This is a genomic window from Pedobacter puniceum (genome assembly GCF_009674685.1).
Classification (GTDB): Bacteria; Bacteroidota; Bacteroidia; order Sphingobacteriales; family Sphingobacteriaceae; genus Pseudopedobacter; species Pseudopedobacter puniceum.
Genome location: NZ_WKJI01000001.1, coordinates 1,038,089 through 1,153,431 on the forward strand (window position 1 = coordinate 1,038,089; position 115,343 = coordinate 1,153,431).

The 115,343-nt window shown below is 33.0% G+C and carries 113 protein-coding genes, 6 tRNA genes, 1 other RNA gene and 1 riboswitch (2 of these 121 running past the window's edge); of the genes, 64 read left to right on the forward strand and 56 right to left on the reverse strand.

Annotated elements, in window-relative coordinates:
* A protein-coding gene (locus GJJ64_RS04615) for a ThuA domain-containing protein (RefSeq protein WP_154286559.1) crosses the window boundary here: on the reverse strand, window positions 1–367 show its 5' portion. 359 nt of this gene lie to the left of the window's left edge; 367 of the gene's 726 nt are visible here — the first part of the coding sequence; its start codon is at window positions 365–367; its stop codon lies beyond the left edge, outside the window.
* 101 nt (window positions 368–468) lie between these two features.
* Here GJJ64_RS04615 and GJJ64_RS04620 point away from each other — a divergent pair, with 101 nt between their 5' ends.
* The gene (locus GJJ64_RS04620; protein WP_154286560.1) at window positions 469–2,598 is read left to right on the forward strand and encodes an FUSC family membrane protein; all 2,130 of its coding nucleotides are present in this window, start codon (window positions 469–471) and stop codon (window positions 2,596–2,598) included.
* Between the two features lie 8 nt (window positions 2,599–2,606).
* Here GJJ64_RS04620 and GJJ64_RS04625 read toward each other — a convergent pair whose 3' ends face one another.
* From GJJ64_RS04625 to GJJ64_RS04665, 9 genes are all read right to left on the reverse strand, one after another.
* Window positions 2,607–3,374, reverse strand: coding sequence for a TIGR03915 family putative DNA repair protein (locus tag GJJ64_RS04625; RefSeq protein ID WP_195759224.1), 768 nt, complete (start codon window positions 3,372–3,374; stop codon window positions 2,607–2,609).
* On the reverse strand, window positions 3,374–4,633 hold the full coding sequence (locus GJJ64_RS04630; RefSeq protein WP_154286562.1) for a putative DNA modification/repair radical SAM protein: 1,260 nt from the start codon (window positions 4,631–4,633) through the stop codon (window positions 3,374–3,376). The genes GJJ64_RS04625 and GJJ64_RS04630 overlap by 1 nt, the downstream gene beginning before the upstream one ends.
* Window positions 4,634–4,683: 50 nt before the next feature.
* Complete coding sequence (locus tag GJJ64_RS04635) at window positions 4,684–5,556, reverse strand: SDR family oxidoreductase (RefSeq protein ID WP_154286563.1); 873 nt, start codon at window positions 5,554–5,556, stop codon at window positions 4,684–4,686.
* Window positions 5,553–6,203, reverse strand: coding sequence for a DsbA family protein (locus GJJ64_RS04640; RefSeq protein ID WP_154286564.1), 651 nt, complete (start codon window positions 6,201–6,203; stop codon window positions 5,553–5,555). The genes GJJ64_RS04635 and GJJ64_RS04640 overlap by 4 nt, the downstream gene beginning before the upstream one ends.
* A 62-nt stretch (window positions 6,204–6,265) precedes the next feature.
* Window positions 6,266–6,748: a GNAT family N-acetyltransferase gene (locus GJJ64_RS04645; protein ID WP_154286565.1), complete on the reverse strand. Its 483-nt coding sequence runs from the start codon at window positions 6,746–6,748 to the stop codon at window positions 6,266–6,268.
* 60 nt (window positions 6,749–6,808) lie between these two features.
* Window positions 6,809–7,804, reverse strand: coding sequence for a biotin synthase BioB (gene bioB / locus GJJ64_RS04650; protein WP_229655458.1), 996 nt, complete (start codon window positions 7,802–7,804; stop codon window positions 6,809–6,811).
* A gap of 59 nt (window positions 7,805–7,863) precedes the next feature.
* Window positions 7,864–9,213: a magnesium transporter gene (gene mgtE, locus GJJ64_RS04655; RefSeq protein WP_154286567.1), complete on the reverse strand. Its 1,350-nt coding sequence runs from the start codon at window positions 9,211–9,213 to the stop codon at window positions 7,864–7,866.
* Window positions 9,214–9,251: 38 nt separating this feature from the next.
* Window positions 9,252–10,379 (reverse strand): magnesium/cobalt transporter CorA, encoded by a 1,128-nt coding sequence (gene corA / locus GJJ64_RS04660; protein ID WP_154286568.1) that lies wholly within the window; start codon window positions 10,377–10,379, stop codon window positions 9,252–9,254.
* Between the two features lies 1 nt (window position 10,380).
* Window positions 10,381–10,992 carry a WbqC family protein gene (locus GJJ64_RS04665; RefSeq protein WP_154286569.1) on the reverse strand — a complete coding sequence of 204 codons (612 nt, stop codon included), beginning with the start codon at window positions 10,990–10,992 and terminating at the stop codon, window positions 10,381–10,383.
* A 40-nt stretch (window positions 10,993–11,032) separates the two neighbouring features.
* Here GJJ64_RS04665 and GJJ64_RS04670 point away from each other — a divergent pair, with 40 nt between their 5' ends.
* Together GJJ64_RS04670 and GJJ64_RS04675 are read left to right on the forward strand one after the other, a co-directional pair.
* Window positions 11,033–11,926 (forward strand): lysophospholipid acyltransferase family protein, encoded by an 894-nt coding sequence (locus tag GJJ64_RS04670; protein WP_154286570.1) that lies wholly within the window; start codon window positions 11,033–11,035, stop codon window positions 11,924–11,926.
* Window positions 11,919–12,935: a glycosyltransferase family 2 protein gene (locus GJJ64_RS04675; RefSeq protein WP_154286571.1), complete on the forward strand. Its 1,017-nt coding sequence runs from the start codon at window positions 11,919–11,921 to the stop codon at window positions 12,933–12,935. Before GJJ64_RS04670 ends, GJJ64_RS04675 begins: the two co-directional genes overlap by 8 nt.
* Here the strand turns inward: GJJ64_RS04675 and aroQ are convergent, their stop codons facing one another.
* Window positions 12,936–13,349, reverse strand: coding sequence for a type II 3-dehydroquinate dehydratase (gene aroQ / locus GJJ64_RS04680; protein WP_026904820.1), 414 nt, complete (start codon window positions 13,347–13,349; stop codon window positions 12,936–12,938). It abuts the gene before it with no gap.
* 36 nt (window positions 13,350–13,385) lie between these two features.
* Here aroQ and xerD point away from each other — a divergent pair, with 36 nt between their 5' ends.
* On the forward strand, window positions 13,386–14,285 hold the full coding sequence (gene xerD / locus GJJ64_RS04685) for a site-specific tyrosine recombinase XerD (protein ID WP_317162902.1): 900 nt from the start codon (window positions 13,386–13,388) through the stop codon (window positions 14,283–14,285).
* On the opposite strand, the gene prmC is transcribed toward xerD, so the two are convergent.
* Both prmC and GJJ64_RS04695 read right to left on the reverse strand, forming a co-directional pair.
* Entirely contained in the window at window positions 14,270–15,088 is an 819-nt protein-coding gene (prmC, locus tag GJJ64_RS04690) for a peptide chain release factor N(5)-glutamine methyltransferase (protein ID WP_154286573.1), read from the reverse strand. The two genes, xerD and prmC, sit on opposite strands and share 16 nt — an antisense overlap.
* A complete protein-coding gene (locus tag GJJ64_RS04695; protein WP_154286574.1) occupies window positions 15,066–16,130 on the reverse strand; it encodes a sensor histidine kinase in 1,065 nt (354 codons plus the stop codon). Before GJJ64_RS04695 ends, prmC begins: the two co-directional genes overlap by 23 nt.
* Before the next feature lie 53 nt (window positions 16,131–16,183).
* Between GJJ64_RS04695 and ribD the strand changes: the two genes are divergently transcribed.
* The 3 genes from ribD to GJJ64_RS04710 are packed head-to-tail and all read left to right on the forward strand — an operon-like array spanning window position 16,184 to window position 18,695.
* A complete protein-coding gene (gene ribD / locus GJJ64_RS04700; protein ID WP_317162903.1) occupies window positions 16,184–17,236 on the forward strand; it encodes a bifunctional diaminohydroxyphosphoribosylaminopyrimidine deaminase/5-amino-6-(5-phosphoribosylamino)uracil reductase RibD in 1,053 nt (350 codons plus the stop codon).
* Window positions 17,233–18,081, forward strand: a complete 849-nt coding sequence (locus GJJ64_RS04705; protein WP_154286575.1) for an EamA/RhaT family transporter — start codon at window positions 17,233–17,235, stop codon at window positions 18,079–18,081. Before ribD ends, GJJ64_RS04705 begins: the two co-directional genes overlap by 4 nt.
* Entirely contained in the window at window positions 18,081–18,695 is a 615-nt protein-coding gene (locus GJJ64_RS04710) for an IMPACT family protein (protein ID WP_195759225.1), read from the forward strand. Before GJJ64_RS04705 ends, GJJ64_RS04710 begins: the two co-directional genes overlap by 1 nt.
* On the opposite strand, the gene GJJ64_RS04715 is transcribed toward GJJ64_RS04710, so the two are convergent.
* Window positions 18,688–19,986, reverse strand: coding sequence for a nicotinamide mononucleotide adenylyltransferase (locus tag GJJ64_RS04715; protein WP_154286577.1), 1,299 nt, complete (start codon window positions 19,984–19,986; stop codon window positions 18,688–18,690). The genes GJJ64_RS04710 and GJJ64_RS04715 overlap by 8 nt on opposite strands.
* Window positions 19,987–20,089: 103 nt before the next feature.
* Complete coding sequence (locus GJJ64_RS04720) at window positions 20,090–20,530, reverse strand: Hsp20/alpha crystallin family protein (RefSeq protein WP_154286578.1); 441 nt, start codon at window positions 20,528–20,530, stop codon at window positions 20,090–20,092.
* Between the two features lie 141 nt (window positions 20,531–20,671).
* On the opposite strand from GJJ64_RS04720, the gene GJJ64_RS04725 reads away from it, so the two are divergent.
* Both GJJ64_RS04725 and GJJ64_RS04730 read left to right on the forward strand, forming a co-directional pair.
* Window positions 20,672–21,109 carry an acyl-CoA thioesterase gene (locus tag GJJ64_RS04725; protein WP_154286579.1) on the forward strand — a complete coding sequence of 146 codons (438 nt, stop codon included), beginning with the start codon at window positions 20,672–20,674 and terminating at the stop codon, window positions 21,107–21,109.
* Window positions 21,109–21,492: an acyl-CoA thioesterase gene (locus GJJ64_RS04730; RefSeq protein ID WP_154286580.1), complete on the forward strand. Its 384-nt coding sequence runs from the start codon at window positions 21,109–21,111 to the stop codon at window positions 21,490–21,492. Before GJJ64_RS04725 ends, GJJ64_RS04730 begins: the two co-directional genes overlap by 1 nt.
* 6 nt (window positions 21,493–21,498) lie before the next feature.
* Here GJJ64_RS04730 and GJJ64_RS04735 read toward each other — a convergent pair whose 3' ends face one another.
* Entirely contained in the window at window positions 21,499–22,905 is a 1,407-nt protein-coding gene (locus GJJ64_RS04735; protein WP_154286581.1) for an FAD-binding oxidoreductase, read from the reverse strand.
* Complete coding sequence (gene folB, locus GJJ64_RS04740; RefSeq protein ID WP_154286582.1) at window positions 22,898–23,275, reverse strand: dihydroneopterin aldolase; 378 nt, start codon at window positions 23,273–23,275, stop codon at window positions 22,898–22,900. Before folB ends, GJJ64_RS04735 begins: the two co-directional genes overlap by 8 nt.
* Window positions 23,276–23,358: 83 nt before the next feature.
* On the opposite strand from folB, the gene GJJ64_RS04745 reads away from it, so the two are divergent.
* The 4 genes from GJJ64_RS04745 (at window position 23,359) to GJJ64_RS04760 (ending at window position 26,076) form a co-directional block, all read left to right on the forward strand.
* Window positions 23,359–24,552, forward strand: coding sequence for an acyl-CoA dehydrogenase family protein (locus GJJ64_RS04745; protein WP_154286953.1), 1,194 nt, complete (start codon window positions 23,359–23,361; stop codon window positions 24,550–24,552).
* Window positions 24,553–24,568: 16 nt separating this feature from the next.
* Entirely contained in the window at window positions 24,569–25,381 is an 813-nt protein-coding gene (locus GJJ64_RS04750) for a hypothetical protein (RefSeq protein ID WP_154286583.1), read from the forward strand.
* Between the two features lie 12 nt (window positions 25,382–25,393).
* Window positions 25,394–25,606: a hypothetical protein gene (locus tag GJJ64_RS04755; RefSeq protein WP_026904776.1), complete on the forward strand. Its 213-nt coding sequence runs from the start codon at window positions 25,394–25,396 to the stop codon at window positions 25,604–25,606.
* An 89-nt stretch (window positions 25,607–25,695) separates the two neighbouring features.
* Window positions 25,696–26,076, forward strand: coding sequence for an SRPBCC domain-containing protein (locus GJJ64_RS04760; protein WP_154286584.1), 381 nt, complete (start codon window positions 25,696–25,698; stop codon window positions 26,074–26,076).
* On the opposite strand, the gene GJJ64_RS04765 is transcribed toward GJJ64_RS04760, so the two are convergent.
* The 3 genes from GJJ64_RS04765 to GJJ64_RS04775 are packed head-to-tail and all read right to left on the reverse strand — an operon-like array spanning window position 26,040 to window position 29,575.
* Window positions 26,040–27,077 carry a glycosyltransferase gene (locus GJJ64_RS04765; RefSeq protein WP_154286585.1) on the reverse strand — a complete coding sequence of 346 codons (1,038 nt, stop codon included), beginning with the start codon at window positions 27,075–27,077 and terminating at the stop codon, window positions 26,040–26,042. The genes GJJ64_RS04760 and GJJ64_RS04765 overlap by 37 nt on opposite strands.
* Window positions 27,058–28,239, reverse strand: a complete 1,182-nt coding sequence (gene lysA / locus GJJ64_RS04770; protein ID WP_154286954.1) for a diaminopimelate decarboxylase — start codon at window positions 28,237–28,239, stop codon at window positions 27,058–27,060. The genes GJJ64_RS04765 and lysA overlap by 20 nt, the downstream gene beginning before the upstream one ends.
* 22 nt (window positions 28,240–28,261) lie before the next feature.
* Complete coding sequence (locus GJJ64_RS04775) at window positions 28,262–29,575, reverse strand: aspartate kinase (RefSeq protein ID WP_154286586.1); 1,314 nt, start codon at window positions 29,573–29,575, stop codon at window positions 28,262–28,264.
* A gap of 172 nt (window positions 29,576–29,747) precedes the next feature.
* Here GJJ64_RS04775 and GJJ64_RS04780 point away from each other — a divergent pair, with 172 nt between their 5' ends.
* From GJJ64_RS04780 to GJJ64_RS04790, 3 genes are all read left to right on the forward strand, one after another.
* Window positions 29,748–31,484 carry a phospho-sugar mutase gene (locus tag GJJ64_RS04780; protein WP_154286587.1) on the forward strand — a complete coding sequence of 579 codons (1,737 nt, stop codon included), beginning with the start codon at window positions 29,748–29,750 and terminating at the stop codon, window positions 31,482–31,484.
* Window positions 31,485–31,663: 179 nt separating this feature from the next.
* Window positions 31,664–32,272 (forward strand): SatD family protein, encoded by a 609-nt coding sequence (locus GJJ64_RS04785; protein ID WP_229655460.1) that lies wholly within the window; start codon window positions 31,664–31,666, stop codon window positions 32,270–32,272.
* Complete coding sequence (locus GJJ64_RS04790) at window positions 32,266–32,997, forward strand: DUF3307 domain-containing protein (protein ID WP_154286588.1); 732 nt, start codon at window positions 32,266–32,268, stop codon at window positions 32,995–32,997. Before GJJ64_RS04785 ends, GJJ64_RS04790 begins: the two co-directional genes overlap by 7 nt.
* Here the strand turns inward: GJJ64_RS04790 and GJJ64_RS04795 are convergent.
* The gene (locus tag GJJ64_RS04795) at window positions 32,992–33,225 is read right to left on the reverse strand and encodes a 4a-hydroxytetrahydrobiopterin dehydratase (protein WP_154286589.1); all 234 of its coding nucleotides are present in this window, start codon (window positions 33,223–33,225) and stop codon (window positions 32,992–32,994) included. The genes GJJ64_RS04790 and GJJ64_RS04795 overlap by 6 nt on opposite strands.
* A 1-nt stretch (window position 33,226) precedes the next feature.
* Window positions 33,227–33,937, reverse strand: a complete 711-nt coding sequence (locus tag GJJ64_RS04800; protein ID WP_154286590.1) for a membrane or secreted protein — start codon at window positions 33,935–33,937, stop codon at window positions 33,227–33,229.
* Window positions 33,938–34,018: 81 nt separating this feature from the next.
* On the opposite strand from GJJ64_RS04800, the gene GJJ64_RS04805 reads away from it, so the two are divergent.
* The 8 genes from GJJ64_RS04805 to GJJ64_RS04840 all read left to right on the forward strand — a co-directional run bounded on the left by GJJ64_RS04805 (window position 34,019) and on the right by GJJ64_RS04840 (window position 41,754).
* A complete protein-coding gene (locus tag GJJ64_RS04805; protein WP_154286591.1) occupies window positions 34,019–34,384 on the forward strand; it encodes a hypothetical protein in 366 nt (121 codons plus the stop codon).
* Between the two features lie 76 nt (window positions 34,385–34,460).
* A complete protein-coding gene (locus tag GJJ64_RS04810; RefSeq protein WP_154286592.1) occupies window positions 34,461–36,821 on the forward strand; it encodes a TonB-dependent receptor in 2,361 nt (786 codons plus the stop codon).
* A 51-nt stretch (window positions 36,822–36,872) separates the two neighbouring features.
* Window positions 36,873–38,366, forward strand: coding sequence for a PepSY domain-containing protein (locus GJJ64_RS04815; protein WP_154286593.1), 1,494 nt, complete (start codon window positions 36,873–36,875; stop codon window positions 38,364–38,366).
* A 9-nt stretch (window positions 38,367–38,375) separates the two neighbouring features.
* A complete protein-coding gene (locus GJJ64_RS04820) occupies window positions 38,376–38,813 on the forward strand; it encodes a hypothetical protein (protein WP_154286594.1) in 438 nt (145 codons plus the stop codon).
* 1 nt (window position 38,814) lies between these two features.
* On the forward strand, window positions 38,815–39,438 hold the full coding sequence (locus GJJ64_RS04825; RefSeq protein ID WP_154286595.1) for an SCO family protein: 624 nt from the start codon (window positions 38,815–38,817) through the stop codon (window positions 39,436–39,438).
* Window positions 39,435–39,857 (forward strand): c-type cytochrome, encoded by a 423-nt coding sequence (locus GJJ64_RS04830; protein ID WP_154286596.1) that lies wholly within the window; start codon window positions 39,435–39,437, stop codon window positions 39,855–39,857. Before GJJ64_RS04825 ends, GJJ64_RS04830 begins: the two co-directional genes overlap by 4 nt.
* Before the next feature lie 14 nt (window positions 39,858–39,871).
* Window positions 39,872–40,271: RNase P RNA component class A (rnpB, locus tag GJJ64_RS04835), an RNA gene on the forward strand.
* Window positions 40,272–40,368: 97 nt separating this feature from the next.
* Complete coding sequence (locus GJJ64_RS04840; RefSeq protein ID WP_154286597.1) at window positions 40,369–41,754, forward strand: sigma-54-dependent transcriptional regulator; 1,386 nt, start codon at window positions 40,369–40,371, stop codon at window positions 41,752–41,754.
* A 25-nt stretch (window positions 41,755–41,779) separates the two neighbouring features.
* Here GJJ64_RS04840 and GJJ64_RS04845 read toward each other — a convergent pair whose 3' ends face one another.
* Complete coding sequence (locus GJJ64_RS04845) at window positions 41,780–42,157, reverse strand: hypothetical protein (protein ID WP_154286598.1); 378 nt, start codon at window positions 42,155–42,157, stop codon at window positions 41,780–41,782.
* A 106-nt stretch (window positions 42,158–42,263) separates the two neighbouring features.
* Here GJJ64_RS04845 and lepA point away from each other — a divergent pair, with 106 nt between their 5' ends.
* The 4 genes from lepA to GJJ64_RS04865 all read left to right on the forward strand — a co-directional run bounded on the left by lepA (window position 42,264) and on the right by GJJ64_RS04865 (window position 45,741).
* A complete protein-coding gene (gene lepA, locus GJJ64_RS04850; RefSeq protein ID WP_154286599.1) occupies window positions 42,264–44,048 on the forward strand; it encodes a translation elongation factor 4 in 1,785 nt (594 codons plus the stop codon).
* 66 nt (window positions 44,049–44,114) lie between these two features.
* On the forward strand, window positions 44,115–44,993 hold the full coding sequence (locus GJJ64_RS04855) for a bifunctional 5,10-methylenetetrahydrofolate dehydrogenase/5,10-methenyltetrahydrofolate cyclohydrolase (protein WP_154286600.1): 879 nt from the start codon (window positions 44,115–44,117) through the stop codon (window positions 44,991–44,993).
* A 71-nt stretch (window positions 44,994–45,064) separates the two neighbouring features.
* Window positions 45,065–45,322: a DUF6364 family protein gene (locus tag GJJ64_RS04860; RefSeq protein WP_039452483.1), complete on the forward strand. Its 258-nt coding sequence runs from the start codon at window positions 45,065–45,067 to the stop codon at window positions 45,320–45,322.
* Window positions 45,319–45,741 (forward strand): type II toxin-antitoxin system VapC family toxin, encoded by a 423-nt coding sequence (locus tag GJJ64_RS04865; RefSeq protein WP_154286601.1) that lies wholly within the window; start codon window positions 45,319–45,321, stop codon window positions 45,739–45,741. The genes GJJ64_RS04860 and GJJ64_RS04865 overlap by 4 nt, the downstream gene beginning before the upstream one ends.
* Here GJJ64_RS04865 and GJJ64_RS04870 read toward each other — a convergent pair.
* On the reverse strand, window positions 45,738–46,334 hold the full coding sequence (locus GJJ64_RS04870; protein WP_154286602.1) for a DUF502 domain-containing protein: 597 nt from the start codon (window positions 46,332–46,334) through the stop codon (window positions 45,738–45,740). The genes GJJ64_RS04865 and GJJ64_RS04870 overlap by 4 nt on opposite strands.
* 3 nt (window positions 46,335–46,337) lie before the next feature.
* A complete protein-coding gene (locus GJJ64_RS04875) occupies window positions 46,338–48,791 on the reverse strand; it encodes a bifunctional UDP-N-acetylmuramoyl-tripeptide:D-alanyl-D-alanine ligase/alanine racemase (protein WP_154286603.1) in 2,454 nt (817 codons plus the stop codon).
* A 52-nt stretch (window positions 48,792–48,843) separates the two neighbouring features.
* Here GJJ64_RS04875 and GJJ64_RS04880 point away from each other — a divergent pair, with 52 nt between their 5' ends.
* The 6 genes from GJJ64_RS04880 (at window position 48,844) to GJJ64_RS04905 (ending at window position 50,998) form a co-directional block, all read left to right on the forward strand.
* Window positions 48,844–49,332 (forward strand): regulatory protein RecX, encoded by a 489-nt coding sequence (locus tag GJJ64_RS04880; RefSeq protein ID WP_154286604.1) that lies wholly within the window; start codon window positions 48,844–48,846, stop codon window positions 49,330–49,332.
* A 95-nt stretch (window positions 49,333–49,427) separates the two neighbouring features.
* A tRNA-Gly gene (locus GJJ64_RS04885) sits at window positions 49,428–49,500 on the forward strand.
* A gap of 35 nt (window positions 49,501–49,535) precedes the next feature.
* Window positions 49,536–49,621 (forward strand) — tRNA-Leu (locus GJJ64_RS04890).
* Window positions 49,622–49,683: 62 nt separating this feature from the next.
* Window positions 49,684–49,759: transfer RNA gene (locus GJJ64_RS04895), tRNA-Gly, on the forward strand.
* Between the two features lie 49 nt (window positions 49,760–49,808).
* A tRNA-Leu gene (locus tag GJJ64_RS04900) sits at window positions 49,809–49,894 on the forward strand.
* Between the two features lie 81 nt (window positions 49,895–49,975).
* Window positions 49,976–50,998 carry a DNA/RNA non-specific endonuclease gene (locus GJJ64_RS04905; protein ID WP_154286605.1) on the forward strand — a complete coding sequence of 341 codons (1,023 nt, stop codon included), beginning with the start codon at window positions 49,976–49,978 and terminating at the stop codon, window positions 50,996–50,998.
* On the opposite strand, the gene GJJ64_RS04910 is transcribed toward GJJ64_RS04905, so the two are convergent.
* Window positions 50,995–51,426 carry a hypothetical protein gene (locus GJJ64_RS04910; protein WP_154286606.1) on the reverse strand — a complete coding sequence of 144 codons (432 nt, stop codon included), beginning with the start codon at window positions 51,424–51,426 and terminating at the stop codon, window positions 50,995–50,997. The two genes, GJJ64_RS04905 and GJJ64_RS04910, sit on opposite strands and share 4 nt — an antisense overlap.
* Window positions 51,427–51,672: 246 nt before the next feature.
* Here GJJ64_RS04910 and GJJ64_RS04915 point away from each other — a divergent pair, with 246 nt between their 5' ends.
* The 11 genes from GJJ64_RS04915 (at window position 51,673) to GJJ64_RS04965 (ending at window position 65,477) form a co-directional block, all read left to right on the forward strand.
* Window positions 51,673–53,286 carry a CTP synthase gene (locus tag GJJ64_RS04915; RefSeq protein ID WP_154286607.1) on the forward strand — a complete coding sequence of 538 codons (1,614 nt, stop codon included), beginning with the start codon at window positions 51,673–51,675 and terminating at the stop codon, window positions 53,284–53,286.
* 22 nt (window positions 53,287–53,308) lie between these two features.
* A complete protein-coding gene (yidC, locus tag GJJ64_RS04920; protein ID WP_154286608.1) occupies window positions 53,309–55,096 on the forward strand; it encodes a membrane protein insertase YidC in 1,788 nt (595 codons plus the stop codon).
* Window positions 55,097–55,440: 344 nt separating this feature from the next.
* A complete protein-coding gene (locus tag GJJ64_RS04925; RefSeq protein ID WP_229655461.1) occupies window positions 55,441–55,836 on the forward strand; it encodes a response regulator in 396 nt (131 codons plus the stop codon).
* 3 nt (window positions 55,837–55,839) lie between these two features.
* Entirely contained in the window at window positions 55,840–56,922 is a 1,083-nt protein-coding gene (locus GJJ64_RS04930) for a sugar transferase (protein WP_154286609.1), read from the forward strand.
* Complete coding sequence (locus GJJ64_RS04935) at window positions 56,922–57,626, forward strand: TolC family protein (protein WP_154286610.1); 705 nt, start codon at window positions 56,922–56,924, stop codon at window positions 57,624–57,626. Before GJJ64_RS04930 ends, GJJ64_RS04935 begins: the two co-directional genes overlap by 1 nt.
* Entirely contained in the window at window positions 57,613–59,757 is a 2,145-nt protein-coding gene (locus tag GJJ64_RS04940) for a GumC family protein (protein ID WP_154286611.1), read from the forward strand. Before GJJ64_RS04935 ends, GJJ64_RS04940 begins: the two co-directional genes overlap by 14 nt.
* 86 nt (window positions 59,758–59,843) lie before the next feature.
* Complete coding sequence (locus tag GJJ64_RS04945) at window positions 59,844–60,953, forward strand: glycosyltransferase (RefSeq protein ID WP_229655462.1); 1,110 nt, start codon at window positions 59,844–59,846, stop codon at window positions 60,951–60,953.
* A gap of 2 nt (window positions 60,954–60,955) precedes the next feature.
* Window positions 60,956–62,395, forward strand: a complete 1,440-nt coding sequence (locus GJJ64_RS04950; RefSeq protein WP_154286613.1) for an O-antigen ligase family protein — start codon at window positions 60,956–60,958, stop codon at window positions 62,393–62,395.
* 109 nt (window positions 62,396–62,504) lie between these two features.
* On the forward strand, window positions 62,505–63,662 hold the full coding sequence (locus GJJ64_RS04955; RefSeq protein WP_154286614.1) for an acyltransferase family protein: 1,158 nt from the start codon (window positions 62,505–62,507) through the stop codon (window positions 63,660–63,662).
* Window positions 63,659–64,855: a glycosyltransferase gene (locus GJJ64_RS04960; protein WP_154286615.1), complete on the forward strand. Its 1,197-nt coding sequence runs from the start codon at window positions 63,659–63,661 to the stop codon at window positions 64,853–64,855. The genes GJJ64_RS04955 and GJJ64_RS04960 overlap by 4 nt, the downstream gene beginning before the upstream one ends.
* A gap of 4 nt (window positions 64,856–64,859) precedes the next feature.
* Window positions 64,860–65,477, forward strand: a complete 618-nt coding sequence (locus tag GJJ64_RS04965) for an acyltransferase (RefSeq protein ID WP_154286616.1) — start codon at window positions 64,860–64,862, stop codon at window positions 65,475–65,477.
* On the opposite strand, the gene GJJ64_RS04970 is transcribed toward GJJ64_RS04965, so the two are convergent.
* Genes GJJ64_RS04970 through GJJ64_RS04995 form a run of 6 tightly spaced genes read right to left on the reverse strand, consistent with a single transcriptional unit; the run spans window position 65,474 to window position 70,183 of the window.
* Entirely contained in the window at window positions 65,474–66,322 is an 849-nt protein-coding gene (locus GJJ64_RS04970) for a beta-1,6-N-acetylglucosaminyltransferase (RefSeq protein ID WP_154286617.1), read from the reverse strand. The genes GJJ64_RS04965 and GJJ64_RS04970 overlap by 4 nt on opposite strands.
* Window positions 66,319–67,668, reverse strand: a complete 1,350-nt coding sequence (locus GJJ64_RS04975; protein WP_154286618.1) for an oligosaccharide flippase family protein — start codon at window positions 67,666–67,668, stop codon at window positions 66,319–66,321. Before GJJ64_RS04975 ends, GJJ64_RS04970 begins: the two co-directional genes overlap by 4 nt.
* 2 nt (window positions 67,669–67,670) lie before the next feature.
* Window positions 67,671–68,165, reverse strand: a complete 495-nt coding sequence (locus GJJ64_RS04980; RefSeq protein ID WP_154286619.1) for a hypothetical protein — start codon at window positions 68,163–68,165, stop codon at window positions 67,671–67,673.
* Window positions 68,165–68,500, reverse strand: a complete 336-nt coding sequence (locus tag GJJ64_RS04985) for an STAS domain-containing protein (protein WP_154286620.1) — start codon at window positions 68,498–68,500, stop codon at window positions 68,165–68,167. The genes GJJ64_RS04980 and GJJ64_RS04985 overlap by 1 nt, the downstream gene beginning before the upstream one ends.
* A 12-nt stretch (window positions 68,501–68,512) precedes the next feature.
* A complete protein-coding gene (locus GJJ64_RS04990; RefSeq protein ID WP_154286621.1) occupies window positions 68,513–69,637 on the reverse strand; it encodes a response regulator in 1,125 nt (374 codons plus the stop codon).
* Window positions 69,638–69,646: 9 nt separating this feature from the next.
* A complete protein-coding gene (locus GJJ64_RS04995) occupies window positions 69,647–70,183 on the reverse strand; it encodes a hypothetical protein (protein WP_154286622.1) in 537 nt (178 codons plus the stop codon).
* A gap of 45 nt (window positions 70,184–70,228) precedes the next feature.
* On the opposite strand from GJJ64_RS04995, the gene GJJ64_RS05000 reads away from it, so the two are divergent.
* The gene (locus GJJ64_RS05000) at window positions 70,229–71,149 is read left to right on the forward strand and encodes a glycosyltransferase family 2 protein (RefSeq protein ID WP_154286623.1); all 921 of its coding nucleotides are present in this window, start codon (window positions 70,229–70,231) and stop codon (window positions 71,147–71,149) included.
* A complete protein-coding gene (locus GJJ64_RS05005; protein WP_154286624.1) occupies window positions 71,146–72,327 on the forward strand; it encodes a glycosyltransferase family 2 protein in 1,182 nt (393 codons plus the stop codon). Before GJJ64_RS05000 ends, GJJ64_RS05005 begins: the two co-directional genes overlap by 4 nt.
* Here the strand turns inward: GJJ64_RS05005 and moeB are convergent.
* The 16 genes from moeB to GJJ64_RS05085 all read right to left on the reverse strand — a co-directional run bounded on the left by moeB (window position 72,324) and on the right by GJJ64_RS05085 (window position 89,622).
* Window positions 72,324–73,364 carry a HesA/MoeB/ThiF family protein gene (gene moeB, locus GJJ64_RS05010; protein WP_154286625.1) on the reverse strand — a complete coding sequence of 347 codons (1,041 nt, stop codon included), beginning with the start codon at window positions 73,362–73,364 and terminating at the stop codon, window positions 72,324–72,326. The two genes, GJJ64_RS05005 and moeB, sit on opposite strands and share 4 nt — an antisense overlap.
* 26 nt (window positions 73,365–73,390) lie before the next feature.
* Entirely contained in the window at window positions 73,391–74,500 is a 1,110-nt protein-coding gene (gene thiH, locus GJJ64_RS05015; RefSeq protein ID WP_154286626.1) for a 2-iminoacetate synthase ThiH, read from the reverse strand.
* The gene (locus GJJ64_RS05020) at window positions 74,493–75,257 is read right to left on the reverse strand and encodes a thiazole synthase (RefSeq protein ID WP_154286627.1); all 765 of its coding nucleotides are present in this window, start codon (window positions 75,255–75,257) and stop codon (window positions 74,493–74,495) included. Before GJJ64_RS05020 ends, thiH begins: the two co-directional genes overlap by 8 nt.
* A gap of 14 nt (window positions 75,258–75,271) precedes the next feature.
* Window positions 75,272–75,901, reverse strand: coding sequence for a thiamine phosphate synthase (locus tag GJJ64_RS05025; protein WP_154286628.1), 630 nt, complete (start codon window positions 75,899–75,901; stop codon window positions 75,272–75,274).
* On the reverse strand, window positions 75,898–76,653 hold the full coding sequence (locus tag GJJ64_RS05030; RefSeq protein WP_154286629.1) for a hydroxymethylpyrimidine/phosphomethylpyrimidine kinase: 756 nt from the start codon (window positions 76,651–76,653) through the stop codon (window positions 75,898–75,900). Before GJJ64_RS05030 ends, GJJ64_RS05025 begins: the two co-directional genes overlap by 4 nt.
* Entirely contained in the window at window positions 76,650–77,234 is a 585-nt protein-coding gene (locus GJJ64_RS05035) for a thiamine phosphate synthase (RefSeq protein WP_154286630.1), read from the reverse strand. The genes GJJ64_RS05030 and GJJ64_RS05035 overlap by 4 nt, the downstream gene beginning before the upstream one ends.
* Window positions 77,234–79,117 carry a phosphomethylpyrimidine synthase ThiC gene (gene thiC / locus GJJ64_RS05040; protein ID WP_154286631.1) on the reverse strand — a complete coding sequence of 628 codons (1,884 nt, stop codon included), beginning with the start codon at window positions 79,115–79,117 and terminating at the stop codon, window positions 77,234–77,236. The genes GJJ64_RS05035 and thiC overlap by 1 nt, the downstream gene beginning before the upstream one ends.
* Window positions 79,118–79,139: 22 nt before the next feature.
* Window positions 79,140–79,346 (reverse strand): sulfur carrier protein ThiS, encoded by a 207-nt coding sequence (thiS, locus tag GJJ64_RS05045; protein ID WP_154286632.1) that lies wholly within the window; start codon window positions 79,344–79,346, stop codon window positions 79,140–79,142.
* 66 nt (window positions 79,347–79,412) lie between these two features.
* Window positions 79,413–79,507, reverse strand: a riboswitch (TPP riboswitch).
* A 63-nt stretch (window positions 79,508–79,570) separates the two neighbouring features.
* The gene (locus GJJ64_RS05050) at window positions 79,571–80,287 is read right to left on the reverse strand and encodes an RluA family pseudouridine synthase (RefSeq protein WP_154286633.1); all 717 of its coding nucleotides are present in this window, start codon (window positions 80,285–80,287) and stop codon (window positions 79,571–79,573) included.
* Between the two features lie 166 nt (window positions 80,288–80,453).
* Window positions 80,454–81,140 carry a response regulator transcription factor gene (locus GJJ64_RS05055; RefSeq protein WP_154286634.1) on the reverse strand — a complete coding sequence of 229 codons (687 nt, stop codon included), beginning with the start codon at window positions 81,138–81,140 and terminating at the stop codon, window positions 80,454–80,456.
* A gap of 130 nt (window positions 81,141–81,270) precedes the next feature.
* Window positions 81,271–82,389, reverse strand: a complete 1,119-nt coding sequence (locus tag GJJ64_RS05060) for a TlpA disulfide reductase family protein (protein WP_154286635.1) — start codon at window positions 82,387–82,389, stop codon at window positions 81,271–81,273.
* Window positions 82,389–83,861, reverse strand: coding sequence for an Asp-tRNA(Asn)/Glu-tRNA(Gln) amidotransferase subunit GatB (gene gatB / locus GJJ64_RS05065; protein WP_154286636.1), 1,473 nt, complete (start codon window positions 83,859–83,861; stop codon window positions 82,389–82,391). The genes GJJ64_RS05060 and gatB overlap by 1 nt, the downstream gene beginning before the upstream one ends.
* Window positions 83,862–84,201: 340 nt before the next feature.
* Window positions 84,202–84,648 carry an IS200/IS605 family transposase gene (gene tnpA / locus GJJ64_RS05070; protein ID WP_039451568.1) on the reverse strand — a complete coding sequence of 149 codons (447 nt, stop codon included), beginning with the start codon at window positions 84,646–84,648 and terminating at the stop codon, window positions 84,202–84,204.
* Between the two features lie 505 nt (window positions 84,649–85,153).
* The gene (gene alaS, locus GJJ64_RS05075; RefSeq protein ID WP_154286637.1) at window positions 85,154–87,787 is read right to left on the reverse strand and encodes an alanine--tRNA ligase; all 2,634 of its coding nucleotides are present in this window, start codon (window positions 87,785–87,787) and stop codon (window positions 85,154–85,156) included.
* A gap of 59 nt (window positions 87,788–87,846) precedes the next feature.
* Window positions 87,847–89,088 carry a DEAD/DEAH box helicase gene (locus GJJ64_RS05080; protein WP_195759226.1) on the reverse strand — a complete coding sequence of 414 codons (1,242 nt, stop codon included), beginning with the start codon at window positions 89,086–89,088 and terminating at the stop codon, window positions 87,847–87,849.
* Window positions 89,089–89,145: 57 nt separating this feature from the next.
* Window positions 89,146–89,622, reverse strand: coding sequence for a DUF6702 family protein (locus tag GJJ64_RS05085; protein WP_154286638.1), 477 nt, complete (start codon window positions 89,620–89,622; stop codon window positions 89,146–89,148).
* A 51-nt stretch (window positions 89,623–89,673) separates the two neighbouring features.
* Between GJJ64_RS05085 and GJJ64_RS05090 the strand changes: the two genes are divergently transcribed.
* The gene (locus GJJ64_RS05090; RefSeq protein ID WP_154286639.1) at window positions 89,674–90,249 is read left to right on the forward strand and encodes a HupE/UreJ family protein; all 576 of its coding nucleotides are present in this window, start codon (window positions 89,674–89,676) and stop codon (window positions 90,247–90,249) included.
* Window positions 90,250–90,257: 8 nt separating this feature from the next.
* Window positions 90,258–92,591 carry a M1 family metallopeptidase gene (locus tag GJJ64_RS05095; RefSeq protein ID WP_154286640.1) on the forward strand — a complete coding sequence of 778 codons (2,334 nt, stop codon included), beginning with the start codon at window positions 90,258–90,260 and terminating at the stop codon, window positions 92,589–92,591.
* A gap of 274 nt (window positions 92,592–92,865) precedes the next feature.
* Here the strand turns inward: GJJ64_RS05095 and GJJ64_RS05100 are convergent, their stop codons facing one another.
* The 4 genes from GJJ64_RS05100 to GJJ64_RS05115 form a co-directional block, all read right to left on the reverse strand.
* The gene (locus GJJ64_RS05100) at window positions 92,866–93,240 is read right to left on the reverse strand and encodes a hypothetical protein (protein ID WP_154286641.1); all 375 of its coding nucleotides are present in this window, start codon (window positions 93,238–93,240) and stop codon (window positions 92,866–92,868) included.
* Window positions 93,241–93,507: 267 nt separating this feature from the next.
* Complete coding sequence (locus tag GJJ64_RS05105) at window positions 93,508–94,434, reverse strand: hypothetical protein (protein WP_154286642.1); 927 nt, start codon at window positions 94,432–94,434, stop codon at window positions 93,508–93,510.
* Window positions 94,434–96,422 carry an AAA family ATPase gene (locus tag GJJ64_RS05110; RefSeq protein WP_154286643.1) on the reverse strand — a complete coding sequence of 663 codons (1,989 nt, stop codon included), beginning with the start codon at window positions 96,420–96,422 and terminating at the stop codon, window positions 94,434–94,436. The genes GJJ64_RS05105 and GJJ64_RS05110 overlap by 1 nt, the downstream gene beginning before the upstream one ends.
* 19 nt (window positions 96,423–96,441) lie before the next feature.
* Complete coding sequence (locus GJJ64_RS05115; RefSeq protein WP_154286644.1) at window positions 96,442–96,735, reverse strand: hypothetical protein; 294 nt, start codon at window positions 96,733–96,735, stop codon at window positions 96,442–96,444.
* A 682-nt stretch (window positions 96,736–97,417) separates the two neighbouring features.
* On the opposite strand from GJJ64_RS05115, the gene GJJ64_RS05120 reads away from it, so the two are divergent.
* Entirely contained in the window at window positions 97,418–97,633 is a 216-nt protein-coding gene (locus tag GJJ64_RS05120; protein ID WP_149074284.1) for a hypothetical protein, read from the forward strand.
* Window positions 97,634–97,677: 44 nt separating this feature from the next.
* Here the strand turns inward: GJJ64_RS05120 and GJJ64_RS05125 are convergent, their stop codons facing one another.
* Window positions 97,678–98,541 (reverse strand): N-acetylglucosamine kinase, encoded by an 864-nt coding sequence (locus GJJ64_RS05125; RefSeq protein ID WP_154286645.1) that lies wholly within the window; start codon window positions 98,539–98,541, stop codon window positions 97,678–97,680.
* 205 nt (window positions 98,542–98,746) lie between these two features.
* On the opposite strand from GJJ64_RS05125, the gene GJJ64_RS05130 reads away from it, so the two are divergent.
* Window positions 98,747–99,946 carry an ROK family transcriptional regulator gene (locus tag GJJ64_RS05130; RefSeq protein WP_154286646.1) on the forward strand — a complete coding sequence of 400 codons (1,200 nt, stop codon included), beginning with the start codon at window positions 98,747–98,749 and terminating at the stop codon, window positions 99,944–99,946.
* 147 nt (window positions 99,947–100,093) lie between these two features.
* Here the strand turns inward: GJJ64_RS05130 and GJJ64_RS05135 are convergent.
* Window positions 100,094–100,165 (reverse strand) — tRNA-Arg (locus GJJ64_RS05135).
* 194 nt (window positions 100,166–100,359) lie between these two features.
* Here GJJ64_RS05135 and GJJ64_RS05140 point away from each other — a divergent pair.
* From GJJ64_RS05140 to GJJ64_RS05195, 13 genes are all read left to right on the forward strand, one after another.
* The gene (locus GJJ64_RS05140; RefSeq protein ID WP_154286647.1) at window positions 100,360–102,744 is read left to right on the forward strand and encodes a heavy metal translocating P-type ATPase; all 2,385 of its coding nucleotides are present in this window, start codon (window positions 100,360–100,362) and stop codon (window positions 102,742–102,744) included.
* On the forward strand, window positions 102,741–102,923 hold the full coding sequence (ccoS, locus tag GJJ64_RS05145; RefSeq protein WP_154286648.1) for a cbb3-type cytochrome oxidase assembly protein CcoS: 183 nt from the start codon (window positions 102,741–102,743) through the stop codon (window positions 102,921–102,923). The genes GJJ64_RS05140 and ccoS overlap by 4 nt, the downstream gene beginning before the upstream one ends.
* A gap of 108 nt (window positions 102,924–103,031) precedes the next feature.
* Window positions 103,032–105,149, forward strand: coding sequence for a cytochrome-c oxidase, cbb3-type subunit I (gene ccoN / locus GJJ64_RS05150; protein ID WP_154286649.1), 2,118 nt, complete (start codon window positions 103,032–103,034; stop codon window positions 105,147–105,149).
* Between the two features lie 11 nt (window positions 105,150–105,160).
* Window positions 105,161–105,325, forward strand: coding sequence for a hypothetical protein (locus GJJ64_RS16825; protein WP_169449321.1), 165 nt, complete (start codon window positions 105,161–105,163; stop codon window positions 105,323–105,325).
* Window positions 105,326–105,336: 11 nt separating this feature from the next.
* The gene (locus GJJ64_RS05155; protein ID WP_154286650.1) at window positions 105,337–106,200 is read left to right on the forward strand and encodes a cbb3-type cytochrome c oxidase N-terminal domain-containing protein; all 864 of its coding nucleotides are present in this window, start codon (window positions 105,337–105,339) and stop codon (window positions 106,198–106,200) included.
* A gap of 98 nt (window positions 106,201–106,298) precedes the next feature.
* Entirely contained in the window at window positions 106,299–107,675 is a 1,377-nt protein-coding gene (ccoG, locus tag GJJ64_RS05160; protein ID WP_154286651.1) for a cytochrome c oxidase accessory protein CcoG, read from the forward strand.
* A gap of 9 nt (window positions 107,676–107,684) precedes the next feature.
* Complete coding sequence (locus GJJ64_RS05165; protein ID WP_154286652.1) at window positions 107,685–108,098, forward strand: FixH family protein; 414 nt, start codon at window positions 107,685–107,687, stop codon at window positions 108,096–108,098.
* On the forward strand, window positions 108,095–108,778 hold the full coding sequence (locus GJJ64_RS05170; protein ID WP_154286653.1) for a sulfite exporter TauE/SafE family protein: 684 nt from the start codon (window positions 108,095–108,097) through the stop codon (window positions 108,776–108,778). The genes GJJ64_RS05165 and GJJ64_RS05170 overlap by 4 nt, the downstream gene beginning before the upstream one ends.
* 103 nt (window positions 108,779–108,881) lie before the next feature.
* Window positions 108,882–108,966, forward strand: a tRNA-Ser gene (locus GJJ64_RS05175).
* A gap of 195 nt (window positions 108,967–109,161) precedes the next feature.
* Window positions 109,162–110,241 carry a glycoside hydrolase family 88/105 protein gene (locus GJJ64_RS05180; protein WP_154286654.1) on the forward strand — a complete coding sequence of 360 codons (1,080 nt, stop codon included), beginning with the start codon at window positions 109,162–109,164 and terminating at the stop codon, window positions 110,239–110,241.
* Window positions 110,242–110,336: 95 nt separating this feature from the next.
* Window positions 110,337–111,350: a LacI family DNA-binding transcriptional regulator gene (locus GJJ64_RS05185; protein ID WP_154286655.1), complete on the forward strand. Its 1,014-nt coding sequence runs from the start codon at window positions 110,337–110,339 to the stop codon at window positions 111,348–111,350.
* On the forward strand, window positions 111,347–112,183 hold the full coding sequence (kduI, locus tag GJJ64_RS05190) for a 5-dehydro-4-deoxy-D-glucuronate isomerase (protein WP_154286656.1): 837 nt from the start codon (window positions 111,347–111,349) through the stop codon (window positions 112,181–112,183). Before GJJ64_RS05185 ends, kduI begins: the two co-directional genes overlap by 4 nt.
* 16 nt (window positions 112,184–112,199) lie before the next feature.
* Entirely contained in the window at window positions 112,200–112,997 is a 798-nt protein-coding gene (locus GJJ64_RS05195) for a gluconate 5-dehydrogenase (protein WP_154286657.1), read from the forward strand.
* A 294-nt stretch (window positions 112,998–113,291) separates the two neighbouring features.
* Here the strand turns inward: GJJ64_RS05195 and GJJ64_RS05200 are convergent, their stop codons facing one another.
* Entirely contained in the window at window positions 113,292–114,425 is a 1,134-nt protein-coding gene (locus GJJ64_RS05200) for an acyltransferase family protein (RefSeq protein WP_154286658.1), read from the reverse strand.
* Between the two features lie 222 nt (window positions 114,426–114,647).
* Window positions 114,648–115,343, reverse strand: the 3' portion of a protein-coding gene (locus GJJ64_RS05205) for an acyltransferase family protein (protein ID WP_154286659.1). The gene runs 438 nt beyond the window's last position; 696 of the gene's 1,134 nt are visible here — the last part of the coding sequence; its start codon lies beyond the right edge, outside the window; it ends in the stop codon at window positions 114,648–114,650.

Here is a 115,343-nt window from a genome sequence, read left to right on the forward strand (position 1 = left end):
AATCAAAATTACAATCTGTTGCGGCATGTACACCAACAAATCCCCCACCTCTATTGATGTATTTTTTAAAAGCAGCTTTTTGAGCATCGTTAAATAAAGATTTACCCGTAGGATTTAAGAATAACAAAGCTTTAAATTGCTTTAAGTTCTTATCTGTAAAATCCTCTGGGTTTTCTGAATGTATAATGGTATAACCTTTTTCTTTTCCAATCTTTTTGATGGCTTCTAAGCCTGGTTCGATACTTTTATGCCTGTATCCTTTTGTGCAAGAAAATACTAAAATTTTAACTTCTCTTTTCTTGGCAATAAAACTGCTTAGCGATAAGAAAAACGTAGTAATGATAACTGCGAGGAACAAATTTTTCATTTATAAGGTTTTATGGTTTAATATCACAAAGGAATAAAAACTTCTTTAATTTAAATGTATTTAAGACTCATAAATATTTAAACAATTTTTAAATTGCAGTCATGCTACTTCAAAAACCGTTAGATGATTTCAGAAACTTCTTATACACTCAGTATTTTTCTGACGGTATAAAGATTACTATAGGAGTACTTCTACCCTCTTTAATTTTTGCTCAGTTTAATCTTTTAGAAATTGGTATTAATCTTTCTTTAGGAGCTGTTTGTTGTAGTATTTCAGATACTCCTGGCCCATGGTTACATAGAAGAAATGCTATGTTAATTACCAATTTTTTGGTGTTTTTAGTGGCACTCATAACTTCATTAATTAACCATAATCCTATCCTTATAGGTATAGAAATACTGGTTTTTTGCTTCATTTTCTCCATGTTTTATGTTTATGGCACAAGAGCTTCTTCTGTTGGAACTGCTGCATTACTTATCATGGTTTTAAATGTTGCTCATCATGAAACTAGTTTAAACTCATATGAGCATGCAGGTTTGGTTTTATCTGGTGGAATATGGTATTTTCTTTTAAGCGCTTTATTTTCTTTTGCTAGACCTTTTAGATATGCCAGACAAACTCTAGGTGAGTGTGTACAAGAAGTTGCTGGTTATATGCGCCTTAGAGCCGATTTCTATAACGCTAAAATACCTGTAGAAGACATTTTCAAAGCTTTAGTTGACAAACAAGTTCTTGTACATGAAATACAAGATAATGTAAGAGAAATACTATTTAAAACCAGAAAGCTGGTTAATGAATCAACAAGTGATGGAAGGCTGCTTATCATGATTTTTGTTGATATAGTTGATTTATTTGAGCAAACCATGGCTACCCATCATGATTATGAAATCATTAGAAAGCGTTATAAAAATCATGATATATTACCTGCTTATGCTTTATTGATTCATAAACTAGCATCAGAAATAGAATATATTGGTTTTTGTTTGATTCATCAGGTAAAACCTAGAAAACATGCTGTAAAAATTGAAGATTTAGATAAGCTTAAAAAACAGCTTGATGATTTAGAAAAAGCAGGTATATCTGTTCTGGTTTTAAAGAAAATACTAGTTAATCTCAGACATATATTCTCAAAAACGAATACTATTTTCAGTTATTTCGATAATGACAATAGCTTTATCAAACAAGCAAAATCTGGCTCAACAGACCATGATAAATTTGTAACACACCAAAGTTTTGATATTAAGCTTTTTAGAAGCAATTTAAACTTAATGTCTGGAAATTTCAGATATGCATTACGTGTTTCTTTGGTTGTTTTTACAGGTTATTTAGTTGGTTTTTTACTCCCGGTTGGGCATCATAGCTATTGGATAATTTTAACCATACTGGTGATTTTAAAGCCCGGTTTTAGTACTACTAAGCAAAGAAATATTGAAAGAGTTATAGGAACCATCATAGGTGGTATTACAGGAGCTTTAATTATTTACTTTATTAAGGATGAAACTGCCAGATTTATTCTAATGGTTTTATTTATGCTGATTACCTATAGTATACAGCGGGTAAACTATTTTATTAGTGTGTTATTTATGACACCTTTTATACTGATATTATTCAGCTTCATCAGCGCAACTATTAACGAGAGTTTGGCGGTAGAAAGGATTATTGATACACTTATTGGTTCTGGTATTGCCTTTTTATCTAGTTATTTAGTTCTACCTAGTTGGGAATCTTACCAGTTTAAGAACTATATGTTAGATATGCTTAAAGCTAATCAGAAATATCTAGATGCTATTTTTAGAAGATTTAATCCTCAAAATCAAATCAATATTACCGAGTATAAATTGGCTAGAAAAGAAGTTTATGTAAATACAGCCAATTTAGCGGCTGCTTTTCAAAGAATGCTGAACGAGCCTAAAACCAAGCAGCACAAAGCGGTTTTAGATGTACATAAATTTGTAGTGTTAAATCATATTTTATCCTCTTATTTGGCAAATTTATCAACTAGCCTACAAGATTCTCAAATAATGTTTAATGCTGATCAGCAGAAGCTTTTTAGGAAATCTCAGCATTATTTAAAACTTGCTATAGAATGGTTATCTGAAACCACACACGAACAAGAATTTGTTCATGTTTTTGAGGGTGTAGTTGAAACTAACGAGGATTTAGCTACAGAACAATTAGAGCTTATTGTAAAAGTATCAGCTGATATATTGAAAATTACCGAAAAGCTTTAAATCTATCCTTAAACCACAAATTTTTCGGTTAGATATTTCCAATACCTTCTAGGTACATGTTGAATATGTAAACGAGAATTTTTTCTTGCTTGGATTGTTGTTTTCTTAAAATAGGTTTGCCATAAATGTTGATACAACTTTTCATCTTTAACCAGCATTTCTAAACCTTCTTGTTTGTTTAGATGATTAGCAAATTTCATTTCTACCAGTTCAACCTTATGTAAGTTATAATAAATGCCATAGGTTCTTTTCTGGTCAAAAATCATCCATTTTTGGTCTTGATAACGGTCTTTAAAATGCTTTGCTATTACTGGTAAAACATTAAAATCTGGTTCTATTTCGGCATAATAAATACCATCTAATGTTAGCCTAAAACGTACAAAAGCTTCCATTCTATGCTTCTCGCGATGTACCATTTGCGCATATTGAGATAATTTTAAAACAGATGGATGAGAAAAATCCTGAATAATATTTCGGTTTGGATTACTTAGCGCATATTGTACAACTGCCCACAAATGCGTTTCTATATCTTCATATTCTGATAAAAAGGTATAAAGCATCCGGTGTAAACCTAAATCCCCAATGAGTGATTTTAATTTTTGATACACTCTTTCTGCTTTAGGAGCTTGTGTAAATACTTTTCTTGTTTGGGCAAAAAGCTGCTCGGTTTGTAAAGCCTCTTTTATAATCTTAACTTGTTTTAGCTTAAACTCATAAGCTTCAAAAACTGCAGTTAAAAAGCCTTCAAAAGTATGGTCGTACAATAAAATATTCATCAGAATAAAGCTAACTGAGCGTTATATTGATCTTGATATTTGCTTTTAGTATTGCCTAAAATAAATTGCTTTAAATTGCTGCTATTCAAAAATTTAAGATTTCCAAAATGCATTCCATATGAAATAAAATATTTGGCTCTATTTAAGGCTACACCTAGCTTTTTTAAATGAGTTTCATTTAACTGACTAAAGCGTCTGGCTTCAATAATTTTCCAAGCAGATTTTACACCAATACCAGGTACTCTTAAAATCATCTCGAAATCTGCTTTTTGAATATCTATTGGAAATACATGCTGATTTCTTAACGCCCAGCTCAATTTTGGGTCAACATCTAAATCTAAAAAAGGTAAGTTTGGATCTAGTATTTCATCGGCTTTAAAGCCATAAAAACGCATTAACCAATCTGCCTGATAAAGCCTGTTTTCTCTTACCATAGGCACTTTACTTTGCAAAGAAGGTAAACGAGCATCATCGGCTATGGGAACATAGCCAGAATAGTAAACCCTTTTTAGCTGATAATTTTTGTAAAATGAATCTGCTGTTTGGATAATTTCTAAATCGTTCTCTTGTGTAGCACCAACGATGAGCTGTGTACTTTGCCCAGCAGGAGCAAATTTGGGTGTATTCCTGAAAAGCTTTTTTTCTTCTTTAAAAACAATAATCTCGTTTTTAACATAATTCATGGGCTTTATCATGTCTTCCCTATTTTTATCAGGAGCTAAAAGCTTTAATCCTTTTTCTGTAGGAAGTTCTAGATTTATACTTAATCTATCAGCATAAAGTCCGGCTTCTTTCATCAACTCATCAGAAGCACCTGGGATACTTTTTAAATGAATATAACCGTTGAAATTTTCTTCCAAACGGAGCTTTTTAGCTACTAAGACCAATCGCTCCATCGTAAAATCAGCATCTTTAAAAATACCTGAGCTTAGAAATAAACCTTCAATGTAATTTCTTCTGTAAAAGTTTATGGTTAAATCAACAACCTCTTGAACGGTAAAAGCTGCTCTTTTTATATCATTACTTTTACGAGTTACACAATAAGCGCAATCATAAATACAATGGTTGGTTAGTAAAATTTTGAGTAAAGAAACACATCGCCCATCTTCTGTGTAAGAATGGCAAATACCCATTCCGGTAGAATTTCCTAAACCTTTGTTTTGATTATTTCTTTTAGCACCACTGGATGAGCAGGAAACATCATATTTAGCCGCATCAGCCAGAATTTCTAATTTTTCTGTTATCCTATCAAAATTCATAATCAAATTTACTAAAATATTTAGTAATAAATTGACTAAAAATTTTAGTTTTATTTTTGAATTCTGATGGTATAATCTTTTATAGTTTCTTTAGGTTGGCCTAATTCATCCCATGTGAATTGAGAGACAAATTTTTCCTCATACTTATTAAGCGCCTCTAAAATATGGTAGATATAATTGATTTTATTTGAAAATTTACCCATAAACTTTAACACACCAATTGGCGTTTTAAATACGTTTAAACGTTTCCTTTTATAGTTATCGATAAAAATTCTTACTGCCTCTTCTGGATAATAAGCTTCTGGACCTTGAACGTTGTATTCTCTATTTTCATCAGTTAAAACCTCAAAAGATTTGGCAACTTGTTTACCATAATCGGCACCAGAAATCCAATACATTTTAGCTTCTGCTTTGCCTGCTAAATTCATCTGATTACCATTCATGAAGCCACCTTTATCAAAGTTCTCCATAAAGCTGCTTGGGTAAAATATGGTATAAGGTATTTTACTGCTTTTAAGAATTTGAACAGCTTTTTGTTTAACATCAAACACCCACCAATTGAAATTATTTTGTCCTTGATAATCTTTAACCAAAGAAGATAAATAAGCAATTCTTTGGATGTTATTTTCTTTTGCTGCTTCTATTAAATTTAGCAAACCTGTTGTTTCAGGCATGAAATCTTTAGGTTTAGCGTGTTGCGGTATATGAAGATTTAGGTAAATAGCCTCCTGCCCTTTTAAGGCTAGAGATAAGGTGGTTCTTGAAGCTAAATCGGCAAAAACGATATTAGCTTGAGGAAATAACTCTTTAGCTTTTTTAATATTTCTCGCTAAAATGGTTACCTCAAAACCAGCCTTAATCAACTCATCTGCAACTGGTTTCCCTAGCATACCAGTAGCACCCAACACTGCTATTTTCTTCATAAAGCTATTTCGTTTAACACATTTTGAACGCGTAATTCCATAGTTTCTAAGTTAGCATAACCTTTAGCTATCATATAAAATTTAAGTTCGCCAGTTCTGATAAATGCTGCAGGATAACCCGTAACCTGTAATTGTCTGGCTAAGGCAAAATCGTAATAGGCAGCTTGTTTAAATTCTTCTTGATTAAGTTTGCTTATAAAATCTTGAACCGGAATTTGATATTTTTCTGCTAAATGAATATAACTATCATCTTTACTTAAATCTAAACCATGAACATAAATGGCAGATTGTAAATCGTGAGCAAATAAAATAGCTTTTTCTGGAAAATAAGATTTAAAAACTGCTAATGCTATAGCCGGTTTTTCAGAACTTAAGAATAAATCTCCTTTCTGTAATTCGGCCAAGAAAGCTTCTCCAAACATAACTCCTGTAGTGTTTTCAACATCTTTATAAGCCGTTTTAATGTAAGGAGCCACATCATTAATAGTACCTTCACGTTCGCCCATCATCATGCCACCAGATAAAACTTCGAAATCAAATTTATCGGCATAATTTTCAAAAAGACTTTTCATAACTGGGCTAAATCCGTAACACCAGCCACAAATAGCATCGTAAACGTAAATGATAGAAGGCTTCTTATTTTCCATAAAACAAAGCTAAAAGAAAGCTTTTTTAAAAGTGTTTATGGATAGTCAAATTAGGCTTTGAATTATAAAGGCATCGTCATTTTTAAAATTGGATAGCTTTGATTTTTGTAAGTGATGCTAAAATCATTATCAACAAACTGAAAACCATATTTAAGATAACATTGGGCTGCTACTTTATTAGTAGATAGTAAATATAAATCCATACGTTTAATGCTAAGCTCAAGTTTAGCCTGAGCAATTAATAAATTTATCAATTGCTTGCCTAAGCCTTTACCTCTGTTTTGGCTTTCGCCGATAAGTAAATGTCCTAAACGGGCAGAATCATCTTTCTGCGGAATTACTTCACCATAAGCTAGAGGCTTATTTTTATCATCAATACCTAAATAAATAAGCCTTTCGGGATGCTTTTGTGTATAGCTTAACATTTGTTCTCGCGTAAGCGGATAATCGAAAGCTATACCTGCAAATTTGAGTAAGGTATCTTCATCTTTAATCCAATTTGTTAAAATTGGGATATGTTGTTCTTTAAAAGGAATGAGTTTCATCTTTAAACAAAAAAGGACAATCAAAAAAGATTGCCCCCATTCAAATAATTTATGTTTTGCTTAAGCAGTTACTTCTTCTGCTTTTTGGTTTGGCTTACCGTTTTTAAAAGCTTTTCTAGGTGTTAAACCTAAAAGCTCAAACATAGCCATATCATCTTTAAAATCTGGATTTGGTGTGGTTAATAATTTATCACCAGCAAAAATAGAATTTGCTCCTGCCATAAAACATAAAGCTTGTTCTATGGTACTCATTTCTGTTCTTCCTGCTGATAATCTTACACAAGTTTTTGGCATGATGATACGAGCGGTAGCTATCATACGAACCATATCCCAAATTGGAACACGAGGTTGATTTTCTAGAGGCGTTCCCTTTACCGGTACTAAAGCATTCACCGGAACAGATTCTGGATGTTGAGGCATATTAGCCAAAACACGTAGCATAGAAACCCTATCATTAACAGTTTCTCCTAAACCTATAATTCCGCCACTGCAAACCGTTAATTTTGCTTTACGAACGTTTTCTATAGTTTGTAAACGATCATCATAAGTACGTGTACTGATGATTCTTTTATAATCTTCCTCAGAAGTATCTAAATTATGGTTGTAGGCATATAAACCAGCATCAGCAAGTCTTTGTGCTTGGTCTGCATTTAACATCCCTAAAGTACAGCAAACTTCCATATCCATCTCGTTCACGGCTTTTACCATATCAATAACCTTATCAAAATCGCGGTTATCACGTACTTCTCTCCAAGCTGCACCCATACATAAACGAGAAGCACCACCTTCTTTAGCTTTTTTTGCTGCATCCAATACTTCGTCTACTTTCATCATAGCATGTACATCAACATCTGTATGATAACGGGCTGCTTGTGGGCAATAAGAACAATCTTCTGGACAACCGCCAGTTTTTATAGATATTAAAGAGCTTATTTGCACTTCTGAATAGTCTTTATTAGCTCTGTGGATGGTAGCGGCTTCGTAAACTAAATCTAAAAATGGTCTATTATAAATCTCTAGAATTTCTTCTTTTGTCCAGTTATGTTTTGTTTGCATGATTTGTAATTTTTTGAGCATTAACTATTGCTAAAATAGCATAGCCAAATTTGCTACAATTATAATAATAATTTTGAGGCTAAGCCTAATAAAAGCAAGAATCCGAAAACATCGGTAAAGGTGGTAATGATGATAGATGAAGCAATTGCGGGGTCTATACCAATACGCTTAAGTATCAAAGGGATGGTAGAACCTGCCAAGCCAGCAATAATTAAGTTGCCTGCCATTGCAATAAAAATCACCAAACCTAACATAGGGTTTGAATCATAAAAAAAAGCTACTAAAAACAACACTAAACCTATAACAGCACCATTTACTAACCCAACTGTAAATTCCTTAATTACAGTACTATAAGCTTGGTTATCTGATAAATCACTTAAAGTAATTCTTCTTACTGTAACCGCTAAAGCCTGAGTAGCTGTATTACCTCCCATACCGGCAATAATAGTCATGTATGCAGGTAAGATAATTAAATGATTTATGGTAGGTTCAAAGTATCTAATTACTGATGATGCTAAGAAAGCCGTAACTAAATTTATAAGTAACCAAGGTAACCTAGATTTTACAGCCGCTTGCCAGTTACCACTTAACTCCTCGTCCTCAGATACCCCTGATATTTTTAACATATCCTCGGTATTTTCTTCTTCTAAAACGTCAATAACATCATCAAAGGTAACTCTTCCCAAAAGTTTCATATCATCATCCACTACGGGAATACTGGTAAGATTGTATTGAGAGATTAAATCGGCTACTTCTTCTTGGTCTACCTGCGCTTTAACATAAATGAAGTCTTCATTAATTAAATCGGCAACTTTAACGCTTGCTTTTGCTTTGATAAGATTTTTAAGAGAAATAATACCTTTAAGCGTATCAGATTCATCAACAACATAAACAGTATAAAACTCTTCTATTTCTTCGCTTTGTTGGATAATTTCATCAATAGCCTGCTTTTTAGACATATTTGCATATATCTTGATGAGCTGGGTATTCATCAAACCACCGGCAGAATCTTCTTTATAACTTAATAAGTTACGGATGTTTGATGCGTCTTCAGTATCTAAATCCTGAAGAATTTCTTGTTGATCTTCTTCATCAAGCTGGGCGATAATATCTGTCGCATCATCATAATCAAGTTCTTCAACAATTTCTTGCCTACGTTCTGGATCTAGCTCTAATAAAAGTTCTTCGGGGTGTGCTTCAAAATCCATTTCAGAAAGTACTTCTGAGGCACTTTCTGCCGGTAATAAATTGATGATTCGCTTTTGCGACTCGAGCGGGATTTTACTGAAAAGTATTGCAATTTCTGAAGCATGATATTCTCCTAAAAGCTTTATCAACTCCTCCTCATTGCCTTCTAAAGCTTGTTTTAGTTTTAAAACGTCGGTTTTATCAATTTCAAATGATTGCATCTTTGCGAATTTAAGCTAAAAATCCTCAATTCAGTACTTTAATCTTTAAACCATCCTTTTTTACCAAAATACCATAACTGCCCAATTACAATAAGCAGCATTACTACACAAACGATGATATACCCATTAGGCATATATAATTCGGGCATATTATAAGGTAATATTTCGCCTGTTTTGGGGTCTTGGTAAGAAAAATTCATTCCGTATACACCCACAATAAAGGTTAAAGGAATAAATAATGATGAAATGATGGTTAAGAATTTCATCACTTCATTCATTTTGTTGCTCATTAAAGACAAATAAACATCCATTAAACTAATAGAAGTCTCTTTATAAGATTCTATCAAATCAATAATCTGAACGCTATGGTCATAAGCATCTTTAAAGAAAACCGTAACCTCTGGATGAATAATGTTGGATGGCTTTTTAAGAATTTCTATTAATTTATCTCTTTCGGGCCAAGCAGCTCTTCTCATAGCTATCATAATTTTCTTAACACCCAAAATCCTGTACATTAATAATTTATGAGGCCTTTGGTAAAGATGTTCTTCAACAATTTCTAACTCATCTCCTAACCTATTTACAATAGTAAAATAATGGTCTATAACGGTATCCATCAAGGCATAAAGCAAGTAAGAAGGCCCTAAATAGCGCAAATTACCGCCTGCTTTAGTTTTAAGTCTTACCCTAACAGGCTCTAAAACATCCTGATAATCTTCTTGAAAGGTAATTAAAGTATCCTTAAAAACCAGAAAAGACAATTGCTCATTACGCATCACCAAGCCACTATCTAGCTCAAGCATTCTGCTTGTGATGAATAAATAATCATCATAATCATCGCATTTTGGCCTTTGGTAAGTATTTACAATATCTTCCATCACCAAAGAATTAATGTTATAATGCTGCTTTACCTGATTTAGAACTTCTTGCGAACCCAAGCCTTTAATATCTATCCAATAAAAGTTATTAGGGTGTTCTTTTATAAATTCTAAAGCTTCGTTTATATGAAGTGTTTCAAGTTCTTTGATATGAGTTTCATGATAAGCATAAACCACAATTTTACTAGCTAAAGCATTTTCTGTAATTACAAAAGTACCAGGTACTTCGCCAGGTTTACTCCTACGCTGTTTAGCTTTGATATTGAAAAATTGTGGTGTTTTTACCATTTTAAAGATATTTTACTGCCTGAGGACCTTGATTAAATAATAAATCAACAATACTTAAATTAGGTATAAAGTTGTATTTATCTTCAAAAACCTGATAATATTTTTTTGGTTGATAATCACTAGAAATTTTAGGATGAATGCTGCTTCTAAAATCTTTTAGCTGTGGATATTCTGCTTGATAGCTTTCTGTAAAACTATAAGTTACATCTAGTTTTAAGAGCTTTAATATAGTTTGTAACAGTTCTAAATTATAATCAAATAGAAAATTATATCTATGATGATAAAAAGGTGCAAAAGCATCTTCATAAAACTCAAAATAGGCAGAACTTCTGTATGATGCTTGTAAACTCATCCAATGGATACGTTGCCAATTGGCATCATAACTTATCTTAACATCCTTAACACAAGTATGTAATTTAGCGCCTTTTACTACCGGAACTGTAATACTTAAAGCGCCATTAGCGCCATAAATACTTGCTCTATTTCTATAAGTTTGCTTTGGAAAATGTTCATTTTTATCTATTAAAATTGTATCATTTTTAAAATTCAACAACTCTTTAAAAAATTCTATAGGTGGTAAATAAAGTAAAGGAAATATTGCGCCAGATTCCATTTCAAAATATTTATGTTTGCAATTAAAACCAACGAAAATAATGATAAATAAATGGCTTTCTTACGTAGCTGCGTTTTTTTTGTACTTAGTTTCTTTGCTGCCTTTAAGAGTGCTATATCTTTTGTCTGATTTTGCTTTTATCATCATCTTTTATGTTATCAAGTACAGAAGAAAAGTGGTAAGAGAGAATCTTGTAAATTCTTTTCCAGAAAAAAGTGAGGAGGAAATTAATGGAATTGAAAAAAGATTTTTCCGCTATTTAGCTGATTTAATTTTTGAGACCGTTAAAATGCTCTCTATATCAGAAAAAGAAGTTTTTAGACGTTTTACATTTACCAATACCGAGTTATTAAGAAAGTTTGAGTCGCAAAATAAGAGTTGTTTATTGGCAGTTGGGCATTACGGAAATTGGGAATGGTGTACTATTGTAACCCCATTAATTGTAAAAAGTAAGCCGCTTATCATTTACAAACCCTTAAACAACAATATTTTTAATGAAGTTTTTAAAAGAGCTAGAGAAAAAAGTGGGACTTTAATGGTGCGTATGAAAATGACTTTGCGTGAGATGGCTCGTTTTAAAAACCAACTTACAGTTACAGTTTTTGCTGCCGACCAAACCCCTGCCCTGGCAGACCCTCATGAGTGGATAAAATTTCTAAACCAGCCTACAGCAATTTTTATGGGCATAGAAAAAATTGCTCGTTCTACAAACTATCCTGTTATATTTTGTGATCTTAACAGAGTTAAAAGAGGTTATTATTCTTGCGATTTTAAGTTGGTTCATGATAACCCAGCCACTACCACAGATAAAGAAATAACTTTAAAACATGCTAAAATTCTAGAAAATAGGATAAAACAAAAACCAGAATTTTGGCTTTGGTCTCATAAACGTTGGAAATTTAAACCAGCAGCAAATACAACCATACATGAATAATCCTAAAGTTGCAGTTGTTATTCTAAACTGGAATGGAGAAAAGCATTTAGCAAATTTTCTTCCATCAGTTTTCAATAGTACATATCCTAACATGGAAATTATTATTGGAGATAACGCATCAACAGATAATTCTTTAAATTTTCTAAAAGATAATTTTCCTTTAGTAAAAGTTATCGTGAATCATGAAAATTTTGGTTTTGCAGAAGGATACAATCAAGTTTTGAAACAAGTATATGCTGATTATTTTGTTTTGCTTAATTCTGATGTTGAAGTTACACCAAACTGGATAGAGCCTGTTATTAAGATGATGGAGGCTGATGCTAAAATAGCTATAGCGCAACCTAAAATACGATCTTATTATAACAGAGATAGTTTTGAATATGCAGGTGCTGCCGGAGGTTTTATAGATACTTTTGCTTATCCTTTTTGTAGAGGTAGAATATTTGATACCATAGAGAAAGATTATGGCCAATATGATGATGAAAAAGAAATATTTTGGGCTTCTGGATGTGCTTTATTCATCAAATCAAATATTTGGAAAGAAATAAACGGCTTAGACGAACATTTCTTTGCTCACATGGAAGAAATTGATCTTTGTTGGAGAGCAAAAAACAAAGGATATAAAGTTATGTATTGTGGCTTTTCTACAGTATACCACGTTGGTGGAGGAACTTTACAAGCAGAAAGCCCATACAAAACCTATTTAAATTTTAGAAACAATCTCTATCTCATTAAAAAGAACGAGCCAATTTCTCGTTCTATATTTTTAATTCCTTTTAGATTTTGCTTGGATTTTTTGGCACTTATCAAATTTTTGCTTGATAAAAAAGCAGATAATGCCTGGGCTATTTCTAAGGCGCATAGGCATTTTGTAAGTGCTTTATTTGAAGGAAAAATCAAAAACAGCTACATCTCTCCACAACAAAACCTTGCTGGTAAATATCAAAACAGCATTGTTTTTGATTATTTTGTGAGAGGTAAAAAACTTTTCAAAGAAATCTGGAAATAACTATAAAAAGCTTTTTAGAGCTAATTCATAAGACATCAATCCAAAACCTGTTATGATACCTTTACAGTTTTTTGCCATCATGCTATGATGTCTAAACTCTTCACGAGCGTAAACATTAGAAATATGAACCTCAACAACCGGAGTTTTTATACCAGCAATAGCATCTGCAATAGCAACAGAAGTATGGGTATAAGCGCCTGCATTTAATACAATGCCATCATAATCAAAACCAATTTCATGCAGTTTATTTATGATTTCACCTTCTACATTACTTTGGTAATAGCTTAACTCAACATCAGGATATTTAGCCAAAAGCTGTTTGTAAAAGCTTTCAAAACCTTCGCTACCATAAATTCCTGGTTCGCGTTTGCCTAATAAATTTAAATTTGGTCCGTTGATAATTTGTATCTTCATCACTTCAAACTTATCATTAAAAATTCAAAAGATAAAGTGGAATGGCAATCATTTAAAAAAGGATTTAAATCTTTTTTGAAATTAGAGAAATCTCTATCAGAAAATTCTGTTCAGGCTTACATACGCGATGTAGAAAAACTGGTTCAGTTTTTAGAGATGAAAAGCCCATCGGTTTCTTTATTAAAAGCTAAACCTCAAGACTTAAGAGATTTCATTAAATGGATTACCGAGTTAGGAATGTTAGCTACTACACAGGCTAGAATTATTAGTGGCATTAAGGCCTTTTACAAGTACTTAATCTTAGAAGATTTATTAGAAATAGACCCTTCTGCATTATTAGAGACCCCAAAAACAAGAAGAAAACTACCAGAGGTTTTAAGCGTTCATGAAATAAATTTATTACTCGATGGTTTAGATTTATCAAAACCAGAAAACACCAGAAATAAAGCCATGTTAGAGATTTTGTATGGCTCAGGACTTCGTGTTAGTGAGTTAGTAAACCTCAAATTATCAGACTCATATTTGGATTTAGAGTTCCTGAAAATCAAAGGAAAAGGTAATAAAGAAAGATTAGTGCCTGTAGGAAGTTCTGCCTTAAAATACCTCCAAATATATTTAGATACCGTTAGAAATCATCTGGATATAAAAAAAGGTCATGAGGATTTTATATTCCTCAATAAAAGAGGCACAAAGCTATCAAGGGTGATGATTTTTATGATTATTAAAGATTTGGCAAAAGCTGTAGGTATTAACAAAACTATAAGTCCGCATACGTTTAGACATTCTTTTGCAACCCATTTAATAGAAGGTGGTGCAGACTTAAGAGCTATACAAGAAATGTTAGGTCATGAAAGTATCACTACAACAGAAATTTATACCCATCTGGATAGAGACTTTTTAAAACAAACCATTACACAATATCACCCAAGAAGTTGAGCTTTTATAAAACGATTGTTATTGTTTAAATCTTTGATGATTTGAGCTTTAAAGCCTTTTTTCTGGATAAGTTCTTGTGTTTCTACTGCTAAGTTTTGATTAATCTCGAAAAGCAATAGTCCGTTTGGATAAAGATTTGTTTGGGCGAAATCAGCTATTTTATCATAAAAAATCAAGGGATTTTCATCTTCAACAAACAAAGCTAAATGCGGCTCAAAATTTACAACATTATCATGCATATTTTGCTTTTCTGATGTTGCTATATAAGGAGGATTACTTACTATAATATGAAATTTAGGATAATCATCGGCTTTTAAAGCCAGGGCATTATCTTTTTTAAAATGTACCTCTACCCCATTTTCTGTAGCATTTGCTTTGGCAAGTTTTAGTGCTTCTTCGCTAATATCAATGGCATGAACTTGAGCGGCTGGCAAATTCTTTTTTAGAGAGATAGCAATACATCCGCTACCGGTACCTACATCTAAAATTTCTTGATTTGATGTTTTTTTAAGTTCTTGAAGAATCATATAAACCAATTCTTCTGTTTCTGGTCTAGGGATAAGTACATGCTCATTTACTTTTAATTTTAGGTTATAGAAATAAGCATAGCCAAGAATTTGCTGAAGCGGCTGCTTTAAAGCTAGTTTAGCCAAATAACCATTAAATAATTCTTTTTGTTGTGGTTCTGGTAAATATGCTAAATCTTCACTAATCCACTTAAACAAAGCATTTATTTCTTCTTTTTCATAAACACTTTCAAGTACTTTAAAATAATTTTCCTTAATAGCTTTCTTCTCTAACATGACCTTCTTTAAAAAGTGGCAAAGTAAATAAAAATGTAGAACCTTGTCCTTTTTTACTTTTTATATCAAAAGATCCGTTATTTTTTCTGATAAACTCTTGACAAAGAATCAAACCTAAACCTGTTCCTTTTTCATCATTTAAACCACTGGTACTATAAAAATTACGCTTATAAATCTCTTTAATTTCTGCCGGAGAGAGTCCAATACCATTATCTTGAACAGAAAATTGAGCTAACTCCCTCTTTTTTGTACAAGTTATGTTTATTTCACCATCTTGAGGGGTAAATTTTAAAGCGTTATTAAGCAGATTCCTAATGATTACATTAAACATTTCTTTATCTGCAAGAAGCTGTAAATCAGCTGGTACGTTTACCACTATTTTTATGTTTTTTTGAAGGATGTTATATTTCTGTAAATCAATATTATCCTGAATAATTTTTAAAACATTAAAGTTAGATTTCTGAAGTTTTTCTCCTTGCATTTGGCTTTTTGCCCATATCAATAAATTATCTAATAAGTTTGATGTTGAGTTAAACTGAGACTTAAGCTCTCCTATCAATAATTTAGACTCCCTTTCATCAAGTAAATGCTCATCAAATAAGTTTAAAGTCCCTTTTAAAGATAAAAGCGGACCTCTCACATCATGAGAAATAATAGAAAAAAATCTATTTTTTAGATTGTTAAGCTCTTCTAGTTCTTTCTTTTGTTTATTAATTTCTTCATTTTGCTCTCTTAAAATTCTATTATTTGTTTTAGCTCTTCTTCCGCTTTTATATAGTCTGTAGGATAAAAATAGTGCTGTTAAAGAGAATATTAAAGTAGCATAAATCAATAAGTTACGATTTTCTATCTTTAGCTCATTTTTGATATTTTTCTCTTTTAGGTTATTATTTTCTACATGCAGACTATCAAGAATATCTACAATAGGGCTATCTTGTAAATTACTTAAATAAAGAGCATCTTGCTGCGATTGGTGCGCCCGTGTCTTTAAAAAGCAAAACAAGAAAATCAAAAAAAATATGGCAGACTTCTTTATGGTCATTAAATTGTATTTATTAAATAAAAGTCTAAACGACTAATTATTATCTTTGATACGTGAACAAGCAAGAAATTGTTTTACAAAGAGCTATAGAATTAGCAAAATTGGGTGCAGGAAGTGTAAGTCCAAACCCTATGGTTGGTGCTGTTATTACGCATCAAGGTAAAATTATTGGTGAAGGATATCATCAAAAATATGGTGAAGCACATGCCGAGGTTAATGCTATCGCAGATGTATTTTTAAAACACGAAAATGCTGTAGAACTGTTAAAAGAAGCAACACTTTATGTTACTTTAGAACCTTGTGCCCATTTTGGTAAAACCCCACCCTGCTCAGATTTAATAATTCAACACCAAATACCTGAAGTAGTTATTGGCTGTACGGATCCTTTCTCTAAAGTAAATGGTAAAGGCATAGAAAAATTGCAAAATGCAGGCATAAAAGTTACTACAGGTGTTTTAGAGCAAGAGTGCCTAGCTTTAAATAAACGTTTTTTTACCAGAGTAGAAAAACAGAGGCCCTATATCATTTTAAAATGGGCACAAACTTTAAATGGTTACTTTGCTACCAAAGATGGTCCTCAGAAATGGATAAGCGGTAAAGAAGCTAAAATGCTGGTACACCAATGGAGAAGTGAAGAAGATTGTGTTTTAGTAGGAAAAAGAACTGCTGAAATAGATAATCCGCAACTTAATGTAAGATTGGTTGAAGGTAAAAACCCTAAAAGAGCGGTTATTGATAGAGATTTAAAACTCGATAAAAAACTCCATTTATTTGATAATTCTATAGAGACTTTTGTCTTTAACAAAGCTCTTACAGATGTAAAAGAAAATGTTAAATACATTAGTATAGAAGATTTCGACTTTTTCTTACCACAATATTTATTGTATCAGTTATACTTACAAGATATACAATCTGTTATTGTAGAAGGTGGTATTAAAACCTTAGAAATGTTTATTAGTGCTGGTTTGTGGGATGAGGCCAGAATTCTCGTTTCACCTATTGCTTGGGAAGATGGTTTAAAAGCCCCAGAAATTAATGGCATTCAGGAAAGCATAATCCCTATTGGTAAAGATAAATTATTAACGCTTACACCTCAACATCCATGATATATTTAGCTATTGCTATTTTATGCAGTGTAACAGTTAGTATCAATTTCAAATTATTGAAAAGATATTATACAAACGCTTACCAAGCAATTGTTTTTAATTATCCAACTGCTGCATTATTATGTTTTTTATTTTTTAAACCCGATTTAAATACTCAGCCTACAACACAAAATTTTACTCTTTACGGAATTACAGCTATTCTCCTCTTGTCTATATTTTATTTTATTAGTAAGAGTATTGCTACATCAGGGATGGTACTAACGGTTATAGCGCAGCGTTTATCATTAGCTTTACCCGTTTTAGGATCTTTTTTATTGTTTAGCGAGCAATTAACGCCATTAAAAATTGTAGGTCTTGTTATAGGATTTTTAGCCATTATTGCATCTAAGCCAGAAGGTAAATTTGATTTAAAAGACATGAAATTTTGGTTTCCTATTATTGTATTTTTAGGAACCGGGGTAATTGATGTCCTTTTTAATTTCCTCACTAAAATAGATGGAATAAGCTTTACAACTTCACTATTTTATATTTTCTCTATCGCTACGGTTTTAGCCTTTGCTAGTTTGGCTTATCAAAAAATAAATGGAACATTAAAATTTCAGACCCGAGCAGCTTTAGCAGGCATAGTTTTAGGCTTGTTTAATTTTGGCTCTATATACTTTTACATTTTTGCGCTACAAATAGAAAAAGACAGACCTTCTGTTGTATATTCTGCTCTTGATATAGGTGTAATTGCTTTGGGTTCTTTGGTAGGCTTAGTTTTATTTAAAGAACGTTTAAGTGTTTTAAACAAAATAGGTTTGCTTTTGGCGATTATAGCTATTATAATTCTTACATTTTCTTGATGCTTTTTGACGATACTTATAAAACTGTACAAAACCCAGCAGAAGGCATTTTTAGAGATAAAGGAAGTAAATTTATTGCTTACGCCTTTCCCTTTTCTCATGAAAATGATTTAAAAAATATCATTACTAATGTTAAAACATCACATCCGAAAGCTAGGCACCATTGTTATGCATATAGGCTTACGCCAGATAGAAATATTTATAGGGTTAATGATGATGGAGAACCTTCTGGTACTGCCGGAAGGCCTATTTTAAATGTTTTACTTTCTAAAGAACTTACTAATATTTTAGTAGTAGTTGTAAGATATTTTGGAGGTACTTTATTGGGTGTACCAGGTTTAATAAATGCTTATAAAGCAGCCACAGAAGATGCTATTTTAAATGCTCAAATTATAGAAAAAACTGTTAATGATGTTTATGCTATTAAGTTTGATTACTTATTGATGAACGATGTGATGAAAATCATCAAAGAAGATAAAATAGAAATACTTCATCAAGAATTTGATTTAAATTGCCAAATTAAACTTAGTATTAGAAAAACCGATCTTGTAAAAACTATCCCTAAATTCGAAGATTTGAAAGGTTTAGAATTAGATTTTTTATACACTATATAATCTCTGCAATCTCCTCAATATCAATAATATATTTATTCTGAATCAAGAAATCAAAAAGTGGTTTTGCTTCTGGTGAAACTTCCACATTTTTAGTAGTAACGATGGTTTTGTTTTTAATATCCCGGTAAGGATAAGTTAACAGTTTAACGTTTCTACTAAATAAATCGCTGATATAAGCTAATAATTCGTTAGTATAATTTTCACCATAATTTTCTGATTGAAAAATATGCTTTAGATTAGAAATGTTGGTAGTAATTCCAACACTTTTAGGTTTGGCTAATGATAAATACTTAGCTAGTTTATTATGCCTATTAAAATTAGAAATTATAACGTAATGACCTTTTTCTGTTATTTCTCTTGCTCTTTTTGCTACGCGTTTTAATAAATCTTCATCGCTCTTATCGGCTTTCTCCATCATGTTATTTAGGGTAAGCTCTGCAAGTGTAACCAATTCTGTTTCGTTTATAGCTAATGTAGCTTTATATTGTTCTACAGCTTGATGAAATAAATCAAAATCTGGTAATACTTTTTGGTTAAAACGAGTTCTTAAAATCATGATGTGCTTTTTATACATCAAATCTTTAGCTTGTTTAACCTTGGCATAATTATCAAAAATAGCAGCACTAGAGAAACCTTTTTGTATCAAGTAAAGGTTTACTAGAATATCATCTAAAAACTCAAAAACTGGACCTTTAACACTTATTAAATCTATCTCTACAGAACCTTGTGTTAAATTATCAGCTAAAGATTCAATCATGGCTTTAGGGTCATGATGTAAATGAAAAGCTGCATAAACTAGATTTACTCCTAAAATACCCAATACATTTTGTTGCAAACTAGCATCACTATCTAATAGCCTTACATGGAAAATAATTTCATGTGGTGGTCCGTAAGGTTCTAACTGAAATTTTATACCTAACCAACCATGTGGGTCGTTAGTTTTATTGTAGTTAAGTGTTGTTACCGTATCCGCGAAAGCGAAAAAAGTTTTGGTTTGATATTTATCTCCAAATAACCTATCACCCAAGAGTTTAAATTCATAATCAAGCATTTTTATTAATCTTGATTTAGATACATAACGTCCAGACTCTTCTTGACCATAAATTTCATTACTGAAAGTCATATCGTAAGCAGACATGGTTTTGGCAATGGTACCAGAAGCAGCACCAGCTGTAAAAAAGTTTCTAGCTACTTCTTGTCCGGCTCCAATTTCTGCAAAAGTGCCGTATATATTTGGGTCAAGATTAATTGTTAAGGCTTTTCGGCGGGTATCCAGAATTTCTAAACTCATGTCCAAATTTAATAAATAATGTTGATTTTGAAGTAAAAAAGCAATCCCGTTTCTGCTAACAAAAACGGGATGCCAATCAAAAAACTAAACCTAAAAAATATGATTAACTTATTGCTATTTCCCTAGATTGGATTTTAGCTTCTTCTTTTTTACCTACTGTTACGTATAATACACCATCTTCATATTTTGCGTCTATTTTAGCAAAATCTACAGTTTCTGGTAAGGTAAATGATCTAGCGAAAGCGTTATAACTGAATTCTTTTCTGGTAACTTTTCTATTATCGTTTTCTGTCTCGGTGGCTTTTTCTGCTGAAATTTTCAACACATTTTTCTCTAGCTGAAGTTTAAAATTTTCTTTCTTTAAACCTGGTGCAGCAACTTCTATGGTATAAGCTTCTTCTGCTTCAAAAATATTCACCGCCGGAACTTTATTTAAAGTGCTATCATTATAATAGCTATCTCTAAAAAAACTATCAAATAAATCATTAAATGGCGAATAATTTCTCACACCGTTTTTCTCGTTATTAAATTTTACTAAAGTCATTTTTATATCCTCCTTATAAATTATTTTAAATTTGTTTACGTTTAAAGATGAATCAACTCTAATACCAATGGTATTTTTGTTGAAAAACAATGACTTTTTGTCATTAATTTGTTTATTTTACTGACCATATTGCAGTTTACTATGAAATTAGAAGAAAATATTTCTGCCTTTACTTATAAAACTCCTATCCCAATTAGGTTTGCAGATATGGATATGTTTGGCCATGCAAATAATGCTGTTTACCTTACTTATTTTGAACAAGCCCGCTCTGCCTATTGGAAAGACATCATTGAGTGGGATTGGAAGGCAACAGGAATAATACTAGTAAAATCTGAAGTAGAGTATTTAAAACCTATACTTTTAGAAGATAAAATAACAGCTTGTGTTAAAACTACCAGAGTTGGCAATAGTAGTTTTGATATTGCTTATCTCCTTTATGCTGAAGAAGGGGATAATTTTATTTTAAAAACCATAGGCAAAACTACACAAGTAGCTATTGATTATAAAACGGGAAAACCTGTAGCTATTCCGCAAGCAGAAAAAGCTAAAATGATTGCTTATGATAACCCAGAAATGTAATGTTTAAAGAAAGCTTTGAGGTTAGAGATTATGAGTGCGATTTACAAGGAATTGTAAATAATGCAGTTTATCAACATTATTTAGAACACACACGACATCAATTTTTAAAACATAAAGGTTTAGATTTTGCTAAACTACACCAAGAAAATATTGACCCTGTAGTTTACCGTATAGAAATTGACTATAAAAAGCCTTTAAAAAGTGGCGATAAGTTTCATGTTAGCCTACAGATAGAGCGTGAAGGAAATTTGAAATTTATTTTTCATCAGCAAATTTTTAGAGGAGAAGAATTAATAACAAAAGCAAAAGTAATTATTGTTTTTACTTCTTCAGGAAAACCTATTTTACCACCTAAAGAAATTATAAGAACTATTTTGAGTTAAAATTAGCTAGGTTTTGATGTTAAATATCTTACCAGGATTTAAAATTCCTTTAACATCAAATACATTTTTTATTGCTCGCATAAGGTTTAAATGCGTTTCTGAGTATTTGATATGCATATAATCTTTTTGTACCAAGCCAATGCCGTGTTCGCCAGAGATAGTACCGCCCAAAGAAACGGTAAGTTCAAAAATTTCTTTAATCCCGTCTTTTAGTTTAATATTCCAATCAGCATCACTCATGTTTCCTTTAATGATGTTGACATGTAAATTACCATCGCCAGCATGACCGTAACAAATAGAATCAAAACCATATTTCTCACCTAAAGCTTTAATACCTTTAATGAGTTTTGGTAACGATGCCCTTGGAACTACAGTATCTTCTTCTTTATAAATGGAGTTTGATTTTACAGAATGCGGCATTAAACGCCTCACTTTCCAAAGCTCTTCTTTTTGCGTTGATGACTCAGCTAAAAGCACATCTAAACAATGATATTGTTCTAAAACCGTATTTACAGTTTCGCAATCTTGATACAAGACATCTAAATAATTACCATCAAGCTCTATCAGCAAATAAGCTTTTGCATCATCCAAAACATTAAAATTGAGTTGAGCATAATTGACCACCCACTCTACCCCATTACGCTCCATAAATTCTAGAGCGGAAGGTGTAATTCCTGATTTAAAAATGGCAGAAACCGCGGCACAAGCCTTTTCTTCTGATGTAAAAGCAGCCATCATTAAAAGCTGATGAACCGGTTTTGCTATCAGCTTCACAACAGCTTTAGTAATAATTCCTAAAGTCCCTTCTGATCCTATAAAAAATTGCGTTAAATTATATCCAGAAGCATATTTAATGGTATTAGCACCCGTCCAAATGATATCGCCATTAGGCAAAACAACTTCTAAATTTAGTACAAAGTCCTTTAAAGTACCATATTTAACAACTCTTGGTCCGCCAGAACCATGAGCAATATTACCACCAATAAAAGAAGACCCCTTACTTGATGGATCTATGGGGTAATACAAGCCCTTTTCTGCTGCCGCGTCCATTAGTACCTGTGTAATAACGCCAGTTTCTACTGTGGCTTGTAGATTTTGCTCATCTATGTGGATAATTTTATTGAAGCGTTCTAAACTTAATGATACACCTCCAAAAATAGGCAAAGCTCCGCCACTTAAACCTGTTCCGCCACCACGCGGAGTAACAGCTATTAAATGCTCATTACAATATTTTAAAACATCAGAAATTTGCGATGTATGATGGGGTTTTAAAACTACCTCAGGCTTAAAACTTAAATCTTCAGTTTCATCTTTACTATATTTTAGAAGCGAATCTTCATCAATAAAAACAGCATCTTCTCCACATATTTCTTTAAAGAAAGCTATATCCTGATGGTTTATCGGCTTAAACATGATCTGCTTGATAAGTAAGTTCTACCAAAGAATTTTTAACCTCTGCCTGTATAGGCGGATTTAATTTTTTTATTTGAATGTTGATGTACTCTAAAAACGGATAAGCTGCTAAAAAATCATCTAAAATACCATGTGCAACATGCTCTAACAATTTAGCTTCTTTAGAAAAATGATTTTTAGCAATATCATAAAGTTTGCTATAATCAACAGTATGGTCTAAATTATCTGTATCCTGTTGATGCTGAATGGTATAGCTTACATAAGCAGAAAACAAAAAGTTGTTCTTTAAAATTCTTTCTTCCTCAAAAAAACCTATCGGAGCATTAAATTTCACCTCTTCTAAGGCAATTTTTCTTTTGATAACAGACATGTTATAAATATGAATGAAAAACTAATAACATCAAAGGGAACAAATAAAATATTGTTTTGTTAAATTTAACAAAAGCCAATGCCATGAATCAAAAATCTTCAAAAACCGATTTATATCAACATCCAGATTATTACCTAATGGATGAATTGCTAAGCGACGAGCATAAATTGATTAGAAATACTGTTAGAGATTGGGTAAAAAAAGAAGTCAGCCCAATTATTGAAGACTATGCCCAAAAAGCACAATTTCCTAAACATTTAATTAACGGTTTGGCAAATTTGGGTGTATTTGGTCCAACCATTCCACAAGATTATGGTGGTGCTGGTTTAGATTATATTGCTTATGGCATCATGATGCAGGAAATAGAACGTGGAGATTCTGGTTTACGCTCAACCGCTTCTGTACAGGGGTCTTTAGTAATGTACCCCATATTTGCCTTTGGTTCTGAGGAGCAAAAGCAAAAATACTTACCCAAATTGGCTTCAGGAGAAATAATGGGATGCTTTGGTTTAACCGAACCTAATCATGGTTCTGATCCTGGCGGAATGGAAACACGCATTCAAGATATGGGAGATTATTTTTTACTTAATGGTGCTAAAATGTGGATTTCTAATGCTCCTTTCGCCGATGTAGCTGTTGTTTGGGCTAAAGATGATACACAAACCATTAGAGGTGTTATTGTAGAACGTGGTATGGAAGGATTTACCACACCAGAAACACATGGAAAATGGTCTTTAAGAGCCTCAGCCACAGGTGAACTTATTTTTCAAGATGTTAAAATCCCGAAAGGAAATATTCTTCCTCATGTACAAGGCTTAAAAGGACCTTTAAGTTGTTTAAACCAAGCTAGATTTGGTATTGCTTGGGGCGCTTTAGGTGCCGCTATGGATTGTTATGATACGGCTCTTAGGTATGCTAAAGAAAGAAAACAGTTTGGAAAACCCTTAGCTGGTTTCCAGTTACAACAAAAGAAACTGGCCGAAATGATTACTGAAATTACCAAAGCGCAATTATTGGTTTGGCGTTTAGGAGTTTTGAAAAATGAGAATAGGGCCACTCCTGCTCAAATTTCTATGGCTAAAAGAAATTCGGTAGAAACAGCTTTAAATATTGCCAGAGAAGCTAGGCAAATGCTAGGCGGTATGGGCATAACCGGAGATTTCTCTATCATGCGCCACATGATGAATTTAGAAAGTGTTATTACTTATGAAGGTACTCATGACATACATCTATTAATAACAGGTTTAGATGTAACAGGTGAGAATGCTTTTACGTAATACCTTAAACTAAACTATGAAAGCATTTAAATTACTGATTTCACTTATTGTTCTCGCTATAAGTTTACCATCATGTGTTACGTATTTAACTCCCTCAATGACTGGAGATAACAATATAGGATATCTACCACGTCCGTTCTCTAAAGATACTATTAAACGCCTGAATTATATTTCTGCAGAATACAGTTCAAGTAGTGCACCAAGTGGAGATTTAAATTTCAATCTAGGAATGCTAAATATTAGCAAAGGTCATACTCTAAAACATATTAACTTTGGTTATGGCGCATTTGTTTTCTTAGGTAACGCCAATTATGAGAATGACTCTACCATATCAAAATCAGATTCTGATAATCCTATAAATAATTTTAACAAGTTTTTATACGGTGGCGGATTAAGAACAACTATAGGTTTTCATGTTACAGAAATAAAGAATTTAGATTTAAGGATATTAAATTGGGAGAACGCATTTTCCATTGAAAAAGGCGATTACGCAAATTACAGAAAAGAAATTTACCGATCCACATTAAGTTATCCAGTTTATGTTTCAAATCTTGATAAATTCTTTACTACGGGTTTATCATCAGAGATTTTATGGAATCCAAATTTTTTAAACAAAAACTTACAAATAGGCTTACGCCTTTTTGTTGGAATAACATCAGGCCTAAATAAGAGCTTTATCAACAAAGATACAAATCAAACTGATCCTGATATGGATTATAGAGCTGTAAGTTTTAACTCCTTTATCAAGTACAAAAAAATTTTTAGCACTTTACAAATGGGAGCAGAACATAATCTTGGAGCCAAAATTGCTTTGGGTTATTCTTTTTAAAACACCAATACTATGAACAAATCATTAGGAATTATTTTAACCATCATTGGCATTGTGATGCTGGTTTGGGGTGGCTTTTCTTATACTAAACAAGAAAAAGTCATAGATGCAGGACCTATACAGGTTTCAGCAGATAAAAAAGAGACTGTTAATTGGCCTCCTTATGTGGGCGGAGTAGTTTTAATTGCCGGTATTGTTTTATTAGTTACAGCTAAGAAAACCTAATCTTAACAAGATGATAAAGGTTTACATAACCGAATTTTATTCTAATTTTGAGCAGAGATTTAAATATTTCTGCTTTTTTTATTTATAAAATGAAAGATTATAAAAAGTATTATCTTATACCTGCCACACAAGAAGAAGTTTATCTAGCTTTAACTAATCCTCTAAGTATTAAACTTTGGACAGGTGCTGAAGCAGAGATGAGTACCATAGCAGGTTCGGAATTTTCTTTATTTGATGGTGATATTGTAGGAAAAAATCTGGAGTTCGTTGAAAATCAAAAAATTGTACAAGAATGGTATTTTGATGGACAAGAAGAAAAATCAATCGTAACCATTAAACTACACGAGCATAAAAAAGGCACCTCAGTAGAATTACTACATACCAATATCCCAACAGAAAGCTATGAAGAATTTGTTGATGGCTGGGATAGCTCTTATTTTGGAGAGTTGTTAGAGTTTTTTGAAGAGTAATCAAAAGGTAGGTATTTTGTCGTTACTTCTTCTTTTAAAGTAGGGATAACTTCGTTCAAATTTTCTTTATTTAATACCCTTTCATAATACTTAAGATATTGGCTAGCCATAAAAGTTGCTGAAAATAAATCTTTAGCTCTTTCGTGGCATTTTAAGCTGTCAAAATCATCTACTTTTTTTAGTGCATAAGCTAAATCTTCTGCCGATGTACTTAAGAAAGCTATTTCTTTGTTTACCAACTCTGGTATAGCGCCATAAGGAGTAGCAAAAATGGGACATCCAAAATACATACTTTCTATAATAGCTAAGCCAAAAGGCTCATCCCATAAAACAGGAAAAATAAGTCCTTTGGATTTCTGTAAATATTTGGATTTCTCTAAATTATCTACCATACCTCTAAATCTAACATGGGTGTCTAAAGTAAAACGCCAACCCATTTTAAAATTAAATCGATAACCACCTAAAACTTCTAGTCTTTCATTAGCTTGTTTAGTTATTTGGATAGCTCCCTTTACATTTTTAACTTTCCATGCGGCGTTAGCTAAAAAATGAAAATATTCTCGTCTAATACCTAGTTTAGGTTTAGGGTAATTATCCCAATCTAAGCCGTTGTAAACAAAAGCATTAGATTGGTGTCTTTCTGCATGGTTTTTACTGATAAAAACACATTGCTTATCTAAAGTATGGTTATAAGCTGGGTTTACATGAATAGTAATTAAATAAGGTTTTTGTGGCTTTGGATGCACAATATCATGGCAATGTACTAAGTCTACATCTTCAGGAATTTGTTGGTTTATATCAACCGAAGGATTGTAATGAATAACTTTAGCAAAATCGCAATAAGAACCGCTCTTCACCAAATAGGTAATTTGATAACCTTGTTGATGAAGAGCTTTTCCTAAATCCCAAATTACCCTTTCAATTCCACCATATTGTAAAGCAGGAATTTTTACGGGGCAATAAATAAGAATGTGTAACTTTTTATGCTTCAGTGTAAACATGTCTGATATCAGGCCTCAAATTATATGCAGAAGCCATAACCTCGCCATAAGCGCCAGCTGTTCTTAATGCAATTAAATCTCCTCTTTTAGTTTCAGGTAAAGTAACTTCTTTTCCAAAACAATCAGACGATTCGCAAATTGGCCCAACAACATCGTAATTAATAATTTTTGATTCTTGATTTTTGATGTCAGAATTATCTAATTGTCTGGAAATGTTTTCTATTTTATGATATGCCTGATACAAAGCCGGACGCATTAATTCTGTCATACCTGCATCTACAATCGCAAAATTCTTTTTAATACCATGTTTTACATATAAAACACTAGTAATTAAGCTACTACATTGCGCAACTAAAGCTCTACCTAACTCAAAATGAACTTCTTGATAAGATTTTATTTCTAAGAAGTCTTTAAAAATTTGGAAATAACTATTAAAATCTGCGATTGCGTTTTCATCAGGATGATGATAATCTACACCTAAACCACCGCCAACATTTAAAACTTTTACAGGCATACCACGCTCTTCAAACCAAGACTGAACTTCATTAACCTTTACACAAAGGCTTTTGAAAACATTCATATCTGTAATTTGAGACCCCACATGAAAATGTATACCTAAAAATTCTAAATGGCTACATTTTTTTAATGTTTCAGCCACATCAGAAAGTTCCCAAGCATTAATACCAAATTTATTTTCATCTAAACCTGTGGTAATGTAATGGTGGGTATGCGCATCTACATTAGGGTTTACACGAATAGCAACCGAGGCTTTTTTACCTTTCTTAGCAGCTAATTCATTTATAACCTCTAATTCTTGAATAGACTCTACATTGAAACAAAAAATATCATTATCTAATGCATAGTTTATCTCTCTGTCTGATTTTCCTACACCTGCAAAAACAACTTTTTTTGCATCAAAACCTGTTTCAATGGCTTTTTTAACCTCGCCACCAGAAACACAATCTGCACCTAAACCAGCATCTTTAATAAGCTGTAAAACGCGATCATTGAAATTAGCTTTTAATGCAAAATGTATATGAAAATGGTGCGATACAGAAGCCTCTTTACATGCCATTAAAGTGTCTTTCAACAGCTTTAAATCGTAATAGTAAAAAGGTGTTTCTTTACCTTTAAATGAATCAACTAATTGGGCATTAAACATTTGCCTTACCATCTGCACTATATTATTCAAATAAACGATTGTGTAAACTTCTTAAAGCTTCTACTTTATCTTCGGTTTTAACCAATAAAGAGATATTGTAGTTACTTCCACCGTAAGAAATCATCCTTAATGGAATATGTTTTAAAGATTCAAAAACTCTTGAAGCAAAACCATGGGTATCAGCTCCCATATCCCCTACTATACAAATGATAGATTGGTTTACATCAACTTCAACAGACCCAAAATCACTTAATTCTTTGGTGATTTCTCCTAAGTATTTGGTTTCATCTATGGTAACAGAAACTGCCACTTCTGATGTTGTAATCATATCAATTGGCGTTTTATAACGCTCAAAAACTTCAAAAACTCTTCTTAAGAAACCATAAGCCAAAAGCATTCTGCTAGATTGTATTTTAATAGCTGTAATACCATCTTTTGCTGCAATAGATTTGATTTTACCTTTTTCACTCTCAGAACTAATTAAAGTACCAAAAGCTTTAGGCTCCATTGTATTTAATAACCTTACCGGAATTTTATAACGTTGTGCTGGAAAAACCGACTGTGGGTGTAAAATTTTAGCACCAAAATATGCTAGCTCAGCAGCCTCATCAAAAGATAAACGAGCAATTGGTTTGGTACCTTTTACGATACGAGGGTCATTGTTATGCATTCCGTCAATATCTGTCCAAATTTGAACTTCTTCTGAACGTATACCAGCACCAATTAAAGAAGCTGTATAATCACTTCCTCCTCTTCTTAAATTATCAATCTCTCCAAAAGAATTTCTACAGATATATCCTTGCGTAATAAACAAGTTTATAGAGGGATTTGCATCTAAAAGTGGTGTAATCTTTTCTGTAATAAAATCTACAATAGGCTCATTGTCTTCATCAATCTTCATGAACTCTAAAGCTGGCAATAAGACAGATGGAACACCAATTTCTTGTAAATAAATATGGTATAACGTAGTTGATAAAAGCTCGCCTTGTGCTAAAACAACTTTTTCTTCAATTGCGGTAAATAAATCATGCGAAAAAGCATCTAATAAATCAAAATGAGAATCAATTACTTCTTTACCCTTAGCTAAAAATTCGTCTTTCTGAAATAGTTCTTTAATGAAAACCTCATACTTATCCTTTAAAGCCTTTACAAGTTCCTTCGCCTTGGCCTTATCAGACGCAAGATAAGCTTGAGATATTTCTACCAAGCTATTAGTTGTACCAGAAACTGCAGATAGTACGACTATCTGTCTTTCAGACGGATTGATGATGTCTAAAAGTTTTTTCATTCTTTCAGGGCTTCCTACAGATGTACCTCCGAACTTTAGAACTTTCATTTTTATACTATTTTATATGATTTTTAATTCAGGCGTTAAAAATAGATAAAAGCTTGATATTATTGGGAACGAATAAAATAAAATTGTACGATTTTTGATTCATTACAATTATTTACATTATTAATTATATTTTTATCCATCCTATTTTTCTATATATAAAAGTTTTTATAACATGCAGGAATTAGAACTCTCTATCCAAACTAAAATTAACACTTGGTTACAAGGAAATTACGACACCGAGACCAAGCAAAAAATCCAAACTTTATTAGACGAAAAATCTTTTACAGAATTAACAGACTCTTTTTATAAAGATCTTGAATTTGGTACCGGAGGCTTACGTGGTATTATGGGGCCAGGTTCTAATCGTATTAATAAATATACAATTGGAGCAGCAACACAAGGTTTAGCAAACTATTTAATAAAAAAATATCCAGGCGAAACTATAAAAGTTGCTATTGCACATGATAGCCGTAACAATTCTGATTATTTTGCTAAAATAACAGCCGAGGTTTTATCTGCTAATGATATTCATGTTTATTTCTTTAAAGCTTTAAGACCAACGCCAGAACTTTCTTTTGCAGTAAGAGAGCTAGGCTGTAAAAGTGGTGTGATGTTAACTGCATCTCATAACCCTAAAGAGTATAACGGTTATAAAGCTTATGGTTCAGATGGCGGGCAGTTTGTAGCACCTGATGATAAAATGGTGATGGATGAAGTAGCAAAAATCACCAATATAGATGATGTTAAATTTACGGCCAAGCCCGATAACATTTCTTATATAGGCGAAGAAATTGATGAGAGCTACTTAAGCAAAATAGTTTCCTTATCGGTTTCGCCTGATGCTATTAAGCGTCAGCATGATTTAAAAATTGTTTTCTCTCCTATTCATGGTACGGGTATCACCTTAGTACCTCCTGCTTTAGAGAGGTTTGGCTTCACCAATATTACTTTGGTTGAGCAACAGGTTAAACCCGATGGAAATTTCCCTACCGTTATTTATCCAAACCCAGAAGAAAAAGAAGCTTTAACCTTAGCTTTACAAAAAGCTAAAGAAGTTGATGCTGATTTGGTTTTAGCAACAGACCCTGATGCAGACCGTGTAGGTATTGCTGTTAAAAACCACGATGGTGAATTTGAACTTTTAAATGGTAACCAAACCGGCTGTTTATTAGTTAATTACATGCTTGAGGCATGGGAGAAAGAAGGGAAATTTACCGGTAAAGAATACGTAATTAAAACCATTGTTACTTCTTACCTAATAGATAAAATTGCTGCTTCTAAAAATGTAACCTGCTACAATACCTTAACTGGTTTTAAATTTATTGGGCAAATTATGACACAATTACAAGGTAAGGAAACCTTTATTGTGGGTGGCGAGGAAAGTTATGGCTATCTAGTTGGAGAATTTGTTAGAGATAAAGATGCAGTAATTTCTTGTGCATTTATTGCAGAAATGACTGCTTTTTACAAAGATAAAGGTAGCAGCCTGTACGATGCTTTGATAGATATGTATGTAAAATACGGTTTCTATAAAGAGAAGTTAGTATCTATCACGAAGAAAGGTAAAACCGGTGCCGAAGAAATTGTAGCTATGATGGAGCGTTTTAGAAATAATCCGCCACAAAGTTTAGGTGGCTCTAAAGTGGTTACTTTAAAAGATTATACTTTAAGAAAAGAAACTGATTTAAATTCTGGTATCATTAAACAAATAGATTTACCAAAATCTGATGTTTTACAGTTTGTTACCGAGGATGGCTGTATCATTTCTGCTCGCCCATCTGGTACAGAACCAAAAATTAAATTCTATTGCAGCGTAAACACGCCTTTAGCAAATAAAGAAGCATTTAAAGAAACTGATGCTTTGTTAGATGAAAAAATCAATCAGATTATGGCTGATTTAGGAGTTTAAAATCATAAAGCCCGTTTAAAGCGGGCTTTTTTTATATACTATTTTTGAAATAAAAATTATCGTTTGAATCAGCGATAATTAAAAATATCGCACAAATAAACGATAATTAAAAATATCGCACAAATAAACGATAATTAAAAATATCGCATAATTAAGCGATAATTACTATATTGCATACTATGATGCAAGCAATTTTAACCGGAGATATCATCAGCTCAAGAAAAGTTGATTCTGAAATATGGCTCAATAGTTTAAAAGCGCTATTTGGGCAATATGGAGTACAACCTAAAGATTGGGAAATTTATCGTGGTGATAGTTTTCAAATTAAAACAGCACCTTCATTTGCGCTTAAATTGGCTTATATTATCAAAGCTAATGTTAAAAAGTTAAGCCAATTAGATGCAAGAATTGGTATTGGTATTGGAGACATAAATTATCAAAGCGATAAGCTATCAGAATCTAATGGTGATGCTTTTATTTTTGCTGGCGAATGTTTTGATAGCTTAAAAACAAATACTTTAGCAATAAAAACTACATGGCCACAGTTTGATTTAACCATAAACACCATGTTAGAAATTTTTGCGCTTACCGCTGATGGTTGGACATCAACATCGGCAGAAATGATATTAAAAGCTTTACAGCATCCAGAACTTAATCAGCAACAGCTTGCTGCTGCGTTAAATAAAAAAAGCCAAAGTGCTATAAGTGCGGGCTTAAAAAGAGGTGGTTATGATGAATTGCTAAAACTGCTGCATTATTATCAGCAACAGCTAAAAAACCTATGTTAACATTATTATTGCAACTGCTATTAGCACATCTTATTGGCGATTTTGTTCTGCAACCCAACAAATGGGTTGAACATAAAAAGTCGTTCAAAATAAAATCAAAATACCTTTATTTCCACGCAGCCATCCATTTAATGCTTTTGTTATTGATAACAGCATTTAAAACGCAATATCTATTGGGTATTATGGCTATTGTAATCAGTCATTTAGTTATTGATATACTTAAAATTTACTTAGAGAAACCTAAATACAGCAAAGCATACTTTTTTACAGACCAGTTTTTACATTTCCTTGTTTTAGCAGTGGTTGTTTATGCTTATTATCCTTACGAGGTAAATGTCCAATACCTGCAAACACCCCAATTTTTATTAATAGTTACAGCTTTACTAAGCGTGAGTTATGTAAGTGCCATTGTTTTAAGGGTTTTATTAACACAATGGAGTGTTCAAATTAAGCAAGAAACATCAGAACTTATTCAACACAATAGTAACCATGCAGGTAAGTATATAGGTATTTTAGAGCGCTTATTTATCTTCTTTTTTGTAGTGATAAACTTTTGGGAAGGTATTGGTTTTCTGCTTGCAGCTAAATCTATTTTTAGGTTTGGCGATTTAAAAGATGCTAAGGACATCAAGCTTACAGAATATATCTTGATAGGAACTTTACTAAGCTTTGGAATGGGTATTTTATGTGCCGAACTTTATTTAGCTGTTTTAAAAATCTTATAAAAGCGCATCAATAGCTTGGGCTAAAGCTTTATCTTTTTCTGTAACGATATTTCCTTCATCATGGGTTTGAAGCCAAATTTCAACCTTATTATAAGTGTTTTTCCATGTGGGATGATGCTGGGCTTCTTCTGCTAAAACGGCAACTTTAGTCATAAAAGCAAAAGCTTCAGCAAAATCTTTAAAGCTGAAGCTTTTGTAAAGTGAATTATTTTCTTCTTTCCAGTTCATGTTATTTAACCTGCGACCAGATTTCGTAAATTTTTTCTCCTTTAGAGCTTAAACCACTGTGGTGCCAATCGCCATTTTCTAGTTTGCCATCAAAACTTAATGATGCACCTACCCTATTATTATCTCTAGAGAAAAACTCAATTGTTTCTACATATTTACCATCTTTAAAAGTATAAGAACCTCCACCAGTACCATTAAAAAGCTTAACAGCAGGGTCTATAGCTAACCATTGGAACTTACTTCCTGTTAATATTTTATAGGTAACTCTGGTACCTGTTTGGTGTATAGGTACAACTTTACCATCAGGCTGCATTCTGGACGTTATGCGCCAAACGCCAGCTAAAGGTGCCTTACCATCATCAACTCTTTTAAATTTTAGAATCTTACTGCCAGGCATTAAAGTAAGTTCATCATTTAAAAAAGTATAAGGCAAATGTGTTTTTTTACCCACAGCATCGGCATTAAGATTATGAACAAGCATATTAATTACCAATTCTTTTTCTGTACGCTCAAAAGTACCTCCATGTAAATTTATAAACTCGTTATCCTTATAAATGGTATGGAAAATAAAGTCATGCTCTATCAATAATAAATGGTTGGTATCACCATCTTTTAAGTGCCAAGCACCTTTTAATTGGGCTAGTAAATCTTGTGTAGTAGTCATCATCAATAAAAGTAAAAAGATTTTAAAAATACGAAGAGGCTTTTTCATATGCGTATTATTTTTCCTTAAATCTAAGAATTATATAGTGTATTTTCTTTGGTTTGATGATACTAAATTTATATTTGCAGCATGTTTCAACGCATTATTGCATATCTGTTAATCTGTACTATTATTTCTACTCATTTTAGTAAAATATATGTGTTTGCAGGTTACGAGTTGAACAAAAATTATATTGCAGCACAACTTTGTGAAAACAAAAACAAGCCGCAATTAAAATGTTTTGGGAAATGTTTTTTGAAGAAGAAACTAGAACAAGCAGAAAAAAAGCAAGCACAACAGGAAAGGCAAAATCAAAAAAACCTCTTTCAAGAGATTGCTACTGTAAACAACTATGCTTTTTGCTTTAACACAAGTTTAATTCTTGAAATTAACACCCCAGTTCAACTCCACTACAATTTAGTAAGAGCATTCCCTATTTTTCACCCTCCGGCTTAAGCCTGTAATAATTTTATTTAACATCATCCCAAGCGTTTGGATGATATTTTTTTATTACAGACTTAAATAAAATCACATGAAATTTTATTTGATAATGGTTTGGTACATCCTCGCCATTGTAAACACTTATGCACAAGATATAAGTGGAATCGTATATGAGGAGTTTACAAAAACTCCCATCAACGGAGCTATCATTAAAGTTGAAAACCAGAATTTGGTAAGTTTAACCGATGCTTCCGGAGCTTTTCATATTAAAAGCTCAAAAGATAGTACAAATTTGGTTGTAACAGCTTTAGGTTATGAAAACCAGCAATTTATTGTAAAAGCAAATCAAGCTGTTTATATCGCTTTAAAGCAAAGCTCCAGTAATTTAAATGAAGTTGTAGTTACAGCAAATAGAGAAGCTAGCTTAAGAAGCCAAACTCCAATGGCTATTAGTAAATTATCGGCAAAGCTTATTGATGAAACAAAGGCTAGTCAGGTTTTTGAAATCATTAATAAAACACCAGGAGTTATTATGCCGAGTTATAGTAACGAGCAACATAGCATGTCTATAAGGCAACCCATGGGCACAAGTGCTTATTATTTGTATTTGGAAGATGGTGTACCTATAAGACCTTTAGGTGTTTTTAACCATAATGCTTTATTGGAAGTTAACCAATTTGCTATCAACAGCATTGAAGTTGTTAAAGGACCTGTTTCCTCTATTTACGGACCCGAAGCTGTGGGTGGAGCTATTAATTTTATTATGCAAAGGCCTACACCCGTACCTACTGCAAAAGTGGGCGTTCAGTTTGACAATTGGGGTTTTAGGCGGATACAATTTGGAGCCGGCGCTCAACTAAAAAAGTTTGGCTTTTATATTGGAGGCTTAAGCAGCCAGCAAACCAATTCTTGGATGGCTAGCTCTGATTATGATAAAACATCAGTAAATGCCAGATTAGAATATAATTTCAATAGCAAAACCCGCCTCATAGGAAACTTCATCTACGGTACTTATTATTCGCAAATGTCCGGAAGTGTGGATAGCGCCATGTTTTACAGCAGAAATTATTTAAGCACATCAGATTTTACTTACAGAAAATCTGATGCTTACCGTTCTCGCTTAACCCTAGAACATGATTGGAATAGCCATTCTAAATCTTTCATTACGTTATTTCAAAGAAATAATAAGCATGGGCAAAATCCAAGTTATGCCATTAGGTGGAATCCTGTATCAAGTGCAACAAACGACCCAACAAAAGCCCGAGGCGAAATAAACTCTAACGATTTTGAGAGTTATGGTTTTATAGCGCAACATAGCCAAAAGTTTAACCTTTTAAACTCAAAACTTCTAGCTGGTGTGGTTTTAGACTTAACAGATAACACGTATTGGTCTTATTTAATTGATTTAAATGCGCAACTAGACCCAAGTAATAGTTTTGTAGAAAAGTATAGTATAGCCAGAGAAAGACCTGATATTCCTATAGCTAATTACAACGGAGACATTAAAAATTATGCTGCTTACTTACAATATGATTTTATGCCTGTCAATAAACTACGCTTTTCAGTTGGTGGCAGATATGATGTGATGGATTTAGATTATATCAACAACGTAAATATTACTTCAGGAAACATCACTTACCAACGGTTTACGCCTAAAATTGGTTTAACTTATGAGATTGATAAAAACAAGGGCGTTTACGCTAATTTTTCTCAGGGCTTTTCGCCGCCATCTCTAACTTCTATTTTCAGACCAAGACCAAATAGTAATCCAGTTGAGTTTTATACCAATTTAAGCCCTGCTTACTTTAATAATTATGAATTGGGAGGATGGATCTCTTTCTTTAATCATAAAATTTATTTGGATGTTTCGGCTTACCAAATGGATGGTAGAAATGAGTTGTTAAGTATCCGACAAGCAGATAATTCTTTTGATTTTCAATCTGCAGGAAAAACCTTACACCGTGGTTTAGAATTTGGATTTAATGCTAAACCAAGCGAAGAATATTGGTTTAGATTTGGAGGTACAAGTGCTATCCATCGTTTCGAAGATTTTAAAATTAGTGATAGACCAAGTGACCCACTTCAAAACCTTGCTGGGTTTGAAATGCCTAGCTCGCCACGTTGGACGTGGAATAGTGAATTTTATTACTACCCTAAATGGTTTAAAAATTTCAGAACATCTGTAGAGTGGCAATATTTATCATCGTGGTATCAAAACCAAATTAATACGGTAAAGTATGAAGGTTATCATCTAGTAAATTACAGAGTTGGCTATAAATGGAAAGCTATTGAACTCTATGCCAATATCATGAATATTACTGATGAGTTATTTGCCAACTCTGTATCCAGAGGTAATAACCTTACTGATAGAAGCACCTTTAATCCTGGCGCCCCAAGAAGTTATGTAATGGGAATTCAATACAATTTTACGGGTAAGAAAAAGATTAATTAACTAAAAGAGCTTGCTTTAAAATTAAAGCGAGCTTTTTTTAACATCATTAAAATGAAAAAATACATCAAACAAAACATATATAAATGGCATAAAATTATAGGTTTAATTACCATTATACCTGTAATTTTTTGGACATTATCTGGCCTTATGCATCCATTTATGGCTCATTGGTTTAAACCCACTTTGCCAAAAGAAAAACTAGAGATTAGCGTAATAGATACTACAAAGATAAAATACAGTTTTCAAGAAGTTTTAAAAGCACATCAAATACACCGATTTTTAAACTTTCGCATTGTTTCTTTTGAAGGCAACACCTATTATCAAGTTAAAAGCATCGATAAAAAAATAAGATATTTTGATACGGCAACTAGTAAAGAACTCTTACAGGGTGATAAGCGTTACGCTACACATCTAGCCCAATATTATTTAGCAAATAAAGATATTAAGCCTTCAAATATCAGCCTACAAACTAATTTTAGCCAAGATTATAAATACATCAATCGGCTTTTACCAGTTTGGAAATTATCTTTTGATAAAAACGGAGGTACAGACTTATTTATTGAAACCACTAGCAGTCGCTTAGCTACTTTTAATAATCAAAGTCGTAAAAATTTCCTCTTAATTTTTGATTTATTTCATAATTGGTCGTTTTTAGATGCTATAGGCAATAATAAAATTCGTATTTCAATAATGATGATTTGCTTAAGTATCATCATATTATCAGCACTAAGCGGTATTTTGATTTACGGATTTATGTGGGGAAAATTTAAAACAAAACCTACAAATAGTAAAGGTGTTTTAAAAAGATACCATAGGCAAATTGGTATAGCAACTGCCTTTGTAACCCTAACTTTTGCAGCTAGTGGTGCTTATCATGCTTCAACAAAATGGAATATAGATAGAGAAACAGGATTAAAACATGAACCCATTATTAAAGCAGAACACCTTAAAAAAGACTTTTTAAAGCTTAATTTAAATTGGGATAGACTATCAAACGTTTCAATAGTTGTATTAAAAAAGGATACATTATATCAAGTTTTATACAACAAAACAGAAGACGAGCCTCAACAAATTTCATATTATCAGCAAATTACAGGCAAAGAACTTTTAAATGCAGATATAGAATATGCTAAATATTTAGTTAATAGGTTTACCACTGCCACGCAGCAAGAAGATATTATTTTACCAGATTGCTGTTTAAAACCAGATAATAGCAATAATTTATTTGAAGCAAACCTACTGAATGCTAAAACTTTACATTCATTTTCAAGAGATTATGGTTTTGTATTTAAAAGGCTTCCTGTTGTGCAATTAGATTATGATACTCCAAACCAAGACACCTATTTTATTGATACCCAATTTTCAACCTTAGCTTCACATATAAATAATGCTGATAGAACAGAAGGTTATAGTTTTGCCATATTTCATAAATTCTTGTTTATGGACTGGGCCGGAAAAAACATTAGAGATTTAACAATGTTAATTTCAGCACTAGGTGTATTAATTGTAAGTTTGTTTGGCCTTGCCATATTTATTAAAAAATAACCTTTAAAGATGAATAATTTAAAAATGATACTTGTTGCAATATGCTTTAGTTTTTTGGCATGTAATAACGATAAAGAAGAGCAACAAAAATTACAAAAGCAAGTTATAGATAAACATGATGTTTTAATGGCTAAGATGGATTCTTTAACAGAAAACCAATTAAGATTAGACAGTATAACTTTAAAATACAAGAAAATTAAGTCAGAAAACCCAAGTCTTGATAGCAATACACTTATAGCTCAAATTGATAGTGCTAAAAACTTATTAAGCAATGCCGATGAAGCTATGATGAACTGGATGCAACAGTTTAATCCTGATTATACAGGAAAATCAAGTACAGAAATTTTTGATTATCTAAGAAAACAGGAACAAAAAATAGATTCTGTAAAATTTCTATTTGATAAATCTTTGGCACATAGCAACGCTCTTATTAAACAATATAAATAACATGAAAATCAATATCTTAATAGCTATTTCTTCTTTATTTCTAACAATAGTATCATGTAAGCAAAACGCTGCTAAACTGCCTATTTTGGGTAATCGTGAAGTTGCTGCTAATGGTAAAGACACTATTTATCAAAGCATTCCTGATTTTAATTTATTAAATCAGGATAGCGTTTATATAAATAACGATTCTTTGAAAGATAAAATCTATGTAGCTGATTTTTTCTTTACCTCCTGCCCTTCTATATGCCCAATTATGAAGAAGCAGTTATTGCGTATTCATGATAAGTATAAAGATAATAACCAAGTAGCTATCTTATCACATACCATAGACCCTAAGCATGATAGTGTACCCGTTTTAAAAAAATATGCAGATAAACTCGGCGTAAGCAGTAAAAAATGGCACTTTTTATATGGCGCTAGAGATGTTATTTACAATATGGCCCGTAATGGTTATATGAATTATGCCGATAGAGATTCTTTAGCACCAGGAGGTATCAGTCACTCTGGCTATTTTATTTTAGTAGATAAAAACAGGCATATTAGAGGCGCTTATGATGGTACTGATGAAAAGCAAGTAAGCCAACTGATGGATGATATGGATATTTTATTAGCCGAGTATAAATGAGAGCAAAAATTATAAGTATTGCATTTAGCATGCTCATTATTTGTATTTTTCTAAGCGCTTGTAGTGAGAATGAAGTTAAATATCAACGCTATTATGCAGATGGTTCTCAAATTTATCAGGTGCATTGCCAAAACTGCCACATGAAAGATGGTAGCGGTTTGGCAAATGTTATCCCTCCTTTAACAGATAGCACTTTTTTAAGAGAAAATAGAAAAGACCTAGCTTGCTATATTGTTTATGGTTTAGCAGATACTATTGTGGTAAACGGTATAACTTACCAAACTCCAATGCCAGCAGAAAAGCATTTAGCGGCTATTGATATTGCCAAGGTTTTAACTTACATCACCAACTCATTTGGTAATAAACAAGGCATTTATGATGTTAAGGAAGTAGAAAAGAACATCAATAACTGTAAGTAAAAGCCTATCTTTGTGGAGCAAATCGCTCTATCGCTATCCCGATTAATATCGGGATGGAGGAAAGTCCGGGCAACACAGAGCATCCTGCTTCCTAACGGGAAGGCACCCAAAAAGGTGACAGAAAGTGCTACAGAAAATAAACTACTTCCGTTTAACGGGAGAAAAGGTGAAAACGTGAGGTAAGAGCTCACGACTTTGTATGGCGACATGCATCGTGGTAAACCTCAGGAGTTGAAAGACCAAATAAACCTTAACCGTCGGGGCTGCTCGTTCCGCTGCGCTTGTCGCTATTAAGGAGGGTAGGTCGTTAGATTATAATAGCAATATTATGGCAAGATAAATGATAGAGAATCCTGAAATCCAAAGCAATTTGGATCAGGATGACAGAACCCGGCTTATAGATTTGCTTTTTATAACGATTTTCTGAAAGTCCTGCTCCAATGCAGGACTTTTTTTATGCATAATTGTATAGATTAGTATACAGTTTTAAACCCAAACGTTAAATATTTGTATGGCAAAAATTTTAATTATTGATGATGAAAGAGCTATCAGAAATACGCTAAGAGAAATTTTAGAGTATGAAGATTTTGAAATTGAAGATGTAGACAACGGCGTTGACGGTTTAGACTTAATTAAAAGAAAGAACTATGATTTAGTTCTTTGTGATATCAAAATGAATAGAATGGATGGAATGGAAGTTCTATCCGCAGGTTTAGAGATAAGACCTGATTTACCATTTATCATGATATCAGGCCATGGAACCGTTGAAACTGCTGTTGAAGCTTCTAAAAAAGGTGCTTTCGATTTTATTTCTAAACCACCAGATTTAAATCGCTTATTAATTACTGTAAGAAATGCTTTAGATAGAGGTTCTTTGGTTACTGAAACTAAAGTATTAAAGCAAAAAGTAAGTAAAACCAAAACCAGAGAAATTTTAGGAGAATCTCCGTCTATCAGTAAAATTAAAGAAACCATAGAAAGGGTTGCCCCTACTGAAGCTCGTGTATTAGTTACCGGAGCAAACGGTAGTGGTAAAGAATTAGTAGCAAGATGGCTACACGAAAAATCAAATCGGGCGCAAGGTCCTATGGTTGAGGTGAACTGTGCGGCTATCCCTTCAGAATTGATAGAATCGGAATTATTTGGTCACGAAAAGGGTTCTTTTACATCAGCTGTAAAACAGCGTATTGGTAAGTTTGAACAAGCTAATGGTGGTACGCTATTTTTAGATGAAATTGGCGATATGAGTGCATCAGCGCAAGCGAAAGTTTTAAGAGCTTTACAAGAAAGTAAAATTACCAGAGTGGGTGGCGAAAAAGAAATAGATGTTAATGTAAGAGTTGTTGCCGCTACAAATAAAGATTTACTAAAAGAAATTGAAGCGGGTAATTTCAGAATGGACCTTTACCACAGGTTAAACGTTATTCATATCCATGTGCCACCTTTAGTAGAGAGAAAAAGTGATATTCCGCTATTGTCTGAAACGTTTTGTGAAGAAATTTGCAATGATTACGGAATGCCTGTTAAGAAAATATCAGCCGGAGCCTATGAAGCACTTAAAAATTTACCATGGACAGGCAATATACGTGAGCTTAGAAATGTAATAGAGCGTTTAATTATTTTAAGCGATAAAACCATTACTGAGGACGATGTTAAAGCTTTCTCTAACCCAAGCGGTAGCATTTACGAACCAGAAACTACCAGCAAATCATCGGGCTTAAACTTTGATGAATTTATTAATTTCCAAGATTATAAAGATTATGCTGAGAAAGAGTATATTAAATTTAAGCTAGAAAAAAACAATTGGAATGTTTCTAAAACAGCCGAAGATATTGATATACAAAGAAGTCATCTTTACTCTAAGATTGAGAAATTTGGCCTAAAAAGAGGTGAATAATTATAAAAAAGGGATAGTTTTTGCGCTATCCCTTTTTTAATAAAGCTCTATTTTCTTTTCTAAAAATCTTCTCCTTCTCCTTATTAACTGTTATTTCTATAACGCCATTTTTAGCATCTTCTCCGTATTTATCAATAGCTTTAGCGTCTTTTAGAATATTTATAGTTTTTATATCGTTGGGATTTATTTTGATGCTATCAAAAGGTAAATCTCTTACAATCCAGTGGTTTTTACCATAAAATAAAACATATAAAGGTTTAGGTTGATTTAACATATTAGCCCTACTGGGTGCACATATTCTTATCACTACTTCTTCTGAGGGTTTATGATCTTCGGGCTTTATTTGTGCAAATACATTTAATTTGATAATAATAGCAAAGAATAGTAGTAAAAATGTTTTCATAAATAAGATAGTTAAATGTATTTTAAAATTACAGAATAATCTTTTTAATTCTTAAGCCTAAATTTATAATTTATTTGGAGCTAAAAATCTATCTTTGCTCTCCAATATGAAGCATATACGTAATTTTTGCATTATAGCACATATAGATCATGGTAAGAGTACTCTTGCTGATAGACTATTAGAATATACTAAAACCATTACCCAACGTGAAGCGCAAGCGCAACTGTTGGATGATATGGATTTAGAACGAGAGCGTGGGATAACGATTAAAAGTCATGCTATACAAATGAATTATTTGTATGATGGCCAAGAATATATCTTAAACCTTATTGATACACCAGGACACGTAGATTTTTCTTACGAGGTTTCCCGTTCTATAGCAGCTTGTGAAGGTGCTTTGTTAATTGTTGATGCCTCACAAGGTATACAAGCACAAACCATTTCTAACCTTTATTTAGCTTTAGAGCAAGATTTACATATTATCCCTATTTTAAACAAGATGGATTTACCTGGCGCTATGCCAGAAGAAGTAAAAGACCAAATTGTTGATTTAATAGGTTGTGATAGAGATGAAATTATACCTGCATCTGGTAAAACCGGATTAGGTATTGAAGCTATCTTAGAAGCTGTTATAAAACGTGTTCCAGCTCCTGTTGGCGATCCTCAAGCACCACTTCAAGCATTAATTTTCGATTCAGTTTTTAACTCTTTCCGTGGTATTATAGCTTATTTTAAAGTTGTAAACGGCGAAATTAAGAAAAACGATAAAGTAAAGTTTGTTGCTACTGGTAAAGAATATATTGCTGATGAAGTTGGTATTTTAAAACTAACACCTCAAGCTAAAGATGTTGTTAAAACTGGCGATGTAGGTTACATCATCTCTGGAATTAAAGAGGCGAGAGAGGTAAAAGTTGGTGATACCATTATTCTAAAAGACAAGCCTGTTGAAGGTATACAAGGTTTTGAAGAGGTAAAACCAATGGTATTTGCTGGTATTTATCCGGTTGATACCGATGAGTTTGAAGAACTTAGAGAAGCAATGCATAAATTGCAGTTAAACGATGCCTCTTTGGTTTTTGAGCCAGAGTCTTCTGCAGCTTTAGGTTTTGGTTTCCGTTGCGGATTCTTAGGAATGTTGCATATGGAGATTATTCAAGAGCGTTTAGAGCGTGAGTTTGATATGACAGTTATTACAACTGTACCAAACGTTTCTTACATAGCGCACTCTACTAAAGGCGACCCTATTGTAGTTAACAACCCATCAGAGCTGCCAGACCCGTCAAAACTTGATTTTGTTGAGGAACCTTATATCAAAGCTAATATTATTACTAAAGCTGAGTTTGTTGGTCCGGTTATGTCTCTTTGTATACAAAAAAGAGGGATTATTGTTAACCAACATTATCTTACATCAGACCGTGTTGAGTTAGTTTTTGAAATGCCAATGGGCGAAATTGTATTTGATTTTTATGATAGATTAAAAACTATTTCTAAAGGTTACGCTTCTTTTGATTATCACCAGATTGGCTACAAACAATCTGATTTAGTAAAGCTAGATATTATGCTTAACGGAGAGCATGTTGATGCTTTATCTTCATTAATTCATAGAAGTAATTCTTATGATTTCGGTAAAAAAATCTGCGAAAAATTAAGAGAGCTTATCCCGAGACAACAATTTGAAATTGCCATACAAGCCTCTATTGGAGCTAAAATTATAGCTCGTGAAAACGTTAGAGCCTTAAGAAAAGATGTTACGGCAAAATGTTATGGTGGTGATATCTCTCGTAAACGTAAGTTACTAGAAAAACAGAAAAAAGGTAAAAAACGTATGCGCCAAGTTGGAAACGTAGAAATTCCACAATCGGCATTTATGGCGGTTTTAAAATTAGACTAGTACATAGATTTGCGTATTGAGTATTGCGATAAACTCAATACCCAATACTCAATACCCAATACTAAAATGATATTATTAGACGGAAAATTAGTTTCTGAAGAACTTAAAAAACAAATAGCTGTAGAAGCAGCAGAACTTTTAGAAAAAACTGGTCGTAAACCACATTTAGTTGCTGTTTTAGTTGGTAATGATGGTGGTAGCGAAACATATGTAGCCAGCAAAATGCGTAACTGCGAAAAAGTTGGTTTTAAATCATCTTTAATAAGATACGATAATACTGTAACAGAAGCTGAGTTACTAAATAAAATAAAAGAATTAAATGAAGACAAAGAGGTAGACGGTTTTATTGTTCAACTTCCTTTACCTAAACACATCAACCCTGACGTAATTACAGAAGCTATTGATTACCGTAAAGATGTTGATGGTTTCCATCCTATCAACTTAGGTAGAATGCAACGTAACTTACCATGCTTTTTACCTGCAACACCTTATGGTATTATGTTGATGCTAGAATATTATGGTATAGAAACTGCAGGCAAGCATTGCGTTGTTGTTGGTAGAAGTAATATTGTAGGTAGTCCAATGAGTATCTTAATGGCTAGAAATGCTAAGCCTGGTAATTGTACAGTTACCTTAACCCATAGCAGAACGCAAAATCTTAAAGATTTCACCCTAAAAGCCGATATTCTAATTGCTGCTATAGGTAAAAAGAATTTTATTACAGCCGATATGGTTAAAGAAGGTTCAGTAATTATTGATGTTGGTATGAATAGAGAAACTTCTGAGAATACCAAATCCGGCTTTAAACTTTATGGTGATGTTGATTTTGACGAAGTTGCACCAAAAAGTTCATATATCACACCTGTACCGGGTGGTGTTGGTTTAATGACCATTGTAAGTTTATTAAAAAACACTTTAGCTGCTGCTAAAAGAGAGATTTATTAAAATACGTATAGATTGTTTTTATTTTACGTATTAATTTTTATTTTTGTCGAAGTTTATCAATCTACTAGGTTATGGATACAAAAATAACGCTCTCTTTTGATGAAGAAATCATTAAAAAAGCTAAAGCCTATGCTGCTGAAAATAACATCAGTTTATCAAGGTTAATAGAGTTTTTGTTAACAAAAATCACCACTAAAGAATATAAATCATTAGAAGATTATCCCATTGCAGATTGGGTTTCTGCTGTTGCAGAAGGTGAAGCCATCTATCAAACAAAAAAGGCTTCCAGAAAAAAACTAAAAGATGATTTTTTTGCATCAAGAAAATGAACATATTTCTTGATGCTAATATTCTGGTTTCTGTATTGAATAAAGAATACCCTTTGTTTACCTATTCTTCTCGGATTTTAAGTTTAGCTAATCAACCAAAATATAAACTTTACACCTCTCCTGTTTGCTTGGCAATAGCTTTCTATTTTGCAGAGAAAAAGTCTAAATCGGCTTTAGCTAAACAAAAGATTGCAACCTTATGTGAGCATATTTTAATTGCGGATAATACCTCAGCAGCAGTAAAAAACACCGTTTTAAATAAAGCAGCCTATGATTTTGAAGATGGCTTAGAATATTACGCAGCTTTAGAAAAAAAATGCTCATGTATCATCACAGAAAATAAAGAAGACTTCTATTTTTCAGAAATTGAAGTTTTATCTTCTAAAGAGTTTTTTGATAAATATATGCTCAAAAATTAATCATGTAAAGCGCTTACCCCACCAGAAACTATAAATTTCATTGCTTGAGATGATGATATAGGTAACGGCTTAACTTTATCAGCTTTAACAATAACCAATTCGCCAGCAAAAGAATAAGACCAAGGGAAATAAACGGCTACCTCATCAGTTAAACCTAAAATCTTAAGATCTTTTTGCGTTAAGAAACCAATTTTTTTTGTTCCGTCGCTTGTTTCTACCAATACAGGTTCATTTAATTTTTTCTCATCCCCAACAATAGCTTCTGTTATGTCTTTTACAGAAGAATATAAAAATTTAAAAACCGGAATTCTATTTAACCATTTCCCAAACCAATTGTAAATAGGCTCTGTAATAAGGTAAGTAGCAATAATACCGAAGAAAAGAATAATTACAATAACCGATAAAATGCCTAAACCTGGTATATATAGCGGTTTTCCGGTATTAGGATCAGTAATAAAACTATCACTAAAATTTAAAACAGAATCTAAAGAAGTAAAAGCCCAAAACAAGATTAAGATTGCTGCACCCATAGGTAAAATCAGCAATAAACCTTTTATAAAATATCTCAGTAGAGCATTAATTATTCTTTTCATAACTTATTCGTAGTAATAAACACGTTTAACCCTTTGCGAAATATTGGTAAGCACCTCATATGGAATAGTCTGTAACTGTCCTGCTATTTTATAAAGTAAAGGTTGTGAATCAAAAATAATAACCTCATCCCCTTCCTTAACATCTTTACCCGTTATATCCAACATACACATATCCATACAAATATTGCCAATGGTAAATACTTCTTGGTTATTGATAAACATACTTCCAACGCCTTTTCCCAAAGCTCTTGGATAACCATCAGCATAACCAATTTTAACAGTAGCTATTTTACCATCTTGTTCCATTAAACCTACTCTACCATAACCAATGGTATCGCCTTTTTTTAGCTCTTTAATTTGCGAAACTGTTGTTTTTAAGGTTGCCACCTGATATAAGCTTGCATCATCTTTAGATAAATTATCTATACCGTACAAGCCAATTCCTAAACGTACCATATCAAACTGTGCTTTTGGCCATCTTCGTATGGCCGATGTATTACAAATATGTTTGATAAAAGTATAACCAATTTCGGCTTCCAAATCTTGACAAAAAGCATCAAATTTTTGAATCTGAGACTTCGTATAATCATCATGCTGCGTAGCTTCGCTAGCAGCTAAATGAGAGAAAACTGTCTTAACTTTTACAGTATCGTTATTTAATAAAAATGTCCTAATAGCTGCTAAATCTTTCTCTTCAAAACCTAAACGATGCATTCCTGTATCTAGTTTCAAATGGATTGGATATTGTGTTTTATGCAGCGTTTTAAGATATTGATGTAAGGATGATAAAGCCGTAAAACTAAAGATCTCTGGTTCTAGATTATATTTCACTATGGCTTCAAAAGAAGAAACCTCAGGGCTCATCACCATAATTGGTAACGTTATACCAGCTTGCCTAAGCGCAATACCTTCATCAGCGTAAGCAACAGCTAAATAATCTACTTTATTGTATTGCAACAAGTTAGCAATCTCATAGCTACCACTACCATAGGCAAAAGCTTTTACCATAGCCATTAGTTTTACTCCTGGCTGTAGTTTTGATTTATAGTAATTTAAGTTTTGTTCTAAAGCGTTTAAGTTGATTTCTAAAATGGTTTCATGAACTTTTTGAGCTAATATCTTAGAAATCTTCTCGAACTCAAATTGCCTTGCTCCTTTTAATAAAATGGCTTCATTATTAAAATCATCCAAATTATATTGTTTAAGAAATGCGTCTGTATCTAGAAAAAACTGACTGTTTGTACTAAAAAAATTTTTAAAATTTGATAATTGTGGGCCTATAGCAATTAATTTATTGATGTTTTTAGACTTCAAAAGCTTAGCAACTTTATTGTAAAGTACTTCACCTTTTAAACCAGATTGTTGAATATCTGATAAAATAAGAGTCTTAACAGGATGCTGATTTTGTTGATTAAGAAAATCTAAAGCTATTTCTAAAGAAGAAACATCAGAATTGTAACTATCATCAATTATAGAAGTTTGGTTGATACCACTTTTTAGCTCTAACCTCATTTTAACTTGATGCAGCTTTTCTAATCTTGCTGAAATTACAGGTATTGATACTTTTAACGCTAATAAAGTTGCTAAACAAGTAATAGCATTCTCTATGGATGCTTTATCTGTAAAAGGAATTTTAATATTAAAATCTTCTTGCTGATAAGAACATGTTAACAGTGTATATTGGTCTACTAAGGTTTGATTTTTAATTCTTAAATCAGCATCTTGAGTAAAACTCCAAGTAAAAACATTTACTTGAGGGGCTCTAAAAGAAACATATTCTTGATTACAGATAAGTAATTTTACTTCTCTAAAAAGTTCAAACTTCTCTTTTATTTTTTCAGTTCGGTTTTTAAAACCTTCATCATGAGGGCTGCCAATATTAGTTAAAATACCAATATCAGGTTTAATGATGTTTTGAAGTTTAGCCATTTCATGAGGCAAAGATAAACCTGCTTCAAACACGCCAAAATCAAACTGTTTATCCATTTGCCAAATAGCAAGCGGCACTCCTATTTGTGAGTTGTAACTTTTAGGACTTCTAACTACATGATAATCTGGTGCTAATAACTGAAAAAGCCATTCTTTAACAATGGTTTTACCATTACTTCCCGTTATACCAATAACTGGATAATTAAATTTACTTCTGTGATGAGCAGCTAATTGTTGTAAAGCATTTAAAGTATCAGCCACATAAATAAAATTTGCTTCAGGAAAATCCTTAATTGGATAATCTTTTTGATAACAAACAAAAGCTCTTACACCAGCTTTATATAAAGCTGGGATGAACTGGTGAGCATCTTTTCTGCCTTTTAAAACAAAGAAAATTGAGTAAGACACATCAGAAACCTTTCTACTATCTGTTAAAATAGTATGAATTGTTTGGTTTGGATGAACTAAAACGCTTTGCTCTCCTATTAAACCGGCTATTTCCTGAATTGAATATATCTCTGAATTCATTTGTAGCAAATTTGGCGATTATATGTGAATAACACTAATTTTATGCTTCAACATGGAAAAAGAAAAACCATTAAAATACATTGATAAAAAAACAGCTTTACAAAAAGCAGAGGCTTATTGTGCCTATCAAGAAAGAAGTCAGTACGAAGTAAGAACCAAACTCTTAAACTTGGGCTTAAAATTTCAAGAACTAGAAGAGGTTATTACAGCTTTAATAGAGAATAATTTCTTGAACGAAGCCCGCTTTGCACAAGCCTTTACTCAAGGAAAGTTAAGAATGAAAGGTTGGGGAAGAAATAAAATTAAGCAAGGTTTAGTAGCCAAAGGTGTATCTGTACCAATTATAAAATCTGCTTTACAAAAAATTAATAAAGAAGAATATACAGATAAACTTATAGATATATTAAAGAAAAAGCATAAAGAATATCAATTTAAAGATGATTATGGTACTAAAAATAAGCTTATAAAGCATGCTTTAAGCCGAGGTTTTGAGTACGATTTAATTTTTTTTGTACTGAATAATAATGGCTTAAAGCAATAATTGAAAATTTTTGCAAACAGGACTTGCAAACTCTTTTTTTCTGCCTATATTTGCACTCCCTTCACAGGGAAACGTTCTTTAAGAATTTAAATCATGCGAAAGTAGCTCAGTTGGTAGAGCACAACCTTGCCAAGGTTGGGGTCGCGAGTTCGAATCTCGTCTTTCGCTCTAAGGGATGAAAATCCTGATTTGTGGTAACACAAGCTGAAGTGGTGGAACTGGTAGACACGCAGGACTTAAAATCCTGTTCGCCCTAAAGCGAGTGCGGGTTCGATTCCCGCCTTCAGTACAAAAAAAATCAATCAAAAGGCTTTGATTGTTGTTCTTTAGAAAGTAAAGAATATAATACATGCGAAAGTAGCTCAGTTGGTAGAGCACAACCTTGCCAAGGTTGGGGTCGCGAGTTCGAATCTCGTCTTTCGCTCCATGAGAACCTTCCCTACCAGGAAGGTTTTTATTTTACAGCTTCTAAAGCTGCTGAAGTGGTGGAACTGGTAGACACGCAGGACTTAAAATCCTGTTCGCCCTAAAGCGAGTGCGGGTTCGATTCCCGCCTTCAGTACAAAGCCCGATATTTTTATATCGGGCTTTTTTTATTGGTTTCATGTCTTAATTTAGCTAATAAAATAGCTTTAAAATTCCTATGAAGAAACTATTATTTATTCACCTCTTTGTTTTTGCTGCACTTCAAGTAATTGCACAACAAGAAGCTACAACAAAAAGTGGTAAAAAAGTTTGGTTGTGGGAGAACGGCACTTGGACTTATGCCGATAACTTACAAACTGAGGAATTTAAACCTTCTAAAATTCCTAAACTAGAACTCCCTAAGTTCACAAAAAATGATATTATTATACAACATAGCGGTTTTTCACTTTCCTACAACGAATTACATGAGCAAGCTAATTGGGTAGCATATGAATTAACTAAAGAAAAAACAGTTAAAATTTATAGCAGAATAGATAAATTTTTAGAGGACCCAAAAGTTAAAACCGGAACAGCCAATGCTAAAGATTACGCTTCATCTGGTTATGACCGTGGACATTTAGCCCCAGCTGCGGATATGGTATGGTCTGCAACAGCCATGGCAGAAAGTTTTTATTACAGCAATATGAGTCCACAAAACCCCGGTTTTAACCGAGGTATTTGGAAAAAATTAGAAGAACTAGTTAGAATCTGGGCTGTAGAAAATGAGGCTTTATACATAGCAACCGGCCCTGTTTTAAGCGGTAGTTTACTTAGTATAGGCCCAAATAAAGTGAGTGTACCAAAATACTATTATAAGGTAATTTTAGACTATAAAGCGCCTGAAATTAAAAGTATAGGTTTTATTTTAGAGAATAAAAATTCTAACCAACCACTTCAAACTTATGCAGTTAGTATTGATAGTGTAGAAAAATTTACTGGTATTGATTTCTTTGTCTCTTTACCTGATGAACAAGAAGAAGTTATCGAGAAAAAGATATGTTTACCTTGTTGGTCTTGGGATGGTGTAACACCTAAAAATGAAACAGATACGATTAAACAAGAACAGCCCTCTGAAGAAAACAATTTCAATAAAGCTGAAGTTAAAACATCAATAGCAGTACAATGCTTAGGAATAACAAAGGCTGGCACTAGATGCAAACGTAAAACCACTAACCCTAGCGGAAGGTGTTACCAGCATTAAAGACTAAAGTTTAATTCGCAAAACAATTTTTCGCCTCCTGCATCATCAATTTCTGCTACTTCATCAAGAAATAAATCCCAATCTCCATCAGTAAATAAATTACCTTCATATTCTTGAGTTTGGCTATAATAATTAAAGTGCCACTCGTCTATCTCATCTAAATCATCAACAGAATAAGAACGCACACTAAAGCCATCATCGCTGATGTTGATACTCCAAGTAGCCGTTAAAGCACCACTTTGTTTAGAAATAGAGAAAGAAATATCAAAATCACCGACAAGTTCTGGCATGTTTTCTAGATAATTCTTGATTTTTTGCGCAGCAATTTGTTGCTCATCTTTTATGAGATCTTTATCTTCTATTAATTGAAAAAACTCTATAAAATAGTTCTGATATCTAATAAGTAGGTTTCTGAATATATGATCCATAAATTGTGATTTAAGCACAAAAATAACAGAAATAATATGTAAAAAATAAAATTGCTGCGAAGAGCTGATTACTAATATTTTAAAAGCAATATCACATAAAATTTAAGCTTATCCACAAAAACCATTTTCTCCACACCTCTTATAGTATCAGAAAAAAACCTTACTTTTGAATCCCGTACAAAAAGATTTAGAAAAAAGGCATTTTTTAAGTTCTAATTCTAAGTTTTTAAAGATTATCCACATACAATGACTAAGTATATTTTTGTTACGGGCGGCGTTACATCGTCTTTAGGGAAAGGTATTATTTCCGCATCATTAGCTAAACTTTTACAAGCAAGAGGTTACAGTGTAACTATTCAAAAGTTTGATCCTTATATCAATATTGATCCGGGAACGTTAAACCCTTATGAGCATGGAGAATGCTTTGTAACAGAAGATGGTGCCGAAACAGATTTAGACCTAGGTCACTACGAGCGTTTCTTAAACATTCCAACATCGCAGGCTAATAACATAACTACAGGTAGAATCTACCAAAACGTTATCAATAAAGAAAGACAAGGCGAGTTCTTAGGAAAAACAGTACAAGTTATTCCGCATATTACTGATGAGATTAAACGCAATATGCGCTTGTTAGGTGAGAGTGGGAATTTTGATATTGTTATTACTGAGCTTGGCGGTACCGTGGGCGATATTGAATCTTTACCTTACATAGAAGCAGTGAGACAATTTAAATGGGAAGTTGGCTCTAACAATGCACTAGTTATCCATTTAACATTAATACCGTTTTTGGCTGCAGCCGGAGAATTAAAAACCAAACCTACCCAACACTCGGTTAAAATGTTGTTAGAGTATGGTATACAACCAGATATTTTGGTTTGTAGAACAGAACACCACATCAGTCAGGATATTAGAAAGAAAATTGCTCAATTCTGTAACGTAAATTTAAATGCAGTTATAGAATCTATTGATGCAAGCACTATTTACGATGTGCCTTTGTTGATGCTAAAAGAGCAATTAGACCGTACTGTTTTAAGTAAATTAAAACTTCCTCTTAAAAATGAACCTGATTTAGAAAGCTGGAAAGATTTTTTAGGCAGGTTAAAGAACCCAACTGCAGAAGTAAGAATAGGTTTAGTAGGTAAATATGTAGAACTGCCTGATGCTTATAAATCTATAACAGAATCTTTTATACATGCCGGAGCTTTTAATGAGTGTAAAGTACGTGTAGAGTGCATCCATTCTGAGGGTATTACCGAAGAAAACGTTAAAGCTAAGCTGGGTAAACTGGATGGAGTTTTAGTAGCTCCAGGTTTTGGTGCCCGAGGTATTGAAGGTAAAATTACTGCTATAAAGTTCATTAGAGAGAACAATATTCCTTTCTTTGGAATATGTTTAGGGATGCAATGTGCCGTAATAGAGTTTGGAAGAAATGTACTAGGCTTAAAACATGCCCATAGTACAGAAATGGATGAAAATACAGAACATGCTGTTATTTCTATGATGGAAGAGCAAAAGAAAGTTACTTTAAAAGGCGGCACTATGCGTTTGGGCTCTTACCCTTGCGAACTTAAAAAAGGTTCTAAAGCGTATAGCATTTACGGGAAATCTAAAATTACAGAAAGACACAGACACCGATATGAGTTTAATAACGCTTTCTTAAAACAGTATGAAGCCGCTGGAATGATAGCTTCTGGTATTAACCCTGAGAATAATTTAGTAGAGATTGTAGAGTTAAAGAACCATCCGTATTTTGTTGCTTCACAATTTCACCCCGAATTAAAATCAACAGTTGCTAATCCTCACCCACTTTTTGTTAAATTTGTCGCCGCTTCATTAGAACATTCTAAAAAGAAGCATTAAGAATAGCATATAAATAGATATAATGGATAGAAATACGTTTACAGGTTTATTCCTGATTTTAGTCATATTAGTTGGATCAACATTTTTATTAAAACCATCTGAAGAGCAACTTAAAAGAGAAGAATTTGTTCAAGATTCTATTGCTAAAGCAAAAAAAGGAATTAAACAACCTGCTGCTGTAGCAAAAACTACCGCTACATTACCAACAGATACTGCTGTACAAAATCAAGTTATACAGAAAGAAGAGGTTTTAACATTAGAGAATGATAAAATTAAGGTATTCATTTCTACTTTAGGTGGTAAAATTTCTAGTGTTGAACTTAAAAATGAAACCAATCAGCTTAACCAACCTGTTGTTTTATTTAATAAGCAAAACAACTTCGGGATAGAATATAGCCAAAACAACCAAACTCTCAATACTAGCAACCTTTTCTTTTCTAAAGAAGTGGCTCAAGATGATAAATTGGTTCTAAAAGCTACAAATGCTGATGGTTCTTTTATTAATTACACTTATACTTTAGCTAAAGGAAGTAATAAAGTTGATTTTAACATCAGTTTAAGCGGTTTCCAAAATAAAGTTAATGCAGATAAAGGCTTAGCTATTAACTGGGCTGCTGAACTACAACAACAAGAAAAAGATATAAATAACGAGCGTATCTACTCTACCACTTATTATAAAATAGCTAATGATGATGTAGATTATTTAAGCGAAACAGAAACTGAAGAAAAAGCTTTCACCGAAGAAACTTTAGAATGGGTTTCATTTAAACAACACTTTTTCTCTGCTGCTTTAATGAGTAAAGATGGTTTTAAAAACAGTACGCTTAAAGTTCAAACTATTGCTAATAACTCTGCTGTAAAAGCTTACCAAGCTAAATTAAATCTTCCGTTTAAAAATCAACAGGTAAACAATTACGATTTAGAATACTATTTCGGCTCCAATAAGTTTTCTCAGTTAAAAGAACAGGGTAACGATTTAGAAAAACAAGTAAAAATGGGTTGGGGTCCATTAAAATGGATTAACAGATATTTAGTTCTACCAGTTTTCAACTTCTTTGAAGGCTTTAACATGAGTTATGGTATCATTATTTTATTGTTAACCATTATCTTAAAAACGGTATTATTTCCATTTACATACAAATCATACTTATCAATGGCTAAAATGAGAGTTTTAAAGCCAGAGATGGATGAGATAAAAAAGAAAGTTGGAGATGATAACCCTACCCTTTTACAACAAGAATACTTAAAATTATATAAGCAAGCTGGTGTAAACCCATTAGGTGGATGTTTACCTTTATTATTCCAGATGCCATTTATATTAGCATTCTTTTATTTCTTCCCTAACTTATTTGAGTTAAGACATGAAAGCTTCTTATGGATGAAAGATTTATCTACTTACGATGAATTAATCACCTTCACTCCTATTCCGCTTTTAGGTTGGAGCCACATCAGCTTAATGTGTTTATTAATGACTATTTCAACGTTGATTTATACTTATTTCAACAATCAGGTTTCTGGTGCACAGGGACAAATGAAGTATATAGGTTATATAACACCTATCATTTTCTTTGGTGTCTTAAACGCTTATCCTGCTGGTCTTAACTATTATTATTTCTGTGCTAACATTTTAACCTTTGCACAGCAATATTTAATTAGATATTTTGTTGATGATGAAAAAATTCATGCACAAATTCAGGAGTTTAAGAAAAAACCAGAAAGTGCAAAGAAAAAAAGTGGTTTCCAAAAGAAACTAGAAGATATGATGAGACAGCAACAACAGTTGAAAGAACAACAGAAAAAGAAAAAATAAATAAAGCCCCAATTTGGGGCTTTTTCTTTTTCCCATTTTAAGATTATTTTCCACACTTGTAGATATTAAACCCCAACATAAAACAATAGCTATATCCTTTATAAACAGAATCACTTAAATAAATTATTAAAATTACATTACGTATATTTAACTTAATTGAAATTATTTCAAAATAAAGCAACAATCAAAATAAATAATTTATTTAAATAGAATTTTTAATAATACTTTTTAAAAATATCACAATTTAAATTAACTCAGCAATTAACTATTAAAGAATATATTGAAAAATATAAATCTAAAGGCATCATTTATGCGTAAGGCTTTGTATATTTAAATCAAATTTTATGAAACTAATGGATAAGGCTCAAAATACTTCAAAGAAAAAGATTCTTTTGGTTGATGATGAATTAGCTATTTTGAAATTATTAGAATTCATATTAAAAGATGAGTATGAACTCATAACTAGAAATAATGGTTTTGATGCGCTTAGCTGGTTAGATAATGGAAATATTCCAGATTTAATTATTTCAGATATGGAAATGCCTTATTTTGATGGTGCTGATTTAGTTAAATCTATTAAAGTAAGTGGTTTTTACAGAGAAATTCCTGTTATTGTATTATCAGGTTCAGAATCTTTAGAGAATATCAAAGCTAAAATACCTTATGACATTAACGGATTGATGGCTAAACCTTTTAATCCGGGATTATTGAAGGAAAAAATTAAAACCCTGCTTAACTAAAGAATGCAATTTCAAGATTTTAAAGATTCCTCATACTTAAATAATCCTTCAAAAATCAGTATTCTTTACTACGCTGATATTTATAAAAATCATGTATCAGAAACTTTTAATGATGAATCATTCGAAATTAAAAACTTTTCAAGCTTAGCAGAAATACAAAGTGCTACGCAAAAACTCTCTATAAACGAACTTAACAGCACTGTTCTTTTAGAAGTAAGTCAGCAAAATATTCATGAAGCTGTAGACTTTATTGAATCTTTAAAGAAAAATTGGCTTACCAGAAATCTCATTGTATTTTTTCTACTTACAGACAATGATAGTCATTTATTCCAAATAGCTTTAAAGTTAGGCGTAAGCGATTGCTATAAGCCAAGTATAAATTTTAATGATGTAAAAGAAAGATTAAGGTTTTTAACTTTTTATAAGTTATTACGCTCACAAGTAAGCAATATTTCTGAAATACCATCAGTAGAATATAAAATCCCTTTTAGTAAAAGAGTTATAGATATTGTATTATCCTTATCTGCTTTAATTTGTTTAAGTCCGTTTTTTTTAATCATCGCTATATTAATTAAGTTAGACTCAAGAGGCCCAATATTTTATATCAGTAAAAGAGTTGGTACTGGCTACAAGATTTTTGACTTTTATAAGTTCAGATCTATGCGACAAGATGCGGATAAATTGGTAGCAGAGTTAGCTAACAAAAATCAATACGGAGATTCTGCTTTTTTTAAAATTGAGAATGACCCACGAGTTACCAAATTGGGTAACTTCTTAAGAAATACCAGTATAGATGAACTTCCACAGCTTTTTAACGTTTTAAAAGGTGATATGTCTTTAGTTGGAAACAGACCTCTACCACTTTATGAGGCAGAACAATTAACCACTAACGAGTGGTCTATGCGTTTCTTAGGTCCTGCTGGTTTAACTGGTTTATGGCAAATTAGCAAACGTGGAAAAAAGGATATGTCTGATAGAGAAAGAAAAAAATTAGATAATTTTTATGCTTCTAATTATTCTATTTGGTTAGATTTAAGGATTATTTTAAAAACCATACCTGCATTAATACAAAAGGAAAAAGTTTAATGATAAAAACCTTTAAAATATTATTACTATTCCTGTTATTATCTTTTGTTGTTCCTTTTAACAGCAAAGCGCAAGAGTCTGTAATTAAAGGAATTGATTATATTTTTTTAGATACCCTCATTCAAAAAGCAAAAGTAAACTACCCAAGAAATAAAATTCTTAAAGAAAAAACAGATATCGCTAAAAATGACATCTCTAAAAGTAATTTATCTTGGCTAGATGTAGTTACATTCACTTATTTGTACAGACCCAATAATAATTCTACTATTAATCTTCAAGATCCAAATCTTTTAAATGGATATCAAATAGGTTTTAATTTAAATTTAGGAAATGTTATAGCTAAGCCGTTTACGATTAAAAATTCGAAGGCAACTTATAAAATTTCAAAATTAGAAGAAGAAGAATATTCATTAACTTTAGAACGAGAAGTTAAAAACCGATACTATGAGTATTTAAAGTACATCAATTTGTTAAAAATTAGTTCTAAAGCTACTTTAGATGCAGAGTCTCTTTTAAAAGAGATGAAGTATAAATATGAAAAAGGCGAAGTGAGTCTTGAAGTTTATACCAATGTTCTGTTAAATGCCACTAATCAAAACAAAAGTCGTATAGAGGCAGAAGCAGAGGTTTTTAATGCAAAAGCACTATTAGAAGAACTAGTAGGTGTAAAATTAGAAGACATTAAAATAAATGGACGTAATTAAGTTTCTAAAATATCTATATAAAAGAAAATATGTCTTAATTATCGTACCTATCATTACGGTTATTATCACTTATTTTTTGGGTAAAAATATTTTAGATAATTACGTTTCAGAAGCACAAATTTCTACAGGTTTTGTTGATGAATCTCAACAAGTATTACAAGAAAAAGAAACCTATGTACAAGAATCAAGAATTACTCAAAGGTTTAACAACTTAATTGAGATTATGAAGTTGAAACTGATTACCGATCAGATTTCATACAAATTAATGCTTCATGATTTAACCAACAAAAAGCCATTTAGAAGCTCTAGTCAACTTTTAAAAGAGCTAAATCCTTCTGCAAGAAAACATGCTATAGAAGTTTATACCCAAAAGTACAATAAAATGGAACCTCTCTCTCTTTGGGATAAAGACCAAAGAGGATTATACCAAGTGTTGGTTTCTATGAAGTACGATGAAGAGTCGTTAAATAAAAAATTACGAATTTTCAGAAATCAGGATAGCGATTTTATTACAGTAAGTTTTGAATCTGAAAATCCGGAGTTATCTGCTTTTGTTGTCAATGCAATATGCCAGGAATTCATCAAATATTACTCTTTCACTAGTAAAGACAACGAAAATAAAGGTGTTGCTTATCTAAGTTCTTTACTAGCTCAAAAGAGACAGGCTTTAGATGAAAAAATGAGCCAACTGAGGGATTATAAGATTAAAAACAATGTTATTAATCTTTATGAGCAATCAAAAATTTTATATGGTGAGATTATGGACTTTGAGAGTAAAAAATTAGAAACTCAAAAAAGTATCGATTCATACTCGCAAACACTCCAAAATATTGATAATAAGTTTAACCCTACAGAGAGAAAATATTTAGAATCAACTTTATCAAAAATTAATAGAGACATTGTTTCTACTAAAGAAAAAATAAAAGCTGTTACAGAGAAATATGTTCAAAGCTCTTTTAGCCCTGTGTACAGTAAAAGCTTAGATTCTTTAAATAATATTCTAACTGATCAAATTAATGACGCTTCTGATAAATACATCATTAGCCCATTAAACACAAAAGAAAAGTTAATTACAGAAAAATTAACCCTTGAAGTAACCGGAGATTTAGCTAAATACAGTTTAGCTACTATAGAAAATCATTTAAACAACTTGAATCAAAAATTTAAAACATTAGTTCCTTTTGATGCTGTTGTTCAAACATTAGAAAGAGATATTGAAGTTGCTAGTACAGAATATTTGGATGTATTAAACAAATACAACCAAGTTAATATGCAGGCTAATTCTAATACCAAATTAAGACAAATTCAATTAGCTATGCCTGGCTTACCACAACCATCTAAAAAGATGTTGTTGGTAATTTTAAGTGGAATTATAAGTTTCATCTTTTGCACTTTAGTTTTCTTTATTCTTTTTGTTTTAGATAGATCTATTAAAAGTGTTGAGGCATTAGAAAATGCGACAGAAATCCCTGTGATTGGAGAATTAAGTTATTTAAAAAGCTTTACCGATTTAAAAGATATCTGGTTAAATAAAACTCCAGATGAGGATACGTTAAATTTTAAAAATTTACTAAGAGCCATAAGATTTGAGGTTAAAACCAAAATGTTATATAACAACAATAAGGTTTTAGCTGTAACCAGTATGGTTCCTAACGAAGGAAAAACTTTCTTTTCTTTATCATTGGCTTACTCTTTTGCCATGCTTAACAAAAAAGTTTTGCTTATAGATGGTGATTTTGATAAACCTGATATCTCTGAAGCATCAAATCATAAAACTTATATTGAAGATTATGTGAATGATAGAGTTTTACCAGATGATAATGCTATCACCATTATTGGGAATAAAGGTGGAGACTCTTCATTATTAGAAGTTGTAGAAGAATCAGTAATCGAGTCTATTTTTGAAGATTTTAAAAAGAGATTTGATGTTATTATTATTGATACCTGCTCTTTAAAGAGCTTAAACAAAGCAAAAGAATGGATTATGTATGCAGATAAAAATATCTCTGTGTTTGAATTTGGCAAACAAGTACATAGCCACTACAATAAAGACCTTAACTATTTAACTTCTCTTGATGATAAATATATTGGTTGGATATTGAATAAAGTAAAAGAAGAGTCTAGGTTTTAAATAAAATTGCTTTGGATAATTTATTTGCGATACTTTTTGTACTCCTTCAAATAATTATTGGAATTAATTTATTTCTACCTCTCCTATTGTTTATTTTTTGGTGGTTTTTTGCTAAAAGGAGTTATAAGTTAGCACCTATAACTCATCAAAAAGACTTTGCAGTTGTTGTTACTGCATATCAGCAAACAGATTTAATTCCTGAAGTTGTAAAGTCTCTATTAGGAACAGATTATGAGAATTACCACATTTATATAGTTGCTGATAATTGTGATAAAAGTGAAAACTTAAATTTTAACCACCCTAACGTAAGCGTTTTATATCCAGAGCAAGTTATCGCTAGCAATACAGGCTCTCATTTTTACGCTATTAATCATTTCATTCGTAAGCATGAAGCTTTAATGATTATTGATAGTGATAATATTGTTGATAAAAATATCTTAATTGAAATCAATAACTATTTTAATGAAGGTTTTGAAGCTGTACAAGGAGTAAGAGCCCCAAAAAATCTGGATACTGTAATTGCCAGATTAGATGCAGCAAGAGATATTTATTATCATTTTTTTGATGGAAAGGTTTTATTTCAACTAGGTTCATCAGCTACATTAGCGGGCTCTGGAATGGCTTTTACTGTTGATTTATATAAAAAGTGTTTAGAAAACACCAATATCAAAGGGGCTGGTTTTGATAAAGTTTTGCAATATTTAATACTGCATCATCAAAAAAGGATAGCCTATTGCGAAACAGCTATTGTTTATGATCAAAAAACATCACATTCTGAGCAATTGGTTAATCAAAGATCTAGATGGATTAATACATGGTTTAGATATTTTAAATTTGGTTTTAAATTAATATCACAAGGAATCCAAAACCTTAATCTAAATCAATTATTATTTGGAGTTATATTATTACGCCCGCCCTTATTTTTATTACTTTTATTATCGGGGCTGTTTTTTCTTATTCAAATCTATTTATTCTCCATATTAGGTACTAGCATCTGGATAATGGGATTTTTAAGTTTTATCATCTCCTTTATATTAGCTTTAAAGGTATCCCATACAGATAAAAGAATTTATAAAGCATTATACTCTATACCCGTATTTATTTATTATCAAATTATATCTTTAATTAATGCAAAAAATGCCAATCAAAGATCTGTAGCAACCAAGCATCAGGTAGTTAAAAAGCTAGAGTTATAGATATGAAGTCAAATTTATTTTCTTCTGATATCTTTAGAGTCATCATCATTAGCTTATTAGGTATAATTGTGGCTATGCTGGTGGGTTCTTTAACAATTAAAATGGAGCTATTAGCTTTGGTAGTTACCATTGCCTTAGCTTCAGGAATTGTATATCTAATACTTGTCTTTAAAGAACCTAAGATTGCATTTCTATCATACGTTGTCTATTGCTTCATTATATCAGGATTATTAAGAAACAACCCACAATTGCCCTTTGGCCCAGCAATGGAGGCTTTACTAGCACTTTCTTGGCTGGCTATCATCTTTAATTATCCAAAATATAATTGGAAGAACCTTAATAACGACCATTGCATATTAGCATTAGTGTGGTTCATTATCAATATTCTTGAAGTATTAAACCCTGCCGATGCAAGCATTTTAGGTTGGTTGAATGAAATTAGATTCACTGCTTTAAATTGGCTTCTTGTTGCTCCTATTGCTTTTCTAATTCTAAATAGAAAAAAAGATTTAAATATATTTTTAATTATCATCATTTGCATGTCTGTTATTGCCACCTTGTATGGCATGAAACAGCTATGGTTTGGTGTTTCTGTTGGCGAACAAATTTGGCTTGATGCAGGTGCGGATTTAACACATGTTTTATTTGGGCAATTAAGAGTATTCTCTATGTATACCGATGCAGGACAGTTTGGAGCCTCACAAGCTCATGTTAGTTTAGTGGCACTTGTTTTAGCTTTAGGCCCTTTTAAACTTTGGAAAAAAATTGCTTTAGGTGTAGCTGCAGGTATTTTATTTTACGGAATGCTTATTTCAGGTACCAGAGGAGCATTATTTGCTTTAGCTGCAGGAGGTTTTTTCGCTATCTTTTTAACTAAGAATTTTAAAGTTTTAATTCTGGGGAGTATTATTTGTGTTCTTTTTTATGGATTCCTTAAGTACTCTACCATTGGAAGTGGAAGCTACCAAATTAATAGACTAAGAACAGCTGTTGACCCAAAAGACGCATCTCTTAACGTAAGATTTAATAATCAAAAAAAATTAAGACTAGCCATGGAAGATTTACCTTTTGGTGGTGGTGTTGGTATAACTGGTGTTAATGGCGATAAGTATAATTCAGATAAATATCTATCTCATATACCCCCAGATAGCTATTGGGTTAAAATTTGGGTAATGTATGGAGTTGTAGGCTTAGTTGTATGGTTTAGTATTGTGATGTTTATATTGGGGAAATGCTGTGGTATTGTGTGGAATTTACAAGATCACGGTTTGAGGGTAAAATGTATTGCTTTAACAGCTGGTACAGCCGGATTATTTTTCTGTAGCTATGGTAATGAAGTAATGAACGGATTACCATCATCTATGATGCTTTACATGTCATGGTCATATGTAATGCTTTCACCCAAGCTTGATAAAGAAAAAGATGCAAATAAATATGTATAACCATGCCATTTGAAATTATAGCATTACCTGCAATAGTATTTTTTCTTTGGGGCTTTTATAGCGGATATAAAATTCATAAGAAAAAAGCGAAAAGAAATTTTAAAAATTCATGATTAAACTACTACAAAATATACCTCAAAAATTAGCTAGAGTAACTTCTGGTAGAAAACTCATAAGTGAAATTGATGGATTAAGATTTATAGCCATACTACCCGTGATGATACAGCATATGGCAGAGCGTTTTGAGCGGAATACAAGCATAAAATTTAATGCTCCTCTTGAAAATGATTATAGTAGTTTTTTAGCTTCAAGAGGTTTTTTAGGTGTATTTATTTTCTTTGTGATTAGTGGATTCATCTTAGCATTACCTTTTGCTTCATATCATTTAAAAAACACAAAAAAAGTAAGTCTTAAAGAATATTTCTGGAGAAGAATAACCAGATTAGAACCGCCTTACATCTTCTGGATGACAGTTTTCTTCATTGTATTTATCTTTTATCATAAACAAAGCTTTTTAGAATATTTACCTCATTATTTGGCAAATATCACCTATACACATTCTTTTATTTATCAGGATTGGTCTCCGTTCAACCCTCCTACATGGACATTAGAAATAGAAATACAATTTTACATATTAGCTCCATTTATGGCTTTAGCTTTATTTGCTATTAAAAATAAAATCTGGAGGAGAGTAGCTATTATAAGTTTTACTGCCATGATGATGGTCTTACAACAATATTTTAAATTTTACCTTCCTCCTACTAGTTTAACAATTCTAGCTCATTTACATTATTTTTTAATAGGCTTTCTTCTAGCTGATATTTATTTATGCGATTGGGATCAAATCAAAAGAAATATCTGGTATGATATTTTAGGCCTTATTTCTATAATTTCACTCATTATCTTTTGGAGTTGGGATTTTGAGATATTAAATAGAGTAATTGTTGTTTTAACTTTATTCTCATTCTTTTACGCAGCATTTAAAGGCGTATATATCAATAAATTTGTTTGTAATAAATGGGTTATGGCCATCGGTGGTATGTGCTATACCATTTACTTAGTCCATTTACCTTTATCAGAGTTTATCATTAAATTCACAAAACATATTCATATTACTGATAGCTATTTTATAAATTTAGCCATTCAGTTACTGATATTTTTACCTATAACTATTTGTTTAAGTGCGATATTCTTCTTGTTATTTGAGAAACCATTTATGGATAAAAATTGGTTACAAAATTTACGCTTAAGATTTAAGAATATATGATAAGCGGTAAAGACATCGTCATTGTAGGACAACAACCTTGGGATGTTGAAATTGGTAGCAATTGCAAAAATATTGCTCTAGAATTTGCTAAACATAACCGTGTTTTATACGTCAATAGTCCAATAAAAAGGAAAGAGTTTCTTAAAAATAATGCCGATAATAAATTACAATTTAGAAAGCGTGTTATAAAAAAAGAAGTTCCGGGCTTAGTAGAAATAGACCATAATTTTTGGAATTTGTTTCCTAATTGTTTTAGCGAATCTGTCCATTGGTTACCAGATAACTTCATTTTCGATATCGTAAACAAAATTAATAGCAAGCGCTTTGCTAAAACAATTAAAGAAGCTCTTAAGAAACTAGATTTTAAAGATATTATATTGTTTAATGACAATGATTTACATGATAGTTTTCACCTTAAAGAGTTATTAAAGCCAAAGCTTAGTATCTATTACTCAAGAGACTATATTTTAGCTACTGAGTATTGGAATAAACATGGCAAAAAGCTTGAACCATTATTGATTACAAAAAGTGATTTAGTAGTTTCAAACTCTGTTTACTTAACCAATTATTGTAAGCAATACAATCCATCTTCGTTTTATGTTGGCCAAGGTTGTGATTTTGATTTATTTCTTCATCCAGAAAGCATCCCTAAAGCCGAGGAACTGAAAGAAATACAAAAACCAATAATTGGTTACGTTGGCGCTATCACGAGCTCAAGACTTGATATAGAAATTATACAACAAATAGCTTCAAATAAACCAGAATGGATAGTTGTTTTGGTTGGAAACGAAGACGAAACTTTCCAAAAGAGTAATCTTCATCAACAAAGTAATGTTTTATTTTTAGGGTCTAAAAAAGTTGATGAATTAGCTAAATATATTAATAGCTTTGATGTTTGTATTAATCCACAATTGCTAAACCAATTAACCATTGGTAATTACCCACGCAAAATTGATGAGTATTTAGCGCTAGGAAAACCTGTGGTTGCAACGCAAACAGAAGCAATGGAAGTTTTTAAAGATTATGTCTTTTTAGCAAAAGATAAAGAAGAATATACCACTCTTATTGAACAGGCACTATTAACAAATACACAGCAAATTGCTCAAGCAAGAATAGCATTTGCTTTAACACACACATGGGAAAATTCTGTTAAAGAAATTTACAAAGCCATTAATACAAAATTAAAGCGTTGATGATATGCCTGTTTTAGATAAAATAAAATCAGATCCGTTTTTAAAAAAAATAGCCTTATGGCTATTAATTCCAAAAAACAGATACAGTCCAAGATTATGGGTTAAGCTTTTTCTAAACCCTTTTAAGCATCATAAAGGGAAAGGTGCTATTATTAGAAGAAGAAGCAGATTAGATGTTTTTCCTTTTAAAGCATTTAATGTTGGAAAAAACGCTCTGATAGAAGATTTTACGGTAATTAATAATGCTGTTGGAGATGTAAATATTGGTAACGATGTAGTTATTGGTTTATCAAACGTTATTATTGGACCTGTTAATATAGGTAATAATACAATTATTGCTCAACATGTGGTTATTTCTGCTCTAAATCATCAATATGAAGATATTCATGTAGCACCTAAAAACCAGAAAGTACTTACTAAACTGGTTGATATTGGTGAAGATGTATGGATTGGTGCTAATTCTGTAATAACCGCTGGAGTTAAGATTGGAAAACATTGTATTATTGGAGCCGGAAGCGTAGTCACTAAAAATATTGATGATTACAGTGTTGCAGTAGGCAATCCTGCTGTAATTGTAAAAAGATATAATTGGGAAACTAAAAGCTGGGAAAAAGTAAGTTAATGAGCATCTCTAAATGCATCTATCTCTTTTAACAACTCAGCGCTTTTTGTTTCATCAAATTTTCTGGCAAAGAAATCTTTAGCATGTTTTAAATTCTCTAAGTCTGATATCGTAAGAGTTTTTGGGCTATCGTTACCTTCAGACCAATCAATATACCTTAAGTTGTTATTTATAATTTGTTCTTTATAAACAGAATTGTACAAGATAGTTTGAAAAAAGAATTCATCGCAACCCCAAGTTAGCCTAAAATATTTGATGTATTTAGGGTGCTTTTCTAAATAATCCATCATATATATTAAATGTACCCTATGAACAGTAAACCACTGCGAACGACCAACAGGCTCTAAACCATAAGGTAACTTCCTTTTTGGTAAAACAGCATTTAAAACAGCTGCTAACTTAAATTTTCCAACAAAGTTAAAATCATCAAAATGATACTCGAATATTCTGGAATGTACATCTAGCCAATCAGTATTTATTAACCAATAATGCATGAAAGAGAATCCTTCATTTTGTTTAAGAAAATCGTGAAAGCTTTGAGTACTTTTTAGAGGATAATCTTGACCACTTAATAGATTGATATAATCAAAATCTAAAGGAAAACTTAAAACTTCTTTAAAACTATTTAAAGTAGCTCTTACCATACTATAAGTTCCCCACTTAACTTGAACTCTATCTTTAATAAAAATCACATTTTCATTATTAAAACATGATTTAAAAGCATTTAAATCTGCTTTAAGGTCTAGATGAATGAAAAAATAAGCTTCTGGATGTACTAAACTATTAACCAGTCTTAATAGCTGTTTAGGATTTTGATGAGTTAGAATTACATGAGCTATTTTCATAATTTTCTAACTTTTAAATTCTTATTTAACACCAATTTAACCTCTTTTATACTACTCATCCATACGTCTGAAAGCTTAAAATTTAGATACTTCTTTAAAGAGTAATATCCAAACACTATCCCAACAGTAAAAGTAAAGAAACTAGCCAAAGCAACTCCAATAATAGAATTTAAAGTATTTATAGCTATAACATCAAAAACTATATTTACTACAAGCATCAAAACCACTTTAATAAAATTGAGCGAAGGTTTATTGATGATATCTAAGGTAACGCCTAAAAATCTATCTAAAGGATATAAAATTGTGAATGACATTAACACTTGATACGCAAAAACGGCATCAGTTGTTATATATTTCTCTCCTCCTATTAAAGAAACGGCATATTGTGCTAGTAAAACGGCTATAATTGATATTGGTAACAAGCTAAGAGTTAACAAACCTATATACTTGTTCATGATATTAGTTAAATCTTTTATTTTATTTTGATTAAAAGCATTAGACATAGCAGGCATTGCAGTTGCCATAAAACTTCTAAGCGGTATTTCAATAATCTCCATTAGCCTTAAAGGAATACTATACATAGCTACGGCAGAAGGCCCCAAAAAAAACATGATGATGAAATTATCAGAACTTCTTAACAAGTAAGAACTTACCATACTACCAACACTGTATTTACCAAAATGAAATAATTCTTTTACATTATCCTTAGTTCTTGAAAACCAATATTCTATACCCGACCATTTTTTAAGGATAGTAAATAAGCTGGTAACACTTAATGCTATTAAATTAGCTATTAAGACCGAGTTTAGATTTATGTTCTCGGTATAAATTAAGACCAAAACAAACGAAATCAATAAAATCTGACTGATTAGTCGTAAGAGTAATAATCTGTCGAACCTTTGGTCGGCCTGTAAAATCCAAGTGCTAACATTATAAGGTAAAGACATTAAAAACGTTACGCCAAACCATTTTACTGCAGTTTGAAAATCTGGATTAGCATCACTTGATAAAGATAAAATGACATACAAAATAAAGTTGATAACTAGAAAAAAAAACGTTAAAAGAAGCGCTATATACCAAGTAGAACCTAAAACTAATTTAGCTTTAGCATGCTCTACTCCCGAGTAAAATTTAATGAGTGCGGTTTGCAAAAAACCAGATCTAAAGCCATCAATTAAAGTAAAAATAGTTTGGAAAAATACCCAACTCCCCATTTGTACCAAACTTAAATTTCTAAAAAGTATAGCAACAGTAAGCATTGCTAAAACTGCCATAGAACCATTTCCGGCTAAAGACAAAACATGCTTATTGTTTACTTTTTGGATAATAGTTTGGATAAAAGCCATTTCTAGATTAAAGTTAAGCTAGCACAAAACACATTAGTTTTATCTTCTTGATTATAATGATAGGTAAATTCTTCTGAGGCTCTTATGACGATTTCAAAACCAAAATGCTCTGGTATTAAATTGATGTTTTCTTGCTGTTTATCTTCTCTCAATATGAACTGAAAACTATCTTTATCAAGCTCCACAAAGGCATAATTTTGAAGAATATCATGGGAAAGAATTAAATCTCCAACTTTAAATTTTGGGGCTTTATCTATCTTTTTTAAGCGCAAGAGGGGTTTGTCTATCTCTGCTTGTATGATATTCACCTCCTCTGCAACATGCTTAATCGCGTTTGTGCAGTACTCAATTAAAATAAGTTTAATATTAGATAAAAGTTTAGCATCAGGCTGAATTTGCTGAGTAAGCAACTCAACAAATGCCTTTATAAAGCTATTGATATCCTCTGGTTTTTGAGGAGCTTCTGCTTGAATAATTATGGGTAAAGCTAAACTCATTAAAAAATATTTGAAGCTTCATTAATATCCTTTTTAATTTCGAAAACCTTATCTAAACGGGTTAATTCGAATAAATTTTTTATATCGGCATTTAATTCTACCAAAACCAATTTACCTTGAAGCGGGATAAGATACTTTAATACGGCAACCACTGCTCCTAAAAAAGAACTATCTAAATAATCTACCTGCTTAAAAGAGATGATTAATTGATGATGCCCCTTTTCAATCTCCTGAAAAACAAGCTCTTTAAATTGGTCTGATTTTGAGAAGTTTGCCTCAGCTTCTTCTATGTTTATGATAAGCGCTTTGTCAGTTTTTACTGTACTAATTTTCATAGCTTTAAATTATTATTTTCTTTTGATGATGATAAAACTACAATCATCTATTTGTGAAACCTCTTTGTTAAACAAAATTTCTTTGATTTCTTCTGTTGATTTTCCTGAAATTTTTAAATCGTATAATCTTTTTTTAAGCAGGTTGATATCTGATTTTTTAACTGCATTAACCTCAAAATCTATCATACCATCAGAAACTAAATAAGCTTCTTCTCCTACTTCGAAAGTGATATCCTGCTCAGAAAAAGTACTATTTTCTAAAAATCCTAATAAAATCCCGTCTGATTGATGAGATAAAAGCCCTTGGTGCTGATGAGAAAATTTTAACAAAGGTAAATCTCCGGCTCCTGCATAGGTAATTTTAGCCTCTTCATCATCAACTAAAACCATACTTAAAGTAGAGAATATATCTTTTAAAAAGTCATCTGCATAAATAACCTTATTTATTTTATGTAAAATCTCGCTTAAACACAGGTTTCCATCAAGAACACAAATTCTAACAGCAGACCTGATGTAACTTAGAAAGCTAAAAGAAAAAAACCAAGCTCCCCATTTTTTACCCATCACGTCTCCTAAAACCATTATTGTATAGCGCTCGTTAATTTTAATAAAATCTATAAAATCTCCTCCTGGATGGTTTTGATAAGATTGGTTGAAATAGTGTATTTCAAAGTGTTTTAACAAAGGTGCTTTTGGAGGTATATTACTTAAATTAAGCTTTTTAGCAATATTTTTTATTTCCGATAATGATTTCTGGTACTGCTCATGTACCGTATTCATCAAGTTATTAATTTTTGCTAATAACTGGCTCGGAGGTATATTTTTAGGGATATAATCTAAGGCTTGTAAGTCTAAACCTTTTTGTACCAAATCTTCTTGGTTAAAAGAAGTTAAAAACAAAAAGGGAACATTTTTTAAAGCATCGTTTTTTAAAAGTTTTTCTCTAAAAACAAAGCCATTAGCCTCAGGCATTTCATAATCAGAAATGATTAAATCTGGAATTTGATTTTTCAAAACAAGCTCTGCCTCTTGTACAGAAGTAACAGAAATACACTGATAACCATCAGATTTCAGCAATCTTTCCATGATTTTCAGTTGTAAAACTTCGTCGTCTACTAAGAGTATTTTATTGTTCAAGCTGCTTTGTTATTTATTAAATTTAATAAAAGATTTAATGACGATATAAACTCCGGTAGCAATAATTAAAAGCGAAATTAAATCCATCAATGTAACACCATCATCGGGATTAAACCAAAAAATGGTAAACATCTCAAAAGAATGTGGCGTAGGCAAAATAATCATGGCAAAACCCAATGTAATCATTAAAAAGCCTATCAATGTTTTGACTATCCTTAGTAAGCCTACTTCTATTTTAATTTTACTGGCCTGCTTAGAATCTATATGATGGTTGTTTAATAAAATCTCTAACTGATTTAGCTTTTCAAGATTGTCAAGATTTTTCATAGAAACATCCTTGATCTCGCTGATAGCATTTTTCTGAGCTATCTTTTTATCCACAACTCGATTAAATTTCTGCTGCATCTTTTTGATGCTTTCTGTATCTAACTCGTTTTTTTCAAGCAATAAAATCAATTCATCTAACTTTGTTTCCAAACTTAAATCTTTATTTTCAAGGTCTTTAAAGGCCTTAAATTGCTCGGATATGTTTTTTTCGTCAGACAAAATCTTTTATTTTGAAAGCTGTATATTTTTTGTTCTCTTTAACCAATGAGTTTAGTCTCCATCATCACTGTAAACTATAATCAGCCACAAGCTACTATAGATTTTCTAAAATCAGTTAAGGCACATTATTCAACTGCTAATTTAGAAGTTATTTTGATAGATAACGGCAGTGATGAAAATCATCATGAAACATTTCTTAAACATTACCCAGAAATAGTTTTTATACGCTCAGAAAAAAACCTTGGTTTTGCAGGTGGTAACAATTTAGGTTTACAAGTTGCCAAAGGAGATTATCTCTTTCTTTTAAACAACGATACAGAAATAATCCCGGGTTGCATAGAAACCATGATTTCTGAATTGGAACAAAATCCAGAAATTGGCTTACTTTCTCCATTAATTCTTTACCATGAAGATAAAAGCCTGATACAATATGCAGGTTTCACTCCTCTGAACTATTTAACTGCCAGAAACGATTGTATTGGCCAGTTTGAAACTAATAATGGGCAATACCTAGAAATGAGTAACGAAACTGGTTTTTGCCACGGTGCCGCTGTAATGTGCCGTAAAACCGATTTACAAAAAGCTGGGCAAATGGATGAAAATTATTTCTTGTATTATGAAGAATTAGATTGGTGCGAGAAGTTTAAAAGAATGGACAAAAAAATATGGTTTACCGGAAAAACACATATTTACCATAAAGAATCGGTAAGTGTTGGCAAAGAGAGCGCATTAAAAACCTATTTCTCTGTAAGAAATAGGATGCTTTTCATCAGAAAAAATACTAGCTCTTTAAACACTTTTGCTTTTAGTATTTATTATTGTAGCATTGCCTGCCCTAGAATGATGCTTCAATACCTTTTAAAAGGCAGAAAAGATTTAATAAAATGGGTTTTAAAAGGTGTTTTATGGAATTTTTCTAATTCAATTGACAGTAAGAACTTGGGCTTTAAAATCAAAAATTCATGATAGCTTTTTTCTGGTTTTCTTTATTTATAGTGTTTTACGCTTTTCTAGGCTACGGAATTTTACTTTTTATATTGATAAATCTTAAAAGACTTTTTAAACCTAAAAAGGATATCAAAAACCTGGTGGATAACCATTTACCAAGTACAACTTTATTAATAGCTGCTTTTAATGAGGAAGATTTTATAGAAGAAAAAATTCAGAACTGTTTGGCTATAGACTATCCAAAAGATAAGTTTCAGATTTTGTTTATCACAGATGGCTCATCAGACCAGACACCGCAAATTATTAGCCAATATAAAGATATAGAACTGCTTCATCAGGATAACAGAGCAGGTAAAATGGCTGCTATTAAAAGAGCTATGCCAAATATTAAAGGCGAAATTACCGTTTTCACAGATGCTAATACTTTCTTAAATCCCGAGGCTATAAAAGAGCTTGTAAAGCATTATCAAATAGCTAAAGTTGGTGCTGTTGCAGGCGAAAAGCGTATTATGGTTGATGAAAAAGCTGATGCCAGCGCTGCCGGAGAAGGTTTTTACTGGAAATATGAATCGGCTTTAAAAAAATGGGATTACGAGCTTTATTCTAGCATTGGCGCAGCCGGAGAGCTATTCAGTATCAGAACTGCTTTATACCAACCTGTAGAAAGCGATACCATTATAGACGACCATATGATAGCCATGCGCATTGCAGAGCAAGGTTATATTATTGCTTATGAGCCAAAGGCTTATGCAATTGAAACGGCATCAGAAAACTCAGCAGAAGAACTTAAAAGAAAAATTAGAATTGTAGCTGGCGGAATTCAATCTATTTTTAGGTTAAAAAAGGCTGCTAATCCTTTTAATAATCCTATTCTAACTTTTCAATACATTAGTCATAAAGTATTAAGATGGGCAGTTACACCAGCTTTAATGTTGGTAGCTTTTATTTTAAACTGTTTAATTGTTTACCAATATCCAGATTTGCTTTTATACCAAGTAATTTTGCTTATACAAGTGCTTTTCTATACAGCATCAGCTTTGGGTTGGTTTTTAGAACAGAAAAAACTAAAAATCAAGCTGTTTTTTATTCCTTATTATTTCTGTTTAATGAACTATGCAGCCTTAGCAGGCACTATCAGATATTTTAAAGGCCAACAATCTGCTGCATGGGAAAAATCTAAAAGAAAAGTAGCTTAACACTCTTCTATACCGTTTTTTACGCTATATACTTCCTTATCAGGATATTGGTCTTTAATAAGTTTTACTGCTATTTTACTTTTATTACCATAATTACAGCAGCAAACAATTTTATCCTCTCCTGCTAATACATGCAATTGCTGAGGTAAAAGATTTAAAGGGATATTGGTACCTCCTTTATTAAAATCTTCAAACTCCCACTCTTCTCTTACATCTAACAAATAATAAGCTCCTAGTTGTTCTAAATCGTCAAATTCTATTTCTGTGGCCACGTTTTTATCAGCTTTTAATGGTTTTTCTTCTATTTTTAGTTTGGGTTGTGTAAGTTGATAAATCTTAAAATCATTCTCTAAAGTATCATAAACCAACAATTTACCCAATAAAGTTTCACCAATATCGCAAATAAACTTGATAGCTTCATTAGCCATTATCAAACCAATTAAACCCGGTAGCACTCCTAAAACACCAATTTCTGCACAATTGGGTACTGTACTTTCATCTGGAGCTTCTGGGTAAACATCACGATAAGTATTTGCCCTTTCGGGATGAAAAATAGCAACCTGACCTTCAAATTTAAAAATAGAACCAAATACCCACGGTTTATTTAAGGCAACACAAACATCATTAACCAAATACCGAGTTTTAAAATTGTCAGAACCGTCAATTATTAAATCATAGTTTTGGATAATTTCTGAAGCATTTTCATCACTTAACTTAAAGGAATAAGCATCAGTTTTAACTAAAGGATTTAACAAAGACAATTTTTCTTGGGCAACTAAAGCTTTGTTTTTACCTATATCTAAATGGTTATATAAAATTTGACGATGAAGGTTACTTTCATCAACCACATCATGGTCAATAATGCCTATATGCCCTACTCCTGCTGCAGCCAGATATTGCAAAACCGGGCAACCCAAACCTCCAGCACCAATCATTAAAACTTTGGCATTTTTAAGTTTATTCTGGCCAGATAAACCTAGCTCAGGTAAAATGAGTTGCCTGTTATATCTTATCTTTTCTGCCTCGTTTAAGTTCATCTTATCATATTTAAAAGCTCAGCAATTTACAAAACTTGATCCCAATCTTTCCAAACAACCTCATATCCGCTGTTTTTTATCATTTGGGCAATTTCTTGTGGACTGCGTTCATCGCTAATTTCAAACTGTTCTAAAGATTCTGGCTCTACGGTATAGCCTCCTGGGTTGGTTTTACTTCCGGCACTTATAGAGGTAATTCCCATTTTAATGATATGATTTCTAAAAGAAGCTGATTCTCTGGTAGATAAAGACAATTCTACCTCTTCATCAAAAATCCTATAAGCGCAAATTAATTGTGCCAATTCTCTATCATTCATGGCTACTTTCGGTTCTAAACCACCACTAAAAGGTCTTAATCGCGGAAACGATAAGCTGTACTTTGTTTGCCAATAGGTTTTTTCTAGATATTGCAAATGTAAGGCTGTAAAAAAGCAATCTGTTCTCCAATCTTCCAAACCAATTAAAACACCTAAACCCATTTTATGGATTCCGGCCCTCCCCAACCTATCAGGCGTTGCTAAACGGTATTCAAAATTTGATTTTTTCCCTTTCGGGTGATGTTTTTTATAATCTTCCTGATGATAAGTTTCTTGATAAACCAAAACAGTATTTAAACCTAGCGGGATTAAAGCTTCATAATCTTCTTGGTCTAAAGGCTGTACTTCCATAGATATATGTGAGAAATGAGGTCTAATCAAATCCAAAACCTTTTTAAAATAATCTACATGTACCGTTTGGTTGGCTTCGCCTGTAACTAGTAAAACATGGTCATACCCCATATTTTTGATTACACTTACCTCCTGCATAATCTCTAAGGGGCTTAGCGTTTTCCTTTTGATTTTATTATCGAGGCTAAAACCGCAATAAGTGCAAATGTTATGACACTCGTTAGATAAATAAAGTGGGATATACATTTGCAAAGTCTTACCAAAACGCTTTTGCGTAAGCTGATGACTTAATTGTGCCATAGGCTCTAAATAAGCTGATGCTGCTGGCGAAACCAAGGCTTTAAAATCTTCTAAACCTCTTTTTGGGTTGTGTAAGGCCTCTTCAACATCAATATGGTTTTTATTGTAGATAGATGCTTTAACATCATCCCAATGGTATTGCTTAAATATTTCTAAAAACTCAGACATCTAAAAAAGAAGTTAATGGACTACTTGCAACTGCATGGTTTACTGTTTTTGCTAATTTGGCTTCGTAGGCCTTTCTACCCGCTTCAACGGCCATTTTAAAGGCTATAGCCATCTCTACAGGATTACCTGCAACAGCAATAGCTGTATTTACCAAAACAGCATCGGCACCTATTTCCATGGCTTTTGCTGCATCTGATGGCGCTCCAATGCCAGCATCAATAACTACAGGGACTTTACTTTGCGAGATGATAATCTCAAGAAAATCAATTGTTTTTAGGCCTTTATTACTACCAATTGGCGAGCCTAAAGGCATTACTGCTGCTGTACCTGCATCTTCTAAACGCTTACACAACACTGGGTCGGCATGTATGTAAGGTAAAACTATAAAGCCCAATTTTGCCAGTTCTTCAGTAGCCAATAAAGTTTCTATCGGGTCTGGCATTAGATATTTCGGATCAGGATGTATTTCTAATTTAACCCAATTGGTTTCTAATGCTTCACGAGCCAGTTGTGCGGCATAAACCGCTTCTTTAGCATTTCTAACACCCGATGTATTGGGTAATAAATTTAAGTGTGGATGATTTAAATGCTGAAGAATATCATCTTCTTTGTACTGTAAATCAACTCGTTTTAAGGCTACCGTTACCAATTCTGACTCGGATGCTAATAAAGCTTCTTCCATCAATTTGGCAGAGCCAAATTTACCAGTACCTGTAAATAAACGTGATTTAAAGGTTTTATCTGCTATTTTTAACATAGATGTTTTTTATTTTATTCTGCTTCTAATAAGCTATGTATTTCACTAATTAATTGATGTTTATTATTGGCATTGGTTAACTCGCCAGATAGCGCAACCCCATATACACCTTTGCGTTTCAACTCAGGGATATCAGTTTTAACAATACCTCCAATGGCAATAATTGGTGTTTTATAACCATATTCTTTCATCTTTTGTATCATGTGGCGGTAGCCTTGTGCACCTAAAATCGGACTTAAGTTTTCTTTAGTTTTGGTAAATCTGTAAGGACCTAAACCTATATAGTCTGCACCATCCGTAACACGTTTTTCAACATCAGCAAAAGTATTAGCTGTACCACCAATAATCATTTGATGACCTACTATTGCTCTGGCTTCTTTGATAGGCATATCATTTAAACCTAAATGTAAACCAAAAGACTGTACTTCCTTGGCTACCAATGGATAATCATTGATAATTAACTTTGCTTCATACGCATTACAAAGTGATTTAGCCTCTTTTGCAGTAGCTAAAACCAGAGCTTCATCAAACTTTTTCATACGTAGTTGAATCCATTTAGCACCAGCTTTTAATACGCTTTCTATAGCTATTAAATGTGCTTCAGAAGTTTCTCCTTGCGAGATATAGTGTAGTTTCGAAATCATAAATGATGGTATCCTAAAAGTCCTTTTTCACTATTTAAAAATTGTTCTGTATAGGTTTTGGCCAACTCGCAGGATTCAGTCAAACAAAAACCTAAGGCAAAATATGAAGTAATTGCGGCAGACAGCACACAGCCAGAACCATGTTTAGGGTAAACTAAAGTTTCTGATGGCATAAAGCGCTTAACTTCTTGATTTGTAAAGAGTAAATCAACTCCTAAATGTTCAGCATGATGTCCGCCTTTCAATAAAATATTTCCGTATCCGGCCCATTCTTTTGTTGCTTCTAACACATCTCTACTTTGTGATAGTGTTTTCATTTCTAAGTAATTAGGCGTTATTAATTCAACTTTTGTTAAAAGTTGAAACCATAATTGTTCATCATCATAATTCATAAAATCAAAACCTGATGAACTTTTAAGAATAGGGTCTACTATAATCTTTATATGAGGGAGTTTATCTTTCAGAAAATCAACTATTTGCAGTAATAAATCAATATCTTGTACAATACCTATTTTACAGGCTTTGATATCATATTTAGCAACCAAAGGCTCTAACTGTTTAACAATTTGATTTTTATTAAGCCAATTGAGTTCATATACATTTGCTTCATCTTGTACAGTAAGAGCAGAACTCACCCCAAAACCATAAACCTTTAATTGCTCAAAAACTTTACAATCAGCTATTAAACCTGCTCCGGCACTAGGGTCTAAGCCTGCAATACTTAATACATATGGTCTTGTTATAGACATCATGATTTTAATAGTTTAAATTCCTCTACAGGATTTACGCCTTGCCAAATAGCACCTAAAACAGCAGCTCCATTAAATCTTAAAGCATTTATCTGTTTAATATTAGCTTTGTTAATGCCTCCTATAGCATAAAGCGGAATGTCAGAATTTTTAATAGCCATTTGCCATGTTTCATTCAATGTACTTTCATATCCAACTTTTGAAATACTGTTAAAAACAGGCCCAAGAAAAGCATAATCAAAATGATCTAAAGTCTGAATATCCTTAACATCATGAATAGAAGTGCTTAAAGTAAAGCCTTCTAACTTTAAATGTGCCAGTTCTAAAGAGCTACTGTAATGCCTATCTCGCTCTTTAAAATGCAAATGTTTGATATCAAAATCTTTCACCAAATGATGAAATTGGTGTAAAGCTATTTTAGCTAAATCAGCTTTATCAAAGGCATTTAGAAAGTCTTTACACTGCTCTAGAGTTGCTGTGGGCTTACGGTAATGAAATTTAGTTAAACCATTATTAAATAATTGTTTAACTAAATTCACTTCATCATAAACTTCAACAGGATTAGAAATAACTACTAATTCCATTACAGATAAATTTCGCTTCCTTTGGCTGTAAATTCTTTAGCTTTTTCTTCCATACCTTTTTCCAAAACTTTGGTTTCATCTAAACCGTTTTCTGCTGCATAAGCTCTTACATCTTGTGTAATCTTCATTGAGCAAAAGTTTGGCCCACACATAGAGCAGAAATGAGCAATTTTAGCACCTTCAGCTGGCAATGTCTCATCATGAAATTCTTTAGCCGTATCCGGGTCTAAAGACAGGTTAAATTGGTCTTCCCATCTAAACTCAAAACGGGCTTTACTTAAAGCATTATCTCTATATTGTGCTCCCGGATGTCCTTTAGCTAAATCAGCAGCATGTGCAGCAATTTTGTATGTAATTACACCATCTTTAACATCTTTTTTATTAGGTAAACCCAAATGCTCTTTTGGTGTAACATAACAAAGCATAGCCGTACCATACCAACCTATCATGGCTGCACCAATGGCAGAAGTAATATGGTCATAGCCCGGGGCAATATCTGTTGTTAAAGGCCCTAAAGTGTAAAATGGAGCTTCACCGCAATGAGCTAGTTGCTTTTCCATATTTTCTTTTATCAAATGCATAGGAACATGTCCCGGACCTTCAATAATGGTTTGCACATCGTGTTTCCAAGCTATTTTAGTAAGTTCTCCTAAAGTTTCTAATTCGCCAAACTGAGCGGCATCATTAGCATCAGCAATAGAACCTGGTCTTAAACCATCTCCTAAAGAAAAAGCAACATCATAAGCTTTCATGATTTCGCAAATCTCTTCAAAATGTGTGTATAAGAAGTTTTCTTTATGATGCGCCAAACACCATTTGGCCATAATAGAACCACCTCTTGAAACGATACCGGTTATACGCTTAGCTGTTAAAGGAATATATCTTAACAACACACCAGCATGAATGGTAAAATAATCTACACCTTGCTCTGCTTGTTCTATTAAAGTATCTCTAAAAAGCTCCCAAGTTAAATCTTCTGCTTTGCCGTTTACTTTTTCTAAAGCTTGGTAAATAGGTACTGTACCAATAGGCACTGGAGAGTTTCTGATAATCCATTCGCGGGTTTCATGGATATTTTTACCAGTGGATAAATCCATGATGGTATCGGCACCCCAACGACAAGCCCAAACGGCTTTCTCTACCTCTTCTTCTATACTTGAGGTTACTGCCGAATTACCAATGTTAGCATTAATTTTTACAAGAAAATTTCTACCAATAATCATAGGTTCAAGCTCTGGATGGTTGATATTACAAGGAATAACTGCCCTTCCACAAGCAACTTCTTGTCTAACAAATTCTGGCGTTATCATCCCCTTTGGGGTTAAAGCACCAAAACTATTTCCTTGATGTTGTGCTGCCATAGTTTCAAACTGATCTCCCAATTGCTCTTTTAAAAGTGCTATCTGTTGGTTTTCTCTGATGGCGATATATTCCATCTCTGGCGTTATGATTCCTTTACGAGCATAATGCATTTGCGATACATTTTTACCCGATTTTGCTTTAAGCGGATTAGCATTTCTACTAAATCTTAACTCATCAAGCTTACTATCATTTAAGCGTTTTTTACCGTATTCTGAACTTATCTCTGGTAATTGTTCTACATCATTTCTATCTAAAATCCATTGCTGACGCAGCTTAGGTAAGCCTTTTTTTACATCAATATCCATATTTGGATCTGTATAAGGACCGCTAGTATCATAAACAGCTACAGGTGGATTAGGCTCTGTTAAACCAAAACCGTTGTGAATTTTGGTTTCGCTTAGCGTGATTTGCCTCATGGCAACTTCTATAGGGTGTAGCTCGCCTTTTACATAAATTTTCTGAGATGCAGGAAAAGGCTCCCTTGATATCTTTTGCTCGTTTGGAATTTTGTCTGTTTTCATAATCTGATTTTTTTGATGAGGATTAACCGCCTTGAGTAGCTTTTATAATGTCTATTTGATCGTTTTCATGGATGATTAAACTATCCCATTGAGATTTTGGGATAACAGTTTGATTAACTGCCAAAGCCATCCCAGCAAAATCTCCAGAAGGAAAAACATGCTGAATAAGCTCTTGTACAGTTGGAGCTGCCCTAAACTCGAAAAATTGATTGTTGATTTTTATTTTCATTCCTAAAACAGTTTAAAAACACACTTTAGGAATGACCTTTATGGAAAGCCAAACGAAAAAAGCTATAGAAAGCTTTTCACTTTTCCCTTCGGCAGTATGAACTGCATCAGGTTCAAAGGGTATAATCTCAGCCCGCAAACGGGACACCCCTAAAGTTTTGCTAAAACTAGGGATTATTTATGAGAATGCAACAAAAATTTAAAATTCTAATTTATTTGGGAGAATTAAACGTCGTTTTTCTCTAACAATTTCAATAAAACAGCAAAATCTTTAGGATATGGAGCTTCAAAAGTTCTTTCTTGGCCATTTAGCATGGTAAAAGTAGACTCTTTTGCATGTAAAGCAAATCTTTTCATTATGGGTTGCTCCTCTTCATCAGTTAAACGGTAACCTCTTTTTATTTTAGATAAAAAAGCTGGTTTGCCACCGTACATTTCATCGCCAGTGATAGATGCTCTTTGGGTAGCCAAATGTATTCTAATTTGGTGCATTCTACCTGTTATAGGTCTGGCTTCAATAAGTGTATAATGTTTGAAGTATTTTAGAGATTTAAAATAGGTATCAGCTCTTTTACCTTCGCTCCTGCTAATCATCACATTACCTTTACCTGCATTTAAAATAGGTAAGTCTACCAATAAATCTTCAAAAATGTGAGTTCCATCTACAATAGCATGATAAACTTTTTTCACTTTACGATGCTCAAATTGCATAGCAATATGTCTGTAAGCTTCCGGATTTTTAGCAATGATTAATAAGCCCGAAGTTTCCTTATCTAAACGGTGACAAATCTGAGCATCAGCATGGTATTGTTTGGCAAGTCTTAATAAATTGATATCACCGCCTTCTCTTTCATCTAATGATGCTAAAAATGGAGGTTTATTTACGATAATTAAATCGTTATCCTCAAAAATAATAAGGTCTGTAAATTTCGGAAACTTCATAAGGCGGCAAAGATAGGAAATTTGCTTGTGTTTCAACAGGTAAACATCCTGATAAGCAGTACTTGCCTAAAACAAAAAAACGCATCAATATGAATTGATACGTTTTTTATTATTTTAAAGACTGTAATATATTTTATAATTTCATGAACCTAGGCTAGATGATATCTTAAGCTTCAAACTTATAGCCAACACCTTTAACAGTACTTACATAAGCATCTCCCAGTTTTTCTCTTAGTTTTCTAATGTGTACGTCTATAGTTCTGTTGGTAACTACTACAGAGTCTTCCCAAATATTTTTTAAGATAACTTCACGGGTGTAAACTTTACCAGGTTTTGAAGCTAAAAGATATAAAAGTTCGAATTCTTTTTTTGCTAAAACTACTTTATTGCCGTTTTGATAAACCAAGAAAGACTCTCTATCGATAACTAAATCGCCAATTTCTACCTTATTTTCTACCACTTCATCGTTCTGAACGTTTCTTCTTAAAATGGCATTTATCCTACTCACTAAAGCTCTTGGTTTAATAGGTTTTGCTATATAGTCATCAGCACCAACATTAAAACCTGCAATTTCAGAGTATTCTTCACTTCTGGCAGTTAAAAATACCATAAATGTATTCTTAAACTCTGGCATAGAGCGCATTATTCTGCAAGCTTCTATCCCATCCATTTTAGGCATCATGATATCAAGAATAATCAAATCAGGTAAATGCTTACGAGCCTCAGCTACAGCTTCTTGTCCGTTACTAGCTGTAATTACATGATAGCCTTCTTTACGTAGGTTATATTCTATAAGCTCTAGAATATCAGGTTCATCATCTACAATTAAAATTTTTTGCTTGTTAACGTTCATGCTTTTTTTATTTGTAGCTAATTTATGAGCTTAAGTGAATGTTTTAGTTAAGCCAATATTAACAAATTGTTAAAGTTCATACTATTTTAACAACAATTTGTCAAAAATCAAACTTCTTGCTAAACATTAATTACAATGTCTTTTGCAAAAATGCCTCTAGCTCTTCTCCTCTTAAGTTTTTAGCGATGATTTTTCCTTCCGGATTAATTAGAAAAGAAGCTGGTATTGCATTAACATTATATAAACGAGCGTTTTCAGAATCCCACTGTTTCATTTCAGAAATATGTGTCCAGTTTAGATTATCAGCTTTTATAGCTTGCTGCCATTTACCTTTATCATCATCTAAAGAAAAACCAAGAACGGTAAAGTTTTTACCTTTAAATTGCTGGTAAACCTTAACAATATTAGGATTTTCTTGTCGACAAGGCGCACACCAACTTGCCCAAAAATCTAGCAACACATATTTACCTTTAAAATCAGAAAGTTTTATAATTTTTCCTTCCGGAGTTTCTGCACTAACTTCTGGTGCTAATTGGCCAATAGCTGTTTTACTAGCCATTTCCATTTGTTGCGCAAAGGCCTGTACAGCAGGGTTATTAGGGAAATTTGCTTTTGCTTCTTTGCTGTAAGCAATTAATTGAGATTCGTAAGCCGTTGCATTAACACCCATCATCACATTAGCTGCAAAAAAAGCAGTTAAAGATTTTTTATTAGCCTCAATAAAATCATAAGAATCTTTCAAGAAAGGTTTTGCTATTTCTTGAGATTTTGCGGTGTATTCTGCTATTAAAGAATCTTTTAAACCAGGGTTACTACCTATCATTTTACTGTATTGCTCTGCCATAGCACCTGTTTTACTTGTAAAAGTAGTGGTGATTTTATTGTAGGCCGTAATCTTTTCTGCTTCCTCAGAACCTTCAACTTGGTAAGCGCCAGAATTGTCTCTTAAATCGGTTTTAAAGTCTATTTCATCGCCATTAGAAGCTATCAGCATATAAGATTTATTACCGATTACTAATTGAAAAAAATCTGGTTTTTCTGATTTGTATTTTAAAGTAAATTCTTGATTTTCATCAAAAAAAGTAGAATCAATTGGGGCCATTTGCCCCATATTATTGCTAGCGTATAAGTAGATTTTTTGTACTTCTCCTTTATTTTTAACTGCACCGTTTATCACAAACTCGGTTTTGTTTTTACATGAAACAAAACCTATAGCTAAACATAAAAAAGCTATAATTCCTTTTCCCATTATCTTAAACTTTCTATTTTATTTATCAATACCTGATTGGCTTTCTTAGGGTCTATCTTTCCTTTTGAAATTTTCATCACCTCTCCCATAAACAATCCTAAAACGCCTTTTTTACCATTATGGTACTCGGTAACCTTATCAGGAAATTTAGCCACTGCTGCATTAATAAAACCTTCTAATTCATCATGATTATCATTAATGATAAGATTTAACTCTTCTGCTAAAAGCTTCACTTCTTTACCAGGATGATTGATTACCGCTGGGAATAACACATCTTTAGCTTGATTGTTGTTTAATTTCCCTTCTTCTACTAAATTAATGATGGCTGCGATTTTATCAGGGGCAACGCTAAAATCTGTAAAATTTAAACCTTTATCATTTAAATAAGATTTTACTGGCCCCATAACCCAGTTAGATGCAGCTTTGCAATTTTCGCAGCTTTCTGTGATGGCTAGATAATAATCGGCCATAGCTTTTTCTGCTGTTATAACGCGAGCATCGTATTCTGGCAAATTCATTTCTTGTGTAAACTTAGCTACCAATTGCTCTGGTAAAGCTGGCATTGCTGCTTCTATCTCACTAATATAAGCTTCACTTAATGCTATAGGTAATAAATCAGGCTCGGGAAAATAGCGATAATCATTAGCCATTTCTTTTGAGCGTAAAGGTGTAGTAATACCTGTATTGGCATCAAAATTTAAAGTATTTTGCTCTATAACTACGCCTTCTTCTATCAGATTTATTTGACGAATGATTTCGTATTCTATGGCTTTTTGAACGTTTTTGATAGAGTTTAAATTCTTTACTTCGCAACGTTTACCTAGGGTAGTTTCTCCTTTTAAACGAACAGAAATATTAGCATCGCAACGCATAGAGCCCTCTTCCATGTTACCATCACAGATATCAAGGTAACGCACTAATTTTCTGAGCTCGGTTAAATAAGCCGCAGCTTCTTCACCCGAGGAAATCATAGGTTCGCTTACCACTTCTAAAAGTGGTACACCTGCTCTGTTTAAATCTATGTAGGAGTATAATGGGTCTAAATCATGAATACTTTTACCTGCATCCTCTTCCATATGAATACGGTTCAATAAAATATCCTTGGTTGTACCATCATTTAAGATGATTTTTAATTTTCCGCCTTTGCAAATAGGCTCATTGTCTTGAGTGGTTTGAAAGCCCTTAGGTAAATCAGCATAAAAATAATTTTTCCTATCGAAATAATTGAAACGGTTAATTTCTGATTGTATAGCTAAGCCCAGTTTTACCGCACTTTTTATCATGGCTTCATTGGTGTAAGGCAAAGCACCAGGTAAACCTAAAGAAACAGGACTGATATTGGTATTTGGTTGATTGCCAAAACTTGCAGAATCTGAACAAAAAGCCTTTGACTTTGTAGATAATTGAACGTGAACTTCAAGGCCTATTACCGCCTCGTACTTGTTTAAAATAGCTTCTGAAATAACCGTCATTCTTGTAATTCGCCTAAAAAATTAATGGGCACATTTCATCAAATATAATTTAAAACATACATATAGCCATTTTTAAGGCAAATTTTACGAATAATGTAAAATATTGGCAGTATTTATAGCCGCTTTTGAGATAATGATAAACAGAAGTGTTTTTAGATGTAGGATGATTAAAAATCATTCATCAAAAGATAATTAAATACCTTAAAAATATTAAGCTTTACTTGGTACGAATTTCTGAGTTTTAATCAATTCTTCCTTCGGTGCTCCTTCGGATTGCTATGTGTGATCTCTGTGTGATGTATGTGTTATGAAGGTTTATTAATTATAAGAAAGTGAGGTATCACCATAGGTATTTCTCTTCAAATTCAATTCCGTGTTCATCAAGTAAAGCAATGTATTCTTCTTTAAAAGTTTTTTCGCCATGATGCTCTTCCTGATTTTTAACATATTTTATGACTCTTGCCTTTTCTTTGATGCTGTAAGTAAAAGCTCCATAACCACCTTGCCAACCTATAAAATTTTCAAATAGTTTTTTTTCTTTAATGTATAAGGAGCTAGCTACTTTAATGTCTTTGACTAAAGATGCTAAGGATACCGAAGGATGTAAATGTGTTACAATGTGGATGTGGTCTTCAACTCCGTTGATTCTATATAAGTGACATTTTTTACTTTCTAAAATTCCCCATATGTATTTAAAGAGTTCTTTTCTGTTATTCTTGGTTAAGACGCGTTCTCGGTATTTAGTGCTAAATACGATTTGATAGATGATTTGTGTATAGGTACTCATGATGTTTATGGTGTATCACCACAGGTTACACCTGTGGTTAATCAAGTTTAAGCCCTTTGGGCTTAGTCTGAAACTTGTTAATGAAATGCTTTTTATTTTTTGTTTAAGTTAATAACAATAATTAAGGAGGCAAATTATTTATAAACTAATATATACAAACTTAGATATAAACTAAAAAAGCACCTAATTACTCATAATCCCAACGGGATTAAATATCAACAACATTAGGTATAGGTATATCCTAGTGAGATAAACATAGATATATCCAAGCAAGATACAACAAACTCATAATCCCAACGGGATTAAATATCAATAACACTAGGTATATCCTAGTGAGATAAACCAAGCAAGACACGATACAACAAACTCATAATCCCAACGGGATTAAATATCAATAATACTAGGTATATCCTAGTGAGATAAATAAAGCTAGGTGTATCCTAGCGACATAACACTAGGTGTATCCTAGTGATATAAAAACTAGGTTACACCTAGTGTTATATCACTATAAATAAGCTTTAGCTTTGTCTAAAGCACTTTTTAGGCCATCAGGGTTTTTACCACCTGCGGTAGCATAAAAAGGCTGACCGCCACCGCCACCTTGTATTTCTTTGGCTAACTCTCTCACGATAGTGCTGGCATTTAAACCTTTATCTTTCACTAAATTATCAGAAAGCATAACGGTTAAATTTGGTTTACCATCAAAAGTAGCACCTATAACCAAGAATAAATTATCTACCACATCTTTCAGCTGGAAAGCTAAATTTTTTACCGCATCAGCATGAGGTAGGTCTACCAATGCTGCAATAAACTGAATGCCGTTTATTTCTTCCGCTTTATCTTTTAAAGCATTTTTTAAACCTGATGCTTTTTCAGAAACAGATTTTTCTACTTCCTTTTTAAGCTTGCTGTTTTCTTCTAACAAAGCTTCAACGCTTTTAGCAAGGTCTTTAGGATTTTTTAACAACTCCTTTAAACTAGCTAAAAGTTGATTTTGCTCTTGTATAAACTGCTCTGCTGCAATAGCCGTGATGGCTTCTATCCTACGCACACCTGCTGCAACAGCACTTTCAGAAACAATTTTAAAATACCCGATTTGCCCAGTTGCTTTTACGTGAGTACCACCACAAAGCTCTTTGGAGTAATGGTCATCAAAAGTTATTACACGAACAAAATCGCCATATTTCTCACCAAATAAAGCCGTTACGCCGCTTTCTATAGCTTTTTGGTAAGGCACATTTCTTTCTTCTTTTAAAGCGATGTTTTCTCTAATCTTCTCGTTAACAATAGCTTCTACTTGATGAATTTCCTCATCAGTAAGTTTAGAGAAATGAGAGAAATCAAACCTTAATTGATCTGCATTTACCAAAGAACCTTTTTGATTAACATGGTCGCCCAGTACCATTTTTAATGCAGCATGTAGTAAGTGGGTTGCCGAGTGGTTATTTTCTGTTAAAGTTCTGCTTAGCGAGTTTATTTTAGCTACAAACTCTACCTCTAAGTTTTGAGGTAAAGCATCAGTAAAATGAATGATTAAGCCATTTTCTTTCTTGGTATCGGTAATGATAACCTCTTCACCCTCACCAATTAAAATACCACTATCTCCTACCTGACCACCACTTTCTGCATAAAAAGGAGTACGGTCTAATACCAATTGGTACTGCTCTTTTCCTTTAGCCTTTACTTTACGGTATTTTAAAATTTTAGCTTTAGCTTCCCAATCATCGTAACCTAAAAACTCTACTTCTTCGCCTTCGCTTACAACTACCCAGTCTTCTGTATCAATGGCTGTTGCTGCTCTGGAACGAGTTTTTTGTTTTTCAAGTTCTACAGCAAAGCCTTCCATATCTACACTTAAGCCCTTTTCTCTTGCCATCAGCTCGGTTAAATCTATCGGGAAGCCAAAAGTATCGTACAACTCAAAAGCAAAAGGACCGTTCATCACCGTACCTTTATTTTCCTGAATGTATTTTTCGAAACGGATAATTCCGTTTTCTAAAGTTCTTAAAAAGGCATTTTCTTCTTCTAAGATTACTTTTTGAACAAAATCTTGTTGTGCTATCAATTCATCAAAAACACCTTTAAACTGCTCTGCCAATAAAGGCACCAATTTGTTCATAAAAGGCTCTTTAAAGCCTAAATATTGATAAGCATAACGTATTGCTCTTCTTAAAATACGACGAATAACATAGCCTGCTTTGTTATTAGAAGGCAACTGCCCATCTGCAATAGCAAAAGCAATAGCCCTGATATGGTCTGCCATTACACGCATCGCAACGGCTTGCCCCCAATCCTGATCACCCGGTTGCGCATCAGCGTTATAAGCTACACCCGCAGATTTCGAAATAAATTCGATCATCGGTGTAAACACATCAGAATCGTAATTTGAAGTTTTACCTTGTATTACACGCACCAAACGCTCGAAACCCATTCCGGTATCAACATGTTGGGCAGGTAGTTTTTTTAGAGAGCCGTCTTTTAAACGGTTAAACTCCATAAAAACGTTATTCCATATTTCTATAACTTGAGGGTCATCAGCATTTACCAAAGTAGCCCCATCTACTTTCGCTCTTTCTTCGTTAGAACGACTATCGAAATGGATTTCTGAACATGGGCCACATGGACCTGTTTCTCCCATTTCCCAAAAATTATCTTTTTTATTTCCGGTAAGGATGCGCTCTTTTGGTACAAATTGCAACCATAAATCGTAAGCTTCTTGGTCTTTTGCTAAACCTTCTTTCTCATCGCCTTCAAATATGGTTACGTATAAACGCTCTTTATCTAGCTTATAAACCTCGGTAAGTAGCTCCCAACTCCATTCTATGGCTTCTTTCTTGAAATAATCGCCAAAGCTCCAGTTCCCCAGCATCTCAAACATGGTGTGATGATAGGTATCAATACCTACCTCTTCTAAATCATTATGCTTACCAGAAACCCTTAAACAACGTTGCGTATCGGCCACACGAGGATATTTTATAGGTGCTTCCCCTAAAAAAAGATCCTTAAACTGGTTCATACCAGCGTTGGTAAACATCAAAGTTGGGTCGTTTTTAACAACAATAGGTGCAGATGGAACAATCTGGTGGCCTTTAGAAGCAAAAAAATCTAAAAATGCCTGACGGATTTCTTTAGCAGTCATACTCATAGCCTGCAAAGATAAATTTGATTTTGGATTTTTAAAGATAAGATTTCAGAATACTAAGCCTGCTTAGCTTGTTGTTGCTGAGGCTTTTTGTTTTTATTGAACTTTTTCTTCTTCCAGTTGCTTTTTCTTTTAGCTCCACCAGATGTATTGGGTTTATATACAGGCGCTTCCCCTAAACTCTCGGGCAAAGCTATTTTAGGAACTTCACGCCCCATTAAAGCTTCTATCCTGCTAAATTTATTTTGGTCTTTATCATTAATAAAGGTTATAGCCGTTCCAGTGGTTTCTGCTCTGGCAGTACGCCCTATACGGTGGATATAATCTTCTGGATCTGGTGGTACATCGTAATTAACCACTAAGCTGATACCTTCAACATCAATACCTCTAGAAATAACATCGGTGCCAACCAAAACACTTAACTTTTTACCTTTAAACCTACTCATGATATCTTCACGCTGCTCTTGGTCAAGGTCTGAGTGGAAAGCTTCTGCCGCTATTCCTTTTTTATTAAGCTCGGAATTCAATTTTTTAACAATTTCCTTACGGGATGCAAAAATGATAATGCTGCTATAGGCTGCATCGGCTAAAATGGTTTTGAGTAAAGGTATTTTTTGCTCATCAAAAGCCATATAAGCTTGCTGATTGATACCCTCTGATGGTTTAGAGATGGCGATATTAACTTCTACTGGGTTACGAAGGATTTTATTAGCTAAAGTCCTGATTTTATGCGGCATGGTAGCAGAAAACATAATGTTCTGACGTTCTGCCGGCAGGTAACTCATGATACGTACAATATCATCAAAGAAACCCATATCTAGCATACGGTCGGCTTCGTCTAAAACCAAATGTTGTAGCTTAGAGAAATCTATCTTTCCGGATGTTAAATGTGCTATTAAGCGCCCAGGAGTAGCTACAATAATGTTTACCCCTTCTGCTAAAGATCTTTTTTGCTGCTCGTAATTAATACCATCGCCACCACCATAAACAGCAATAGAAGTACAACCCGTAAAATAAGCCAAACCCATAATTTGCTGGTCTATTTGTAAGGCTAATTCTCTGGTTGGTGCCAATATAATGGTATTGATATCATCGGTTCCTAATAATTGGATTTTATGCAGAACAGGCAATAAATAAGATGCTGTTTTACCTGTACCTGTCTGCGCACAAGCTATTAAGTCTTGATTGTTTAAAATAACAGGAATAGCTTGTTCTTGTATTGGGGTTGCTTTGCTGAAGCCCATGGTATCTAAACCTTCTTGTAATGAGCTAACGAAATTAAATTCTTCGAATTTCAAATGACTGTGTAATTATATTTTCTGTAAATATATCTTAATTATTGTATAAAGAAGCTTTTACTTAAAGCTAAAGAAAGCCCTGTTCTTTGGGTTATCTAGTTTTGTACTGGTTTTGGTATCGCCCGCTAACACATTTAAAATGTTTACCTGACTATCATGCTGTTTAAATAAAACATCATTAAAAACCTCTAATTTATTGATTTTAGCAACTTTTTCTGTTTCCAGATAACACCAAGCCGCATCTTCTTCTATCTCAAAACCTAAAAAATTAGCCGGCATAGTTTTACCATTTACTACCATATACAAATGCTTTTGTAAGTAAGCCGCAATTAATTTTTCTAAGGCTGCCTTATCTGTTGGTTTAAGGATATTGATATCCTGACTGCTTTCTTCTTTTATAGCCTTTTCTAAATCATCAAAGAAAATTTTGGTACTTATTTGTATGGTTTTACTTTCAGGATTTTGCCTTATTTCTGTAACACTTACATAGAAAGGATGAAAAAAGACAAACAATAAACTTAATATCTTCAGCATTATTAATAACTTCAAGATTGATTTAACATCCTAAATTAAGAAAAATTATAGATGCAAGACTTTTCTTTGTTTTTTGAACTCGGCTGGAAACATATTTTAGACTGGCAAGGTTATGACCATATTTTATTTGTAACAGCACTTTGCGGTACTTACCTCATTAAAGACTGGAAAAAGATTTTAATTCTGGTTACCGCCTTTACCGTTGGGCACTCTTTAACCTTAGCACTTAGCGTTTTCAATAAAGTTTTAATTTCTAGCAGCTGGATAGAGTTTTTAATCCCTATCACCATTGTTATCACCTGTATCATCAACATTAAAAACAGGCAAACCATCCGTAAAAACATTCAGTCGTCTTATTGGTTAGCTTTGATATTTGGTTTAATACATGGTCTCGGTTTTTCTAATTATTTGAAGAGTTTGATGGGAAAAAGCAACAATGTTGTTGCAGAGCTACTTGCTTTTAACCTAGGATTAGAATTTGGACAAATAATTATCGTATTTTCGATACTTGTCTTATCGTTTTTACTGGTAAATATGGTAAGAGTACAAAAAAGAGAGTGGAATTTATTTATTTCATCGGCCATTTTTGGAATTTCACTCATTATGGCAATAGAAAGAATACCTTAAAATAAATTATGAAGAAAGTTTTAGCTTTTATTTTCTTGCTTGTTGCCTCTACGGCATACACACAAGCACAATTTTTACAACACAACCCCAATGCTAACCACGGTAATAAATTTGAGCAGCTAGAAACCATTTTAAGAAGCCCAAATATGTACCGTTCTGCTTCTGGTGCACCGGGGCCAAAATATTGGCAACAAAAAGCAGATTATGATATTGATGTAGAAATTGATGATACCAAGCAAATATTAAGAGGTTCTGAAACGGTGGTTTATACCAATAACTCGCCAGACCCATTAACTTATTTATGGCTACAATTGGATGAAAACGAGCATAAAGCTGGTGGTGAAAACCAAAAGTTTGATGGTAGCAAGATGAGCGAGAAAATGACCTATAACCAACTTAAAAGAATTAACGGTGTGGAGGATGGTTATGGCGTTAACATTTTAAAAGTTACCGATGCTAGCGGTAAAAATCTAAAATATACCATTAACCACACCATGATGCGTATAGATTTACCTAGCACCCTTAACCCAGGCGGTAAATACACGTTTAAAGTAAGCTGGAACTACAAAATCCCGAACAGAATGGTACAAGGTGGCCGTGGTGGATTAGAATATTTTGAAGAAGACGATAATTACCTGTACACCATAGCACAATGGTTCCCTAGAATGGCTGTTTACTCAGACTTTCAAGGTTGGCAAAACAAACAATTTACTGGTCGTGGTGAGTTTGCTTTAGCTTTTGGCGATTATAAAGTAAATATTACCGTACCTGCAGACCATGTAGTGGGTGCTACGGGCGAATGTCAAAACTACGCTCAAGTTTTAAATAGCACACAGCTAAACAGATGGAAACAAGCACAAACAGCTAAAGAACCTGTAGAGATTGTGACTTTAAATGATGCTACAAATGCGATGAAGAAAAAATCATCAGCAAAAAAGACTTGGGTTTATAAAGCTACCAATGTAAGAGATTTTGCTTTTGTAACTTCCAGAAGATTGGTTTGGGATGCTATGAAGGTAAATGTAGAAGGTAATAGCCCTATGGCGATGTCTTACTACGGTCCAGAGGCTTATCCTTTGTATAGAAAATACTCTACCAAAGTTATTGCTAAAACATTAGAAGTTTATTCTAAACACACCATTCCTTACCCTTACCCGGTTGCTATTTCTGTAGAAGCTGCAAATGGTATGGAATACCCTATGATTTGCTTCAACTACGGAAGAGCAGAAAAAGATGGCACTTATTCTGAAGCTACCAAATACGGTATGATAGGCGTTATCATCCATGAAGTTGGGCATAATTTCTTCCCGATGATTGTAAACTCTGACGAACGCCAATGGACTTGGATGGACGAAGGTTTAAATACTTTTTGCCAATATTTAACAGAGCAAGAATGGGATAATAACTATCCATCAAAAAGAGGTCCGGCACATTTAATTGCAGATTATATGCGTTTACCTAAAGACGAGCTGGAGCCTATCATGACCAACTCAGAAAACATCATCAATTTTGGGCCAAATGCTTATGGCAAACCTGCTACCGCTCTTAATATTTTAAGAGAAACCATTATGGGACGCGAGCTGTTTGACTATGCCTTTAAAGAATACGCTAAAAGATGGGCCTTTAAACACCCTACTCCGGCAGATTTTTTTAGAACTATGGAAGATGCCTCTGCTGTAGATTTAGATTGGTTTTGGAGAGGCTGGTTTTATGGAACCGATGCAGTAGATATCTCGCTTGATGCCGTTAAGTATTACCGTATGGATACTAAAAACCCAGAAATTGAAGCTGCTTACGATAGAAAACTTTATGATGAAGAAGCTTATAGCATCAGCAGAAAAAGAAACCGCGAGGCCAATATTAACTTCGCTGTGGAAGCTGATACTTCTTTAAACGATTTTTATAATAAATGGGACAGATTTGCTGCTACCAAAGACAAAAAAGCACAATTTAAAAACTATTACGATGCTTTAAGCCCCGAAGAAAAAGCCCTTTACGATAGCAAAACCAATTTCTACGAGTTAGAATTTAGCAATAAAGGTGGTTTGGTAATGCCTATCATCATCGAGTGGACTTATACCGATGGCACTAAAGAAGTAGATTATATCCCGGCTTATATCTGGAGAAAAAATGAGGAAAAAGTAACCAAGGTATTTGCTAAAACCAAGGAAATGGCATCTGTAAAGCTAGATCCTTATAAAGAAACCGCAGATATAGACGAAAGCAATAACACTTTCCCAAGACAGTTAGCCCCTACCCGTTTCGAGTTGTTTAAGCAACAAAAAGCTCCGGCCAGAGGTGCATCTACAGGTGTAAACCCTATGCAAAGAGCAAGACAATAATTGTTTTTTAGAAAATATGATGGAAAGCAGCGTTTCTGGATAAGGAGACGCTGCTTTTTTTATTTTGTAAAGCAAAGGCTGTGAAGCTATTTTCCGCTAGTCCGGTGCTCTGCTTAATTTTTTGCCCACTCTAGGCCTAAGCTCAAAAACCCGAGGCAAAAAGATACCGCTGCCGCCCCGGTTTATTTAAGTTGGGTTGGGTGCGTTTGGGTTATAAAAACTAAATATAAGAAGTATCACCTAATTGGTTTAAAATTTCTTATATATCTAACTCCTATTGGTTTTTAAGGATAAATACCCTTGACATCATATACCCAGCAGTAAAACCAATAATTTCAGCAAAAGGACGGAGATTAAAACCGTTTGTAATTAGAGGAATTAAACTTAGTAATATTATAATTATTAATATTACTAAAAAAATAATTAATGTATTTTTATATGTTAATGGTGAGGAAATAGTGCCAATGATAACTGCTGCATACATACCTACACCACTACACAATAGAGGGAAGCTAAAAGAATAAAATGCCTCATTATTAGATATTAACTTTATTACTATTGGCAGCGAATAGTATGCAACAACATAAACTATTAAATATGCTAGAGCTGCTATAGGAAGTACTAAAAATAATCTTAAAGATTTTTTCATATTTAAAATTGTAAATTAAAAAACATAACACTGTAGTAAGTTTTAGCAGGCTAATTTGTGCAAATCCAGACTTGTGATGATGTTTTTTCATCCCTCTGGCGCAAGTATGCAGACTTTAGCCATGTGTGGCTGTATGCTTGTGCCTTGTAAATAGAACTTTTCATAATCATCAATTTATTCTTTAACATTAATATCTCATTCAAAGGCACAAGTACCTTTCCCTCATTCCCCAGCTGTATACTTGCGCCAAACGGGCTATTTTTATTGTCATATAATACCTAATTCTTTTAAAATGTCACTTTTAAACTTACTGAACGGTCGATTCATAAAATTGCTAGAATCGTATTCAGTTCCAAATACAATTCGATATAAATCTTCTTTTGAAACTATTACATCACGCAACAAATTTGAACTCAGTATTGACAAATATTTGTCAGAAAAATATTGTCTTGTTTTGATAAGGTCGAGTAACTCGCCCGTATGTGAATTATAGACTTCTTCAATAGCAAAAGCGTCAACGGAGTTACTTGCCTTAGATGCTTGAGGTGTTTTTACCTTAATTCTCAATCCCGATTTTAATTCTAATGAGTATTTATATGTAAAGCGAATATCATTCAAGTTGTTGTCAATGTATGGGTGCATGTAATCGGCTAGGTTCATTTTATGAGTACCTTTTATGCTTGAGTTGCAAATTGAGCAACTTGGAATCAAATTATAAAATGAGATTGCAATTACAGGGTGTGTAGCTTTGTCGAAGTAATGGTCAAACTGCGGTCTAGTTAATTTATCACCATTACTTCTTATAACAGTATTTGTGTAATTCCTATTACAATATGTGCAAGTTCTTACATCTAAAGAATCAGCTAATTTATAAGCATGATATCTTGTCTTTACTTTCTTTATAAATACATCGTAGTTAAAAACGTATTCAATACCTTTTCTTATGTCAGAAGAAAAATCAATGAAGGTATTTAAATGGTTACTTATTTGCATTAGCCTGTCGGGCTTTCCTATAAGCAAGTCATCGATTAAATCAAAAACATGATTTTCAAAGAAACGTTGGATTACTGCTACGTTAACTCCTTGTAATTCATCAATTTTGTCAATACGCTTAAACACAAAGTCAAGCATTCCAGCATAAAATGCTTTTTTTGCCTTGATAATTTTAGGTGTATTTGGATTAATGTGAAGCATTATTCTTGAATTCTCTTTTTTAGTTCTTCTAGTTTCTTGATTTGTTCATTTAGAACTTCAAGTTGGAAATTCTCATTAGTTTTATCATCATACATTTCAGCAAGTTTTCTCTGGATAATGGGTTCGTCAATCGTTTTGATTATTTTTTTGTAATAGCTTTCATTTTGATGGTTGTCCCTATTGTTTAACCAAACAATGGTTTCTTGTATTTTATCAAAAGCAAAATCACCAATGAGTGAATCTTCAATAAAAAAGGAATCCGCTATTAAATCTGAAATGTTTGCACCAAAGGTTTTTGATGGTCTGTTTTTACTATTGAATGCAAGTATGTTTGATGGGCTATTATAGTCTTGTCTTTCTATGTAAATTACATTCGCATTAGGTAAGTCGGAAAGAGTAATCGGATCGTGTGTTGTAAATATTATCTCAATAGAAGGATTGTTTTCTAGTTCATTAAAAAAGAATGGTAAAGTTTTTAAAAGTGCCTTAACGTATTTCTTTTTCCAAGATAAATGAAATGTTAAGTCTGCTTCATCAAGTAAAAGAATGTAGTGTTTTTTTAACTTTCTATACTTAATCTCTTTGAGATTAGTGTTTAAGAAGTCATAAATTCTTGAATAAAAATTAAGCAAGGCATTTTCTCCCGAACTCATTCTACGAGAGAAGGGCATGTAATTAATAAACTCTTCTATCTTTTCTCTTTCTTCAACGGTTAGTTCATCCTTGTTTGAATAAAATTTAACGTAGTAAGTGTTCAATTCATTTAGAAATTGTCTTTGGAATCGAAGAATCTCAATTGCATCTTCAGTTGATGCTTTTAATGTTCCATTAGAAACTGAATCTTTATCAGTCGTTTTTTCTATTGCAGAATAAATTTTAGTTAAAAACTCTTCAAAAATACCATCGCTGAAGATTTTTTCAGATTTAGTTGATTTTGGAGTAATCGAACTATGCTTAGCGAATAATATTAATGTTTGATATGCATCAGCCAATTCAAGTTCTAATTTTAATTCTTCATAAGGGAAAAAACCTTCTTGTAAAAAAGAATTTTTTCTTTCCATCTGACGGTACAATAAGGAAAGAATGCATTTAATCACATTACGTTTTAAGAGATACTGGTTAATTTCAACCTGATTTAGAACTTTATCTTTTTCAAACTTTCTGATAAGATGCCAATCAGAACTTTCCTTTTCAGCTTTGTCGGCAATTGACTTTAATATAGCTCTTAGTTGATAAGGAGTATTCCATTCTTTTTCTTTATCATTATATCCTCTGAAATGTAAAATTGGTTCATAGTGTTCTTGTAGCTGAAATAAATCCTTAAAGATGTTTTGGGTCTTTACTAAATCAGAACTAAGAAAAGTTATTTGCCGCAATGAGTTTTTGAATATTAACTCTTGAGATGCTGAATAAGGCCAGCCATTTTCATTCGTGTCCTTATCCCTCATTTCTTCTAAATCATTTTCCACAATCTTATCAAATGAAATATCGTGATTATCAATATCATCAAAGTTTGGATTGTATTTATAGTCGTAATGAGGCGAATAGTAAATGGTTTGAGGTTTGGAAGGCAACTCACTTTTCAATTCTTTTAAAGATGCTTTTTTATTTGTAGTTTTTATGAATATTTTATCGAAGTCATTTCTTAGAATAATAGGGTCTTCTGCACCTTCAAGCTCGATTAAGAACAATGAATTAGATTTTGACAACGCATATTCATGTCCAATAAATTCACTTCGAATTAAATCAAGCAATGTAGATTTACCAGCACCATTCTGGCCTACTATTGCATTTAAGTTTGTGACTTTACTTGCTAAATTTGTGAGATTAAAAAAATCAGGAATGAAATTTTCGTTCAAGGTTTTGGTGACGAGAATATCGCTGTCTTGATTCTCAAATTCATAGAAATACTGGCCTCCAAAATTTATAGTTTGAGGCTCTTCAAACAAATACTCGTGTTCTTCGATGTATATGGCAGCTAATCTCATTTTAAATACTTTATTTCGGCTAAGCAGCCATTGATAACTTGGATTCTGTTGTGGTTATAAGGGTACAAAATGCGAATCCTTTCGCTATGCATTGGATAAAAAACGGCTCTGTTGGTTTCGCGAAGGGTTGGTTTGTGTTTCGGGCAAAGCCAAATGTGCCGTTTGTGCGGTTGTCTAAAAGAGATTTTAAAAAATGCGAAGGGTCGGCTCTTTCTTCTTTTTGTGTCACATGTCTAAATAGCAAAACACGATCAGCTTGAAAGTCTGTCCGCTTGGTCGAAATGGTTTGTATGTCTAATTCATTTTCAATCATATTTTTGCTGTGTTGTCTGTCTTTTGCATTGGTGGTAAATTATATATACGTATAGTTTCACTTCCCTAACACACCCAAAACTGGCTGTATTAAGTAAGTTTTATTTATTCTTAACACAAAGAATAACTTATGAAATAGCTTTAAAAACAATGATTTCACACATCCAATTCCACAGGCATTTTCATAAGTTAGATTTTAACTCTAAGTAAGTAAATATTTATTGAAAGTCAAAATTAATGAAATTCAAAAAGAAAAATTAAAAATTCAAAAAATAAGAAACTAACCACCCAAAACTGAATTAAAAAGTAATCTTTAGAGCTGAAAGCATAATGCAAAAGGATAAAAGCTTAATCAATAATTCTCTCACTCTAAAATCAATCATTCAATCCATCAAAACTCACTAATTCTCTCATTCAAAAGTCAATCAATAAAAACAGATTGCTTCTTCGTTCCTCATCGCAATGACCAAGAAAATTCAAAAGGAAAAATTAAAAATTTAAAAACCAGAAAAGTCAGTTAAATTCAAAAGGAAAAATTCAAAATTAAAAAATAGGGAAGTCATCACTCAGAAACTAGCAACTGAAAACTGGAAACTAATTCAAAATCAATCAATAAAACTAACAACCCAAAACTGGAAACTCTTAACAGGCAACTGAACGAAAAAACAATATCTTTGAGCAATATGGAATTTTTTCAAGTACCGGGTATTTTTAAGGATAGTATTTGCAGAGCAAAAGAAGAGAAAAATGGTGTTTATACCATTTCTTTAAATGCTGTAAAGATTGGTTCAATTGTAAAAGAAAATGGTGGCTGGCGCTTGTTAGAGCAATTAAAAGAAGAGTTAAGCGCAGAAAATGTGCAACTAATTGGCCAAAGGATTGATGAAAGAAACCATTAGTCAACCCCCAGAATTTCTCCGGGGATTAACAATGGCATTCCAAACTAAACAACCTGATCTTTATTAATTAAAGTTTCGTGATATTTGATTAACCCATCTATCGGGTTTCTAATGATATTTCCTACAGACATGTTAAACTCTGCCGCCACCTCTATTAAAAAAGGTAAGTAGTTGTGCGCTACAGAGCCTACACAGTTAAAGCTATATTTTTCATAATCGGGGTAATGGCAAATGATATTGGTAAACAAAGCTCTAAAGGCATTTTTTACTAAATCTATAATGTATGGGTGTGCTATATGCTCGCCCACAAACCTGCTAAAGCTTGCACTAAACCTATTTGGTAAAGGTTTGGTATAAATTTGATTGATCACTTCATCAGGCGTGATTTTAAAAGTATCCCAAAAAAGTTCTTGTAAATCTTTAGGTAACAAGGCTCTGCAATAAGCTATTAACAATTGTTTACCTAGGTATGCTCCGCTCCCTTCATCGCCCAAAACAAAACCTAAAGAATCTACTTGGTAAACCATTTTTTCTCCATCAAACAAACAACTATTGGTTCCGGTACCTAAAATAGCTACAAAACCTGCTTGGTTGCCTAAAACAGAACGAGCAGCGGCTAATAAATCAGACTGTACGCTTATATTTTCGGCATGTTTAAATACGCTTTGTAAGGCTTGCTCAACAACAGGTATTTTATCGGTACTGCAACCAGCTCCGTAAAAATAAATGGCAGCAACTTGTGCTACATTTATATCAACTGGTAAATGATTGGTAATTGCATCAGCAATGTATTTACTATCAACATAATAAGGATTAAAGCCTTCTGTATTGAAATAAATATGCTCTTTACCGGGTTGTAAATAACACCAACTGGTTTTGGTTGAACCACTATCTGCAATTAAAATCATGCTTGTTTATCGTATTTAAATGGAATGATGAAGAATAAGTCCTCTCTCATTGCATCCAAAAATAATAAAAGAATTGAAAACTTTAAAAAATTATTAAAAAGATATAATTATATAATTAAATATTTTTTAAACAGATTTCTCTTTTGAAAAAATCCTCGTATTTTTTTTATATTGGCGCATTCGTTGAGATACATAAATTTGTAAGATGTTTAATACCAATAAGAAAAATGCCAAACTCTATTTCGATATTATACAACAACTGTATTATGGCGGAATATTATCTTGTGCAGACCTCAGCAATTTAATTGATAAAAGTATACCACTGGTTACCAAATCATTAAATCATCTTATAGAAACTGGTTTTGTGGTAGAGAAAGGTTACGCAGCATCTAGCGGTGGCCGTAGACCACTGATGTATGCCGTTAAGCATGATAGGCTGTTTATTGTTACAGTTGCTATGGATCAGCTTTTAACCAGAATTGGTATTATAGATTTAGCCAATCATTACGTATCTCCGGTTGAGTTTGTAAGCCTTAAACTAAAAGATAACCCTAACGCTTTAGAAAAGCTTACCGAAATTATAGATACGCACATCAAAAAATCGGGTATTGATAGAGAAAAAATTATTGGTGTTGGTATCGGGATGCCTGGTTTTGTAAATACGCAAGAAGGTATCAACTATACTTATTTAACTAACAAAGAAAAAAGCATCACCAAACATATCGGTAAGGCTATCGGCTTGCCGGTGTTTATAGATAACGACTCGAGTTTAATTGCCCTTTCTGAGCTTAAATTTGGTTTGGCAAAAGATATTAAAAACGTAATGGTGATTAACCTAAGCTGGGGAATTGGTTTAGGTATGATTATCAACGGACAGCTTTTTAGAGGTGAAAACGGGTTTGCCGGAGAGTTTAGTCATATCCCCATCTCAGAAAATGGAGTTTTATGCTCTTGCGGTAAACAGGGATGCTTAGAAGTTGAAGCTTCTTTATTGGCTGTTACTGAAAAAGCTATTGAAGGCCTAAAAAACGGACGAAAATCTAATTTTAAATATCAGGAAGAAGAATCTAAACTGGCTGTAGCCGATGCTTTAATAGAGGTAGCCAACCAAGGCGACCAATACGCTATAGAGTTAATTTCTGAAGCTGCTTATAAAATTGGTAAAGGTTTATCTATTTTAATACATATTACCAACCCTAAAGCTATCGTAATTAGCGGTCGTGGTGTTAAAGCCGGAAATTTACTCTTACCTCCTATTCAGCAAGCTTTAAACCAGCATTGTATACCGCGTTTATCTAGAGATACTGATATTTACATTTCTGATATTGGTTTTGATGCAGAATTAATAGGCTCGGCCATTTTAGTGATGGAACAGTATGTACCGAAGGGGTTGAAAAGTTTTTAAGGCGAAAAGCTTAAAGCTAAAAGCGGAAGGCTTAAAGCTAAAGGCGATGAATTATTTTGATTCGTTAATCTTCATATAGAACTGGAAACTCGCAACAGGTAACTGATAACCGACTCCAAATCAATCAATCAATCAAAAATACCTTTGCGCCCCCGAAGGGATTCGAACCCCTACCAATGGTACCGGAAACCATCATTCTATCCATTAAACTACGGAGGCAATAGCTGCAAATATAGAAATACATTTCAATTATTTTTAGGCTAAAACCTTAGCTTGCCAAGCTTCATTGGCCCTATCATCTAACAAGAGTTGAAACCTCCTCTATAATGTAACAGTATAAATATGACGATAATCATATTTTGTTAACCAATTAAATCATTTCCCTGCCCACCTTAAATCAGCAGTTTTGTTTTATGGCTATACTAACCGGAACTACATGCTACCACTGTGGTAATGATTGTTATACAGAAGAACATCAAAAAGATGAGAAATCTTTTTGTTGCACTGGCTGCTTAAGTGTTTACACTATCCTATCTAAAAGTAAACTGGGTAATTATTATCAGTTAAACCAACATCCTGGTGAAACTCAAGCATCAGGAAATAAACAATTTGCTTATCTGGATGAACCAGAAATTATCCAACAGCTTATTGATTATACCGATGAACAAAAAACCATCATCTCTCTTTACGTTCCTGCTATACATTGCAGTTCTTGTATTTGGTTATTAGAGCATTTGTATACCCTGCATCCCGGTATTTTAGAAAACCGTGTTGATTTTCTTAAAAAACAGGTTTATATCCAATTTAACCCTCAACAAATTAGCCTAAGAGCTTTGGTTGAGCTGATGAGTAGCATAGGCTACGAGCCTTTAATTAGCTTGCAAGATGTAGTTAAAAAAAATAGCAGACAAACAGATAACCTCTCTAAAAAAATTGCTGTTGCGGGTTTTTGTTTTGGTAATGTGATGTTACTAAGCTTTCCGGCATATTTTGGTTTATCAGAAACGGAGGCTAAGTTTGGCGAGTTCTTTAGCTTACTGAATATCTTATTCTGTATTCCGGCTTTCTTTTACTCAGGTAAAGATTATTTTGTTAATGCCTGGCAAAACCTAAAAGTTGGTGTTTTAAATATTGATTTCCCCCTAGCGCTAGGCATTTTTGTACTCTTTGTTAGAACCATTGTAGAATATGTTTTCAATACTGGTCATGGCTTTGCTGATACCCTAACAGGTTTAGTGTTTTTCTTATTGATAGGTAGGTTTATGCAGCAAAAAACCTATTATCATTTATCTTTTGAAAGAGATTACCGTTCTTTTTTCCCGGTTGCAGTACAAGTTTTAAATGAGGATGGAAGTGAAAAATCTGTAGCTCTTGAAAAATTAGTTCAAGGCGATAGAATCCTCATCAAAAACCAAGAAATAATACCTGCTGACGCTATTTTGTTAAAAGGCGATGCCTTAATTGATTTTAGTTTTGTTACCGGAGAATCTTTACCTGTAAGCAAAACTTTGGGCGAGATTATTTATGCTGGTGGCAGGCAAACAGGTAGTGCTTTAGAACTAGAAGTGATTAAACCGGTTTCGCAAAGTTATTTAACCAAATTATGGAATAACGAGGTTTTCCAAAAGCAAGAATCCACTAAAATTAAAACCTTCTCTACCAAAGTGAGCCATTACTTCAGTATTGTATTGCTGGCTTTGGCTTTTGGCACTTTATTATTTTGGCTACCACAAGACTGGCGTACAGGATTATCTGCCTTTACCGCGATATTGATTATTGCTTGCCCATGTGCATTGGCACTAAGCACACCTTTTACCATGTCGGCAGCTTTAAGCATCTTAGATAAAAACAAATTCTACCTTAAAAATACCGATGTGGTTGAGCAATTAGCCGCCATAGATACCATCGTGTTTGATAAAACAGGTACTGTAAGTATAGCAGAAAATCAAGGTGTTATCTTTAAAGGGCAGTTAAATCATGTAACAAAAGATATTATTTATGCTGCTTGTAAAAACTCCTCTCACCCACATAGCAGAAGAATTTGCTCTTTTTTAGGGCACAGAAATACGGTGGCTATCTCCCATTATCAAGAACTCACTGGAAAAGGAATTTCTGCCATATATGATGGTAAAGAAGTTTTAATAGGTAGCAGACAACTGGTTACAGGCCAAAAAGATGGCAAACAAGAATTTCCTGAGGTACATATTAAAATTGGAGAGCAGTATATAGGCTTTTTCGAGCTTAAACAAAGGTTCAGGAAAGATTTAAATCAGCTTTTAAGCAACATCAATAAAAATTATCATACTTATTTATTATCTGGTGATTCTAACCAGGATGCCGAGGTATTACAATCTTATTTTAAAAGTCCGTCGCATTTGCAGTTTAAGCAATCTCCGCAAGATAAACTCAATTTCATTAAAGAAAAACAAGAACAAAAAGCCAAAGTGATGATGATTGGTGATGGCCTAAACGATTCTGGAGCATTAAAACAAAGTGATGCTGGTATTGCCGTAACAGATCATATCAATAATTTCACCCCTGGCAGCGATGCTATTTTAGATGGTTCGGTTTTACACCTACTGCCACAATTCTTGAAATTTTCAAAATCGGCAGTAAAAGTTATTCATATTTCTTTTGGGATATCTCTTACTTATAACATTATAGGGTTAAGCGTTGCTGTTACCGGGCAATTATCGCCACTTTTTGCAGCTATTTTAATGCCTTTAAGTACAGTCACCATTATATCTTTCACCAGCCTGGCAACACATTACATGGCTAAAAAACACCAATTATCATGAGTACCATTTTCTTTTTAATAGGCTGCAGCGTTTTGGTAGCTATTGTTTTTTTACTTGCCTTTTTGTGGGCACAAAACAACGGACAGCATACGGATTTATATACGCCATCTATAAGAATTTTAATGGATGATGCAGACGATAAACAAACAACAGAAGAGCAATTTCCTGCTTCTAAATAGGTATTATTTAAAAATGTGATATGGCTCACTTTTATGAATAAGCAAAGTCATTCTATTGTCATTAGAGCCAAAGTAATTTTACACCATCAAAAAAGCTAATCTTTAATTATGCAGCCAGATAAATTTTATTACGACAACAAAATTGTAAGAGACTTTACCATTGCCACCATTGTTTGGGGCATTATTGGTATGTTGGTTGGTTTATTGGTAGCCGTACAATTGTATGCACCGGCAGCCAACCTAGACTCGCAGTACACCACTTTTGGGCGTGTACGTCCTTTACACACCAATGCGGTAATTTTCGCCTTTGTTGGTAATGCCATTTTCATGGGCGTTTATTACTCTTTACAAAGGTTATTAAAAGCCAGAATGTTTAGTGATGTCTTAAGCCGTATCCATTTCTGGGGATGGCAATTAATCATCGTCTCGGCTGTTATAACTTTACCTTTAGGACTTACCAGTTCTCATGAATATGCAGAGCTAGAATGGCCTATTGATATTGCTATTACTTTAATTTGGGTAGTTTTTGGTATCAATATGTTTGGTACCATCATCAAAAGAAGAGAAAGACACTTATATGTAGCTATCTGGTTTTACATAGCCACTTTTGTAACAGTTGCTGTTTTACACATTGTAAACTCTTTCCAACTACCTATTTCTGCCTTTAAAAGCTATTACTTATTTGCTGGTGTACAAGATGCTTTGGTACAGTGGTGGTATGGGCACAATGCCGTTGCGTTTTTCTTAACCACACCTTATTTAGGGATGATGTATTACTTCTTACCTAAAATGGCTAACAGACCAGTATATTCTTACCGTTTAAGTATTTTACACTTTTGGGCTTTAATATTTATTTACATCTGGGCAGGTCCACACCACTTATTATATACTTCTTTACCAGGATGGGCGCAATCTTTAGGCGTAGTTTTCTCTATCATGCTTATTGCACCAAGCTGGGGCGGTATGATAAACGGTTTACTAACCCTACGTGGCGCTTGGGATAAAGTTAGAGATGATGTTACCCTAAAATTTATGGTGGTTGCACTTACCGCTTATGGTATGGCAACATTTGAAGGTCCTATGCTTTCTTTAAAAGAAGTAAATGCGGTAGCACACTTTACAGACTGGATAGTGGCACACGTTCACGTGGGTGCTTTAGGCTGGAACGGATTTTTAACATTTGGCATCATCTACTGGATGATTCCTAAAATGTATAAAAACGGTTTATACTCGCAAAAATTAGCTTCTTTCCACTTCTGGATTGGCACTTTAGGTATCTTATTCTATGCCATACCGATGTACTGGGCAGGTTTCACCCAAGGTTTAATGTGGAAAGAGTTTACACCAGAAGGTTTATTAAAATATCCAAACTTCTTAGAAACTACTTTAAGAATAATCCCAATGCACATTATGCGCTCTATTGGTGGTACCATGTACCTTGCCGGAGTTATTGTAATGGCATATAACATCTACAAAACCATGACTTTAGGTAAATTGGTAGAAAACGAAGCTGCTGAGGCTTTACCATTACCTAAAATGGATGAAACTGAAGCTAAAAAAGAATTCTGGCACCGCAAATTAGAGCGTAAGCCAATGGCTTTATTGGTATTCAGCTTAATTGTGATATTAATTGGTGGTATTGTAGAGATGATTCCTACTTTCTTTATCTCTTCTAACGTACCAACAATCAGTTCTGTAAAACCATATACAGCTTTAGAAGTACAGGGTAGAGATTTATACATAAGAGAGGGTTGCGTAAACTGCCACTCGCAAACCATTAGACCATTTAGATCTGAAACAGAACGTTATGGAGAATACAGCAAAGCAGGTGAGTTTGTTTATGATCATCCATTCTTGTGGGGTTCTAAACGTACCGGGCCAGATTTACACAGACAAGGCGGTAAATACAGCAATGCTTGGCACTACAACCATATGCTAGACCCTAGAACCATGTCGCCAGGTAGTATTATGCCAGCTTATGATTGGTTAATCAGCCAAGAGCTAGATACTACTACAACGGCATCTAAAATTAAAGCACTACGTTCTCTAGGTGTTCCTTATCCTGATGGCTATGAGCTTATCGCTAACCAAGATTTAGATAAACAGGCTAAAGGTATTAGCGAGAACTTGGCTAAAGACAAAATTAAGGTAGGTAGCAATAAAGAAATCGTAGCCATTATTGCTTATTTACAAAGATTAGGAACAGATATTAAAGCTAAAAATTAAAAAATAAGGCCATGTTTAAACAATTGAATGATCTAAACGGAAACGAGATATACATGCTATTATCGCTGTTCATCTTTTTCACCTTCTTTGTTGGGGCTACTATAGCGCTTATCAAAATGAAAAAGAGCCATGTAAACTATATGGAAAACATTCCATTAGAATCTGATAACGATTAATACTCAAGAACATGAAATTTATAAAACCCATATTTGTTCTCATGATGTTGCTGTTAACAGCACAATCAACCTTTGCCACTACTGGCGAGTTGATGAATAATATAGCATTGGTTGCCATTTTAGCTATGCTAGTTTTAATTGGTATCGTTTGTTTGGTATTACTTAAAACTTTTAGAGTAATGGCTGCTTTACTATTAAAACCAGAAGAAGCAAAAGCAGCTACCCAAAATAGCCCCGATTATGAATTTGTTCTTCAAGCAGAAAAATCTGCTAAACCAACTTTCTGGCAAAAAGTACTGTCTTTAAAACCTCTATCGGAGGAAAAAGACATGATGATAGACCATGATTACGATGGCATACAAGAGTTAGATAACCCTACACCAGGATGGTTTATGTACCTTTTCTATGCAACTATTGCTTTTGCTTTTGTGTACATCTTAAACTTCCATGTGTTTAATTTAGGGAAGTTACAAGATGAAGAATACGCTATTGAGGTTAAAGAAGCAGAAACTGCAAAAGCAGCTTTCTTAGCACAATCTGCCAATAATGTTGATGAAAATACTGTGGCATTAAGTACAGATGCTGGTGTTATTGCAGAAGGGAAAGCTATTTACACTAAAAACTGTGTGGCATGCCATGGTGCAAATGGCGAAGGTACTGTTGGACCAAACCTTACTGATGATTATTGGTTACATGGCGGAAAAATCAATAACGTATTTAAAACCATTAAATATGGTGTACCAGAAAAAGGTATGGTTTCTTGGGAGAAACAGCTTACACCAAAACAAATTTCTGATGTTGCTAATTACATCAAATCTTTAGCGGGTACCAATCCGCCCAACGGGAAAGAACCGCAAGGAGATAAAGAATCCTAAGGATTTTTAGCATTTAGATTTACGATTTTAGGATGATTCTAAAATCGTAAATCTTACATCATCTACCTAAAAACAAGGCTTCAAAATATTAAATGAATATGGAAGAAATAACTTATCATAGCACTGTAGAAGCAACCGGAAAAAGAAGATGGCTTTATCCATTAGTGAGGAAAGATAAATGGTATAAATACAGAAGCTATCTAAGCTATTTCCTTCTTTTATTTTTATTTGCTGCGCCACATATCAAAATACAAGGGCATCAACTTCTGCTTTTCAATATCATCGATAGAAAATTTATTCTATTCTCTCATGTTTTTTGGCCGCAAGACTTTTTCATTTTTGTATTAGCCACACTCCTATTTTTGGTGTGTATTGTGCTTTTTACCATTGCTTTTGGCAGGGTGTTTTGTGGCTGGGTTTGTCCTCAAACTATTTTTATGGAAATGGTTTTCAGAAAAATTGAAATTTGGATAGAAGGCGAACCTGCTGCAAGAAAAAAGCTAGATGAAGGGCCATGGACTAGCGATAAAATCATCAAAAAAACAATTAAACACAGCTTGTTTCTATTAATATCCTTCCTTATAGCTAATACTTTTTTAGCTTATATTATTGGTAGCGATGAGTTGATTCAAATCATGATTGAGCCTCCTGCCCAACACCTGGTAGGTTTTATTGGTATTTGGATATTTACTTTGGTGTTTTACCTGGTATTTACCAAAGTAAGAGAATTGGTTTGTATTGTGGCTTGTCCTTATGGCCGTTTACAAGGTGTGATGCTAGATAAAAACTCTTTGGTTGTTGCTTATAATTATTTAAGAGGCGAACCAAGGGGAAGAATTAGAAAAGCCGAGAAACAAGAAAATCTTGGCGACTGCGTAGATTGTAATTTATGCGTAGCTGTATGCCCTACCGGGATAGATATTAGAAAAGGAACGCAATTAGAATGCGTAAACTGCACTGCTTGTATTGATGCCTGCGACCAAGTGATGGATAAAATACATAAGCCTCGTAATCTGATAGGTTATTATTCTGAAGAGATGATTAAAAACCAAACTAGCCCTAGGTTTACTTCAAGGATGAAAGCTTATTCTGTAATTATTTTATTATTAGCTTCTGTGCTTACCTATTTCATCATCAGCAGAAAAGATATTGATATTACCGTTTTAAGAGCTGCAGGCATGCTTTATCAAGAGCAACCTGGAGGCTATGTAAGTAACCTGTACCATGCCGAGCTCATCAATAAAACAACAGAAAAACTTCATATTTCTATTAAACCGGTTGATGACCGAATCAAAATAAAATGGGTACAGACTGCAAATGATGTAGAAAAAGAAAGCGTTAGTAAGACAACATTCTTTTTATTAGTACCTTCAAACATGATAAAGGAAAGTAAAACCAATATCAGTTTGGATGTGTATCGTGGTAAAGAGAAACAATACACCATCAAAACAAATTTTTTAGGACCGGTAAATTAATTTCAGAATATGAATTGGGGAAAAGGATTAGTCATTGGATTGGGGCTTTTTATGAGCTTTGTGATATTTCTTGTAGTGATGATGTTTAAAGCGCCAGACGATAGCTACGATAAAGACTATTATGAAAAAGGCTTGGCTTATGATAAAGAATTTGATCAGAAAAAGCAGGTTGTAACAGACCAAGCCACACCAAAAGTACAGGTGAATGATGATTTTGTGTACATCAGCTTTAATGATTTAAGCTCAGGTACTGCAGAATTTAAAAGACCTTCTGACAAAGCTTTAGACAAAACCTTTGATTTAAAAGATAAGCAAGTACAAATACCAAGAGCAAGTTTAGCTAAAGGCGAGTGGAAACTTATCATCAGATGGCAAAACCAAGATAAAAGCTACTGGCATGAAGAAAACTTATTTTTACCATGAACCACTTACAACTAGCCTTTATTATAGGTTTATTGGGTAGTTGGCATTGTGTAGGGATGTGTGGGCCCTTGGCTTTTGCCATACCCGGTAACACCAATAAAACTACTTTAATAGTAGAAAAACTTAGCTATAATTTAGGCAGAGCTATTTCTTATGCTTTCTTAGGTTTATTAATAGGCTTATTAGGTAAACAATTGTGGATTGCCGGTTTCCAACAAAGTTTAAGTATCATAAGCGGTGCTTTAATCATGATGGCAGCTATGATACAACTTATCCCTAGGTTAAACAGTAAAATTGGCTTAGGTAAATTCTCGAGTTTTAACCCAATCCAGTCACTCATTATAAAAGCTATAAAATTTAGAAGCGGACATTTTATAATTGGGATGCTAAACGGCTTTTTGCCTTGCGGATTTGTTTACTTAGCCTTGGCTACCGCCTTAAACACCAGTAGCGCTACACAATCTGCTTTGTTTATGTTTTTCTTTGGTTTAGGCACCCTCCCATTAATGCTTATAGCCACCTTAGGTTTTAATTTCGCAAAACCTAGTTTACGGAAAGCTATCAACAACGTACTTCCTTGGTTTATGTTTTTGATGGGCTTATGGTTAATTTTAAGAGGTGCTAATTTAAATATTCCGTTTTTAAGTCCGGTTTTAAGCGAAGGTGCTATCTGTCATTAAGTTTAAATCCTAATTTTTAAACTTTATCTACAAGATTATCAATACATTAAAAAATAGTTAAAATTAAATTTGTGTAAAGCAATAGCTTTTGTACTTTTGCGGCGGAGAGTTGGCAGAGTGGTCGATTGCGGCAGTCTTGAAAACTGTTGACTGTAACAGGTCCGGGGGTTCGAATCCCTCACTCTCCGCCCAGTATAAAAAAAGCCTTAAAATCATAAGATTTTAAGGCTTTTTTGGTTTAAACACCTATTCAATCTCTATTTTTCACCTCTATCTTACACCTAATATCCTGACAATAAAACTTAATAATTTGCCAGTAGTATGGCATAACAAATTCATCAGTATAGCTTATTTTTCCTTTCAATACCATAAGCTTATAAACCATGAAAAAAGCAACACTCCAAATTATTTTACTCTTTATAGTCTTACAAGCACAAGCTCAAAAGCAAGCATTATCTGCACTTCAAAAATGGCCTAAAGGCTATAACCCAAAAGAAGTAGGCTTAAAAATCGTTAATAATTTTATCCCTCGTCCAAATATGTTAACCCCACAAGATACTACTATACATTATGCGCAAGTTTGTACGTGGTATGGCAGTTTAACATTTGCTCAACTCACCAAAAACAAAGCCTTACAAACGCAGCTTATCAATAAATTTGATACTTTAATGCTAAATCAAGACATTATCCCTACTAGAGAACATGTAGACTATAATGTGTTTGGCATTATTCCTTTAGAAATTGCTATCCAAACTAAAAATAAAGAAAAGCTAGCCTTTGGTAAAGAAAAGGCTGAAACACAATGGAAAAATCCGTTGCCAAATGGCATGAGTAAGCAAACCAGGTATTGGATAGACGATATGTACATGATCTCTGTTTTACAAACTCAAGCTTACCGAGCAACAAAAGACCCTATTTATTTAGAAAGAGCAGCCTTACAAATGGTTTCTTATCTAGATTCGCTGCAAAAAGATAATGGATTATTTTTTCATGGTAATAAAGGCAAATTCTTTTGGGGAAGAGGGAATGGATGGATGGCCGCTGGTATGACAGAATTATTAAGAGAATTACCTAAAAGTAATCCAAATTATCCTAAAATTATGTCTGGCTATACCAAAATGATGAACGCCTTATTAAAATATCAAGATAAAAAAGGTTTATGGCACCAATTGGTAGATTATCCTGAAGCTTGGGAAGAAACTTCATCCTCGGCCATGTTTACATTCGCCTTCATCACAGGCGTAAAAAATGGCTGGTTAAACCCTTCAAAATACATTCCGGCAACACAAAAAGCTTGGAAAGCTTTGGTGGATAAAATAGATGAAAAGGGCAATATACATGATGTTTGTGCTGGAATGGGACAAAAAGTAGATGCTGCTGGTTATTTAAGTGCCAGAAAAGTAAATGGAGATTATCACGGACAAGCACCTGTATTATGGTGTGCTTCTGCCCTGCTTAGATAATTAACATTAAATAACTATCATTTTTTAATGTTAAAAATTATTTAATACAAACGTTTGCACAAATACAATAAATAGTTTAGATTTGGGCAACCTAAATGACAAAGAAAGTAACCATAAAAGATATTGCCCGCGAGTTGAATACCAATTATTCAACCGTTTCTAGGGCTTTAAATGATAGCCCTAAAATTAGTGATGCTACCAAACAAAATGTTTTAAGACAAGCAAAATTAATGGGTTACCAACCAAATTCTTTTGCTCAAAAATTAAAAAAAGGCTATAGTAATACCATTGGCTTAATTGTACCGCGTATCAACCGTGTTTTCTTTTCTAACGTTATACATGGCGTAGAAACCATTGCTAAGCAACAAGGTTTTAATGTGATTATTTGCCAATCTAACGAAAGTGTTAAAGACGAGGAAGATAACGTAAAAACGCTACTCAGCAATAACGTGGCGGGTATCATCATGTCTATATCCAAAGAAACCCAAACACAAGACTCTTTTCAGGAGATTTTAAATAATAAAATCCCTTTCGTAATGTTTGATAGGGCTTTAAATAACTTAGTAAGCAATCAAGTAGTAAATGATAATTTTAAAGGAGCTTATGAAGTTACAGCACATCTTATAAAACAGGGTTATCAAAAAATCATTCACTTTAGCGGCCCTCTTTATATCAACATCTATCAAGACAGGTTAGAAGGCTATAAAAAAGCATTAGAAGATTATAAGATAGCTTTTAACCCCAATTTTGTTATTGAAAATACCCTTACCAAAGACAAAGGTATTGCTGCTGTAGAGCAGTTATTGAAACAAAAAATAGATTTTGATGCCATTTTTGCTTCTGGTGATTACTCTGCCTTAGGGGCTATTTTATGTTTAAGACAGCATGAAATTCTAGTGCCCGAGCAAGTTGGTGTTGCTGGCTTTGCTAACGAGCCTTTTACAGAATTATTAGACATAACCTCTGTAGAACAGTTTAGTACCGATATGGGTAAATCTGCAGCCAGTTTATTATTAGACAAAATACAGCATAAAGACACCTCAGATCAACATCAGAATATTGAAATATTACCACAATTAATTATTAGAAAATCAACTCAAAAGTTATGAAATATACAGAAAGATATGCTGCGCATCCGGCAGATTTCAAAAATTACGACACCACAAGAATTAGAGAAGAATTTTTAATGCCTGATTTATTTCAGCAAGATGAAATAAGCCTGGTTTATTCTCTTTACGATAGATACATTGTTGGTGGTGCTTTACCCGTAAACAAAACACTAGTTTTAGAAACAATTGATCCTTTAAAAGCTCCTTATTTTTTAGAAAGAAGAGAGTTAGGTATCATCAATGTTGGTGCTAAAGGTACTGTTGTTGCTGATGGTATTAGCTATGAACTAGGTTATAAAGAAGCTTTATATATTGGTAAAGAAACTAAAGAGGTGAGTTTTAGCTCGGCAAATGCACAAGAGCCAGCTAAGTTTTACATCAACTCTGCTCCTGCTCATCATAAATTCCCTACTAAAAAAGTAACGCTTAACGAAGCAGAAATTGTAGAAATGGGAAGTTTAGAAACTTGTAACGCTCGTAGAATTTGTAAACTGTTGGTTAGCTCTGTGGTAGAAACTTGTCAATTACAAATGGGTTTAACAGAGCTTAAAACCGGTAGCGTTTGGAATACCATGCCAGCGCACACGCATAATAGAAGAATGGAAGCTTATTTCTACTTCGAAGTTCCACAAAACCAAGCAGTTTGCCACTACATGGGTCAGCCAGATGAAACACGTCATATTTGGATGACTAATGAGCAAGCTGTCTTTTCTCCATCTTGGTCTATCCATAGTGGTGCAGGTACATCAAACTACTCTTTTATATGGGGTATGGCTGGTGAAAACCTAGATTATGGAGATATGGATATTGTTCAACCTTTTCAACTTAAATAATTAAACAACAATGAATATGAACTCTTTATTTGATTTATCCGGCAAAGTAGTACTTGTAACCGGAGGCACACACGGAATTGGTTTTGCTATTGCTACAATGCTAGGAAAAGCTGGAGCTAAGATTTGTGTTAACGATATTTTTGAAGATAAACTTGAAGCTTGTAAAGTAGAATACAAAAAGCATGGTATTGATGCTTATACTTTAAAATTTGATGTAACAGACGAGGCTGATGTTGACCGCGGAATTACCCAAATTGAAAATGAAGTTGGTAGCATTGATATTTTAGTAAACAATGCAGGTATCATCAAAAGAATTCCAATTTTAGATATGCCAATTGCAGATTTCAAGCAAGTTATTGATATTGACTTAATTGCACCTTTAATTATTTCTAAGCGTGTTGCACCTAACATGATTAAAAAGAGATACGGTAAAATCATCAATATGTGTTCTATGATGAGTATTTACGGAAGAAATTCTGTATCTGCTTATGCTGCTGCAAAAGGTGGTTTAAAACTATTAACAGCTAATATGTGCTGCGAGTGGGCTAAATACAACATCCAAGTAAATGGTATTGGGCCAGGTTATATTGCAACTTCACAAACAGCTGCTATTAGAGAAGGTAACCACCCTTTCAACGATTTAGTGATGACTAGAACCCCTGCTGGAAGATGGGGAGAGCCAGAAGATGTGGCTAATGCTGCTTTATTCTTAGCTTCTAAAGCTAGTGATTTCGTTAACGGACATATCCTGTTTGTTGATGGTGGTATCTTAGCTAACTTTGGTTACGTTAAAGGCGAAAACGATATCGTTTAAACACGATTTAAACCATATTTAAAAACCGATTAAGTTGTAAAAAGCTTAATCGGTTTTTTGTTTATAAAAGAAATATCAAAAAAATCATAGAACCTTTGTTCTATAAACCGGGGCGGCAGCGGTATCTTTTTGCCATCAGAATTTTCATGTATCAAGACTACTTTTTGGCAAAAAATTTAGCAGAGCACCGGACTAGCGGAAAATAGTAATCCTGTAATTGCTTTCTAAAAAAACAAAAAAGCCTCGAAGCTGAATTTCAAAATTCTAAAATCACTCCTTCAAAAATCAAGATTCTTAAACCTTCACATATATCTTCCTTTTATCTAACACATAACCTATTAGCCAAAGCAACAAAGTATAAACAATTGCAAAAGCTAAGGATGCATTTTTATCTGATAACCAAGGCATAAACAAATTCTCGAAAGCCAACTTTGATAAAGAAGTGCCATCAATTTTGATAAGATGTAAAATCTTAATCAATAAACCTGATAATACATAAATAAACAAAGGATTTTTACCAAACACCTCAAAGAAATAAGTCCATTTACTATAGTTTACAATTTCTATGACATAAATTAAAAAGGCCAATAATAATAAATCCCAACCGCTACTGTATACCACATAAGAACTTGTCCACATAGGTTTATTGATAGGTAGCACCGTATCCCAAAGCAATGCAATAGCCACTAAAACACCGCCTCCGATAAAGAAATTCAAAGCTATTTTAGCTTTATTGGTATTTTCTTGGATGTATTTACCAATTAAAAAACCAAGGGTTACATGTACTATAGCGGGTATATGACTTAATAGTCCGGATGGATCAAAGGGAACAGGGAAACCTTTATATAAATTTTCTGCTGGAAACAACCATAAATCTACCTGCCTTACCACGTTGGTTTCTAAACTATAAGGGTCGGCCCCAGTACCAAAGGCATATAAAATAAACCAATAAAACAGCAGTAAGCCCACACTTATGGTGATGATAGCTACTCTTTTAAAATAATAAACAATTAAAGCTCCAAATAAATAACAAATGGCAATACGCTGTAAAACTCCCCATAACCTTTGGTCTAAAAAGTTTTTAGCTACCAAATCGCCATCTTTCCATTCTATAAAAGGGAAATAGCCTAATAAAAAACCTATCAAGAATATTAAGAAGGCTCTTTTAAGTATTTTTTTGAGGAAAGCAGCATCACCTTGTGCTTTTAATTTTTGCATCCCAAAGCTTAAGGCATTACCTACCACAAATAAAAAGGTAGGGAAAACCAAATCTGTAATGGTAAAACCATGCCATGCAGCATGTTTAAAAGGAGCATAAATATAATTTCTGCTACCAGGGGTGTTTACCACTATCATTAAGAATATGGTTAAGCCTCTTAAAACATCTAAAGACAGATACCTTGATGAGCTAAGTTTAAATTGTTCCATACATGAGTTTGATTCTTATCATTAAAACTTGTATGCACAGGCTTGTGATGCAAGAGTTTGTCTTGAAAAGAAACTCCTCATCTTACACTTTAACCAAGCTATGCAAAACCCAGATTTAATTAAATAAAAGTTTATAACGGTTTAATTATTAAAGATATAAACTTTAAACACATTTTAAAATACTGTTTATCATCAAGCTCAAAAGCAAGTATTCTTAAAGATTTAAACCTTAATATAAATACGTCTTTTATCTAAAACATAACCTATCAACCAAAGTAAAAGCATATAAACAATAGCAAAAGATAAGGACGCGTTTTTATCTGATAACCAAGGTATAAACACACTCTCGTAAGTTAACTTAGCTAGAGAAACATCATTAATTTTAATCACATTTAACAGTTTAATAAACAAGCCAGATAAAACATAGATAAACAAAGGATTTCTGCCAAAAACTTCAAAGAAATAGGTCCATTTTTGGAAGTTTAATATTTCAATCACATATATCAAGAAAGAAAGTAAAAGTAAATCCCAGCCTACAGTGTAAAGTACATAAGAACTTGTCCAGATAGGTTTATTGATAGGAAAAACAGTATCCCACAATAAAGCTAAAAATAAAAAAACTATACCCGTTATAAGTAGTTGTACAGCTGTTTTACTTTTGTTAATATGCTCTTGAATATATCTGCCAGCTAAATAACCAAAAGTAACATTCACTATAGCTGGTAAAGTACTTAAAAGCCCTTCTGGCTCAAACGGAATACCAAAACCTTGATATAAATTTTGTGCTGGTAATAGCCATAAATCTACCTGAGTTACTACATTACCTTCTAAAGTGTAAGGGTCTGTTGTATTACCAAAAGCATATAAAATAAGCCAGTAGATAAGTAAGAAGGATATACTAATGATGATAACAGCGGC

What these genes read in the sequence shown, in the direction of transcription:
- GJJ64_RS04620 (WP_154286560.1), top strand. Translation starts at nt 469, where the DNA reads ATGCTACTTCAAAAACCGTTAGATGATTTCAGAAACTTCTTATACACT.
- GJJ64_RS04625 (WP_195759224.1), bottom strand. Translation starts at nt 3,374, where the DNA reads ATGAATATTTTATTGTACGACCATACTTTTGAAGGCTTTTTAACTGCA.
- GJJ64_RS04630 (WP_154286562.1), bottom strand. Translation starts at nt 4,633, where the DNA reads ATGAATTTTGATAGGATAACAGAAAAATTAGAAATTCTGGCTGATGCG.
- GJJ64_RS04635 (WP_154286563.1), bottom strand. Translation starts at nt 5,556, where the DNA reads ATGAAGAAAATAGCAGTGTTGGGTGCTACTGGTATGCTAGGGAAACCA.
- GJJ64_RS04640 (WP_154286564.1), bottom strand. Translation starts at nt 6,203, where the DNA reads ATGGAAAATAAGAAGCCTTCTATCATTTACGTTTACGATGCTATTTGT.
- GJJ64_RS04645 (WP_154286565.1), bottom strand. Translation starts at nt 6,748, where the DNA reads ATGAAACTCATTCCTTTTAAAGAACAACATATCCCAATTTTAACAAAT.
- bioB (WP_229655458.1), bottom strand. Translation starts at nt 7,804, where the DNA reads ATGCAAACAAAACATAACTGGACAAAAGAAGAAATTCTAGAGATTTAT.
- mgtE (WP_154286567.1), bottom strand. Translation starts at nt 9,213, where the DNA reads ATGCAATCATTTGAAATTGATAAAACCGACGTTTTAAAACTAAAACAA.
- corA (WP_154286568.1), bottom strand. Translation starts at nt 10,379, where the DNA reads ATGGTAAAAACACCACAATTTTTCAATATCAAAGCTAAACAGCGTAGG.
- GJJ64_RS04665 (WP_154286569.1), bottom strand. Translation starts at nt 10,992, where the DNA reads ATGGAATCTGGCGCAATATTTCCTTTACTTTATTTACCACCTATAGAA.
- GJJ64_RS04670 (WP_154286570.1), top strand. Translation starts at nt 11,033, where the DNA reads ATGATAAATAAATGGCTTTCTTACGTAGCTGCGTTTTTTTTGTACTTA.
- GJJ64_RS04675 (WP_154286571.1), top strand. Translation starts at nt 11,919, where the DNA reads ATGAATAATCCTAAAGTTGCAGTTGTTATTCTAAACTGGAATGGAGAA.
- aroQ (WP_026904820.1), bottom strand. Translation starts at nt 13,349, where the DNA reads ATGAAGATACAAATTATCAACGGACCAAATTTAAATTTATTAGGCAAA.
- prmC (WP_154286573.1), bottom strand. Translation starts at nt 15,088, where the DNA reads ATGTTAGAGAAGAAAGCTATTAAGGAAAATTATTTTAAAGTACTTGAA.
- GJJ64_RS04695 (WP_154286574.1), bottom strand. Translation starts at nt 16,130, where the DNA reads ATGACCATAAAGAAGTCTGCCATATTTTTTTTGATTTTCTTGTTTTGC.
- GJJ64_RS04705 (WP_154286575.1), top strand. Translation starts at nt 17,233, where the DNA reads ATGATATATTTAGCTATTGCTATTTTATGCAGTGTAACAGTTAGTATC.
- GJJ64_RS04710 (WP_195759225.1), top strand. Translation starts at nt 18,081, where the DNA reads ATGCTTTTTGACGATACTTATAAAACTGTACAAAACCCAGCAGAAGGC.
- GJJ64_RS04715 (WP_154286577.1), bottom strand. Translation starts at nt 19,986, where the DNA reads ATGAGTTTAGAAATTCTGGATACCCGCCGAAAAGCCTTAACAATTAAT.
- GJJ64_RS04720 (WP_154286578.1), bottom strand. Translation starts at nt 20,530, where the DNA reads ATGACTTTAGTAAAATTTAATAACGAGAAAAACGGTGTGAGAAATTAT.
- GJJ64_RS04725 (WP_154286579.1), top strand. Translation starts at nt 20,672, where the DNA reads ATGAAATTAGAAGAAAATATTTCTGCCTTTACTTATAAAACTCCTATC.
- GJJ64_RS04730 (WP_154286580.1), top strand. Translation starts at nt 21,109, where the DNA reads ATGTTTAAAGAAAGCTTTGAGGTTAGAGATTATGAGTGCGATTTACAA.
- GJJ64_RS04735 (WP_154286581.1), bottom strand. Translation starts at nt 22,905, where the DNA reads ATGTTTAAGCCGATAAACCATCAGGATATAGCTTTCTTTAAAGAAATA.
- folB (WP_154286582.1), bottom strand. Translation starts at nt 23,275, where the DNA reads ATGTCTGTTATCAAAAGAAAAATTGCCTTAGAAGAGGTGAAATTTAAT.
- GJJ64_RS04745 (WP_154286953.1), top strand. Translation starts at nt 23,359, where the DNA reads ATGAATCAAAAATCTTCAAAAACCGATTTATATCAACATCCAGATTAT.
- GJJ64_RS04750 (WP_154286583.1), top strand. Translation starts at nt 24,569, where the DNA reads ATGAAAGCATTTAAATTACTGATTTCACTTATTGTTCTCGCTATAAGT.
- GJJ64_RS04755 (WP_026904776.1), top strand. Translation starts at nt 25,394, where the DNA reads ATGAACAAATCATTAGGAATTATTTTAACCATCATTGGCATTGTGATG.
- GJJ64_RS04760 (WP_154286584.1), top strand. Translation starts at nt 25,696, where the DNA reads ATGAAAGATTATAAAAAGTATTATCTTATACCTGCCACACAAGAAGAA.
- GJJ64_RS04765 (WP_154286585.1), bottom strand. Translation starts at nt 27,077, where the DNA reads ATGTTTACACTGAAGCATAAAAAGTTACACATTCTTATTTATTGCCCC.
- lysA (WP_154286954.1), bottom strand. Translation starts at nt 28,239, where the DNA reads ATGTTTAATGCCCAATTAGTTGATTCATTTAAAGGTAAAGAAACACCT.
- GJJ64_RS04775 (WP_154286586.1), bottom strand. Translation starts at nt 29,575, where the DNA reads ATGAAAGTTCTAAAGTTCGGAGGTACATCTGTAGGAAGCCCTGAAAGA.
- GJJ64_RS04780 (WP_154286587.1), top strand. Translation starts at nt 29,748, where the DNA reads ATGCAGGAATTAGAACTCTCTATCCAAACTAAAATTAACACTTGGTTA.
- GJJ64_RS04785 (WP_229655460.1), top strand. Translation starts at nt 31,664, where the DNA reads ATGATGCAAGCAATTTTAACCGGAGATATCATCAGCTCAAGAAAAGTT.
- GJJ64_RS04790 (WP_154286588.1), top strand. Translation starts at nt 32,266, where the DNA reads ATGTTAACATTATTATTGCAACTGCTATTAGCACATCTTATTGGCGAT.
- GJJ64_RS04795 (WP_154286589.1), bottom strand. Translation starts at nt 33,225, where the DNA reads ATGAACTGGAAAGAAGAAAATAATTCACTTTACAAAAGCTTCAGCTTT.
- GJJ64_RS04800 (WP_154286590.1), bottom strand. Translation starts at nt 33,937, where the DNA reads ATGAAAAAGCCTCTTCGTATTTTTAAAATCTTTTTACTTTTATTGATG.
- GJJ64_RS04805 (WP_154286591.1), top strand. Translation starts at nt 34,019, where the DNA reads ATGTTTCAACGCATTATTGCATATCTGTTAATCTGTACTATTATTTCT.
- GJJ64_RS04810 (WP_154286592.1), top strand. Translation starts at nt 34,461, where the DNA reads ATGAAATTTTATTTGATAATGGTTTGGTACATCCTCGCCATTGTAAAC.
- GJJ64_RS04815 (WP_154286593.1), top strand. Translation starts at nt 36,873, where the DNA reads ATGAAAAAATACATCAAACAAAACATATATAAATGGCATAAAATTATA.
- GJJ64_RS04820 (WP_154286594.1), top strand. Translation starts at nt 38,376, where the DNA reads ATGAATAATTTAAAAATGATACTTGTTGCAATATGCTTTAGTTTTTTG.
- GJJ64_RS04825 (WP_154286595.1), top strand. Translation starts at nt 38,815, where the DNA reads ATGAAAATCAATATCTTAATAGCTATTTCTTCTTTATTTCTAACAATA.
- GJJ64_RS04830 (WP_154286596.1), top strand. Translation starts at nt 39,435, where the DNA reads ATGAGAGCAAAAATTATAAGTATTGCATTTAGCATGCTCATTATTTGT.
- GJJ64_RS04840 (WP_154286597.1), top strand. Translation starts at nt 40,369, where the DNA reads ATGGCAAAAATTTTAATTATTGATGATGAAAGAGCTATCAGAAATACG.
- GJJ64_RS04845 (WP_154286598.1), bottom strand. Translation starts at nt 42,157, where the DNA reads ATGAAAACATTTTTACTACTATTCTTTGCTATTATTATCAAATTAAAT.
- lepA (WP_154286599.1), top strand. Translation starts at nt 42,264, where the DNA reads ATGAAGCATATACGTAATTTTTGCATTATAGCACATATAGATCATGGT.
- GJJ64_RS04855 (WP_154286600.1), top strand. Translation starts at nt 44,115, where the DNA reads ATGATATTATTAGACGGAAAATTAGTTTCTGAAGAACTTAAAAAACAA.
- GJJ64_RS04860 (WP_039452483.1), top strand. Translation starts at nt 45,065, where the DNA reads ATGGATACAAAAATAACGCTCTCTTTTGATGAAGAAATCATTAAAAAA.
- GJJ64_RS04865 (WP_154286601.1), top strand. Translation starts at nt 45,319, where the DNA reads ATGAACATATTTCTTGATGCTAATATTCTGGTTTCTGTATTGAATAAA.
- GJJ64_RS04870 (WP_154286602.1), bottom strand. Translation starts at nt 46,334, where the DNA reads ATGAAAAGAATAATTAATGCTCTACTGAGATATTTTATAAAAGGTTTA.
- GJJ64_RS04875 (WP_154286603.1), bottom strand. Translation starts at nt 48,791, where the DNA reads ATGAATTCAGAGATATATTCAATTCAGGAAATAGCCGGTTTAATAGGA.
- GJJ64_RS04880 (WP_154286604.1), top strand. Translation starts at nt 48,844, where the DNA reads ATGGAAAAAGAAAAACCATTAAAATACATTGATAAAAAAACAGCTTTA.
- GJJ64_RS04905 (WP_154286605.1), top strand. Translation starts at nt 49,976, where the DNA reads ATGAAGAAACTATTATTTATTCACCTCTTTGTTTTTGCTGCACTTCAA.
- GJJ64_RS04910 (WP_154286606.1), bottom strand. Translation starts at nt 51,426, where the DNA reads ATGGATCATATATTCAGAAACCTACTTATTAGATATCAGAACTATTTT.
- GJJ64_RS04915 (WP_154286607.1), top strand. Translation starts at nt 51,673, where the DNA reads ATGACTAAGTATATTTTTGTTACGGGCGGCGTTACATCGTCTTTAGGG.
- yidC (WP_154286608.1), top strand. Translation starts at nt 53,309, where the DNA reads ATGGATAGAAATACGTTTACAGGTTTATTCCTGATTTTAGTCATATTA.
- GJJ64_RS04925 (WP_229655461.1), top strand. Translation starts at nt 55,441, where the DNA reads ATGAAACTAATGGATAAGGCTCAAAATACTTCAAAGAAAAAGATTCTT.
- GJJ64_RS04930 (WP_154286609.1), top strand. Translation starts at nt 55,840, where the DNA reads ATGCAATTTCAAGATTTTAAAGATTCCTCATACTTAAATAATCCTTCA.
- GJJ64_RS04935 (WP_154286610.1), top strand. Translation starts at nt 56,922, where the DNA reads ATGATAAAAACCTTTAAAATATTATTACTATTCCTGTTATTATCTTTT.
- GJJ64_RS04940 (WP_154286611.1), top strand. Translation starts at nt 57,613, where the DNA reads ATGGACGTAATTAAGTTTCTAAAATATCTATATAAAAGAAAATATGTC.
- GJJ64_RS04950 (WP_154286613.1), top strand. Translation starts at nt 60,956, where the DNA reads ATGAAGTCAAATTTATTTTCTTCTGATATCTTTAGAGTCATCATCATT.
- GJJ64_RS04955 (WP_154286614.1), top strand. Translation starts at nt 62,505, where the DNA reads ATGATTAAACTACTACAAAATATACCTCAAAAATTAGCTAGAGTAACT.
- GJJ64_RS04960 (WP_154286615.1), top strand. Translation starts at nt 63,659, where the DNA reads ATGATAAGCGGTAAAGACATCGTCATTGTAGGACAACAACCTTGGGAT.
- GJJ64_RS04965 (WP_154286616.1), top strand. Translation starts at nt 64,860, where the DNA reads ATGCCTGTTTTAGATAAAATAAAATCAGATCCGTTTTTAAAAAAAATA.
- GJJ64_RS04970 (WP_154286617.1), bottom strand. Translation starts at nt 66,322, where the DNA reads ATGAAAATAGCTCATGTAATTCTAACTCATCAAAATCCTAAACAGCTA.
- GJJ64_RS04975 (WP_154286618.1), bottom strand. Translation starts at nt 67,668, where the DNA reads ATGGCTTTTATCCAAACTATTATCCAAAAAGTAAACAATAAGCATGTT.
- GJJ64_RS04980 (WP_154286619.1), bottom strand. Translation starts at nt 68,165, where the DNA reads ATGAGTTTAGCTTTACCCATAATTATTCAAGCAGAAGCTCCTCAAAAA.
- GJJ64_RS04985 (WP_154286620.1), bottom strand. Translation starts at nt 68,500, where the DNA reads ATGAAAATTAGTACAGTAAAAACTGACAAAGCGCTTATCATAAACATA.
- GJJ64_RS05000 (WP_154286623.1), top strand. Translation starts at nt 70,229, where the DNA reads ATGAGTTTAGTCTCCATCATCACTGTAAACTATAATCAGCCACAAGCT.
- GJJ64_RS05005 (WP_154286624.1), top strand. Translation starts at nt 71,146, where the DNA reads ATGATAGCTTTTTTCTGGTTTTCTTTATTTATAGTGTTTTACGCTTTT.
- moeB (WP_154286625.1), bottom strand. Translation starts at nt 73,364, where the DNA reads ATGAACTTAAACGAGGCAGAAAAGATAAGATATAACAGGCAACTCATT.
- thiH (WP_154286626.1), bottom strand. Translation starts at nt 74,500, where the DNA reads ATGTCTGAGTTTTTAGAAATATTTAAGCAATACCATTGGGATGATGTT.
- GJJ64_RS05020 (WP_154286627.1), bottom strand. Translation starts at nt 75,257, where the DNA reads ATGTTAAAAATAGCAGATAAAACCTTTAAATCACGTTTATTTACAGGT.
- GJJ64_RS05025 (WP_154286628.1), bottom strand. Translation starts at nt 75,901, where the DNA reads ATGATTTCGAAACTACACTATATCTCGCAAGGAGAAACTTCTGAAGCA.
- GJJ64_RS05030 (WP_154286629.1), bottom strand. Translation starts at nt 76,653, where the DNA reads ATGATGTCTATAACAAGACCATATGTATTAAGTATTGCAGGCTTAGAC.
- GJJ64_RS05035 (WP_154286630.1), bottom strand. Translation starts at nt 77,234, where the DNA reads ATGGAATTAGTAGTTATTTCTAATCCTGTTGAAGTTTATGATGAAGTG.
- thiC (WP_154286631.1), bottom strand. Translation starts at nt 79,117, where the DNA reads ATGAAAACAGACAAAATTCCAAACGAGCAAAAGATATCAAGGGAGCCT.
- thiS (WP_154286632.1), bottom strand. Translation starts at nt 79,346, where the DNA reads ATGAAAATAAAAATCAACAATCAATTTTTCGAGTTTAGGGCAGCTCCA.
- GJJ64_RS05050 (WP_154286633.1), bottom strand. Translation starts at nt 80,287, where the DNA reads ATGAAGTTTCCGAAATTTACAGACCTTATTATTTTTGAGGATAACGAT.
- GJJ64_RS05055 (WP_154286634.1), bottom strand. Translation starts at nt 81,140, where the DNA reads ATGAACGTTAACAAGCAAAAAATTTTAATTGTAGATGATGAACCTGAT.
- GJJ64_RS05060 (WP_154286635.1), bottom strand. Translation starts at nt 82,389, where the DNA reads ATGGGAAAAGGAATTATAGCTTTTTTATGTTTAGCTATAGGTTTTGTT.
- gatB (WP_154286636.1), bottom strand. Translation starts at nt 83,861, where the DNA reads ATGACGGTTATTTCAGAAGCTATTTTAAACAAGTACGAGGCGGTAATA.
- tnpA (WP_039451568.1), bottom strand. Translation starts at nt 84,648, where the DNA reads ATGAGTACCTATACACAAATCATCTATCAAATCGTATTTAGCACTAAA.
- alaS (WP_154286637.1), bottom strand. Translation starts at nt 87,787, where the DNA reads ATGACTGCTAAAGAAATCCGTCAGGCATTTTTAGATTTTTTTGCTTCT.
- GJJ64_RS05085 (WP_154286638.1), bottom strand. Translation starts at nt 89,622, where the DNA reads ATGCTGAAGATATTAAGTTTATTGTTTGTCTTTTTTCATCCTTTCTAT.
- GJJ64_RS05090 (WP_154286639.1), top strand. Translation starts at nt 89,674, where the DNA reads ATGCAAGACTTTTCTTTGTTTTTTGAACTCGGCTGGAAACATATTTTA.
- GJJ64_RS05095 (WP_154286640.1), top strand. Translation starts at nt 90,258, where the DNA reads ATGAAGAAAGTTTTAGCTTTTATTTTCTTGCTTGTTGCCTCTACGGCA.
- GJJ64_RS05100 (WP_154286641.1), bottom strand. Translation starts at nt 93,240, where the DNA reads ATGAAAAAATCTTTAAGATTATTTTTAGTACTTCCTATAGCAGCTCTA.
- GJJ64_RS05105 (WP_154286642.1), bottom strand. Translation starts at nt 94,434, where the DNA reads ATGCTTCACATTAATCCAAATACACCTAAAATTATCAAGGCAAAAAAA.
- GJJ64_RS05110 (WP_154286643.1), bottom strand. Translation starts at nt 96,422, where the DNA reads ATGAGATTAGCTGCCATATACATCGAAGAACACGAGTATTTGTTTGAA.
- GJJ64_RS05115 (WP_154286644.1), bottom strand. Translation starts at nt 96,735, where the DNA reads ATGATTGAAAATGAATTAGACATACAAACCATTTCGACCAAGCGGACA.
- GJJ64_RS05120 (WP_149074284.1), top strand. Translation starts at nt 97,418, where the DNA reads ATGGAATTTTTTCAAGTACCGGGTATTTTTAAGGATAGTATTTGCAGA.
- GJJ64_RS05125 (WP_154286645.1), bottom strand. Translation starts at nt 98,541, where the DNA reads ATGATTTTAATTGCAGATAGTGGTTCAACCAAAACCAGTTGGTGTTAT.
- GJJ64_RS05130 (WP_154286646.1), top strand. Translation starts at nt 98,747, where the DNA reads ATGTTTAATACCAATAAGAAAAATGCCAAACTCTATTTCGATATTATA.
- GJJ64_RS05140 (WP_154286647.1), top strand. Translation starts at nt 100,360, where the DNA reads ATGGCTATACTAACCGGAACTACATGCTACCACTGTGGTAATGATTGT.
- ccoS (WP_154286648.1), top strand. Translation starts at nt 102,741, where the DNA reads ATGAGTACCATTTTCTTTTTAATAGGCTGCAGCGTTTTGGTAGCTATT.
- ccoN (WP_154286649.1), top strand. Translation starts at nt 103,032, where the DNA reads ATGCAGCCAGATAAATTTTATTACGACAACAAAATTGTAAGAGACTTT.
- GJJ64_RS16825 (WP_169449321.1), top strand. Translation starts at nt 105,161, where the DNA reads ATGTTTAAACAATTGAATGATCTAAACGGAAACGAGATATACATGCTA.
- GJJ64_RS05155 (WP_154286650.1), top strand. Translation starts at nt 105,337, where the DNA reads ATGAAATTTATAAAACCCATATTTGTTCTCATGATGTTGCTGTTAACA.
- ccoG (WP_154286651.1), top strand. Translation starts at nt 106,299, where the DNA reads ATGGAAGAAATAACTTATCATAGCACTGTAGAAGCAACCGGAAAAAGA.
- GJJ64_RS05165 (WP_154286652.1), top strand. Translation starts at nt 107,685, where the DNA reads ATGAATTGGGGAAAAGGATTAGTCATTGGATTGGGGCTTTTTATGAGC.
- GJJ64_RS05170 (WP_154286653.1), top strand. Translation starts at nt 108,095, where the DNA reads ATGAACCACTTACAACTAGCCTTTATTATAGGTTTATTGGGTAGTTGG.
- GJJ64_RS05180 (WP_154286654.1), top strand. Translation starts at nt 109,162, where the DNA reads ATGAAAAAAGCAACACTCCAAATTATTTTACTCTTTATAGTCTTACAA.
- GJJ64_RS05185 (WP_154286655.1), top strand. Translation starts at nt 110,337, where the DNA reads ATGACAAAGAAAGTAACCATAAAAGATATTGCCCGCGAGTTGAATACC.
- kduI (WP_154286656.1), top strand. Translation starts at nt 111,347, where the DNA reads ATGAAATATACAGAAAGATATGCTGCGCATCCGGCAGATTTCAAAAAT.
- GJJ64_RS05195 (WP_154286657.1), top strand. Translation starts at nt 112,200, where the DNA reads ATGAACTCTTTATTTGATTTATCCGGCAAAGTAGTACTTGTAACCGGA.
- GJJ64_RS05200 (WP_154286658.1), bottom strand. Translation starts at nt 114,425, where the DNA reads ATGGAACAATTTAAACTTAGCTCATCAAGGTATCTGTCTTTAGATGTT.